Annotated in this window: 109 protein-coding genes, 2 tRNA genes, 1 pseudogene and 1 other annotated feature (1 of these 113 running past the window's edge); of the genes and pseudogenes, 61 read left to right on the top strand and 51 right to left on the bottom strand. The window is 47.6% G+C overall.

Going from position 1 to position 115,343, the window contains the following annotated elements; genetic code table 11:
- Positions 1–1,804: the end of a glutamate synthase-related protein gene (locus tag NDI33_RS03095; protein ID WP_190674172.1), read on the top strand. It extends 2,849 nt beyond the left edge of the window; 1,804 of the gene's 4,653 nt are visible here — the last part of the coding sequence; its start codon lies off the left edge, out of view; the stop codon is at positions 1,802–1,804.
- Positions 1,805–2,040: 236 nt separating this feature from the next.
- Here NDI33_RS03095 and NDI33_RS03090 read toward each other — a convergent pair whose 3' ends face one another.
- The 4 genes from NDI33_RS03090 to NDI33_RS03075 form a co-directional block, all read right to left on the bottom strand.
- The gene (locus NDI33_RS03090; RefSeq protein WP_347275864.1) at positions 2,041–3,039 is read right to left on the bottom strand and encodes a polysaccharide deacetylase family protein; all 999 of its coding nucleotides are present in this window, start codon (positions 3,037–3,039) and stop codon (positions 2,041–2,043) included.
- 357 nt (positions 3,040–3,396) lie between these two features.
- The gene (locus tag NDI33_RS03085; RefSeq protein WP_190674170.1) at positions 3,397–4,983 is read right to left on the bottom strand and encodes a bifunctional pantoate--beta-alanine ligase/(d)CMP kinase; all 1,587 of its coding nucleotides are present in this window, start codon (positions 4,981–4,983) and stop codon (positions 3,397–3,399) included.
- 173 nt (positions 4,984–5,156) lie between these two features.
- Complete coding sequence (locus NDI33_RS03080) at positions 5,157–6,332, bottom strand: septal ring lytic transglycosylase RlpA family protein (protein ID WP_242033063.1); 1,176 nt, start codon at positions 6,330–6,332, stop codon at positions 5,157–5,159.
- A gap of 305 nt (positions 6,333–6,637) precedes the next feature.
- Complete coding sequence (locus NDI33_RS03075) at positions 6,638–6,796, bottom strand: hypothetical protein (protein WP_190415379.1); 159 nt, start codon at positions 6,794–6,796, stop codon at positions 6,638–6,640.
- On the opposite strand from NDI33_RS03075, the gene purM reads away from it, so the two are divergent.
- Positions 6,795–7,847 carry a phosphoribosylformylglycinamidine cyclo-ligase gene (gene purM / locus NDI33_RS03070; RefSeq protein ID WP_190674166.1) on the top strand — a complete coding sequence of 351 codons (1,053 nt, stop codon included), beginning with the start codon at positions 6,795–6,797 and terminating at the stop codon, positions 7,845–7,847. The two genes, NDI33_RS03075 and purM, sit on opposite strands and share 2 nt — an antisense overlap.
- A gap of 2 nt (positions 7,848–7,849) precedes the next feature.
- On the opposite strand, the gene NDI33_RS03065 is transcribed toward purM, so the two are convergent.
- A tRNA-Cys gene (locus NDI33_RS03065) sits at positions 7,850–7,921 on the bottom strand.
- 360 nt (positions 7,922–8,281) lie between these two features.
- Here NDI33_RS03065 and cpdA point away from each other — a divergent pair.
- Together cpdA and NDI33_RS03055 are read left to right on the top strand one after the other, a co-directional pair.
- The gene (gene cpdA / locus NDI33_RS03060) at positions 8,282–9,079 is read left to right on the top strand and encodes a 3',5'-cyclic-AMP phosphodiesterase (RefSeq protein ID WP_190415375.1); all 798 of its coding nucleotides are present in this window, start codon (positions 8,282–8,284) and stop codon (positions 9,077–9,079) included.
- Between the two features lie 162 nt (positions 9,080–9,241).
- Positions 9,242–10,333 carry a DUF1232 domain-containing protein gene (locus tag NDI33_RS03055; RefSeq protein WP_348245614.1) on the top strand — a complete coding sequence of 364 codons (1,092 nt, stop codon included), beginning with the start codon at positions 9,242–9,244 and terminating at the stop codon, positions 10,331–10,333.
- 179 nt (positions 10,334–10,512) lie between these two features.
- On the opposite strand, the gene NDI33_RS03050 is transcribed toward NDI33_RS03055, so the two are convergent.
- A complete protein-coding gene (locus tag NDI33_RS03050) occupies positions 10,513–11,220 on the bottom strand; it encodes a hypothetical protein (protein WP_190674164.1) in 708 nt (235 codons plus the stop codon).
- Between the two features lie 124 nt (positions 11,221–11,344).
- Here NDI33_RS03050 and NDI33_RS03045 point away from each other — a divergent pair, with 124 nt between their 5' ends.
- Both NDI33_RS03045 and NDI33_RS03040 read left to right on the top strand, forming a co-directional pair.
- Complete coding sequence (locus NDI33_RS03045) at positions 11,345–14,023, top strand: GAF domain-containing protein (RefSeq protein ID WP_190674161.1); 2,679 nt, start codon at positions 11,345–11,347, stop codon at positions 14,021–14,023.
- Between the two features lie 664 nt (positions 14,024–14,687).
- On the top strand, positions 14,688–16,895 hold the full coding sequence (locus NDI33_RS03040; protein WP_190674160.1) for a PAS domain-containing protein: 2,208 nt from the start codon (positions 14,688–14,690) through the stop codon (positions 16,893–16,895).
- Between the two features lie 111 nt (positions 16,896–17,006).
- On the opposite strand, the gene NDI33_RS03035 is transcribed toward NDI33_RS03040, so the two are convergent.
- Positions 17,007–17,483: a peptidoglycan-binding protein gene (locus tag NDI33_RS03035; RefSeq protein WP_190441083.1), complete on the bottom strand. Its 477-nt coding sequence runs from the start codon at positions 17,481–17,483 to the stop codon at positions 17,007–17,009.
- A gap of 472 nt (positions 17,484–17,955) precedes the next feature.
- Between NDI33_RS03035 and NDI33_RS03030 the strand changes: the two genes are divergently transcribed.
- A complete protein-coding gene (locus tag NDI33_RS03030; protein WP_190441088.1) occupies positions 17,956–18,162 on the top strand; it encodes a hypothetical protein in 207 nt (68 codons plus the stop codon).
- Positions 18,163–18,196: 34 nt separating this feature from the next.
- Here the strand turns inward: NDI33_RS03030 and NDI33_RS03025 are convergent, their stop codons facing one another.
- Positions 18,197–18,874 (bottom strand): response regulator, encoded by a 678-nt coding sequence (locus NDI33_RS03025; RefSeq protein ID WP_190415358.1) that lies wholly within the window; start codon positions 18,872–18,874, stop codon positions 18,197–18,199.
- Between the two features lie 184 nt (positions 18,875–19,058).
- On the bottom strand, positions 19,059–19,553 hold the full coding sequence (locus NDI33_RS03020; RefSeq protein ID WP_190674157.1) for a hypothetical protein: 495 nt from the start codon (positions 19,551–19,553) through the stop codon (positions 19,059–19,061).
- 298 nt (positions 19,554–19,851) lie between these two features.
- Between NDI33_RS03020 and NDI33_RS03015 the strand changes: the two genes are divergently transcribed.
- From NDI33_RS03015 to NDI33_RS03005, 3 genes are all read left to right on the top strand, one after another.
- A complete protein-coding gene (locus NDI33_RS03015) occupies positions 19,852–20,199 on the top strand; it encodes a hypothetical protein (RefSeq protein ID WP_190415708.1) in 348 nt (115 codons plus the stop codon).
- A gap of 104 nt (positions 20,200–20,303) precedes the next feature.
- A complete protein-coding gene (locus NDI33_RS03010) occupies positions 20,304–21,815 on the top strand; it encodes an AAA family ATPase (protein WP_190415355.1) in 1,512 nt (503 codons plus the stop codon).
- A 144-nt stretch (positions 21,816–21,959) separates the two neighbouring features.
- Positions 21,960–22,313, top strand: coding sequence for a DUF1257 domain-containing protein (locus NDI33_RS03005; protein ID WP_190415354.1), 354 nt, complete (start codon positions 21,960–21,962; stop codon positions 22,311–22,313).
- Positions 22,314–22,406: 93 nt separating this feature from the next.
- Here the strand turns inward: NDI33_RS03005 and NDI33_RS03000 are convergent, their stop codons facing one another.
- The 6 genes from NDI33_RS03000 to NDI33_RS02975 all read right to left on the bottom strand — a co-directional run bounded on the left by NDI33_RS03000 (position 22,407) and on the right by NDI33_RS02975 (position 26,640).
- Complete coding sequence (locus tag NDI33_RS03000; protein WP_190674154.1) at positions 22,407–22,619, bottom strand: hypothetical protein; 213 nt, start codon at positions 22,617–22,619, stop codon at positions 22,407–22,409.
- A 129-nt stretch (positions 22,620–22,748) separates the two neighbouring features.
- Positions 22,749–23,807 (bottom strand): 3-deoxy-7-phosphoheptulonate synthase, encoded by a 1,059-nt coding sequence (gene aroF, locus NDI33_RS02995; protein WP_190441324.1) that lies wholly within the window; start codon positions 23,805–23,807, stop codon positions 22,749–22,751.
- A gap of 233 nt (positions 23,808–24,040) precedes the next feature.
- Positions 24,041–24,505 carry a PAM68 family protein gene (locus NDI33_RS02990; protein WP_190674152.1) on the bottom strand — a complete coding sequence of 155 codons (465 nt, stop codon included), beginning with the start codon at positions 24,503–24,505 and terminating at the stop codon, positions 24,041–24,043.
- A 15-nt stretch (positions 24,506–24,520) separates the two neighbouring features.
- Positions 24,521–24,790, bottom strand: a complete 270-nt coding sequence (rpsO, locus tag NDI33_RS02985; RefSeq protein WP_190415339.1) for a 30S ribosomal protein S15 — start codon at positions 24,788–24,790, stop codon at positions 24,521–24,523.
- Between the two features lie 85 nt (positions 24,791–24,875).
- On the bottom strand, positions 24,876–25,391 hold the full coding sequence (gene ruvX / locus NDI33_RS02980; RefSeq protein WP_242033061.1) for a Holliday junction resolvase RuvX: 516 nt from the start codon (positions 25,389–25,391) through the stop codon (positions 24,876–24,878).
- Complete coding sequence (locus NDI33_RS02975) at positions 25,354–26,640, bottom strand: GNAT family N-acetyltransferase (RefSeq protein ID WP_190674147.1); 1,287 nt, start codon at positions 26,638–26,640, stop codon at positions 25,354–25,356. The genes ruvX and NDI33_RS02975 overlap by 38 nt, the downstream gene beginning before the upstream one ends.
- 449 nt (positions 26,641–27,089) lie before the next feature.
- On the opposite strand from NDI33_RS02975, the gene cruF reads away from it, so the two are divergent.
- Together cruF and cruG are read left to right on the top strand one after the other, a co-directional pair.
- Positions 27,090–28,010 (top strand): gamma-carotene 1'-hydroxylase CruF, encoded by a 921-nt coding sequence (cruF, locus tag NDI33_RS02970; RefSeq protein ID WP_190674144.1) that lies wholly within the window; start codon positions 27,090–27,092, stop codon positions 28,008–28,010.
- Positions 28,007–29,254, top strand: coding sequence for a 2'-O-glycosyltransferase CruG (gene cruG, locus NDI33_RS02965; RefSeq protein ID WP_190674140.1), 1,248 nt, complete (start codon positions 28,007–28,009; stop codon positions 29,252–29,254). Before cruF ends, cruG begins: the two co-directional genes overlap by 4 nt.
- Positions 29,255–29,372: 118 nt before the next feature.
- On the opposite strand, the gene rnhA is transcribed toward cruG, so the two are convergent.
- On the bottom strand, positions 29,373–30,251 hold the full coding sequence (rnhA, locus tag NDI33_RS02960; protein WP_190525639.1) for a ribonuclease HI: 879 nt from the start codon (positions 30,249–30,251) through the stop codon (positions 29,373–29,375).
- Positions 30,252–30,333: 82 nt separating this feature from the next.
- Entirely contained in the window at positions 30,334–31,938 is a 1,605-nt protein-coding gene (locus NDI33_RS02955) for a tetratricopeptide repeat protein (protein ID WP_190674137.1), read from the bottom strand.
- Positions 31,939–32,165: 227 nt separating this feature from the next.
- Between NDI33_RS02955 and NDI33_RS02950 the strand changes: the two genes are divergently transcribed.
- Positions 32,166–34,295 (top strand): DNA polymerase III subunit gamma/tau, encoded by a 2,130-nt coding sequence (locus tag NDI33_RS02950; RefSeq protein WP_190674134.1) that lies wholly within the window; start codon positions 32,166–32,168, stop codon positions 34,293–34,295.
- 80 nt (positions 34,296–34,375) lie between these two features.
- Here the strand turns inward: NDI33_RS02950 and NDI33_RS02945 are convergent, their stop codons facing one another.
- Together NDI33_RS02945 and NDI33_RS02940 are read right to left on the bottom strand one after the other, a co-directional pair.
- Entirely contained in the window at positions 34,376–35,812 is a 1,437-nt protein-coding gene (locus NDI33_RS02945; protein ID WP_190674132.1) for a glycosyltransferase family 2 protein, read from the bottom strand.
- On the bottom strand, positions 35,766–36,740 hold the full coding sequence (locus tag NDI33_RS02940; protein ID WP_190415319.1) for a radical SAM protein: 975 nt from the start codon (positions 36,738–36,740) through the stop codon (positions 35,766–35,768). The genes NDI33_RS02945 and NDI33_RS02940 overlap by 47 nt, the downstream gene beginning before the upstream one ends.
- Before the next feature lie 379 nt (positions 36,741–37,119).
- Here NDI33_RS02940 and ebsA point away from each other — a divergent pair, with 379 nt between their 5' ends.
- From ebsA to rbsK, 3 genes are all read left to right on the top strand, one after another.
- Positions 37,120–37,494 (top strand): type IV pilus biogenesis protein EbsA, encoded by a 375-nt coding sequence (gene ebsA, locus NDI33_RS02935; RefSeq protein ID WP_190415317.1) that lies wholly within the window; start codon positions 37,120–37,122, stop codon positions 37,492–37,494.
- Between the two features lie 26 nt (positions 37,495–37,520).
- A complete protein-coding gene (locus NDI33_RS02930) occupies positions 37,521–38,612 on the top strand; it encodes a DRTGG domain-containing protein (RefSeq protein ID WP_190415704.1) in 1,092 nt (363 codons plus the stop codon).
- An 88-nt stretch (positions 38,613–38,700) separates the two neighbouring features.
- Positions 38,701–39,636 (top strand): ribokinase, encoded by a 936-nt coding sequence (rbsK, locus tag NDI33_RS02925; protein ID WP_190674129.1) that lies wholly within the window; start codon positions 38,701–38,703, stop codon positions 39,634–39,636.
- Positions 39,637–39,871: 235 nt separating this feature from the next.
- On the opposite strand, the gene NDI33_RS02920 is transcribed toward rbsK, so the two are convergent.
- A complete protein-coding gene (locus NDI33_RS02920) occupies positions 39,872–40,303 on the bottom strand; it encodes a nucleoside deaminase (protein WP_190674127.1) in 432 nt (143 codons plus the stop codon).
- Between the two features lie 141 nt (positions 40,304–40,444).
- The gene (locus NDI33_RS02915) at positions 40,445–42,346 is read right to left on the bottom strand and encodes a S9 family peptidase (RefSeq protein WP_190674123.1); all 1,902 of its coding nucleotides are present in this window, start codon (positions 42,344–42,346) and stop codon (positions 40,445–40,447) included.
- Between the two features lie 243 nt (positions 42,347–42,589).
- On the opposite strand from NDI33_RS02915, the gene NDI33_RS02910 reads away from it, so the two are divergent.
- The 4 genes from NDI33_RS02910 (at position 42,590) to NDI33_RS02895 (ending at position 44,062) form a co-directional block, all read left to right on the top strand.
- Positions 42,590–42,988 carry a DUF433 domain-containing protein gene (locus NDI33_RS02910; protein ID WP_190674120.1) on the top strand — a complete coding sequence of 133 codons (399 nt, stop codon included), beginning with the start codon at positions 42,590–42,592 and terminating at the stop codon, positions 42,986–42,988.
- Positions 42,981–43,334 carry a DUF5615 family PIN-like protein gene (locus tag NDI33_RS02905; RefSeq protein ID WP_190674117.1) on the top strand — a complete coding sequence of 118 codons (354 nt, stop codon included), beginning with the start codon at positions 42,981–42,983 and terminating at the stop codon, positions 43,332–43,334. The genes NDI33_RS02910 and NDI33_RS02905 overlap by 8 nt, the downstream gene beginning before the upstream one ends.
- A 151-nt stretch (positions 43,335–43,485) precedes the next feature.
- Positions 43,486–43,716: a CopG family transcriptional regulator gene (locus NDI33_RS02900; RefSeq protein ID WP_190674115.1), complete on the top strand. Its 231-nt coding sequence runs from the start codon at positions 43,486–43,488 to the stop codon at positions 43,714–43,716.
- Complete coding sequence (locus NDI33_RS02895; protein ID WP_190537015.1) at positions 43,703–44,062, top strand: type II toxin-antitoxin system PemK/MazF family toxin; 360 nt, start codon at positions 43,703–43,705, stop codon at positions 44,060–44,062. Before NDI33_RS02900 ends, NDI33_RS02895 begins: the two co-directional genes overlap by 14 nt.
- A 79-nt stretch (positions 44,063–44,141) precedes the next feature.
- On the opposite strand, the gene NDI33_RS02890 is transcribed toward NDI33_RS02895, so the two are convergent.
- From NDI33_RS02890 to NDI33_RS02870, 5 genes are read right to left on the bottom strand one after another with little or no spacing between them, the layout of a single operon-like run.
- On the bottom strand, positions 44,142–44,594 hold the full coding sequence (locus NDI33_RS02890; RefSeq protein ID WP_190674111.1) for an HNH endonuclease signature motif containing protein: 453 nt from the start codon (positions 44,592–44,594) through the stop codon (positions 44,142–44,144).
- A gap of 2 nt (positions 44,595–44,596) precedes the next feature.
- Positions 44,597–44,875 (bottom strand): hypothetical protein, encoded by a 279-nt coding sequence (locus NDI33_RS02885; protein ID WP_190674108.1) that lies wholly within the window; start codon positions 44,873–44,875, stop codon positions 44,597–44,599.
- Positions 44,876–44,926: 51 nt separating this feature from the next.
- Complete coding sequence (locus NDI33_RS02880; RefSeq protein ID WP_277878794.1) at positions 44,927–45,052, bottom strand: hypothetical protein; 126 nt, start codon at positions 45,050–45,052, stop codon at positions 44,927–44,929.
- A 22-nt stretch (positions 45,053–45,074) separates the two neighbouring features.
- Positions 45,075–45,515 (bottom strand): PIN domain-containing protein, encoded by a 441-nt coding sequence (locus NDI33_RS02875; protein WP_190674105.1) that lies wholly within the window; start codon positions 45,513–45,515, stop codon positions 45,075–45,077.
- Positions 45,508–45,810, bottom strand: a complete 303-nt coding sequence (locus tag NDI33_RS02870; protein WP_199302350.1) for a hypothetical protein — start codon at positions 45,808–45,810, stop codon at positions 45,508–45,510. The genes NDI33_RS02875 and NDI33_RS02870 overlap by 8 nt, the downstream gene beginning before the upstream one ends.
- Before the next feature lie 58 nt (positions 45,811–45,868).
- On the opposite strand from NDI33_RS02870, the gene NDI33_RS02865 reads away from it, so the two are divergent.
- From NDI33_RS02865 to NDI33_RS02855, 3 genes are all read left to right on the top strand, one after another.
- Positions 45,869–46,057 carry a hypothetical protein gene (locus NDI33_RS02865; RefSeq protein WP_348245613.1) on the top strand — a complete coding sequence of 63 codons (189 nt, stop codon included), beginning with the start codon at positions 45,869–45,871 and terminating at the stop codon, positions 46,055–46,057.
- Positions 46,045–46,398 (top strand): 4a-hydroxytetrahydrobiopterin dehydratase, encoded by a 354-nt coding sequence (locus NDI33_RS02860; RefSeq protein WP_190415292.1) that lies wholly within the window; start codon positions 46,045–46,047, stop codon positions 46,396–46,398. Before NDI33_RS02865 ends, NDI33_RS02860 begins: the two co-directional genes overlap by 13 nt.
- Positions 46,399–46,474: 76 nt before the next feature.
- Positions 46,475–48,913 carry a PAS domain-containing sensor histidine kinase gene (locus NDI33_RS02855; protein ID WP_190674100.1) on the top strand — a complete coding sequence of 813 codons (2,439 nt, stop codon included), beginning with the start codon at positions 46,475–46,477 and terminating at the stop codon, positions 48,911–48,913.
- Here the strand turns inward: NDI33_RS02855 and NDI33_RS02850 are convergent.
- The 3 genes and pseudogenes from NDI33_RS02850 to NDI33_RS02840 all read right to left on the bottom strand — a co-directional run.
- Positions 48,913–49,158, bottom strand: a pseudogene (locus tag NDI33_RS02850) (EmrB/QacA family drug resistance transporter); the annotation flags it as partial. The gene NDI33_RS02855 and the pseudogene NDI33_RS02850 overlap by 1 nt on opposite strands.
- 223 nt (positions 49,159–49,381) lie before the next feature.
- Positions 49,382–50,656, bottom strand: a complete 1,275-nt coding sequence (locus NDI33_RS02845) for an MFS transporter (protein ID WP_190674097.1) — start codon at positions 50,654–50,656, stop codon at positions 49,382–49,384.
- A gap of 430 nt (positions 50,657–51,086) precedes the next feature.
- Positions 51,087–51,554 carry a MarR family transcriptional regulator gene (locus NDI33_RS02840; protein ID WP_190415287.1) on the bottom strand — a complete coding sequence of 156 codons (468 nt, stop codon included), beginning with the start codon at positions 51,552–51,554 and terminating at the stop codon, positions 51,087–51,089.
- 244 nt (positions 51,555–51,798) lie between these two features.
- Here NDI33_RS02840 and NDI33_RS02835 point away from each other — a divergent pair, with 244 nt between their 5' ends.
- The 4 genes from NDI33_RS02835 (at position 51,799) to NDI33_RS02820 (ending at position 54,755) form a co-directional block, all read left to right on the top strand.
- A complete protein-coding gene (locus NDI33_RS02835; RefSeq protein WP_190674095.1) occupies positions 51,799–52,443 on the top strand; it encodes a class I SAM-dependent methyltransferase in 645 nt (214 codons plus the stop codon).
- 287 nt (positions 52,444–52,730) lie between these two features.
- Complete coding sequence (locus NDI33_RS02830) at positions 52,731–53,243, top strand: hypothetical protein (protein WP_190441150.1); 513 nt, start codon at positions 52,731–52,733, stop codon at positions 53,241–53,243.
- 109 nt (positions 53,244–53,352) lie between these two features.
- Positions 53,353–54,240 carry a hypothetical protein gene (locus NDI33_RS02825; protein ID WP_190430365.1) on the top strand — a complete coding sequence of 296 codons (888 nt, stop codon included), beginning with the start codon at positions 53,353–53,355 and terminating at the stop codon, positions 54,238–54,240.
- A 281-nt stretch (positions 54,241–54,521) separates the two neighbouring features.
- Positions 54,522–54,755, top strand: a complete 234-nt coding sequence (locus NDI33_RS02820; RefSeq protein ID WP_190415279.1) for a Nif11-like leader peptide family natural product precursor — start codon at positions 54,522–54,524, stop codon at positions 54,753–54,755.
- Positions 54,756–54,921: 166 nt separating this feature from the next.
- Here NDI33_RS02820 and NDI33_RS02815 read toward each other — a convergent pair whose 3' ends face one another.
- From NDI33_RS02815 to NDI33_RS02805, 3 genes are all read right to left on the bottom strand, one after another.
- Positions 54,922–55,815 (bottom strand): 3'(2'),5'-bisphosphate nucleotidase CysQ, encoded by an 894-nt coding sequence (locus tag NDI33_RS02815; protein ID WP_190415277.1) that lies wholly within the window; start codon positions 55,813–55,815, stop codon positions 54,922–54,924.
- A 1-nt stretch (position 55,816) separates the two neighbouring features.
- The gene (locus tag NDI33_RS02810) at positions 55,817–56,287 is read right to left on the bottom strand and encodes a hypothetical protein (RefSeq protein WP_190674093.1); all 471 of its coding nucleotides are present in this window, start codon (positions 56,285–56,287) and stop codon (positions 55,817–55,819) included.
- Positions 56,288–56,370: 83 nt separating this feature from the next.
- Positions 56,371–57,243, bottom strand: coding sequence for a sugar kinase (locus NDI33_RS02805; protein ID WP_190674091.1), 873 nt, complete (start codon positions 57,241–57,243; stop codon positions 56,371–56,373).
- A gap of 241 nt (positions 57,244–57,484) precedes the next feature.
- On the opposite strand from NDI33_RS02805, the gene NDI33_RS02800 reads away from it, so the two are divergent.
- The 3 genes from NDI33_RS02800 (at position 57,485) to NDI33_RS02790 (ending at position 61,680) form a co-directional block, all read left to right on the top strand.
- Positions 57,485–59,893 carry an EAL domain-containing protein gene (locus NDI33_RS02800; protein WP_242033060.1) on the top strand — a complete coding sequence of 803 codons (2,409 nt, stop codon included), beginning with the start codon at positions 57,485–57,487 and terminating at the stop codon, positions 59,891–59,893.
- Between the two features lie 64 nt (positions 59,894–59,957).
- On the top strand, positions 59,958–60,842 hold the full coding sequence (gene rsmI, locus NDI33_RS02795; protein WP_190430369.1) for a 16S rRNA (cytidine(1402)-2'-O)-methyltransferase: 885 nt from the start codon (positions 59,958–59,960) through the stop codon (positions 60,840–60,842).
- A gap of 127 nt (positions 60,843–60,969) precedes the next feature.
- A complete protein-coding gene (locus NDI33_RS02790; protein WP_242033059.1) occupies positions 60,970–61,680 on the top strand; it encodes a DUF3558 domain-containing protein in 711 nt (236 codons plus the stop codon).
- 300 nt (positions 61,681–61,980) lie between these two features.
- On the opposite strand, the gene NDI33_RS02785 is transcribed toward NDI33_RS02790, so the two are convergent.
- Positions 61,981–63,024, bottom strand: a complete 1,044-nt coding sequence (locus NDI33_RS02785; protein ID WP_190674089.1) for a hypothetical protein — start codon at positions 63,022–63,024, stop codon at positions 61,981–61,983.
- 470 nt (positions 63,025–63,494) lie between these two features.
- Here NDI33_RS02785 and NDI33_RS02780 point away from each other — a divergent pair, with 470 nt between their 5' ends.
- Complete coding sequence (locus NDI33_RS02780) at positions 63,495–63,839, top strand: hypothetical protein (RefSeq protein WP_190674087.1); 345 nt, start codon at positions 63,495–63,497, stop codon at positions 63,837–63,839.
- Between the two features lie 161 nt (positions 63,840–64,000).
- Here NDI33_RS02780 and NDI33_RS02775 read toward each other — a convergent pair whose 3' ends face one another.
- The 3 genes from NDI33_RS02775 to acs form a co-directional block, all read right to left on the bottom strand.
- A complete protein-coding gene (locus NDI33_RS02775; RefSeq protein WP_190674084.1) occupies positions 64,001–65,629 on the bottom strand; it encodes an alkaline phosphatase D family protein in 1,629 nt (542 codons plus the stop codon).
- A gap of 109 nt (positions 65,630–65,738) precedes the next feature.
- Positions 65,739–66,662, bottom strand: a complete 924-nt coding sequence (locus NDI33_RS02770; protein WP_190674081.1) for a nucleoside hydrolase — start codon at positions 66,660–66,662, stop codon at positions 65,739–65,741.
- Between the two features lie 454 nt (positions 66,663–67,116).
- Positions 67,117–69,090, bottom strand: a complete 1,974-nt coding sequence (gene acs / locus NDI33_RS02765; RefSeq protein ID WP_190674078.1) for an acetate--CoA ligase — start codon at positions 69,088–69,090, stop codon at positions 67,117–67,119.
- On the opposite strand from acs, the gene NDI33_RS02760 reads away from it, so the two are divergent.
- Entirely contained in the window at positions 69,089–69,214 is a 126-nt protein-coding gene (locus tag NDI33_RS02760; protein WP_277877671.1) for a hypothetical protein, read from the top strand. The genes acs and NDI33_RS02760 overlap by 2 nt on opposite strands.
- A 100-nt stretch (positions 69,215–69,314) precedes the next feature.
- On the opposite strand, the gene NDI33_RS02755 is transcribed toward NDI33_RS02760, so the two are convergent.
- The 3 genes from NDI33_RS02755 to NDI33_RS02745 form a co-directional block, all read right to left on the bottom strand.
- Entirely contained in the window at positions 69,315–70,964 is a 1,650-nt protein-coding gene (locus tag NDI33_RS02755; RefSeq protein ID WP_190674075.1) for an alpha/beta hydrolase, read from the bottom strand.
- Between the two features lie 78 nt (positions 70,965–71,042).
- Positions 71,043–71,189 carry a hypothetical protein gene (locus NDI33_RS02750; RefSeq protein ID WP_190668600.1) on the bottom strand — a complete coding sequence of 49 codons (147 nt, stop codon included), beginning with the start codon at positions 71,187–71,189 and terminating at the stop codon, positions 71,043–71,045.
- Between the two features lie 134 nt (positions 71,190–71,323).
- Entirely contained in the window at positions 71,324–71,527 is a 204-nt protein-coding gene (locus tag NDI33_RS02745) for a ChaB family protein (RefSeq protein ID WP_190668603.1), read from the bottom strand.
- Between the two features lie 150 nt (positions 71,528–71,677).
- On the opposite strand from NDI33_RS02745, the gene NDI33_RS02740 reads away from it, so the two are divergent.
- The gene (locus tag NDI33_RS02740; RefSeq protein ID WP_190674073.1) at positions 71,678–72,949 is read left to right on the top strand and encodes an FGGY-family carbohydrate kinase; all 1,272 of its coding nucleotides are present in this window, start codon (positions 71,678–71,680) and stop codon (positions 72,947–72,949) included.
- A 44-nt stretch (positions 72,950–72,993) separates the two neighbouring features.
- Here NDI33_RS02740 and NDI33_RS02735 read toward each other — a convergent pair whose 3' ends face one another.
- From NDI33_RS02735 to NDI33_RS02725, 3 genes are all read right to left on the bottom strand, one after another.
- Positions 72,994–73,554: a GNAT family N-acetyltransferase gene (locus NDI33_RS02735; protein ID WP_190674070.1), complete on the bottom strand. Its 561-nt coding sequence runs from the start codon at positions 73,552–73,554 to the stop codon at positions 72,994–72,996.
- Between the two features lie 52 nt (positions 73,555–73,606).
- Complete coding sequence (pcrA, locus tag NDI33_RS02730) at positions 73,607–75,952, bottom strand: DNA helicase PcrA (RefSeq protein WP_190674067.1); 2,346 nt, start codon at positions 75,950–75,952, stop codon at positions 73,607–73,609.
- A 154-nt stretch (positions 75,953–76,106) separates the two neighbouring features.
- The gene (locus NDI33_RS02725) at positions 76,107–76,304 is read right to left on the bottom strand and encodes an NblA/ycf18 family protein (RefSeq protein ID WP_190531908.1); all 198 of its coding nucleotides are present in this window, start codon (positions 76,302–76,304) and stop codon (positions 76,107–76,109) included.
- Between the two features lie 391 nt (positions 76,305–76,695).
- Between NDI33_RS02725 and NDI33_RS02720 the strand changes: the two genes are divergently transcribed.
- The 3 genes from NDI33_RS02720 (at position 76,696) to NDI33_RS02710 (ending at position 79,487) form a co-directional block, all read left to right on the top strand.
- Complete coding sequence (locus tag NDI33_RS02720) at positions 76,696–77,892, top strand: aminotransferase class V-fold PLP-dependent enzyme (protein WP_190674061.1); 1,197 nt, start codon at positions 76,696–76,698, stop codon at positions 77,890–77,892.
- 74 nt (positions 77,893–77,966) lie between these two features.
- A complete protein-coding gene (locus NDI33_RS02715; protein WP_190674058.1) occupies positions 77,967–79,055 on the top strand; it encodes a glycosyl transferase in 1,089 nt (362 codons plus the stop codon).
- Positions 79,056–79,070: 15 nt separating this feature from the next.
- Positions 79,071–79,487 carry a secondary thiamine-phosphate synthase enzyme YjbQ gene (locus NDI33_RS02710; RefSeq protein WP_190674055.1) on the top strand — a complete coding sequence of 139 codons (417 nt, stop codon included), beginning with the start codon at positions 79,071–79,073 and terminating at the stop codon, positions 79,485–79,487.
- Between the two features lie 61 nt (positions 79,488–79,548).
- Here NDI33_RS02710 and NDI33_RS02705 read toward each other — a convergent pair whose 3' ends face one another.
- Positions 79,549–80,403 carry a WecB/TagA/CpsF family glycosyltransferase gene (locus tag NDI33_RS02705; RefSeq protein WP_190674052.1) on the bottom strand — a complete coding sequence of 285 codons (855 nt, stop codon included), beginning with the start codon at positions 80,401–80,403 and terminating at the stop codon, positions 79,549–79,551.
- 824 nt (positions 80,404–81,227) lie between these two features.
- On the opposite strand from NDI33_RS02705, the gene NDI33_RS02700 reads away from it, so the two are divergent.
- The 4 genes from NDI33_RS02700 (at position 81,228) to NDI33_RS02685 (ending at position 84,154) form a co-directional block, all read left to right on the top strand.
- Entirely contained in the window at positions 81,228–81,605 is a 378-nt protein-coding gene (locus tag NDI33_RS02700) for a Mo-dependent nitrogenase C-terminal domain-containing protein (protein WP_190441194.1), read from the top strand.
- 63 nt (positions 81,606–81,668) lie between these two features.
- The gene (locus tag NDI33_RS02695) at positions 81,669–82,439 is read left to right on the top strand and encodes a hypothetical protein (RefSeq protein ID WP_190429189.1); all 771 of its coding nucleotides are present in this window, start codon (positions 81,669–81,671) and stop codon (positions 82,437–82,439) included.
- Between the two features lie 230 nt (positions 82,440–82,669).
- The gene (locus tag NDI33_RS02690) at positions 82,670–82,930 is read left to right on the top strand and encodes a hypothetical protein (RefSeq protein ID WP_190415235.1); all 261 of its coding nucleotides are present in this window, start codon (positions 82,670–82,672) and stop codon (positions 82,928–82,930) included.
- Positions 82,931–82,957: 27 nt separating this feature from the next.
- Positions 82,958–84,154 carry a murein transglycosylase A gene (locus NDI33_RS02685; protein ID WP_190525605.1) on the top strand — a complete coding sequence of 399 codons (1,197 nt, stop codon included), beginning with the start codon at positions 82,958–82,960 and terminating at the stop codon, positions 84,152–84,154.
- Positions 84,155–84,290: 136 nt separating this feature from the next.
- Here NDI33_RS02685 and NDI33_RS02680 read toward each other — a convergent pair whose 3' ends face one another.
- The gene (locus NDI33_RS02680) at positions 84,291–85,166 is read right to left on the bottom strand and encodes a DUF5895 domain-containing protein (protein ID WP_190674049.1); all 876 of its coding nucleotides are present in this window, start codon (positions 85,164–85,166) and stop codon (positions 84,291–84,293) included.
- Between the two features lie 581 nt (positions 85,167–85,747).
- Between NDI33_RS02680 and NDI33_RS02675 the strand changes: the two genes are divergently transcribed.
- Positions 85,748–87,688, top strand: coding sequence for a cation:proton antiporter (locus NDI33_RS02675; protein WP_190415230.1), 1,941 nt, complete (start codon positions 85,748–85,750; stop codon positions 87,686–87,688).
- Positions 87,689–87,849: 161 nt separating this feature from the next.
- Here NDI33_RS02675 and NDI33_RS02670 read toward each other — a convergent pair whose 3' ends face one another.
- On the bottom strand, positions 87,850–88,545 hold the full coding sequence (locus tag NDI33_RS02670) for a cytochrome b N-terminal domain-containing protein (RefSeq protein WP_190674046.1): 696 nt from the start codon (positions 88,543–88,545) through the stop codon (positions 87,850–87,852).
- 151 nt (positions 88,546–88,696) lie between these two features.
- A complete protein-coding gene (locus NDI33_RS02665; protein ID WP_190674043.1) occupies positions 88,697–89,398 on the bottom strand; it encodes an alpha/beta hydrolase in 702 nt (233 codons plus the stop codon).
- A gap of 41 nt (positions 89,399–89,439) precedes the next feature.
- On the opposite strand from NDI33_RS02665, the gene NDI33_RS02660 reads away from it, so the two are divergent.
- The 4 genes from NDI33_RS02660 (at position 89,440) to rfbB (ending at position 94,704) form a co-directional block, all read left to right on the top strand.
- A complete protein-coding gene (locus NDI33_RS02660; protein ID WP_190415225.1) occupies positions 89,440–90,159 on the top strand; it encodes a precorrin-2 C(20)-methyltransferase in 720 nt (239 codons plus the stop codon).
- A gap of 246 nt (positions 90,160–90,405) precedes the next feature.
- Positions 90,406–92,340: a hypothetical protein gene (locus NDI33_RS02655; RefSeq protein WP_190674041.1), complete on the top strand. Its 1,935-nt coding sequence runs from the start codon at positions 90,406–90,408 to the stop codon at positions 92,338–92,340.
- Between the two features lie 225 nt (positions 92,341–92,565).
- Entirely contained in the window at positions 92,566–93,591 is a 1,026-nt protein-coding gene (gene rfaE1, locus NDI33_RS02650) for a D-glycero-beta-D-manno-heptose-7-phosphate kinase (protein ID WP_190674038.1), read from the top strand.
- 51 nt (positions 93,592–93,642) lie between these two features.
- Positions 93,643–94,704: a dTDP-glucose 4,6-dehydratase gene (gene rfbB / locus NDI33_RS02645; protein WP_190674035.1), complete on the top strand. Its 1,062-nt coding sequence runs from the start codon at positions 93,643–93,645 to the stop codon at positions 94,702–94,704.
- Positions 94,705–94,909: 205 nt separating this feature from the next.
- Here the strand turns inward: rfbB and NDI33_RS02640 are convergent, their stop codons facing one another.
- From NDI33_RS02640 to rpaB, 3 genes are all read right to left on the bottom strand, one after another.
- Positions 94,910–95,443 (bottom strand): DUF456 family protein, encoded by a 534-nt coding sequence (locus NDI33_RS02640; RefSeq protein WP_190674032.1) that lies wholly within the window; start codon positions 95,441–95,443, stop codon positions 94,910–94,912.
- 6 nt (positions 95,444–95,449) lie between these two features.
- The gene (locus NDI33_RS02635) at positions 95,450–96,118 is read right to left on the bottom strand and encodes a cofactor assembly of complex C subunit B (RefSeq protein WP_190674028.1); all 669 of its coding nucleotides are present in this window, start codon (positions 96,116–96,118) and stop codon (positions 95,450–95,452) included.
- A 97-nt stretch (positions 96,119–96,215) separates the two neighbouring features.
- Positions 96,216–96,944: a response regulator transcription factor RpaB gene (gene rpaB / locus NDI33_RS02630; protein ID WP_190415215.1), complete on the bottom strand. Its 729-nt coding sequence runs from the start codon at positions 96,942–96,944 to the stop codon at positions 96,216–96,218.
- A gap of 176 nt (positions 96,945–97,120) precedes the next feature.
- Here rpaB and radA point away from each other — a divergent pair, with 176 nt between their 5' ends.
- Both radA and NDI33_RS02620 read left to right on the top strand, forming a co-directional pair.
- The gene (gene radA / locus NDI33_RS02625) at positions 97,121–98,668 is read left to right on the top strand and encodes a DNA repair protein RadA (RefSeq protein ID WP_190674025.1); all 1,548 of its coding nucleotides are present in this window, start codon (positions 97,121–97,123) and stop codon (positions 98,666–98,668) included.
- A gap of 562 nt (positions 98,669–99,230) precedes the next feature.
- Entirely contained in the window at positions 99,231–100,568 is a 1,338-nt protein-coding gene (locus tag NDI33_RS02620) for an MFS transporter (protein WP_190674022.1), read from the top strand.
- A 30-nt stretch (positions 100,569–100,598) separates the two neighbouring features.
- Here the strand turns inward: NDI33_RS02620 and NDI33_RS02615 are convergent, their stop codons facing one another.
- Both NDI33_RS02615 and NDI33_RS02610 read right to left on the bottom strand, forming a co-directional pair.
- Positions 100,599–100,721 (bottom strand): hypothetical protein, encoded by a 123-nt coding sequence (locus tag NDI33_RS02615; protein WP_277878793.1) that lies wholly within the window; start codon positions 100,719–100,721, stop codon positions 100,599–100,601.
- A gap of 671 nt (positions 100,722–101,392) precedes the next feature.
- Positions 101,393–102,139 (bottom strand): creatininase family protein, encoded by a 747-nt coding sequence (locus NDI33_RS02610; protein ID WP_190415210.1) that lies wholly within the window; start codon positions 102,137–102,139, stop codon positions 101,393–101,395.
- Between the two features lie 170 nt (positions 102,140–102,309).
- Here NDI33_RS02610 and NDI33_RS02605 point away from each other — a divergent pair, with 170 nt between their 5' ends.
- The 14 genes from NDI33_RS02605 (at position 102,310) to rplL (ending at position 115,099) form a co-directional block, all read left to right on the top strand.
- Positions 102,310–103,062, top strand: a complete 753-nt coding sequence (locus tag NDI33_RS02605) for a response regulator transcription factor (protein WP_190415208.1) — start codon at positions 102,310–102,312, stop codon at positions 103,060–103,062.
- 198 nt (positions 103,063–103,260) lie between these two features.
- Positions 103,261–104,577, top strand: coding sequence for an ATP-binding protein (locus NDI33_RS02600; RefSeq protein ID WP_190674019.1), 1,317 nt, complete (start codon positions 103,261–103,263; stop codon positions 104,575–104,577).
- 340 nt (positions 104,578–104,917) lie between these two features.
- Complete coding sequence (gene phoU, locus NDI33_RS02595) at positions 104,918–105,583, top strand: phosphate signaling complex protein PhoU (RefSeq protein WP_190415204.1); 666 nt, start codon at positions 104,918–104,920, stop codon at positions 105,581–105,583.
- 147 nt (positions 105,584–105,730) lie between these two features.
- Complete coding sequence (locus NDI33_RS02590) at positions 105,731–106,597, top strand: iron uptake porin (protein ID WP_199292202.1); 867 nt, start codon at positions 105,731–105,733, stop codon at positions 106,595–106,597.
- A 372-nt stretch (positions 106,598–106,969) separates the two neighbouring features.
- A complete protein-coding gene (locus NDI33_RS02585) occupies positions 106,970–108,853 on the top strand; it encodes an iron uptake porin (protein ID WP_190674016.1) in 1,884 nt (627 codons plus the stop codon).
- A 437-nt stretch (positions 108,854–109,290) separates the two neighbouring features.
- The gene (pstS, locus tag NDI33_RS02580; protein ID WP_190674014.1) at positions 109,291–110,403 is read left to right on the top strand and encodes a phosphate ABC transporter substrate-binding protein PstS; all 1,113 of its coding nucleotides are present in this window, start codon (positions 109,291–109,293) and stop codon (positions 110,401–110,403) included.
- Between the two features lie 275 nt (positions 110,404–110,678).
- Positions 110,679–111,041, top strand: a complete 363-nt coding sequence (rplS, locus tag NDI33_RS02575) for a 50S ribosomal protein L19 (protein ID WP_190415198.1) — start codon at positions 110,679–110,681, stop codon at positions 111,039–111,041.
- A 92-nt stretch (positions 111,042–111,133) separates the two neighbouring features.
- Positions 111,134–111,206: transfer RNA gene (locus NDI33_RS02570), tRNA-Trp, on the top strand.
- Positions 111,207–111,530: 324 nt separating this feature from the next.
- Entirely contained in the window at positions 111,531–111,755 is a 225-nt protein-coding gene (gene secE / locus NDI33_RS02565; protein ID WP_190415197.1) for a preprotein translocase subunit SecE, read from the top strand.
- Complete coding sequence (gene nusG, locus NDI33_RS02560; RefSeq protein WP_190415196.1) at positions 111,752–112,408, top strand: transcription termination/antitermination protein NusG; 657 nt, start codon at positions 111,752–111,754, stop codon at positions 112,406–112,408. Before secE ends, nusG begins: the two co-directional genes overlap by 4 nt.
- A 9-nt stretch (positions 112,409–112,417) precedes the next feature.
- Positions 112,418–112,843, top strand: a complete 426-nt coding sequence (gene rplK, locus NDI33_RS02555) for a 50S ribosomal protein L11 (protein WP_190415195.1) — start codon at positions 112,418–112,420, stop codon at positions 112,841–112,843.
- Positions 112,844–112,942: 99 nt separating this feature from the next.
- Positions 112,943–113,659 carry a 50S ribosomal protein L1 gene (gene rplA, locus NDI33_RS02550; RefSeq protein WP_190415194.1) on the top strand — a complete coding sequence of 239 codons (717 nt, stop codon included), beginning with the start codon at positions 112,943–112,945 and terminating at the stop codon, positions 113,657–113,659.
- A 92-nt stretch (positions 113,660–113,751) separates the two neighbouring features.
- Positions 113,752–113,951: a sequence feature (ribosomal protein L10 leader region), on the top strand.
- A gap of 45 nt (positions 113,952–113,996) precedes the next feature.
- A complete protein-coding gene (gene rplJ / locus NDI33_RS02545; protein ID WP_190415193.1) occupies positions 113,997–114,575 on the top strand; it encodes a 50S ribosomal protein L10 in 579 nt (192 codons plus the stop codon).
- 131 nt (positions 114,576–114,706) lie between these two features.
- Positions 114,707–115,099 carry a 50S ribosomal protein L7/L12 gene (gene rplL, locus NDI33_RS02540; protein ID WP_190415192.1) on the top strand — a complete coding sequence of 131 codons (393 nt, stop codon included), beginning with the start codon at positions 114,707–114,709 and terminating at the stop codon, positions 115,097–115,099.
- The last annotated feature ends 244 nt before the right edge of the window (positions 115,100–115,343 follow it).

Here is a 115,343-nt window from a genome sequence, read left to right as displayed (position 1 = left end):
TGAAATGGGTCATTCCCAGGTCTTACCGCATCTGAAAGGATTAAGGAATGGGGATACGGCTTCTTCTTCGATTAAGCAGGTTGCTAGCGGTCGCTTTGGCGTCACCCCTGAGTACCTGATGAGCGCCAAGCAAATTGAAATCAAAATCGCTCAAGGTGCCAAGCCGGGAGAAGGCGGTCAGCTACCGGGGACAAAAGTTAGCCCTTACATCGCCATGCTGCGCCGTTCCAAGCCTGGGGTGACGTTGATTTCGCCGCCGCCGCACCACGATATCTATTCCATTGAAGATTTGGCGCAGTTAATTTTTGACTTGCACCAAATTAACCCGAAAGCGGGAGTATCGGTGAAGCTGGTAGCAGAAGTTGGCATCGGTACCATCGCGGCTGGGGTCGCCAAAGCAAATGCCGATATTATCCAGATATCCGGTCACGATGGGGGTACGGGCGCTTCTCCGCTGTCGTCGATTAAACACGCCGGAAGCCCTTGGGAACTGGGGTTAACCGAAGTGCATCGCGTCCTCATGGAAAACAGCTTGCGCGATCGCGTGATTCTGCGAGTAGACGGTGGCTTTAAGAGTGGCTGGGATGTCGTTATTGCCGCTTTAATGGGCGGAGAAGAATACGGTTTCGGCTCAATTGCTATGATTGCCGAAGGCTGCATTATGGCGCGGATTTGTCATACCAATAACTGCCCTGTAGGCGTAGCTTCTCAGCAAGAAAACTTGCGGAAGCGCTTCCCCGGAATGCCAGAACACGTCGTCAACTTCTTCTACTTTGCGGCAGAAGAAGTGCGGAGTCTCTTGGCACGGTTGGGATATCGGTCGCTCAACGACATCATTGGTCGAGCCGACCTCTTGAAGGTGCGCCCAACGAAACTCACCAAGACACAGGCGCTGAATCTAGATTGCCTGACCCGTCTTCCCGATACCCGCGAAGACCGTTCCTGGTTGGTTCACGAGGCCGTTCATAGCAATGGCTCGGTTTTGGACGATCAATTGCTCAACGACCCGGAAGTTAAGGATGCGATCGCAAATCAGTCGAGCGTGACCAAAGCTGTAACCGTAGTAAATACAGACCGGACGGTTGGGGCAAGAATTGCGGGAGCGATCGCGACTCAATATGGAAACACCGGCTGGAGTGGCAGTCTTACCCTCAACTTCCAAGGCAGTGTGGGTCAAAGTTTTGGTGCCTTCAACCTCCCTGGCATCACCCTCAACCTGGAAGGTGAAGCAAATGACTACGTAGGCAAGGGGATGCATGGTGGCGAAATTGTCATCAAGCCGCCCCAGTCAGCCACCTACGATCCAGCCCAGAACGTGATTGTCGGCAACACCTGTCTGTACGGTGCCACAGGCGGCATTATGCTTGCCAATGGTCAAGCCGGTGAGCGCTTTGCCGTTCGCAATTCTAAGGGCATGGCGGTGATCGAGGGTGCAGGCGACCACTGTTGCGAATACATGACTGGCGGCGCGATTGTCGTCTTGGGCAGAGTCGGACGCAATGTGGGCGCGGGGATGACCGGGGGTTTAGCTTACTTCCTCGATGAGGATGGCAGCTTTACATCGAAGGTAAACCCAGAAATTGTCAAGCTGCAACGAGTCAGGACACCTGCCGGTGAGCAACAACTCAAAGAGCTGATTGAGCTGCACGCCGAACGTACAGGTAGCCAGAAAGCAAAAGATATTTTAGCCAACTGGGCTGAGTCTCTAGCCAAATTTTGGCAAGTTGTGCCTCCTTCCGAGGCTGATTCTCCAGAAGCCAATCCTGAAGCAACACCAGAAAAGGTGCTTAGCTCGGTGCAGTAAATAAAAAGTGAAGGGGAACCCGTCGGGTTCCCCTTACAAGCATCATAGAGAAGAAATTCTTGCTCTATAAACTCTATAAATGCCTGCGATATCGTACAGGCCAGTGGGATTCAGCATGATGGTAATGAGTGAAAGTAAATTTCTTTAATTCAAAATTCACCACTCAAAACTTAAACCTTTTTCCCAATCATCAGCCACCTCTGTATAGCCCATGAAACGGGAAATATTATCTTTCTTTATTCAGTTTTGGGAGCAGCCGGTTGAGTTTTGGGAGCAGCCGATTGAGCTTTCGGAGAAGCTGACTTAGCAGCAGCGGCTAACTTCACTTCTTTGTCTTGCATCTCCATCAGTTCTGGCACCGTGACAAACCTGTAGCCACGCTTTTTGTATTCGGTAATTAATTGGGGTAAAGCCCGCACCGTGTGGTCTCGATTGCCACCTCCATCGTGCATCAGGACAATTCCGCCTGGTGTGATTCCAGTTAGCGCGTGCTTGATGAATAATGGCACCGAAGGACGGCTATAGTCTCTTGAATCAGAAGACCACATCACAACCGCGTAGTTCTTCTTATGGGCGTAGGCGGCTAATCCGTTTTTAAGATGACCACCGGGTGGACGAAATAGAGTTGTCTTGATGCCTGTAGTTTGATAAATCATGTCGGATGTACGGTCAATTTCACTGGAAGCTCCAGTTTCGTTGAAGCGATGGTAAAGGTGGCTCCAAGTGTGATTGCCAATCGCGTGACCATCCAGGGAAACTTGACGCGCCAAATGGGGAAAATTTTTCACGTTCTTCCCCACCATAAAGAATGTTGCCTTGATGTTATTTTTCTTGAGAATTTCCAGCACTTCCAACGTGCTTTTAGGCCAAGGTCCATCATCAAATGTCAGGGCGATAACTTTCTCTTTGCTGCTGAGGGTTACTTCCTGAAAGGTTTTGCCCTGAAATTGCGTAGGTACAGAAACCATCAGGCGTCTGTCTTGTGCCTCCTGTTCCAATCGAGAGAATACCTTTACAAATGCCTCATCTCGCTGTGCCTTTAAAGCTTGGATATCAATGCCACTTTTTTCGGGGGTGTGATGCCCCATTTTTTCAGTAGGGGATAGAAGAATTTCTGGATCGCTACCTTGTGGGTTTACTGGCAACATGAGACCAGCAATAAAACTACTAGCAGCCGCAGCCAGAGCAATTAATGTTGTTTTTTCCCGCCAGAGAAATCTGTCATACTTTGCCACGTTAAGTCCCCTCCACTCCTCCTTTCATCCGGGCGGCAATTCATCTGCCGCCACTTCCAGACACCATGCTTCTCAAAAATTTTTTCACAACTAGCGGCGCAACTTGCGCGAGCAAGACTGCTAGCTAGAGGACGTGCGTCTACTGTCCTTTGTTCGTCTCTAGAATCCCTGTCTAGAGCGCTAAAAGCTAGAAACTATATCATTTATCGTTAAATTGCTTATTTTTTGTACAGGGCAGTGAAGTCTGCCCTGTTGCAGGCTACAGCAGAATACTCACCAACCAGAAGTTAATCCGGGTTAAAGTTAGTTTTTACTGACCTTGTATTTTTGTTAAACCGTACATTCAGAAAGCAGCCGCTAGACAGGCACAGACAGCCTTTGATGATAAAGGCTGACAATTTGTGCAGTGACTTCGGCTATGCTCAGACCGTCGGTTTGGATCTCGATGGCATCGGCTGCCTTTCGCAGGGGTGCCAAGGCGCGGGTACTATCGTGGGTATCGCGTTCTTGAATGTCCCGTTCTAACTGCTCTAAACTGACTTCTGGCTGAGCTTGGTTTTTCAGGTCTTGCTGACGGCGTTGTGCCCGTGCGTGAGCGGAGGCGGTTAAGAAGATTTTGAGTTCCGCATCCGGGAAAACGTGGGTGCCAATGTCGCGTCCTTCGGCGACGACGCCTCCTTTTACTCCCCAGCGCTGCTGTTGTTTTACGAGTTCTCGGCGGACGTAGGGTTGAGCAGCGATCGCTGATACTTGAGCTGTGACTTCTCGCGAGCGAATTGCCTGGGTGACTTCGCGGTCATGAATCCAAACCCGCACTGGCGTCTGGAGGTCGTCACTGGTGCTTAGCTGAATCTGAGAACCGCTCGCTAATTCGGCGATCGCGGGTTCATCTTTGACGCTGGTTCCTGATTCCAGAACCAGCCAAGTCAGGGCGCGGTACATCGCCCCGGTGTCTAAATAAAGTAGTCCTAAAGACTGGGCAACCGTGCGGGCTACGGTCGATTTTCCTGCTCCGGCAGGGCCATCAATCGCCAGAATCGGCTGGCGATCGCGCAAAGTTACATTATCAATCAAACGGGTTGTTCCTAGCCGCGCCGCGATGCTTAACAGTCCCGCCTCGTCAACTTTTTCCAATCGCATGAGAGTTGTTGGGTGAACCAGTTCAATATACTCGATCTGTACCTCTGGGACGAGTGCAAATTCCTTTTGAGCTGCCTCAATGAGAACAATGCGATCGCGATCTCCCGATTTAAATTTCTTCTGCGCTTGCTGTAAGCCGCGATACAAGACAGACGCCTGTTCTTTCTGTTCAGCACTTAGATACTGATTGCGGGACGAGAGTGCCAGTCCCGACGCCTCCCTGACGATGGGACACCCGATAATCTCTACCGGCAAATTGAGATCCGCCACCAGACGCCGGATAATCGCCAGTTGCTGGGCATCTTTTTCGCCAAAATAAGCATGAGTCGGTTGTACCAGGTTCAATAGCTTCGCCACCACTGTCGCCACTCCCTGAAAGTGTCCGGGACGAGAGCGACCGCACAACAATGAGGTCATGCTCTCCGGTGGAACTACCTGAGTTAAGTCATTGGGAATGGGTAATTGGGAATCGGGAACAGGCGCAAGCGTCCTTTCCACATTCCTCATTCCGTACATTTCTTCAGGAGCGGGGGCAAAAATCGCATCTACCCCTGCTTGTTCGCACAATTGCCAATCCTGCTCTAGCCGACGAGGATATTGTTGAAAATCCTCTGTCGGGCCAAACTGTAACGGATTTACGAAGATGCTGACGATGACCCGATCGTTGTCGCGTCGAGCGTGTTGGATTAAGCTAAGATGCCCTGCGTGCAATGCTCCCATCGTCGGTACAAAACCGATTTTCAAGGGATGCCGGTATAAATCCAAGTAGCAGTGCAATCCAGCAGTTGTCGTAAACAGGCGCACCAAACCCCCCTTTTTTGGTTGTTAGTGGTTAGTAGTTGGTTTTCGAGCAACTACTAACCACTAACACTACTCTCTGCCCAGTAGTCTATCTCCAGAAAAGAGGATTGGGCGTTTTAGGTGAACAGGAGGTTCAATGTCAAGAGTCTGGGCTTAGCACCTTTGTGGCTAAAAGTTTAGTTGTCATCAATTGCTACCTTCTGCGGTTTGCCTAGAATTTCTACACGCACTGGTGCCACACCACTGCTGATCATGCCTAGAACTCTAGCAGCCCCGGCTGACACGTCAATGATCCGACCCCGGATAAAAGGCCCGCGATCGTTGATTCGCACAATGACAGAACGCCCGTTGTTTGTGTTAGTCACGCGCACTTGGGTTCCGAAAGGTAAGGTACGGTGAGCAGCGGTCATTGCATTCTCATTAAATCTTTCACCGCTGGCACTTTGAGTGCCATTGCCAGCGTAACCATACCAGGATGCCATGCCCTTAAACTCGGAGATGACTGGTCTGTAGGCAATGGCGTTCGATGGTTGTTGCACGACGCGCGATCGCTCGTTCGCGACTCTGGAAGCGCTAGGGCGCTTGGCAATCTGGCGCGGCTTGGGCTTAGATGTGGGTACACCTGCAATTGCCCGTAGCGGCGGCGCGTTCCCCATCAGGCGTCTCAGCCGATTGGTTGCTTGTAAGGCATCGGTGGCAACGTTACGAGTGGTGTCGGGCAATCTTGTTTTCCCGTTTACCTCCACCAGTTCCTCGCCATTCACTTTAATGCTGTAGTTGCTCTTGTCACCATTCCAAACGACCGCGATCGCTTTCGCATCCACTTGATCTCGGCTCAACTGATTCAGCTTCGCAGCAACAGCAGTGGCTCGCCAAACCGGATTGTCTTGAGAAGTGTTGGCATCCGCTTGACGCGACCCGTCTGAAGTTCTCTGGGCTTCCCCTACTTTCGTGCTTTCTGCGGGAGCTTGACGGGAGCCGAGAAAGGTTAAGACTGGAATACTGCGGACATAGAGTGTTGCTGCCTGATACCCGTTTAACTCATGGGGAAGAATTTTAGCAACAACTGCCCGATCCATTGCACTTGGACAAGGTTTTACTAAGCAACGGAGTGCGGATTGAGACTGGTATTCTCCCAATTTGACACCGTTGGTCGGCTGAAGGTTTGACGGTGTTGAGAGTAAGGGCGAAGAGACTGCTTGCCGAAGGTCGTTTTTAGTTACTCTCGATTTGCTTGTCTGTTGCGCCTGAGAAACACGGGATTCGGAAGCTTGGTTAACCCCCTTGATTGACTCCGCATAACTAGATGTAGTCGTACCCAGGAGGGCAGTCGTTAAAAGGGTTGCAAACATTCCGAAACAAAATCTTTGGTTCATAGAGTCCTTGTGAAAAGTACTGGGAGGTCGAGCTTAGAGCCAAATGCCAGTGGTAGCGCCAGACGGCTCATTTGCCCAATCGATAACTCGTACTCGTTCTGTGTTCACCCTGGTCTGTGGAACTGCAACAGATTACCATGAAGTTTTTGAAAAGGGGATCGGGGATTTCCGCTAGGAAGCAACAACTTTATGAAACCTTCACACAGTAATTTCCGAAAAAATGCGGTTATGATGTTGAAGTCAATATGGTTTGAGACAAAAATCAGGTTTCCGGAACTTTATCAGAACTTCACAAACGAGGAAGCCAGTTTGTGAATAATTGGTGAAGCAATCGGGGCATAGTGCTGCCCAACGGTACAAAATTGCGATCGCTGTCCTATCTGTCGCGTTAGCCAAGTAAAATACGTCTCTTGATCGCTGCTGAACAGGTTTGAATTCATGGATTATCGAGACGCTGGTGTAGATGTTGAGGCGGGGCGGAGTTTTGTAGAGAAAATCCGCAGTTTGGTGCAAAGTACGCACCGCTCAGAAGTATTGGGTGGTTTAGGCGGCTTTAGTGGTTGGTTTCAGTTGCCAACTGGATACAAAGAGCCGGTTTTGGTTTCAGGGACGGATGGCGTGGGCACCAAGCTAAAACTCGCCCATCAGCTCAACTTTCACCACACCGTGGGAATTGACCTTGTAGCAATGTGCGTCAACGATGTGTTGACGTGTGGCGCAGAACCGTTATTTTTTCTAGATTATTTAGCGACAGGGCAACTAAACCCAGAGCAGCTGACTCAGGTGGTTGATGGCATCGCTGCGGGATGTCGTGAGTCAGGGTGTGCCCTACTGGGAGGAGAAACCGCAGAAATGCCGGGTTTTTACCAACTGGGCGAGTATGACTTGGCAGGTTTTTGTGTGGGGATTGTGGAAAAGAGCCAGATATTGGATGGTTCTCAGGTACAAGAGGGAGATGTGGCGATCGCGCTTGCGAGCCAAGGTATCCACAGCAATGGCTTTAGTCTAGTGCGGAAGATTGTTGAACGTAGCGGCGTTGACTTGCACGCCTCCCCAACCGATGTCAGGGGGGAAGGCTTTGCGCTTTTAGACGGTAAGAATTTTGGGGAAGTTTTATTAACTCCCACCCGGATTTACGTCAAACCCGTTTTAGCAGCACGGAAGGCTGGGCTTGACATTCATAGCATGGCTCACATCACGGGTGGCGGCTTGCCAGAAAACTTACCTCGCTGTATTGGTGCCGATCTATCCATCCAGATCGATCTTCAATCGTGGGAGATTCCACCTATTTTTAACTGGCTTGCTGACGCTGGTGAAGTCAAACCCGCCGATATGTTTAATACTTTCAATATGGGCATCGGTTTTGTAGTCCTTGTGCCCCCAAACCAAGCCGACCAAACCATCAGCTGGTTTGAATCCCAAAATATCCCCGCCTATGCCATCGGCAAAGCGATCGCTGGTAGCGGGGGTTTGATTGGAATCCCAGATTAAAAAGGCGGCACCCGGATTTGAACCGGGGGATAAAGGTTTTGCAGACCTCTGCCTTACCACTTGGCTATGCCGCCGCAATTGCAGATTCTTAGTATACCAAAATTTTTTCCGGACGCATTGACTCTGTACGAATTGGAAGACTAGTCGCTATATTCAAAGCTGATACAGGTTATCTGATGTGATGACGATCACAGGAACGGGGTTCCTAGATCGCAAGTCTTTGATGATCTGAAACGCTAATCTAATACGAATCTCCAAATGTAAGTGGATTTACGGAATGGTTGACGTTCGCCTACTGCTGGGGAAGTTCGTCAGCTTTGGTTATCTCTAAGCGGAGAATCGCCTTGGTTTGACCAAAAACAGCCATCTGGGTGTACTGACTTGCTAAGTATTTTTTTGAGCAGCGACCAGAATACCTTTTCATTACAGAAACTATGACTCAAGCCAACCCGCTTCTGATTGCTCAAATTACAGACATTCACTTGTTCGCAGATACCAAAAAGGAATTGCTAGGGCTTCCTACTGCCAAGTCTTTTGATGTAGTTTTAGAGCAATTGCACCGAATGTGCCCTCAGCCGGATTTGCTATTGCTAACAGGAGATTTGTCCCAAGATGGTAAGCCGCAATCTTACACGCGGTTGGCAGAACTGCTGAGTCCTCTGGGAATTCCTACTTACTGGCTACCGGGCAACCATGACCAACCATTGGTTATGCAAGAGGTATTAAATGAGGCTCCGATTTGTCCGGAGAAGTCGTTTGAAGCGGGAGGGTGGCAGTTTTTATTGCTCAATTCTCACGTACCAGGTTGCGTCTATGGCAAACTATCTTCAGAAAGCTTAGTTTGGCTAGACCAGCAGCTACAGCGTGCAGATAAACGTCCTACCCTAATTGCTTTACACCATCCCCCTTTTGTTGTCGATTCCGATTGGCTGGATGGCAGTTCATTACAAAATTCAGAGGAACTATTTGCCGTCATCGATCGCCATTCTCAGGTGCGGTTGGTTGTTTTTGGTCATATTCATCAAGAATTTTATCGGCGGCGCGGTGAGGTTCATTACTTGGGTAGTCCCTCTACGTCAATTCAGTTTGAACCGCATAGCCACCAGTTTTCCTTAGATGAGGAAGCGCCAGGATTTCGTTTATTTAATCTGTATCCAGATGGCAGGATTGAAACTAGGGTGGAACGGGTTGCTTACGCGCATGAGTTGGATTTGGCAGCTACTGGTTATTAGGATAGAAGTTGGTATTTTTAAAAACCCGTTTTCTTGAAGAAAGCGGGTTTTTTTTGACGCGATCGCGCTTCCAAGCGATTATTTTTACTGACAATAGTTGCGCGATCGTATCCAACATGGGTGAAAACACTGAGCCGTTATTTGCTGAGAGGAGGATATCCTTTGAGTCAAAGGTTACATCCCACCTCTACTCCCCCATTACTCATGACACCACCAAATTTTTGGGAATCACTCACTAAGACAGCAACAAATCTTGGAGAAGCTGTCGGCAACACTGCATCGCAAGCAACTCAAGCCGCAGCAGAAACAGCGACAGGCTTTGGGGGAGTTGTTAGCAGTGCTGTATCACAAGCGAGTAAAGCAGTAACAGAAACGGCTATGGCGCTTGGAAAAACTACCAGAAAGCCAGTAAGTTTACCCCAAACGTCTGAGGATGATCGCTTAGCCTTTTATGGTGTGCTTTTTGCAGTTGCAGCAGCAGATGGCTCAATTGATCCAGAGGAGTTGAACCTAATTTTAAATACTCCCGATCTGGATAATATGTCTGAATCTGCAAAGCGTCAGGTGCAGTCTTATGCTATTAATCCGCCTACCTTAGAGGACTCTTTAAAAAAACTGTCTAAGGCAGATGATACGCTTCGCTTTGGTTTAATGTTCTATATTCTGAACCTTGTTTGGGTGGATAAGGTTCTTAACCCTGGTGAAGCAAAAGCAATCAAGCTAGCTCAAGCAGAACTGAAAATCACAGATGAGCAGGTGCAAGCTATACAGGCATTTGTTCAGAAGATGGGAGAGATTCGAGAACGTGGATTAAATGATGATTATGCAGTTAATGCCATGAAAGAAGCAACTTCAGTTCTCGTAAAAGCAGGGATTCCCGTCACCCCCTTCTCTTCATCAGAAACAGCAAATACCCAGACAAGTTTTGAAACTACTTATTCAGATGATCTGTTTTGGGAAAAGCTTGGAAATTTTGCAGTGCAAGCTGGAAAAAATGTTGTTGAAAACGCTTTAATTCTTTTCTATGCTGCTGAGCATCCAAACACTCCAACTAACCAAAAACTAATTGTATATGGAGCATTAGCTTACTTAATATTGCCCGTAGATGCTGTTCCTGATTTTCTTCCTGCTGTAGGATTTGGGGATGATATAGGTTCCTTAACGACTGCCCTAAGTATGATTGTTTGGAATATCAACTCTGAAGTAAAAGAAGCTGCAAAGCAGAAAATGCAAGAGTGGTTCGGCAAGGATTAATAAAATTAGTTGATAAGATTCATGAAAGCGATCGCTTCCTATGTGACAAGAAGCGATCGCTTTATTATTAATCTTCAGTGATAAAGGCACGCAACTAACACTTACTACTAGACTTCACTAAAACGATCGATATTTCAAAAGCTGATAGATAAAGCAATTTTGAGCGATTTTGCAGGAGTTTATTCGCTGGCTTGCCAATGCACGAAAGGACGCCCAGATGCCACGGTTTTAGAAACAATCTTGGTATAGCCAGGAACCCAATCGAGATTCACGCGAAAATAGACTTTGCCATTGCGAAACTCGAAGCTATAGGAGTGTAAATCTGGAGAACTTGCCTGACCGACACAGGAGGCATAAGCTTCTTGCAGTGGAGCTTCATATTCCACAAACGTATTGCCTGAAGATGAAATTTTCCCATTACTCGCGATCGCTTTCGTGTCAGCGACAACTGTATGATCGGCAGCACCTTCAGAAGGCAACAAGACTGTCCAAAGTCCGACTGATGCAGGACACGTTCCTGATTGCTGTTCTACAGTCAATTGCTGGTTGGGTTGTTCTGAAGACACATCGGATGCTGGCTGAGCTAACGTCGAAGTAGATGTATTCAGCAGCAACGCAGACAAAATTCCTAAAGTGGTCGCGAATTGTACGGGTTGAAAATGGGGAATTTTGGAGAGGAGTTTTTGGGGAATTAAAGTCGTTAGTGCCATTTGAAGTGCCTGCCAGCGTCTCAAGTGAAGAGCCTCTATAAATAGGATCGCTTGGCGCAGGCGCGATCGCCCTCCTACAGATTGGTTAACCCGATCGGGTGATAGATCCGTATTTTTTCGGAAATCGGAAAGATAAATCTTGAAGATTAGATGATGAATTTGTTCCCAATTCATCATTTTTCATGATGCTTTTGGAAAATTCATTCTTCTGACTGCTGCCTTTGGCTTTCAACCCATCAAAAGACTTTTATCGGCGCGAAGGATGAAAGCCTCCACTGCAATCGAACAAAAGGGTTAAAGAGTGAACAAAACCATAAGTCAGAGTCAAAAAATTCCCTATCCAGAAGAGCGTGTTTCTACTAGACTGTATGCGAAAACTAGCCCCATGTATTGCTCTAATCTCCTACAAAGTGTGGCGGAAGCGACTCACCAACTGCTGACGAATCGCGATTTTGCAGTCGGCGTGAATCAAGCTTTAGCAACTCTAGGCAGAGTAACGGGGGTAGATCGAGCTTATATTTTTGAGATTCATCCTCATCCAGAAACCCGTGAATTAGCCTTTAGCCACCGATTTGAATGGACAAAAGAGTTTGTAACACCTCAAATTCACAATCCCAATTTACACAACCAGGCATTAGCGGCTTGTCGCATCAGTCGGTGGTACGAAGATTTGCAAGCTGGGAAGGCAGTTCGGGGTTTAATTCGCGAACTTCCAAATGGCGAACGGGAAGTTTTGGCAAACAAGCAAATTTCCTCTATATTAGTTGTCCCAATTTCTTGCAATGGAAAACTTTGGGGCTTAATTGGCTTTGACGATCGCCGCTACGCTCGCCAGTGGTCAAAGGATGAGGAAGCTTGTTTGATAACGATGGCAGCAAGTTTCGGGAAAGCGATCGCTCATCAGCAAACGACTGAAACTCTACGGCAGAGCGAATTACGGCTGCAACAAATTACCGCTAACGTACCGGGGATGATTTTTCAGTTCCTTCAGCGTTCGGATGGTTCCCAGGCTGTCCCCTATGCCAGTTCCGGTTGCCGCGAACTGTTTGAATTAGAGCCGGAGGCGATTCAGGCAAATTGTGGCAAGGAGTTAATTTATCCCGACGACCGGGAGGCTTATGAACAATCCATCGCGGTTTCGGCTGTGACACAGCAACCTTGTAAATGGGAAGGTCGGATTCAGACTCCCAGTGGCAAAATTAAGTGGATTCAATGCGCTTCTCGACCAGAGAAGCAACTCAATGGCGATATTCTCTGGGATGGATTGGTAATGGATATTACCGACCGAAAGCGGGCTGAGGAGGCGCTGCGAAGTTCAGAGGAGAAGTTCGCATCCGCTTTTCGTTCCAGTCCTGACTCGATAACGATTAGCACCCTCAAAGAAGGGCGATACATTGATGTCAACGAAAGTTTTCTCCATCTTTCAGGTTTCCAACGCCATGAAATTATTGGTCATACGACATTGGAATTAAATATCTGGGTGAATCCAGAAGACCGCATCAAAGTTATCCAGCAGGTACAGGAAGAAGGTGCTGTCCGCAATCAGGAATGCGAGTTTCGCAACAAGTCCGGAAGGGTAATAATAGGGCTTTTCTGTGCCGAAATCATCAACTTAGAGGGTGAGCCATGTTTGCTGACAATTGGGAACGATATCACTGAACGCAAGCAAGCAGAAATGAGGCAGCGCTTGGTGCAAGAACGCGATCGCTTGTTGGCAGAAATGGCGCTGCGAATCCGCAAATCGCTGGATTTGGACGAAATTTTTAACACTACGGTGGCAGAAGTCCGGTCGTTTCTGAAAGCCGACCGCGTCTTCATCGCTTCCGATACGACGGGAAAAGGCAGGGTAATGGCTGAATCGGTAGAACCCAATTACCCGCCGATTATGGACTGGGTACTTGACGATCGAAGTTCCCTAGAGGAGATGCGAACCTTGTTTGAGGCGAATCAGGTTCGAGTCGTTGAGGATACAACCCAAGCGACGGTTCACCCAGCGATCGCATCCTATTACCGCGATTATCACGTCAAAGCCGCCGTGGCTGTTCCAATTCGCGTGAAAGGCGATCGGCTATTGGGTGCATTAATTGTTAATCAATGCAGTGGAGCGAGGCGCTGGGAGCCGATCGAGATTGATTTGCTAGAACAATTAGGAACCCAAGTTGCGATCGCCATTCAGCAATCTTGCCTCTTCCAACAAGTACAGGAGCTCAATACCAACTTAGAATGCCAAGTTCGGGAACGTACCGCTCAACTAGAGCAAAAAATCCAGGAAGTTCAAGAACTATACGAACTGAAGGATGTCTTCCTCCATGCCGTTTCCCACGACCTGCGGACGCCGCTCACCGGCTGGTTACTGGTGTTGCAGAATTTGTTAACAGCGAATGGCAATGAACAAAAGACAATTCCAGTGTCTCGGTCAATTTTAGAGCGGATGATTCAAAGTAGCGATCGCCAACTCCGCTTAATTAACTCCCTGTTAGAAGTTCACACCAGTGAAGTGCGAGGTTTTGTCTTGCACCGCGAACCAGTCCAACTTAACTCTCTCATTCAAGAGATTGTTGAGGATTTTGAGCCGTTGTGTGTCAAAAATCAGGCAATTCTGATCGATCAAATTCCATCTGAACTACCCACAGTGAACGCCGATCCGCTTCAGTTGCGGCGCGTGTTTGAAAATCTACTCACGAATGCTTTTAACCATAACCCACCCGGACTCAGGATGATTCTTAGGGCGACCGTTGAAGAACAGACGATTCGCTGCACTATTGAAGATAACGGTGTTGGGATGAATCCAGAACAATGCGATCGCGCCTTTGAACTTTATGCCCGTGGTTCGCAAGCACGACGCTCAACTGGTATTGGTTTGGGATTATATCTTTGTCAGCAGATTGTACAAGCTCACGGCGGCAAAATTGGCGTGACTAGTTCTCCAAAAGCCGGTGCAACCTTCTGGTTTACTTTACCTTTTGCAATGTCACCATAAACAGAAAGATGTTACTACTCTAAGAGTTGTTTTATGCCTGCTTACTAGACCAATCTGATTTAATTTATAAGATGCTAGTCCTTTAGATACCCAACTTCTTAGAGAAGTTGGGTATTTCGCCTTCAATCCAACCGAGAAACGCGATAACAGGACTCCTATGCTGACTAGATTCCTAGGCTGACTAGATAAAGATGTCATATGAATGAATCCTGATACGTCCTTAGCTATCGCTACTAACCAATAACTAAAGCATGACTAGAAATCACCCGATTGGGTGATTCGCTAGAAGAAAGTTTAATGCATTACTCCATCTTAAATTAGAAAATAAACCTTTGAGCGATCGCTCAATCCGTGAAGACAATTAAAAATCAAGTTTTGCTGTTGCTCGTGACAGAAAAAGTCTTCCTTTTGGCAGACGAAAGAGCTTAAAATTTTGTTTTTCTGTGCCAGTTTGCTTCCAATTATCTATCGACTGAATTTTTAAAGCTTGGATGGGAATACTAAAGAATGAAGGCTATAAAAAAATGAAAAACCCGAGAAGTTGAAAGTTACCGTAAAGCGTAGCTTTTCACACTTCGGACTTCATTTTTCAGGGTTTTTAGCCTGTTAATCTGGTGAAATTGTTGAAAAATGGTTGAGTTAAAAAGAAGTGAAGTAATTGCTAATGCCTGAATATCTAGAAACCATCCGGGAGTGTTGTCGGGACGAAGCCGCCTTTGAAAAGCTCAAACAAATTCTGGCTGACGGCGAGATTGAAACGATTCAGAAAACAACAGACAAGCTAAGACAGCAAGAGTCGAAATTTCAAAGAATGGTTGCCAACATACCGGGCATGATTTACCAGTACCTGCGGTGCCCGGATGGGCGTGAGTCCATCGTCTGTGCCAGTTCCGGGTACCAAGAATTGTTTGAGTTAGAACCAGAAAATATTCAGGCGAATTTTCAACTGCTTAAGGATTTAATTCATCCCGAAGATCTCAAAGGGTATGAAGAATCTGTAGATATTTCTGCCGCCACGCTGCAACCTTGGGCTTGGGAAGGTCGTATCGTCACGCCGACTGGCAAAATTAAGTGGGTACAATGCGCCTCTCGTCCGGAAAAGCAGGCGAACGGTGATATTCTCTGGGATGGCTTGCTGATGGAAGTGACAGAACGCAAGCGAGCCGAAGCAGCACTAGAGCGAGAACGCAGATTATTTATCAGGGGGCCGGTTACGGTCTTCCGCTGGATTGCCCAAGAAAATCGACCCGTGGAATACGTCTCGCCCAACATCAGTCAGTGGGGCTATCAATCGAATGACTTCATCAGTGGCAGGGTAACGTATGGTAGCGTTATTCATCCCGATGACTTAGCTCAAGTTGAGGCTCAGACTCAAGCGTATGATGCGGCTGGCTTAAATTTTCAGGAACAGGACTATCGCCTGATTCGCTCTGATGGCGAGGTGCGATGGGTTTATGAATTCACCAGCGTTGTCCGCAATGACCAAGGGAACATCACCCACTACGAAGGATATATTCTCGATATCACCAAGCGAAAGGAGGCGGAAGTCCAACTCCGGGCTGCGGGAGAACGCGATCGCGCTAGCATCTGCGCTCTGAGTGCGGCTCGCTTACTAGGAGAGATTGCGCTGAGAATTCGGCGATCGCTGGATCTCGATCAAATTCTCAATAACACCGTTCGGGAGGTTCGGCAATTTCTGCAAGCTGACCGAGTTTTCATCGCTCACTTAGATGCCAATTCTCAAGGCAAAGTTGTAGCAGAATCGGTGGCACCGGATTGTCGGTCGATTCTCGGCTGGGTGACAAGTGACCGTTACCTCAGAGAACTTAAATCTTTCTTTAAACAAGGTCAGGTTCAGGCAATTGATGATACAGAGAAAGTCGTTAAATCTCGCTTTCATACTGCCTACTACGCTCAATATCAAATTAAAGCCAGTTTATGCGTTCCCATTCTGGTGGGAAACGAGTTTTTTGGAATGTTGATCGCTAATCAATGCAGCGGATCGCGTCATTGGCAGCAGTTTGAAATTGAATTGCTCTGTTCGCTGGCAACCCAAGTCGCGATCGCCATCCAACAAGCACAACTTTACGAACAAGTATCCACTCTGAATACCTGTCTAGAGCGGACTGTCGAGGAGCGCACTGCCCAGTTACAGCAGGCAGTGGCACAACTCCAAGAAATGAACCAACTCAAGGACGTTGTTTTACATACAGTTTCCCACGAACTCCGGACTTCGGTAATTGGAACTGTAATGGTGCTAAAAAATTTGCTCAATCAGCCAGCGGAAAAAATTACCCTTTCTCGTTCAATTGTCGAACGCATGATTCAAGGGAACGAGCGGCAATTGGGAATGATTAATTCCTTGTTAGAAACTCATTCTAGCGAGGAAGAGGGCATTATCCTCCATCGCGAGCCTATTCAAATAAAGACTCTGTTTGCAAAGATTCTCCAAGGCTTAGAGCCAACGCTGTCGCAAAATCAAGCGACACTAACGAATCTTGTTTCCGCTGATTTACCCTTGGTCATGGTCGATCCAGCTCAGTTACAGCGAGTTTTAGAAAATTTATTCAACCATATTTTGAAGCATAATCCCCCCAAACTGAGCCTACATCTGAGCGCCACCATTGAGTCTCAAAGACTGCGCTGTACGCTTCAGGATAACGGTATCGGGATGAGCCAACAAGAGTGCGATCGCTTATTCGATCTTTATATCCGAGATCCGAGATCCAGTTGCTCGACTGGCACTGGTTTAAAATTGTATCTTTGCAAGCAAATTATCACAGCCCACGGCGGGGAAATTGGAGCGAATAGCAGTCCTGGATTAGGGACAACCTTGTGGTTTACATTACCTCTAAATCGGGCTGCTTCTTAGCCTTTTAGTCTTTGAAGTTATATCGAATCCGGTTAATTCATCAACCTTATAGAAAAATTTCTTGACGCCTCTCCGTTCACGGAGAGGCGTCAAGAGAGTGACATTCCTTCTTTAGTGAGGAATCTTACTCAAAGCGTGCCAAGTGCGATCGCCAACAATTCCATCCGCAATTAAACCAGAGCGCCTTTGGAAAGAGCGCACCGCTGCATCTGTTGCTGGGCCGAAGTTTGGGCTAGTTGCAGCAGTAAAATCGCCAGTTGTCTGTAAAAGACGCTGAAGCGTGACTACGATTTGACCTTTGCTACCTTTTTGCAGCACTGGCATATTGACGGGCGCACCCTTGTAAAGAGCCTGCCAAGTCAGATTTCCTACGATGCCATCTTCTTTCAAAAAGACGCGGTGCTGGTAAGATTTCACTGCATTTTCAACGACGATATCGAAGATTCCATCAATGTCACCGTTATAACTTCCCCAGTGAGTTAAAAGTCTTTGTAGTTCCTCAACCGATGCTCCTTGGGAACCGCGCTGAAGTACAGGTTTGTTGGTCTGGATGTTAGCATTTGCTTGAGTATTAATTGGAGCTTGCATGGTTAGTGTTCCTTGAAGTGATTTGGTGTTCCTTACACTTACTAAGGTAATGTTTAGCTCTCAGCTTCCACTTCACCCAACTAGCTCATTCTTTTGGATGATATTGATTCTTACCACCTTTTAAAAAAGCTTTTATTTAAGTGCTAATGCTTGGCATTTCTCGAAATCATCCATTCGGGTGAATCAAGAGCATGAGGTAGATAAAATAAATCATATTATTTTGATAACTACTGTTTTTTTAAACAGTTGAATTGTATAGATAGGATTTTTTTTAAAGTATTGTTGACCATCTAAGTAGCGGGACACAATTAAACTAAAGACTCTTGAGTTAGCTTGCTTAGCCTTGGCAATCTTTCATCTAGCTTAAGACAGAATTGATGTTCACCCAGTTGGGTGAGACAAGGGGATGAAGTGCGATCGCTTCTAATCGTCTTAACCTGAGACCTGACACTGAATTCAAGGGTGCATGGTCATGTTGTCATTCTACTTATACGCTCGACGCATGGGGTTTATTCTGATTCAGCCGGAGGCGATTACAAAAACTCCCCGTCTGACTAGCAGACAGTCTTTAATTGAGCCAAAACTACAGGTTTCGACGCACCAACAGTCAGCACAGTTTACGGAAAGTAGACATCAAATCGCACAACTTTATCACTTGGAGCGTCGGACATTTCTGTAGAAATACAATGAATCGCATTCCTACAGAATTTGGTTTACACCAGTCCAGAACGAAGCGCGACAACAGCTGCCTGAACCCGGTCATCGACAGACAGTTTGTTCATGATGCCACGGACATGGGTTTTGACCGTATTGGGGCTGAGGTAGAGGGCGGCAGCAATCTCCGGATTGCTTTTGCCTTCTACCATTAATTTCAATACCTCTAACTCGCGCTGCGATAGCGTCGAAACAGTGCCGGTCACTGAAGGCGGTTTAAGATGGTCAATTACTCGTCGTGCAATTTGCGGATCGAGGTAGGTAGCACCTTCTTGGGCGGCAGCGATCGCAGAGAGCAAGCGTTCGACGCTGGCACCTTTGATGCAGTAAGCATCCGCACCACTAGAAAGGGCGGCAATAATCTCGGTTTCTGTCGTATGGGAGGTCAATACCACTACCCGGATATCAGGAAGCGCTGCCTTGATTTGCTGAGTGGCGGCAATTCCATCTAGTCTTGGCAGACCAATATCCATAACCACCAGATCCGGTTTCAGTTTAAGAGCAGCTTCAACGCCTAAATAGCCATCTTCGGCTTGTCCGACAATCGTGAACTGCGGATGAGCGGCTAATGACTGCTCCAAACCCAACTGCATCATGGGATCGTCTTCTACAATCAAAACTCGCAATGGCTTTGACTCGGTTGGTAGATTCTGGGGTGATTCTGTTTCGGAGGGCATGGAATTAAATGGCACTTTACACTTATGGTAAAACCACGCGGATTGGCAGGTAATTCGGATAAAGCGGATTTCCTCAGACCAATCCTAATCCCTTCCGGAATTTAAAAAGTAAAAGTTAAAATTAAAAATTGCCAAAGTCCTATATTTTTAGAGAATTTTGAGGTTTTATAGGATTTCGCGCTGATTACTGCCTGTAATCTCCCTCTCTTAACCTCTCTCCCTCTCTTCCTTCCACTTGCAAGGGGATGCGGTATTGTCCGGCAACATAATAGAAGAAGCGATAATAATTGGGAAATTGTTTAGAGGGCGATCGCCCCTGCCAATAGTAGCGTATCCTTCCCTGAATCAATGTCAATCGCATCAAACTGATATCTGAACGTAGTTCTACATAAAGTTTTCCGGTAACTCCTTGTTGGGTAGTAAAATTCTTCTGCGTGAATTGATGGGGAGTTTTTTGCCCTGATGGCGCAAGTTCAATTTCTGGCAAGCGATCGCCTGCCACTCCTAATATTTCCACCTCTGGATCTTGAGGATCTCTAAAAGCTCGTCCATCCCGATTGTCTGGCATTGGCGCAGCAATCCAGGTACTGGGATAAGGAAACTCGAAGCTATAACGCGGGTTTTTATAAGTTTTCCAGGTTGGCGACTGGGTATCCGAGGCGCGACAACTCCACAGCATTACACAGAGTGCGATTGCATAAACAACAACACGCCAGCTACAACAAGCTTCGACCCTCTGACTTCTAACAACCGATCTAGGACGCCGGACCCCTCTGGGAAGGTTATTTAGCAATGGACACCGCCGAAACCCATCTCCGTTCTGCTTGCTTATATTCCTTACGCCAGTTCATCCGACTCTGCCGGAAAGTATTAAGCAATGTAACAATATTGCCGTCATGCTGGCATGATGTCTTGACAGCCCGGAATAAGGCAGATAACCTGTGAAATATACCCGGGTAGAACAACTGAAAAGTTATATGCAAGACAAGCAAAAGGTTACGTTGTATCTTCCTCCAGGTCTCCATCGCCAGCTCAAAATTCGCTCAGCTGTTGACACGGAACCCATGTCAACAATTGTCGAAAGAGCGATCGTCTTCTACCTGGCTAACCCAGAAGTGGTTGATGAGGTAGAAGCAATCCAGGGAAGGACTCATCGAGTCTATTCCTGTCCGGAGTGTACTAGCTCTGTGGTACTGCGAGATGGAGAAATGGTTTCCCTGGATAATCAACCAGGTGTAATCGCTGAAGAGCTGACTACCCTTGAAAATGCCAGAGGTGAACTCGGCACGGATTCTCAGGGAGAAGAGGCGTTGGTTCCCTGTTAAAGTTCCAAATCCTCCAGACTGCTTGAATTCCTCGCTTGCTCACGTTGGTTGCGGTTGATAAATGTTTGGCTAGTGGTTGTGCCGTCTCTAATGGGTCGATAGATATGAAAGAAGAGCTAGATATTCTGGTTCAAGCTCAATACCCCCTCATCTACCTAGTAACTTCCGAAGAAGAGCGGGCGGAGCGAACAATTGCCAATATTGCTCAGACAAAATCCCTGGCTCGGCGCGTCTACATTTGGACTGTCACCCACGGTATAGTCGAGTACGGTCAACCCCGCCATATTACCCAGCACAACACCGTCTCCCCAGAGGCAGCGATTGAATGGGTAGTACGCCAAAGAGAGCCTGGTATCTTTATTTTCAAAGACTTACACCCCTTTATTGACTCACCAGCAACAACGCGGTGGCTGCGAGATGCGATCGCCAGCTTCAAAGGGACACAGAAAATTATCATTCTCATGTCACCCGTTCAGCAAATCCCCATTGAGCTGGAAAAGGAAGTCGTCGTTCTAGACTATCCCTTGCCAGATTTGGCAGAACTGAACCAAGTGCTATCTAGCCAGTTAGAGCAAACCCGTTCTCGCCGCACCACAACTGAAGTTCGGGAAAAACTGCTAAAAGCAACCTTGGGTCTGACGCGGGATGAAGCCGAAAAAGTTTATCGGAAAGCTTTCGTCAAAACTGGGCGTCTGACGGAAACAGAAGTCGATATTATTCTTTCTGAGAAAAAACAGCTAATCCGCCGCAACGGCATCTTGGAATTTATCGAAGAAGATGAAACCATTGATTCGGTTGGCGGTTTAGAAGAGCTAAAGCGATGGCTGAGACAGCGTTCCAATGCTTTTACAGAGAAAGCAAGGGAATATGGTCTACCCCAACCCAAGGGGATGTTAATCCTAGGGGTACCGGGATGTGGCAAATCTTTAATTGCCAAAACGACTGCCCGCCTTTGGAGCCTGCCACTTCTGCGCCTAGATATGGGGCGAGTGTACGACGGCTCAATGGTGGGGCGCTCAGAAGCTAACTTGCGGAATGCCCTAAAAACGGCTGAATCAATTTCCCCAGCGATTCTCTTTATTGATGAACTGGATAAAGCATTTGCCGGTACTTCTGGGTCTGCTGACTCAGACGGGGGTACTTCCAGCCGCATCTTTGGTTCTTTCCTTACCTGGTTGCAAGAAAAAACGTCTCCGGTGTTCGTGATGGCAACTGCCAACCGGGTTGAACGTCTACCGGGTGAGTTTCTCCGCAAAGGACGCTTCGACGAGATTTTCTTTGTAGACTTGCCGACTGCGGAAGAACGCAAAGAGATTTTCAATATTCACCTTAGCAAGCGGAAGCGGGACATTTCTCGCTTTGACCTCGACCAGCTAGCTAAGGTATCGGATGGATTTTCCGGGGCAGAAATTGAGCAGGGATTGGTTGCGGCAATGTACGAAGCTTTTGCCCAAGACCGAGAATTTACCCAGCTTGATATCATCGCGGCAATAAAAGCTACTCTGCCGCTTTCCCGAACCATGAACGAGCAGGTAACGGCCCTGAGGGACTGGGCCAGACAGCGAGCGCGACCTGCTGCATCCTCCGTCGCCGAGTATCAGCGACTGGAGTTCTAAAAGCTTTCTCCTGCTCCCAACAGGAGGAAAGGCTAGCAGTTTGCTAGCAGTTTGACAAAAAAAGCCGCCCAGTAATGTGTCCAGGCGGCAGACTCACATCCACAAGTTGTCGTTTCTCTTAACTCTCTACTGGAGGAAATCCAAATGTCTCACTTTAGCACTCTGCGTACCAAAATCACCGATGCCGAAATCCTGAAAGCTTCTCTCCGCGACCTGGGTATCAGTGTTAAGACCGAAGCAGATGTTCGGGGTTATAACGGTCAGCGGGTTCGTTCTGACATCGTTGCAGTTCTGGAAGGCGAGTATGACCTCGGTTGGTCTCGCAACAGCGACGGTTCTTTCGACCTGATTGCTGACCTGTGGGGCGTCGCCAAGAAGCACAACCAAACCGAACTGATTAACTCGATTAATCAGAAGTATGCCGTGAACAAAACCTTGGCTGAAGTCAAGCAACGCGGTCTGCAAAATGCCAACGTCAAGTTGGTTGTGCAAAAGTAATTTGTGTGCGCGTTCCCAAGCTATCGGGTTAATCAACTTTAGGTTAGCCCGTTTTTCCTATCACCCAGCTCTAACTAGAGCTGGGTAATTTTTTTATGGGAGTAATGACACAACAGCAGAGCGATGCGATCGCGCCTCACCAGTACAATAACCGATAACCCAGAAAAACATCATCGTCGCTCCATTCGTCTCAAGGGATATGATTATGGGCAAGCTGGTGTAAAAGGCGATGTTTGTTAGGAGAAATTGTCGATGGAGTAATACATCCAAATCTCCTATTCGGAGGATTTCCGCATAGAGTATCATGCTTGCTGTTCTTCCAAACAGAGCCAAGCGATCGCATTCCATCACTAATCAAAAGTAGTGAACTAACAGGTCGGCGCTTCGCGATCGCATCCATAAAAAAAGGGTGAGCATTTGCCCACCCTTTTAACTCTAAGCTAAAGCAACAGCAGGTTCAGGCCAACGACCTACAGCTTTACCAATTACAGACATCTCTAGCATCAGGCGGTCGAAACGCTCTGGTGTCAGAGATTGCGGGCCGTCTGAAAGGGCTTTCTTCGGGTTGGGGTGGACTTCAATCATCAACGAGTCAGCACCAGCAGCGATAGATGCCATCGCCATCGCAGGCACATACTCGGACTTACCTGTACCGTGACTGGGGTCAATCATAATTGGTAGGTGAGTCAAAGTTCTCAGCACCGGAATTGCCGACAAATCTAGCGTATTCCGCGCATATTGACGGTCAAAGGTGCGGATACCGCGTTCGCACAAAATCACGTTCGGGTTGCCAGCAGCCATAATATACTCCGCCGCCATCAACCAATCTTCAATCGTCGCCGCCATTCCCCGCTTCAGCAGCACAGGCTTTTCTTGCGCCCCTACTTTCTTCAACAGGGAGAAATTTTGCATATTTCTGGCACCGATTTGGATCACGTCGGCAAATTCTGCCACCACATCCAATTCAGGGCTATCCATCAGTTCCGTAATGATGCCTAAACCTGTGGCTTCCCGCGCCGCCGCTAGCAAATTCAAGGCACTCTCACCGTGTCCTTGGAATGCATAGGGCGAAGTCCGAGGCTTATAGGCACCGCCGCGCAAAAACTGCGCTCCCGCCGCCTTAACTCGACGTGCAGTTTCAATAATCATTTCTTCGTTTTCGACCGAACAAGGGCCAGCCACAACCACTAAAGGATGGTGTTCGCCAAAAGTGACATTACCGTTAGGCGTTGATACCACAACGTCACTAGCTTCACCGTGACGATAATCGCGGCTTGCCCGTTTAAAGGGCTGCTCAACTCGCAGAACCTGTTCAACCCAAGGGCTAATTTCTTGCATCTGGAGGGGATCTAAGTCAGCCGTCTCACCAACCAGACCTAATACCACCTTGTGCTTCCCAACTATTTTTTCTGGTGTCAGTCCCCAAGTACCGAGTTCGGCGCTAACGCGCTCAATCTCAACCTCTGGAGTGCCAGCTTTCATGACTACAATCATTTTTCCAAATCCATAATTCGGTTGTTTATCTGCCGAATATCTCCTTTTTCAAAAGTCACCAGAGATAATACTTCTCTAGCTTTGCCTAGATAGACCGCCGAGTTTATCTCTCCAGCAAAAAATGAAAATAGCCTGGGGTTCAAACCCCAGGAAAGAGCGAGACCGATGGCAATCGTTCTCTAAACAACTTATAAGTAAAACTCACCTTTGAACTGCTGGTATTTGCGCGGGATTTATGAATCCTTTTGCCCAGCAGAGCGCCATGCTGCTGTCATCCGTCCCCAGTTCGTGGTGAACTCGTTCCAGCCGATTTTACTACCCGGTCTCTCTTCGTCCCAGGAGGCTGAGAGAACCCCGTAACTTAATCCCAGAACGCCCAACCCAAAGAAGCCCATACTCACAAGTACAACTGCGGCGTTAGGCAACTTGAACCAGTGCTGGCTAACCACGACATAACTGACAATAAAAGTCAAAATGCCTAAAGCGCTAGGAATCCCACAAAAAAGAGCCATCCGGCGAGCCATGCGTTTGCTCACCACCTCTGGGACTGCCGAAGATTCGAGCTTTCTTGGAGAAGGCGCTTGACCTTCCGCTTTGGCAGTGCTTGGGACTGTTGGTTGGTTTTTCGCTGGTTTTTTGCGATTCTTCTTAGCGGGTTCAAACGGTAAGCGATTCCGTTGGGATTCTTCTGAAGACATAAGTTTATCGGCGGTTTAACCGCGAATACCCAGGCGACCAATCAAGGCTTGATAGCGGGGTCTATCTTCCTTTTGCAGGTAGGACAGGAGACGCTTTCTGGTACCAATCATTGTCAACAAACCTCGCCGGGAAGCATGATCCTTCTTGTTGGCTTTGAGGTGAGTGCTGAGACGATTGATGCGTTCTGTCAGCATCGCAATTTGGAGATCCGTCGAGCCAGTATCAGTTTCGTGAACCTGATACTCCGTCATAATTTCGTGTTTACGCTGTTGCGGCAGAGTCATGGATAAAGTCTATTTTTAGAATGCAGCAATCTCTCATATTATCATCTGATTTGGAAATCGGTGATGGAGAATCGGGAATTGCGAATCAATTGGGAATTTCCGATGTCTCTGCCTGTGTCTGTATCTGTGCGCCAGACGCGATATAGGTTGTTTCTACAAGTTGCTTTGCGACTTTGTTTGCGGCTCGACGTTCATCTAACCAGCGTTGCAAAATCAAAGCTGCCGCCTTGCGGTCAATTAGAGGTTTATTTTGGGAGAGCGATCGCCTTTCTGTTTTTAGCAGTTCCTCTGCCTCATAGGACGTGAGCCGCTCATCCATATATTCCAGCGGTAACTGGAGAGCCGCTGCCACTCTTGTCGCAAATTTCTGCACCTGCTGCGCCTGAAATCCTAGGGTTCCATCCATCGCATAGGGTAAACCAACGACCAGAACTTGCACTTGTCGCTCCTCAACCAGGCGTCGCAGTTGCTCGATATCCCGGTCAAAGGAAGTGCGTTCGATCGTAGCGATTCCGGTGGCAATCAATCCAGTGCCATCGCAGCCAGCTACCCCAACCCGCTTTTTACCGACATCCAAACCCAGTGCCGAGATTCTCTCCATTCTCTTCTCCCCGCTCTGTGCGGCTAGCTTTCGTGGCATCAAGGGATTGGGAATTTAGCACGATTCCCCCTTTTGGAGGCAACGCCACAGAGGACGATAAATCCTTCTGCGGTTCTACCTGCGGCTTCTTATGCTTCGACTTTAGCCAAGACATCCGCCCCGGTACTGCTTTGCGAGCGGGTTGGAGACCCTGAAGCATTTCAGCCAACTGTAGCCCTTCTAGGGAAATGGGCTTTGCCTCCCGCAGCTTGTGCCACACAGAACGAGACATCAGGAGCGAGTGGGAGATTCGTTCTGCCCCTAATTGTTCCAAATATTCTTCTCGTTCTGGCTGATAGTCGGCTGAAGCCAGTTGTAAGGACTGGGAAGGGTAATCCTTAGCCATCCGAGCCATTTGAGAAAGTAGCTCCGGATATAACCAAGTGTAGGCTGGGTGTACGGTCAACTCAGCGACATGGGGTTGGGAGCCATCTCGGGACAGAAAAATTTGAAAATAGCCAATTGCTGCCTTGCGCTGCGGTTCAAATACGTAACCACTAACGCTAACTGTCTTGCCGATCCATTGCTTCAAGCTGGTGAGAAACCCGCCAGCGAAGCTAGTTTTGAAGTCATGGATGTGACGGTCATAAACTTGGCGTAGCAGCGGTGGCATTGACACCGTATCGAGTTGATAGAGTAACTGGGCATCAGCATTGCTGACTGGGAGAAGATTGGGTAAATCCGGTTCGCGCTCTTGCAGTGACGAAAGCAGCTCTGGAGCGATCGCCCAATAAGTCAGCTGAGCCAAAGGTTGAAACCCATTCTGGCGGTAAAGAGCCAGTGTTGCTTTGTTGTTAACATTGACTTCCAACACCCAGGTACGCGCTTCCAAGATTGACTCAAAGCAATAACGTAAAAGCTGCGAGCCAACTTCCGCCGGTACCCCTGTCTCCAAAACTACCTGCTCAACCCGCCAAGTGCTGCGCGTGCGGTTGAACGGTGAAACCTGGATCGTACCGCGAACTTGGTTATCCTGCTCCGCGACATAAACGCAAAAAGTGTGCTGACAAGGATTGGGAAACCAGCTCAAGAACTTCAGCGGGCCAAACCAGGGTCGAATTTGATGAACTTTTCTACCCAGATTGTCCGTTGAGTAAATTTGGTCTCCTGCGTCAAAATCTTCTGCGGCTAGCCGTTCCAGCGCATCTAGATCGCGGTATTGAACGGGACGGATCGCAATTTTGGTTTCTTTAGGCAGAAATGAAGTCATGTTAAGTACATGCGCCATGAAGCCGATAGGGTCGAGCGAGCTGCTCTTGGAGAGCAAGCCCAGCTTAAAAACGCAACCAATAGGTTTTTAGTGAAAAAGCCTTTTAAGTGTTGCTGCCAATATCTTAACTGCTTTCCCCTACTGACCGCCGACCAGGAAGAGCCAAAAGCCGACTGGCGAAGAATTTATTTGATTGTCGTTTTTTTCTTTCTAAGTCCTTCTCTGGAAGTCTGGAGTCCAGCAGCAGCCTTGAACTTCGGAATATTCCAAAGGTTGATCGAGGTCGCTGTGCTAACGGGTGAATTGGACTTCTGACACGAGATTGGGAGACTTCCAACTAAATTTGGACTCTTAAGCCACGACTAACGACGACAGCCGCACAAGCATGGGGTTATTTGACAAACATTTGTAAACTACTATTAAGAACATACAGAAGTAAGAATTCTGCAATGAAGCAACTTGTCACTGTCGAGCGTTTCTGCCTGATTGGTCATATTGTAACGATGGTTTTTGGACTGGCGGGGCTGGTGCTGGTCGTACCCCATCCTGAAATAATTATGAGTTTAGGGGAGACTGGGCAGACTGCATTCCAGTGGAGTATGGCTTGGGGTGGAGTGGTGAATATCGTCTTGGGAACGGTCGCCGTTGCCATTTATGCCTATAGAAAGTTAGGACTGTGGCACTGGCTGACTTTCATGTTGCCTGCGGTGTGCCTGTCCTTGGGAAGCGAATTGCTGGGAACCAGTACAGGCTTTCCATTTGGGGACTACAGCTACCTGAACGGCTTGGGGTATAAGATTGGTGGACTGGTACCTTTTACCATTCCCTTGTCCTGGTTTTATATGGGATTGGTTTCTTATTTAATTGCCTGCGCGGGTCTAAAAACTCGGCAACATCCGAGCTTGGTTCGCTATGTAGGTGCGATCGCTGTAGCTGCTATGATGTTCACCTCTTGGGACTTTGCGCTGGAGCCAGCGATGAGTCAAACAATGGTACCTTTTTGGTATTGGGAACAGCCAGGAGCCTTCTTTGGCACACCTTACGGAAACTATGCCGGTTGGTTTGGCACTAGCTCGCTCTTTATCGGTGTGGGAGCAATATTGTGGAGAAAGACGCCAATTTTATTGGATCGTTCTGGGCTAGGTTTCCCGCTCATCATCTATCTAAGTAACTTTGGTTATGCAGCCGGATTGAGCTTGGCAGCTGGGTATTGGATACCCGTCTCCTTGGGCGTTCTGGTCGGTGTCATTCCAACTTTGACCCTCTGGCAAATGGCACAACCCGCAGAGATTCGCGAATCCACAGCGGAAACTCCTGCGAGTTTGAAGCCAGAAATTCCAGTGACTCAAGTCAAAGTGGCGGTGAAGTGAACGTCGATTGGTTAACACTCCAGAGCGCACTATCGCTGCTGCTGCTACTCGTTCAGGCACCAGCAGTAGCGATAGTGCTCTCGCGTCTATTGAAAGGGCCGTCTCGGCGATCGCCTATTCAACCCGGCACTGCCACGCCCGAACTCTTAGGTGCTGTTAGTGTCGTGGTTCCGACTTTAAATGAAGCAGAGCGAATTAGCCCAGCGCTGGCTGGGCTAACCCGCCAAAGCTACGAAGTCCGGGAGATTATCGTTGTTGATAGTCGCTCCCAGGATGGAACTCCAGAGTTAGTTAAAGCGGCACAGCAGCAAGATCCCCGGTTTCGTTTAATGACGGATGACCCCTTACCGCCTAGTTGGGTAGGGCGTCCTTGGGCTTTACATACCGGATTTTTGCACAGTAGCGAACAGAGCGAGTGGATTTTGGGAATGGACGCCGATACTCAGGCGATTCCCGGATTGGTTGCCGGTTTGCTCAGGACAGCGAAAGAAGAGGGTTTTGATCTGATTTCCCTGTCGCCGCAGTTTATCTTGAAATATCCAGGCGAGTGGTGGCTGCAACCAGCACTCTTGATGACCCTGCTTTACCGATTCGATCCGGCGGGTACAAATACTCAAGATCCGGAGCGGGTGATGGCGAACGGTCAGTGTTTCCTGTGCCGTCGCTCTGTTTTGGAGGCTGTAGGGGGTTATACCAGCGCCCGGAGTTCTTTTTGCGATGATGTGACCCTTGCCCGCAATATTGCCTGCCGTGGGTTCAAGGTGGGCTTTCTGGATGGAGCCAAGGTTTTGAAGGTGCGGATGTATGAGGGAGCAGGCGAAACTTGGAAAGAGTGGGGGCGATCGCTTGACCTAAAAGACGCTGCTTCCAGGGGTCAGATATGGGGGGACTTGTGGCTGCTATTCGCCGTTCAGGGTTTACCTCTACCCGCGTCCTTGGTTTTACTCAGCTGGCTGGTGATGGGAACTTCGACACTCCCAGTGGTGGCTGCTGTCGGGTTAAATTTATTTCTGCTATTGATTCGGTTTGCATTGCTACTCGCGATCGCGCCGTCTTATGAAAGCAAAGTACAATCCCCCGGCTTTCGGGGATCGGAAACAGGTAAACGGGAAAGGAACTTTGACTTTTTACTTTTACCTGTTTACTTTTATCTTTCCCCTCTGGCAGATCCTTTCGCCGTGCTGCGGATTTTTCTGTCTGCTATCCGTACTCCTAAGCAGTGGCGCGGTCGGAGTTATGGATAGTTTTGAGTTTTCAAGCAAACGGGGAATGAGAGCGATGAGTTTTGGATTTTGAGTTATCAGAGAGTTCTTTAATTCAAAACTCAAAACTTTTTCCCAATTCCCCAAAACTAAAACTCGTTTAAGAATCGAAATTACTGTTGACGGCATCTACCCGTTCTAGCTGCCAAAGAATTTGATTGCCCTCACGGCGAACCCGCGACACAATCCAGTTACGCCACCCCCAGTGGTCTCCGCGACTGGTGACAGCGCTGGCATTGACATCCATCAAGTCAGCTAATTCAGAGCTAGTAATTAGGTAGCCTTTAGCAGCAATTTCGTCAGCCACGTGGAGAGTTTCTATCAGATTACGCAGCTGGGCGACTCTCACCTCACGGGGCAGATTGTCCTGAGAATCAAGAGCAGATGGAGTAGTAGAATCTACCATGACTAGGCCGAGGTTAGGAGGGTCAGAAGATAAGTCACTCGATTGTATCGTTTTGTTATCAATAGAATTAGTGGCGCGTGAAACAATTGACTCTTCTGCTATGGGTTGTTGCAGCGAAGGAGTCTTCCCCGTCGCAAAAGCCCGCGCGATCGCATCGCAGCGCTCATTCCCCTCATTTCCTGCGTGACCCCGGACATACCGCCACTCGATCCGGGGAAGATTGAGTTCATCGAGTATTTCCCAGAGATCTTGGTTGAGGACGGGTTTCCCTTCTGCTGTCTTCCAACCCTTCTTTTTCCAACCTTTCACCCATTTGGTAACACCGTTTTTCAGGTATTCACTATCGGTGTAGAGGGTGATGGGTTCTTGTTGTCCGAGGCCGTTCACGAGTTTCAATGCGCCGATTGCGGCTTGCATTTCCATTCGATTATTAGTGGTTGCCGGATCGGCGTCGCCCATTTCATAGACCGAACCATCGGTGAAATAGACAACAACACCCCAGCCTCCAGGACCTGGGTTGCCGACGCAGGCACCATCGGTATAGATACTTTGGATTGTCCGAGTCAAGGGCATGAAAGTGGTTTTGCGAGGTTGAATGGTTATTGTACAAAAAACGGGCAGCCCCAAGCGAGGAAAAGCTGCCCTGTCAGATTATTCAGGATTCTTCAGAGGGTTGTCCTAAAGATTGCTGGAGTTGCAGAAGGTCTTGCAAAATCTCTTGATGCAACTCTGGAAAATCGGCTTCGGGGAGGCTTGATAGCACCTGTTCGTACTCGATTATGGCTTTTTGGCGCAACGGATTGGGTTCTGGATTCACTTGCGATCGCTCATAGTAAGCATTGCCGATTGCCTGATGCAATCTACCCCAACCTTCTGGGTGAGTGTCTTGAGAAACGTACTTCAACCCTTCCTCATAGCTTGCCAATTGCCCTTCATCGCCGCGCTGGTTCAAGGCGGGATTATTTTGAGCGACCTTACTTAAGGAACTCAGTAGGGGGTCCAAACTCGCTGAAAGAAGCGCCGACTTGCCGCGACCGATCCAGGAGTCCCAGTCATCCAGTTTGAGTTGCAAAGCTTGGTCGTAGCTGGCGATCGCTTCCTCATATCGAGCTAAGCGGTGTAGGGTCTCGCCTCTTACCATCCAGACTTCTGAATAGTTGGGTTGGAGTTGCAGAACCCGGTCAAAACTAGCCAGCGCTTCCTCATAGCGGTTCAAGTTTTCTAGCGCTAATCCCCGATTGTAGAAGGCTTCTGGGTCGTTTGCTTTAATTTCTACTGCCTTGTCAAAGCTAGCGATCGCTTCTTCTAAACGGTCTAAGTCTTGGAAAGTATTGCCTTGGTTGTTCCAAGCTTCGTAAAAGTCGAGTTTAATTTCTATCGCCTTGCTAAAGCTGGCGATCGCATCTTGCAACTGTCCTAAATTTTTCTGCATCACGCCTCGGTTGTTCCAGGCGATATAGTTATCCGGGCTAATCGCCAAGCAACGATCGTAGCTAGCGATCGCATCTGACAATTCTCCAGCACTGGCTTGCTGATTGCCTTGATTAAACCAAGCTTCGGCTTCCTCTGCACTCGATGGATTTTCTGCTTCCTCGGCGCTGGATGGATTTGCCGCATTGAATTGATTCACCAATGCTTGCACAATGACTTGCGGATCGGTGGTCTCAATTTGCAGTTGTTCGGAAATTTGCTGAAGTAAACCGCTATCCTGCTGCAACATTACCAACAACTCATCCAGGGTGACTGTTTTGAGTTCTCCGCCTTCCTCCCCTTCCTCACTAACTGCGGGGACTTCCTCCTCCGGCGCGTCGAACTCCTCGTATTCATAGATAGAAGAGACGGGTGGGGGGTTTACTGCTCGTGCCGGAGCGTTTCTCGTCAGCAGTTGCATCCCAATATCATAAGAAACTTCCCCGATTTCTCCGCAGCCCACCTGACCAAGCTGCACCATTCGCGCCGCTAACTCATTATTAGGTGCAGGGGAAGCCAATAATCTTTCCCCAAAGCGGTTCAGCCACCCCACCCATAGGGATGATTGACCGCGATCGCCCAGAGACTCAAAAAATCGTAAAACCCGGTCTTGCTGCCAGCCATGCGCGACTCCTTCGAGCAGTTGGCTGTACAAAAATTCATAATCTGTATCCGTCAGGGGTTTAGGGGGTTCCGAGCGAACCGAGGCGGGTGTTGGGTTTCGCCTGCCGCCCGTTCCAAATAAACGCTGAAACCACCTTACCAGCGATCGCCATAGTTGCTTGAGCATTTGCTAGAGTCCCCCCGCCCTTACTTTCTCAGATTTTATCTAACGGGCTTGAACAGTTTACTGGCTATTATGAGCTTTTGATCGGTTAACCGTAATGTTTGCTTTCCAGAAAACCACACCAATTCTCTAAAGACAACCAGAAGGCGATCGCATCCGGTTCGACTAGAGCAACACGTTACACTTTTATCGACACCTCTGTCGCTTGTCTAGCCTGACGAAACCCTGCCGTGACCTACGAACCCCTACATCACAAGTATCGCCCTCAGACGTTCGCGGATTTGGTGGGACAAGAAGCGATCGCCCACACACTCCGCAACGCCATCCGTACCGAACGGATTGCTCCCGCCTATTTATTCACGGGTTCCAGAGGAACGGGCAAAACCTCCAGCGCCCGGATTCTGGCAAAGTCGCTGAACTGTCTTCAGAATAGTCAGCCGACAGAACAACCTTGTGGCGTTTGTCCTGTTTGCCAAGGCATCGCCAAAGGTTCAGCACTGGACGTGATTGAAATCGACGCCGCTAGCAACACCGGCGTGGACAATATCCGGGAAATCATCGAACGCGCCCAATATGCCCCCGTTCAGTGCCGCTACAAAGTGTATGTAATTGACGAAGTTCATAGTCTCAGTTCAGCTGCGTTCAATGCCTTGCTGAAGACGCTAGAGGAGCCACCCAAGCACGTTGTCTTTGTCCTGGCGACCACCGATCCGCAGCGGGTGTTACCGACAATTATTTCTCGCTGTCAACGCTTTGATTTTCGCCGCATTCCCTTAGAGGCGATGGTGGAGCATCTGGGAAAAATTGCCCAGTTGGAAAATATCAACATTACTTCCGAGGCGATTACCTTGGTGTCTCAAGTGGCTCAGGGAGGCTTGCGGGATGCGGAAAGCCTGCTCGACCAGCTCAGCCTATTATCCGGTCAAGTGACGGTAGAGGCGGTCTGGGATTTAGTGGGAGCGGTGCCAGAACGAGATTTAATGGAGTTGTTGAAGGCGATCGCTCATTCCGATCCCGAAGCAGTTCTGGAAAAAGCTCGTCACCTCATGGACAGAGGCAGAGAACCGCTGATTGTCCTCCAAAATCTTGCTGGTTTCTACCGCGATTTACTCATCGCCAAAACTGCCCCCAAACGCCCGGATTTGGTAGCCGTGACCGCGCCCACCTGGACTCAGTTGTGCGAATTTGAGGATCTGGACATCCCGACAATTTTGCAGGGGCAAAAGCACCTTAAGGACAGCGAAGTTCAAATTAGAAACACGACTCAGCCGCGCCTGTGGCTAGAAGTGACGCTATTGGGATTGTTGCCATTAGCTAATAGCAGTCAGCAGCCCCAGACAACGGGCAGTATGAATCTGAGTCGCCTGCGTGTCGAGCCGCAAGAGGCAAGAGTCGATCGGGCGTCCACACCCAACACTCAACACTCAACCCCTGCCCAACCCGCTAAGCCAGTCATTGAACCCGTTGTTCCTAGTGTTCCGCAGATTCAGCCGGAAGCGCCACCAAAGACGCCCTCAGCGGCGGCACCACCACCAGAACCGAGAGAATCGACCGAACCTCCTGCGCCAGTTTCTCAGCCTGGAGAGGGTACGGATCGAAGTGTCGAACTCGATCGAGTTTGGCAACAGGTAATTAATCACGTCCAGCTATTTGGGACGCAAGAATTTTTGCGTCAACGATGTCGCTTACTAAACTTTAATGGTCGGGAAGCAATCCTGAGTGTCAGTTCAACGGGTTTGTTAAAGTTAGCCCAGACAAAATTGCCAGATGTGGAAGCAGCTTTTTCCAAAACCTTTCAATCTAAGGTAAAAGTCAGCTTTCAAGTTAGCGGGGGGGCTGAGGTGAAGTCTCATCCTGCCTCAAAACCGCCAAACGCTGAAAGGTCTAATTCTTTGGGAACATTGCCCAGTAAAAATTCCGTAGGAGCGATCGCATCTGGGACACCGACTCCTCAAGCACCGCCCGTACAGCCTTCTGGGGAAGGCAAGACAGGGAATGGCGCTAGTAACGATTTAGCACCCCCTTCAACCAGCCCGCTGCCGTCAAAGATGCCACCGCAGGCAAAGCATGAGGTGAAGAACGGCAGTTCTTCAGCTTCACGAACTCCAGCCGCTACTGCCCAACCACCCGCACCGCCCGATTTAGAGTGGGACGATGAAGTCGCGATCGCTGCCAAACGCCTCGCGGACTTTTTTAAAGGGGAAATTGTCAAGCTGGCTGATGAGCGAGAGGAAAATCTGGAGACTTTAGATTTACCGTCTCTTTCCGAGATGCCGACGCGCTTGCCACTCGAAGAGATGATTGATTCTGCCGACGAGCTACTCAATGAGTGGCAAGAAGATGATGATGTAGGGTTTTAGAGTAAGAACAGGGCAGTGCTGCGTCCTATTTAAAAAAAGGGACACGGCAGTACCGTGTCCCTTTTTTTAAAACTCAAAACTTAAAACTCAAAACTTTCCTCGCTATTGCCTTGATGCACCGTTTTAATCCATTTCAGCCGCTTCGGTCGCACGGACATCCGGGCGGTAGTAGCCGCGATGATTACCATCCAGTGCAACATATAAAGGACACCCCGTAAGGTTTGCAACAGGGTGACGAAAAAGACCGATGCAGTCAATTTCTCTTCTTTATGGGTGCGGCGCAGACCGACGAACATACCCATCAGAAACAGAATGAACGTCATTCCGGTGATGGGGCTGAGAATCGGCAGACGATTCCGCGCGATCGCCATTAGGCAGTCGGGCACGGCAGCGGCGGGCAGAATATACTGGGTGAGCAGAAACGAGAACGCATCAATGCTTTTGAGGGTGCCCATCCGGTTTGACACCAGCAGACGCCAGTAGTCCAGATAGCGCTGGAATCCCCCTTCTGCCCATCGATTGCGCTGGTGCCACAGTGCCAGCGCGCTGGTGACGCCTTCCTCATACACGGGGGGAAAGATCAGAAATTCGATATCCCACCGATCCAGGTGTAAGCGGATCGTTAAATCCAAGTCGTCCGTGATGGTTTCCTCATTCCACCCACCGCAATGCTCCAAGGCAGCTCTGCGGACAAATTGACCGTTGCCTCGAAGTTCCCCGATGCCGCCAATGGCAATGCGCTGCTCCTGGAAATAGGAGTCCAGTGCCATTTCTGCCATCTGACCGCGAGTCCAGAAATTCAACGATGGGTTTGCGATCGCTTTTCGCATCTGCACGGCTCCCACCTGTTGCCGCTCAAAACTTGGGCAAACCCGACGCAGCATATCTGGTGGCACTTGGGCGTCGGCATCAAATACCCCGACAATTTCTCCTCGCGTTAGGGACAACACTTGATTCAGCGCTCCCGATTTGCCGCCAACCCCATTCGCACCTCGGCGCAGGACTTTTAACTGGCGATATTCCTTCGCCAGATGCTCTAACACGAGGGGGGTTCGATCGGTGCTGTGGTCGTCAATCACCCAAACTTCATACCGATCTACTGGGTAGTCCTGATTACACAGCATTTTCACCAGGTTGCCAATAACAGCTTCCTCATTTTTAGCTGCCACCAGTAGGGAAACAGAAGGCCATTGGTCTTTTGTTGCTTCCGACAACGGCTCTGGGACTGGTCGGGGTCGCGCGAATACGACGCGGAACGCTTGAATCACCAACAGTCCGGTCAGTCCTAGGACTAACCACGAACCCCAAACAAACAGATGTAGGGCAATGATGCTGCCCCAAATCACCGTTAAGGCGAACGCCGCTTTGCGTCGGCGTCCTGCCAGTCCCTGAAAAAAGTCGCTCTCAAATTCTTCTGTAGAAACTTCATTGATTGCGTCTCTACATTCAGACAACAGAGAATCGAGCGGTTCAAGCTCGTTGTAAGAATCTTTTTCGGGCCAGGAATTCTCCGGCATAGGTTACTTGATTCAACCACCAATACTTATCTACACCCATAAAGAAGCTGGGGATCAGGTAACACCATACCGTACATCCTTCGCACACGGACAGCTTGCCCTGAGATTGGCGGTAGGATTCTACTTCCTCTGACTGGCGATAGAGGTCGTAAAGCTTACCGTTAATGGGAACGCCGGTTTGGGCAAAGTGATAGCAAGGTAGGAGTAGCTTGTCGTCGGGAGAAATCGCAATTACTGCATCTACCGCTTTACAGCGGGGATTTTTCGTATCATTCCCCCCAGCTTCAATGAACGCCAGTGCAGCCTTATTGTATCCGACATTCTTATATTTCTTGGCGGCGGCTTGAATTGCTGCCACCATGTCTGGGGTGGGATTCTTGTTGGAATTGTAGTGGTCGTGGGCGGTGAAAGCTGGGTTGAGCCATACCCTGACGCCTAGGCGCAGACCGAGTTCTGCGACTTCGTTAATGTGCTGATAATTTTGGGCGGTGACGGTGTGGTTGAGAACGGGTTGTTCGCCGAGTTCTTGTGCTAGAGCAACCGACTCAACCAGGGTGTCAAAAATTTTCACTCCCCGCGAATGGTCGTGAGTTTCAGCATCCGCACCATCTAACGAGAAATTCAAAAAGTCAACTAATCCTTGAATTTCTTTGGCTTTTTTGGGGTAAAGAATTGTATTCGTTGTCATGCTGGTCCAAAATCCCTGCTTTTTGGCTTCAGCGTAAATCTGACCAACATCTGCACGTAGCAGGGGTTCGCCACCCGTAAAGTCTATGTACTTCAGACCCAACCGGCGCAAGTCCTTTAAGTTGTGTTGAATCGTGGCAAAGTCAGCTTCTTGGGGTGGCTCTAATGCCCAGATGTTACAAAAATGACATCGGGCGTTGCAGCGATAAGTTAAGTAGTAATTAGCAACTAAAGGAGGCATAGATTTCTCGCGTGAATAATTCCCTAACTTTATTCAGTCAGCGTAAACTAATCGGCAACAGATAGGAAGTTTTACTCAGGAATCGGGGAAAAAGGGAAAAAAATTCGCTACAAAGGGAAAAAAGGGGAAGGAAAACGAAAATTTCTCTACTACTCTTTCCTGCTCTTTCTCCCTCCCACATAGTCCTTAATTCCTTTAATGAATGAATTTATCCTGGGGAGGACGCGGGAACCTGTATATTAAGGTAGAATCACCATTAGCTCCACCGTCCAAGGCTAGAACTCTAAGCTATTGTGTTCCCAATCGGCTGTCAGAGCGCAGAAAATTAGGGACAACGCCCTACTGCCAGTCAGACGGAAATTGAGGAAGATTTAAGACAATGTCAATTGACCAACTTCAGCCTGCAAACCAAGGGGATGTCAGTGTCTACATGCCCTACTACCAGGGCAATAAGCGGAATATGTTGCCCTTGGCAATTAGCCTGTATCAAAAAGGGTCTTTAGAAGGGAATCGCAAAATAGAAGGCGGCGATAGCATTCCTTTTGTTGCCACCTGGTATGTGTCTAGGCTCCCATTGGATTTGACCCGTTGTCGGTTGCAGTTTGATGGAAATGCGGAACTGAGTTACGAAGTGATGATGGCAAATTCAGAGTTAGTCGATTTTTTAATCGACGTAATTATGAATTTCAAGCGCACTCGCACAATCGACTTTTCCCACGCGTTCTATCGTAAGCTGCTACGAGCAGATGGTTGAACACTGTAGAAATGAGGAGTGAGGGTGTGCCAAAAGCGGCTAAATATTTGCTTATCGGGTCAACAGAAGCTTACAGTGGCAAGTCAGCAACGATCTTGGGGATTGCCCATCAGCTGAAAGAAAAGGGGCTGGATATCGCCTATGGGAAACCGCTGGGCACCTGTTTAAGTGAATCGCAAACAGATGCGATGGAGGAGGATGTCCGGTTACTCGCTCAGGTATTGAAATTACCAGAAAACCGAATCAGACCGACTCTGCTGTCTCTGGATGAAGAGACGATTCAAAGACGCCTATCTGGAGAAGACCAGACGGATTACCGTCTGTCTCTGGAGCAGTATCGACGGGTGCCTGGTGCCCCAATGGTTTTATTAGAAGGGCCAGGAACTTTGGAAGAAGGCAGCTTATTTGACTTGTCTCTGGGACAGGTTGCTGAGGCGGTTGATGCGGCTGTTTTACTGGTGGCTCGTTTTCACTCGGTTCTATTGGTGGATGCGCTGTTGTCAGCCAAAAAGCGGCTGGGCGATCGCTTAACGGGTGTTTTGATAAACGATATTCCCGCAGCTAATCTGGAAGCCGCTGAGACGCTCGTACGACCTTTTCTAGAGCGGCAGGGGATTCCTGTGTTGGGAATGTTGCCAAGAAGCGAGTTGCTGCGGAGTGTCAGCGTTCGGGAACTGGTCAGCCAGTTGAAAGCAGAAGTTCTGTGCCGTCCAGATCGATTGGATTTAATGGTACAGAGCTTGACAATTGGCGCAATGAATGTAAATTCAGCGCTGAAGTATTTCCGCAAGGGAACGAACATGGCGGTGGTGACGGGAGGCGATCGCACGGATATCCAGCTAGCCGCCTTAGAAACTTCTACTCAGTGCCTGATCTTGACTGGACAATTGCCACCACAACATTTTATCCTCAGCCGCGCTGAAGATTTAGAGATTCCGATTTTGTCGGTTGACCTGGATACGCTGACGACTGTAGGAATTATTGACCGTGCCTTTGGTCAAGTGCGGCTCCACGAACCGATTAAGGTCGAGTGCGTTCGCCAGATGATGGCTGAAAACTTCGATATTGAGCGGTTAATGGCGACTTTGGGTTTAGAACCGGCGGTTACGGTGCAGTAAGCGAGTCCGAAGCGTGGTGAATGTTGAGTTCTGAGTTAGGAATCCCTTTCATTCAAAACTCAAAATTCAAAACTTTCAAGAGCGACCAATGACCAAAGTTATCGTCTTCGGCAGCATTAACATGGATCTCGTGGCGCGATCGCCCCGATTGCCAGTTGCTGGCGAAACGCTACGGGGTCATGACTTTTTTACGGCTGCGGGTGGAAAAGGGGCGAATCAAGCGGTAGCAGTGGCGCGGCTGGGGATTCCAACTCAGCTTGTGGGGCGTCTGGGTGCCGATAATTTTGGACGCGAACTCCTCACCAAGCTTCAGGCGTCTGGGGTCGAGACTGGGGCTGTTTTGGTGGATGAGGCGGCTCATTCTGGCGTCGCAGCGATCGCTGTGGGTGGGAGGGGAGAAAATCACATTATCATCGTCCCCGGTGCCAATGGGCGCGTGAACCAGGAGGATGTCGGACGCCTTAGCGATTTGTTACCCGGTGCTGCTGCATTGCTCCTTCAGTTCGAGATTCCGATGCCAGCCGTTGTAGCCGCGGCTAGGGCAGCCCGACAAGCCGGTGTCCAGGTGATTCTCGATCCCGCACCTGCTATCGAGATGGGAGATTTTGCGTCTGTTTTATATCCGTTGGTTGACATTATCACCCCCAACGAAATTGAGGCGGGGCAATTGGTGGGTTTTGCGGTGGATGGGCAAGAAACCGCTGCCAAAGCAGCCGCAGCTTTACGTCAACAGGGCGTCGGTACTGCAATTGTGAAACTAGGCGATCGGGGTGTCTTCTGTGCCACACCGGAGGAAACATTCTTCGTCCCCGCTTTTCCCGTTCAGACAGTTGATACTGTTGCGGCTGGGGATGCGTTTAATGGGGGATTGGCAGCAGCTTTGGCTTCTGGGCGTCCTCTCCGGGAGGCAGTGGTTTGGGGTGCTGCCGCTGGTGCGATTTCGGCAACCATTGCCGGTGCCCAACCCTCTCTGCCCGATAGAGAGACGTTCGACACATTTCTCAGAAACAGAGGGATTCTATAGTTGAGTGGAAAAAAGGAAGGATATTCAGTATATTTTTATGATTAATCCCGTATTTGATAACGATAATTCCGCCTTTTCAAGGTATATTTAAATAATAGAAATCCGTTTTCAATAAATATTGAAGCTTAGTTCTTCCTTATCAAGTTTATTATATCGAAAAAAACAAATAACTTCTAGAGGGTAAAACAAAAAGTTTTCCCTGATTATTTAAATTTAAAAGCTATTTTCTGGGAAATTACTTGCCAATATCCTCATTCCATAACTGGGGATTATTCTGGATGAAATCGCTCATCAACTGCTTGCAATCATCCAGGTTTAAATCAATCACTTCAACGCCATGAGATTCCATGAATTCCTTGGCACCAGAAAAAGTTGCAGATTCACCGGCGATGACTTTTTTAATCCCAAATTGGACAACAGCACCCGCACAGAGGTAACAAGGCATCAAGGTAGAATAAAGTGTTGTATCTTTGTAGCTGCCGATTCTGCCAGCATTGCGTAAGCAATCGATTTCTGCATGGGTAACAGGGTCGTTGTCTTGGACGCGCTTATTATGTCCTCTCCCGACAATTTGCCCATCTTTCACCAGAACTGAACCAATGGGAATTCCACCCTCACTGAGTCCCTGTTTAGCTTCGGCGATCGCATCTGTCATAAAGTCGTCCATAACAGTTTAATTGTCAACAATTTAGTTTGTTTTAGAATACTGCTTTTCTGTGCAAAAGGTTCGGTTTTCAACGCAAAGGTACGCGCAGAGGTACGCAAAGTTTAGACTTTCTTTGCGTACCTCTATTGGTAAGAATGGGGACTATGGATTTAGTACGCCGGAATGCCCGGGGATATCTCCTAGCGGTTCGCAGCGTCCACCTAAGTATTTAGAGAGAAACTCTTCTGCGATCGCGTAAAAGTGCAATCGGTTTTCGGGACGGGCGAAACCGTGTCCTTCGTCCGTGTAAAGGGCATATTCTACAGGTTTATTTGCCTTTTGCATCGCCTCGACGATTTGTTCGCTTTCCGCCTGCTTCACCCGTGGATCGTTAGCACCTTGGGCGATTAGCAGTGGTTTGGTAATCCGGTCAACGAAAAATAAGGGCGATCGCGACTTGAGAAATTCTTCTTCCGTCTCCAAGTTACCAACCCGATAATAGAAATTCGCCTTTAGCGGTTCCCAGTAGGGCGGGATACTTTGCATCAGCGTAATCAGGTTACTCGGACCCACGATATCTACACCGCAGGCAAAGACATCCGGCGTGAAAGTTAATCCGACTAGGGTTGCGTAACCGCCGTAAGAACCACCCATAATGGCAATCTTTTGCGGGTCGGAGATGCCTTGTTGCACCAACCAGTTGACGGCATCAATGAGATCGTCGTGCATTTTCGCCGCCCATTCCCGGTTGCCAGCGTTGACAAAGGCTTTGCCGTAGCCGGTGGAACCCCGGAAATTCACTTGCAGCACCGCGTAACCCCGGTTTGCCAGCCACTGCGCTTGCGGGTCGTAACCCCACGTATCTCGCGCCCAAGGGCCACCGTGAACCAGCAATACGGTTGGTAAATTCTGTGCGGTTATTCCTACAGGTGTTGTCAGGTAGCCGTGAATCGTCAAGCCGTCTTGGGCTTGGTAGGAAATCGGTTGCATGGATGCCAGCGACAACCCTTCTAGTGTGGGTTTGTTGCTGAACAGGAGGGTGCTGGTCTTGGAATCTCGATTATAGGCGTAGTAGTAGACCGGGCCGTCATCGGTGAGGAAAGCGACTAGCCAATTTTTGTCGGCAAGGTCACGGGAGGAAATGCCGAACTCTCCGGGACGAATTTGGGCGATCGCTTCAAAATCTGCGGCGATACTTTGGTCAAGTACCTGCCATTCTTGTTTCTCTTTGTAGAAAGAAACTGCCTGGATCACTCGTGTAATCGGGTGAATGACGATGCCGCCTAGATCGTATTGCGGATCTTCGGCAATTACGGTTTCTTCGCGAGTAGTGACATCGAAAGCAATCAGGCGGCTAGCGTTGGCATCGTGACTGCCGCTGATATAAAGGGTTTTGCCATCTTCCGAGAAGCTGACAGCACCGCCTTCATCATCTGGCCCCCAGTGACGCAGCGGTTCCCAATCGCCTTGGGTTGTTTCCCGGAATAATAGATCGGAACCCCCATCAGGAGTTGCAGCGGTGGCGGCACGTACCTGGAATTGGGCGTCCACTGTCCAGCTAACTACATTGCCTGGGTTTTCAGCGTATAAGTCAACCGCACCGTTCGACAGGTTGATGCGGTAAACGTCAAACTTTTGCAAGTCCTTCAAGTTCATCCCCACCAGCACTTGATCGGGAAACTTGGGGTCAAGATCCACTGGCTGTGCTTTTACCCCTTGGAATGGCGTTAAGTCGCGGACAATATTGGAGTGAATATTGACCGAATAGAGGTGAAAGTTTTCGTCGCCATCTGAGTCTTGCATATACATCAGCTGGTCGGCGTTATAAGTCCACAAGAAAATCCGGATGCCGCGCTTCTTATCTGCGGTTAGTTGGCGGTCGTCTTCCTGTCCGACTGTCCGCAACCACACCTGCAAGACGTTCTTTTCGTCGGGGGCGATGTACGCCAGATACTTACCATCCGGTGAAAGTCGCGGACTGGTACGTTCTGGGTTGCCGAAAAGAACCTCGCGGGGAATCAGCGGCGGTAGTTGGGTTGCCGATCGCTCAATAGTTGATTGCATTTTTACCTCTTACTACTCGATCTCCTTATTCTTACTTTGCTCATAGAACTCGCGAATCCCCCAGTATGGTTAACCGACCATCTGCGATCGCTACCTTACTAATTGCTTTTCACAAACCGCGATCGCGCTCTTTAGATAAAAATTAGGATTCCTAAGCAGGTGTCTTAACGATGCTTGTTAATTCGATTGAGTATCATACGATGTAATATACGATGTGCTTGTTGTTGGCATGAGGAAAAATCAATGGCACGTTATTCCTTGAACTTACCGACTCAGTTAAAGCAAGATGCTGAAAAATATGCAGCTTCCCAAGGTGTTTCGCTAAATCAATTCATTTTGTGGGCTGTGGCAGAGAAGGTAGGGGCGCTAAGCCAGCAACTCGACGATCCGGCATTTCCTGAGATTACATACCGTCGCGGCGCTAGCGGTCAGCCGATGCCTGTTCTGCGCGGGAGTGGATTGCGCGTACAGACAGTCGTAGTTGCTGCGAAACAATGGGGTCTATCCCCGAAGGAAATTGCTGCTGAGTATGGGTTGAGTGAGGCTCAGGTAAAGCAGGCTCTAGCTTTCTTTGGAGCGCACGCGGCGGAAATAGAGATGGCGATCGCATCTGAAGAAACTCTTGAAGTGGCAAATGTCTAAACCGCTGTTGCACCTTGATGCCGATACATCTATTAAAGCCCTACATCAAGCCTTAATTTCTCGCGGTCACGATGTCACCCGAACACCAACTGATTGGATGCCTTTAGATGCCAGCGATGAGGCTCAGTTATTAGGGGCTACGGCACAAGGACGGTGTATCTTTACCTTTAACATCCGCGATTTTTTGATTTTAGCCGAATACCCCCAGCATGGCGGCATTATCCTGGCGGCTCAAAGCAGTTGGACACTCTCGGATTTAATTGCTGCTCTAGATCGCCTGCTGTCTGAGACACAAGCATCGGAGTGGATCGGGCAAGTACGCTGGCTGAACCAGTGGCGAACATAAGCGATAGCTTGCGCTGACTTGTCAGTTCGCGCTTTGTATTCACGAAGAGTGCGATTTACTGGATTTAATTTGTTCGCTGCACACACGATGCCTGAAATGAACTGGGAAAATGTTGAGTATGATGAAATTACCATACCCAGGAGTCATACAGATGCAGAAAGTCACAATCTCTTTAGAAGATGACATCCTGCGATTTGTAGATCGGCAGGCAAAAGGCAACCGCAGCGCCTATATTAATGATCTGCTAGCAGAACACCGCCGCCGTATTTTGGAGGCACAAATGATTACCGCCCTCCAACAGGATGCTAAAGATCCAGAGTACCAAGCTGAAATTGCAGCTTGGGATAGTGTCGCTGGGGATGGCATGAATGCCAGCGAGTAATTTAACTTATCGGCGGGGAGAGATTCGTTGGGTGACGCTCGATCCAACCGTAGGGGCTGAGGCGCAAAAAACCCGCGCTTGCTTGATTGTGCAAAATGACATTATGAACCAATATGGGCTTCTGACAATTGTGATGCCGTTTCGACCGGGAAAGAAGGAAGCCCCCTACGTTGTAAATGTCAAAGCAACACCCTCCAATGGATTAGACCAAGACCGTTTTATTGATGTCGGGCAAATTCGTGCTGTCGATCATCGTCGCGTTTTGGGTTTAGTGGGTGTGCTGAAGGAAGAATATTGGGAACAGATTCGCTTTAGTTTAAATGTGGTTTTGGGGTTTGCGATCTAAAGGTATCAAGGAATTAGAGAAAAAATTAAAATCAAGCGATCGTGCTTTCGTATGTGGAGAATGCGATCGCGTTTATCATTTACTCGGCTTGCTGAATTGGATCGCCTATTGGTGGATGCCGCCCGATTGCTCGATCGGCGGCACGAATATTTACAACCCATTCGCGATTTAATCCTAATGCAACGACTGTAGCCCTACCAGTGGATGTTATACCAACGATTGAGAGTACATCACCAGACCAAATGAAATGCTCCTTCCAGATATCTTGTCTGGGGTTAAACAGTAGAACTTGTGCATCAAACTGAGGATCTATCGCTGTTATTTTATCGGCTTTTCTTCGATTGCAATGAAAACAAGCTAAAGCCAAGTTTTCGATAGTATCTGCTCCGCCTTGAGCAATTGGAATTACATGATCTACTGTAAATTGCACGTATTGCCATTGTTCTGATGCGTGACAATATTCGCACAAACTTCTGGCTTGCTGACGTACCTGCTGCCGAACAACTTCGCTTATCTTACGATGAGGAGGCAACTTTATAGATTTCCTTGATTTTGAGATAGGAAAAGATTCCGAACAGTGCGATTAAGAAAACTCAGATAATCATCAATTTCTTCGTAGCTATCAAGTTCTTGTTCTTCTGCTGTATTAAGAGGGGAATCTTGTTGTTTGGATAATAACTCTTCTATTCGAGTTTGCACAAAACTTGAAGCCCGAAAAATAGGTACTCCTTCTTCCAGTTCGATTCGGACAGCACCTTCTACTGGCAGGCTATTGGGTAGGCTACGAAGTTGTGGAGGAAGAGGTATTGTCATTTGGATTCAAAAACACTTTGATGGTTTGATTATAGCTAGCGGTAAGCTTTGTTAATTGGAGGCGAGGCTGAGAGATGCGATCGCTCGCGTTTCTTCTGCTGGGGAGAATACGATCGCGCTTGTTGTGTTGGGAAGAATGCGATCGCGCTTGTTGTGTTGGGAAGAATGCGATCGCATCCTTGCGCCTATAAGAGAGAGTTTACTGTAAACCCCTTTCTACAATTGCGCGAATTTCTCGGATGAAATCGGCGGGAGTCTGAATAATCAGCCTACTCTGTACAGCGACTTCCTGGGTAAAATCTTTCGTGTTTAAACTCAACAGACGATCAACATTTGCCACTACAGCAGCAGCCAAAATTGGTGCATCTTTTGCTTCGATAATAGCTGTCCATTGAGCCGATTCTTGTAAGGGTGGGTTAGGTCGAATTTCAGGAGCGATAGCAGTCAGAAGTTGTGCAAAAATTGGTTGGGCAGCGGGTAATTTTTTGCGAAGGTTGCGCTCGCACTCATCTAATACTTGCTGGGAGATGACCAGCTTAAATAAGCCTATTTCAGCCATTGTTAGTACAGCACGGCTGGCTCCACTGCGAGACCCTGCTCCAGCAATTAAAATACTTGAGTCAGCAAAGACTCTACGCATCTTGTTGCTTTTGCCAGATTGCTTCCCGTTCTGCGTGTATTCCTTCTAGCAATTCAGTCAAGCCTACGCCTTCATCTTCCATGAGGGCTATGATTTTATCGGCTAGTTGGGGAACTTGGGGCTGTTTGGGGGTAAGCAAGACTATATTGCCTACTTGCAACAGCGTCAGCATATCTCCTTCGGTTAAGTTGAGCTTATCTTGCACCAGCTGGGGAACGGTAATTTCCCCCCCTTCCCGCAAACGAATCGGAAATTCTCTGATCTCTACGTCCGTGTCTTGTGAACTTGGTGTCACGGTTTTAACCTGTAATGGGTATCAGATTTTCTTATTTTACAAGTGCTGGCTGGAGGAGATGCGATCGCGTTTTGCTGTGGAGGTGGAAGAGTGCGATCGCGTCGTTCCTCTCCCTGCAACCCAGGCGCGATCGCTCCCACCCATCCTTCCCATGCAAAATCCGCATTACGGCAGACGTGGGAAAAACAACACTTGGGTAAAATCGGACAACTTAAGTGCCGAAAATAGGGAAATATGGCAAATCTGACACAAGAAAAGTGTATTGCCTGTCATAAGGATGCGCCACGCGTCACTGAGGCGGATATCGCAGAACTGAAACCAGAGATTCCAGATTGGAACATTGTGGAAGAGGAGGGAGAATCGCGGCTCAAGCGCACCTACAAGTTTGCAGATTTTCAGACGGCGCTAGCTTTCACTAATAAAGTCGGCGAAGCAGCGGAAGCGGAAGGGCATCACCCGGCTTTGCTGACGGAGTGGGGTAAGGTGACGGTGAGCTGGTGGACTCACGCGATTTCTGGTTTGCACCGGAACGATTTTATAATGGCGGCAAAGACAGATCGGATTGCCCCGGAATTTACTCAAAAGTAAGCTGCTGAAACGTTTGGAGCCTGGGCAAACAGTCGGGAATCTAGATCGATGGTCATACTGAGAAGAAGACTTGAGGATGAGTGAGACGGAGTTAGAAGCGGCACAGCGAGACGCTGAGGCATCAACAACAGCGCTAGCTGTTAGCATTAGCGAAGCGGCTGAGCAGGAAGTAGCGGCACGAAGTGCAGCAGAGGCACATCGGCGCTTTGTCGAGCTAGTGCAGGGACTGGATGCGATTGTCTGGGAAATGGATGCTGTGACGTGGAAATTCACGTTTGTTAGCGATCGCGCTCAAGATATTCTCGGCTATCCGATCAGTCAGTGGTTAAATGAGCCGACGTTCTGGCAGGATTGCTTGCTGCATCCGGAAGACCGCGACTGGTGCGTTAATTTTTGCGTGAGTGCAACCAATCAAGCAAAAGACCACGAATTTCAGTATCGAGCGATCGCATCGGATGGTCGCGTCGTCTGGCTCAAAGATGTGGTGCGTGTGGTCTGCGATGAACAAGGTTGCCCCAAGTTGCTGCGCGGCGTGATGGTCGATATCACCAAGGAGAAGGAAGCTGAGGAAAAAACTCAGCTTCTATTGCGCGAACAGGCAGCACGAATCGAGGTGGAAACGGTGCAAGAAGCACTCCGCAAGAGTGAAGAACGCTACCGTTCGCTTGTGGAAGCCACAGCTCAAATTATCTGGGACACCAAAGCTGAGGGAGAATTTGTCACTCCACAGCCGGGTTGGAGTGCGTTTACCGGGCAATCCTACGAACAGCTAAAAGGCTGGGGGTGGCTCAATGCCGTTCACCCAGATGACCAAGCGCATACCGTGCAAGAGTGGTCGAATGCGGTTGCCAATGGCACCCTTTACCAAATCGAGCATCGTCTGCGGCGTTCCGACGGTATTTATAAATATATGAGCGTGCGCGCCGTCCCCGTATTTGAAGCGGACGGCAGCATTCGGGAATGGATTGGCGTTCACACCGATATTAGCGATCGCAAAAGTGCCGAGGAAGCCCTGAAACAGAGCGAACACCGCTATGCCCAGATTCTCGATTCCGTGCAGGATATGGTGTTTTGTAAGGCTCCTGGCTCAGTTGTGGTGTATGCCAACAAAGCTGCCTGCGAATATTATGGAATGACTCTTGAGCAGCTTCACGGCATCACGGATGTCCCCTACAATCAACTCGATTACACTCAGCAGTACCTGCAAGACGACCTGCAAGTCTTCACAACAGGTCAGCCAATCGAGGTTCTGGAAGAGCCGAATGTCCGCGCTGACGGCGAAACTCGCTTCTTCCACACGATTAAATCCCCAATTTTCGATACCAATGGCAACGTTGTGGAGATTGTAGGGGTTTCTCGCGACATCAGCGAACGCAAGCAAGAGCGGGAGATTCGCGATCGCGCTTTAGCCGAAGCCCAAGCAGCCCGTGCTGAACTACAGCGAGTCTTCATGCAAGCACCGGCGGCAATTGCCATCACCCGTGGCTCGAACCATGTCACGGAAACAGTGAACCCACTGTATATGCAGATTGTGGAAAAGCGGGATATCGTTGGTAAACCCGTGCGCGAGGCGTTCTGGGACTTGCAAGGGCAAGGCTTTTTCGAGTTGTTAGACCAGGTTTATACCAGTGGCGAACCTTTTGTCGGCAATGAGATGCGGGCGATGTTCGACCGCAACAGCGATGGCATTCTAGAAGAGAGTTTTTGGAATTTCGTCTACCAACCCTTAGTAGATGCCAATGGTAAAGTCAACGGCATTATGACGCACGCCGTGGAAGTGACCGAACAAGTGCGATCGCGTCAGGAAATTGAGAAGAAGGCGGAAGAACTGGTTCAAATGACCCAAGCACTAGAGCGCAGTAACCGGGATTTAGACCAATTTGCTTACATTGCATCTCATGACTTGAAAGCACCTTTAAGAGCGATCGCTACGCTTTCAGAATGGATTGAAGAAGACCTCGCAGATAAACTGACTGAAGACTCCCGCGAACATCTGAATTTATTGCGGGGACGAGTTCACCGTATGGAAGCTTTAATTAACGGCATTCTGCAATATTCGCGGGCGGGTAGGGTACAACAACAGATAGAGGCAGTGAATGTGTCCTCCTTGCTGTCGGAAGTCATCGAACTGCTCGATCCACCGCCGGAAGTCGCGATTGTTGTACCAAATATGCCGACGTTGCAAACCGAACGGGTGCCCCTACAGCAGGTGTTTATGAACTTGATCGGCAACGCCATCAAGTACGCAAATCGCTCGGATATGTGCATTCAGGTTGGTGTTCGGGAACTGGGAACATACTACGAGTTCTCAGTCGCTGATAACGGGCAGGGAATCGAACCCAAATACCATCAGAAGATTTGGGGCATCTTCCAAAGACTGGAAGCGAGGGACAAAGTTGAAGGAACAGGCATCGGTCTGTCGGTGGTTAAGAAAATCGTCGAAAGTCGCGGTGGACGGGTGTGGGTAGAGTCCGCAGCAGGCGCTGGAGCAACGTTCCGATTCACTTGGAGGTAATTGAAAGCCATCACATAAGCTTGGCGGCGGACAGTATTGGTAATCGTAGCGATCGCTTGATTTTGAGCGGTACTCAGATCGGCACCGCGACTGACAAAAAACTGAGTCCGCTGTTCCAGTCGCTGCTGCGTTGCCGGGTTATAGAGCGAAAACGCCTCCCCTAAACGATTTGAGTGAAATTGTTCTCGCTGGGTGACTAAGGTAGCGATCGCGGCAATCCCAATCGAACCGCCGAGATTTCGCACCTTGCACAAGATGGTTCCAAAAACGCCAATCCAGTTTTTTAGGGATACTTGATTGGATTGAAGACTCGACAAGGCAGATCGGGCGAGAGGTGCATGACGTTGTTCCAACGAACTGCATCAGGTTCAGCCACTGGGTTCCTTCAGTTTTGTTTCTTTCTTTCGTGTACTAAGCGCTAACGCGCAGGCTACGCCAACGCGCCTTCGCAGTTCAATAACACTCTTTTTAAGAACGCTGGGGAAGAATACCAATTTTTGTATAAATGGGGCGAACCAAGCGTCTTATGCCAGGTAGCTGTTTTGTAAATACGAAAGAACCCAGAATACAAAAGATTCCCCCAATCATTAACGTATTGGGCGCACCGATTTGACTTGCTAAAGAACCCGCAAACAAATTTCCTAAGGGAACGACGCCAAAAAATGCCATTGTGTAGATGCTCATTACCCTACCACGCTTATCATCCTCGACAATGGTTTGGAGAACTGTATTACTAGATGTGAATTGCAAAGTAAAACTCAAGCCAACTACTAACATCATTAGTAAAGAAAGTCCCAGCACGCGAGACAAAGAAAAACCAATCAATCCCATCCCCATGAAAGCCGGAGAATAAGCAATCAATCTGCCCAAGCCTAAAACATTTTTCCGCGTACTTAAATGAACTGCACCAATTAACGCTCCTACTCCCGCCGCCGCCATCAGAAAGCCCAGGGTTTCAGCATTCCCATGAAGAATTTGCGTGGCAAATATTGGTGTGAGAACGGTATATTGCATTCCCATAAAACTAACTAACGCTAGCAGCAAGATGATAGAACGAATTGGTGGAAAGCCAAAGGTATACACAAATCCTTCTTTCAATCTTTGCCAAGGATGATCGTGAGAGACTGCTATTTTACTGGGCTTTACCTTCATTGCTAATAAAGCAGTAATGACGGCAATATAGCTGAGACCATCAATTAAAAAACAGTAACCTGCTCCAACTGAGGCAACAAGCAACCCTCCAATGGCAGGACCAATCAATCGCGCCCCATTAAACATGGAAGAATTCAGCGCGATCGCATTGGCTAAATCATCTTTTCTTTCGATAATTTCTGGGACAAAAGCCTGACGAGCCGGGGCGTCAAAGGCATTAATAATTCCTTGGAATATACTCAAAACAATCAGATGCCAGACTTGGACGATTCCGGTTAGGGCTACAAAAGCTAGCGCCAACGACTGGAGCATGGCGAGGCTTTGAGTAAGGACTAAGAGCCGATGACGAGAGACTCGATCGACTACAACCCCACCAAATGGAGTCAGTATAAAACTGGGAAATTGTCCTGAAAATCCAACTATACCCAGTAATAAGGCTGAATTCGTGAGACTATAAACTAGCCAAATCGTGGCGATTTGCGTCATCCAAGTTCCAACGAGTGAAAGCCCCTGACCGGCAAAAAATAACTGATAATTTCTTGATCTCAATGCCGGTAAAACTGGCATGAACTTGATGGCGTTTTTCTTCATAATTTCTTGGTTTTCAGCGAATGCTTAAATAGCGGACAAGTTAGTTATTTCTTAGCAGGGAAGACCCAGCCAGGGTTTAAATTGGGGGTAAATTGGGGGTGTCCCTCTGCGGGCGGAAGCCGTGTGGCTTCCTGGGTTTCAACATCAGTATCAGGGGTTGCTTGTAGTTCTGATTACCTATCTACTGTCTGTTGATTTATTGCTACTGGAACAGCACATCCTCTAGAGAGGCATCTGTCCTTGGTTCAGTTTGTTGTTATCAATTTTTAGCTGCTCGGCAAAGTATTTAATAAGCGGTCATTCCGAATACGTAATGTTCGTGAAGTTATGCTTAGCCAGCGTTTACTTCGTATACGTAATATTTTTAAATAAATCCTTAATGCCCTGCTTCACTCAGCCGGATGAAGATTGCCCCTATCTTCTACAAGCCTTAAGAGAGATTCGCGATCGCTTGATCTACCAATTGAGAAAAATGTTCGCGTTCAGCCATCGGAATCCCTTTCATCGCCTGTTCCCGAATTTCTAGCGCGATTGGCGGTAGGACTTCTTGTAGTTGCTTGCCTGCTTCCGTCAACCAAATGCGCCAAATCCGGCGATCGCGAAGGTCGCGTTCCCGACGAATCAGCCCCCGTTCTTCCATCCGATCTAGCACCCCGGTGATCGTGCCTCCCACTTGCTGTAGTTTTTCCCCAATACTGCAAGTGGCTAAGCCGTCTTCTTCCCACAAACAGCACAATACAACCCAGTGAAAGGGAGTCAGTCCTAAAGGCTCCAGCCGTTCCTGAAACTTGCGGCTAAACACCTGGGACAGCAGTTTGATCCGGTAGCCCAAACTATAGGGTGCCATTACTTCGTGCCATTGCTCAAAAGGCTTGCTCTCAGCAGATGTAGAAGACATTGGTTAATTATTTAGCATACGTAATATTAATTTAGCTTTGTTTCTCGGTTGCTGGCAAGGGAAACCCCGCCAGGATTTGAAAGAGGGTTTTTTAACGCAAAGAACGCAAAGGCGGGCGCAGAGGTACGCCAAGCTAAGGTTAACAGCCGTCACTGTCAAGGGTGTAGCTTTAGCCTGTGGGCATATCTTTACAGTTCGTAATTTTTCTAAACTGGTGATGTAAAGATAGCTTCAGTTTTAGGTGATGATGCTGCGACCGAATCAACGCACTAAGTTAGATGATACCGATGATAAGGAGTTTTACTCCTATCCGCGGTTTGTGACCCACGTAGACGAAGGGTTTATTCAACAACTGACGGATCTCTACCGCGATCGCTTGAAGCCGAATACCCGCATCTTAGACATGATGAGCAGCTGGGTTTCCCATCTACCAGAGGAGATGAAATTCTCTCACATCGAAGGACACGGACTGAACGAAGAGGAACTGGCGAAAAATCCCCGCTTCGATCGTTATTTTGTTCAAGATATCAACAAAAATCCAAAGCTACCTCTACCGAATGAAGATTTCGATGCCGTTCTCAACTGCGTCTCGGTGCAGTATCTGCAATATCCGGATGCTGTATTTGCGGAAATTCATCGCATCCTCAAGCCGGGTGGAATCGCAATTATCAGCTTTTCCAACCGGATGTTCTATCAAAAAGCGATCGCTGCATGGCGAGATAGTTCCGAAGCTAGTCGGGTTGAGCTAGTGAAAAGCTACTTCACCTCAGTCCCCGGATTTAGCTCCCCAGAAGTCATTACTCACCAATCCTCCGCGCCGAAGCTCCTACAGTGGATGGGTGCCAGTGGGGGAGATCCTTTCTACGCTGTCATTGCTCACCGCGCTTAAGCGGCATAATCTCCTCCCCCTTTCTCCACAGGGATTCCGAGGCACCCAATCCCTCCGCTTGATTGGCGCTACACTTCACTTCCCTCTCTCCCTGAAAAAAGGGTTTGGGGAATTCTGATGTAAAATCTCGCGCAAGTAGAATGTAGGGAGAAGAAGAATTGGGGTTGAGACTTGTCACGGCTTAAGTGAGTGAACCTCTTGAGAATCGCTTAAGTTTCTCCATAGCTAGATGCCAAAAATGTGAAGATGGTGATAAAAATGAAACCTCAAGCTATCAGGAGGCGGTAATGATTTTTCAAAATGGGCGGAGAATTTTCGCAGCGATGTTGCTCTCGATGTTGCTGCTAGTAACTTCTTGTGCAACCCAAACTCCCTCTCGTTACGACCAAGCGCAAAAGGAAAGCACTCAAAGGAATGCTCCTCCAGCAGTTGCTAAACAGGCTGAACAGGGAAGCAGCTTTAATAAATTCTTTCCAAAAAGTAGCAGTGGCTTCCAAACCGTACCAGCTCAAGAGAAAAAAGGCTTTGCTGAGTATAAGTTGAAAAAAGACGGCAAGGATGTTGCCGTACTGTCTATTTCTGATACCACTAGCACCCCCACAGCCGCAGCGAAATTTAAGAGCAGCAGTAAAACAATCGCTGGCTATCCAGCGGTGAATCAGGGGAATAATGGCACTGCTGTTTTAGTAGGCGATCGCTACCAAGTCAAAATTCAATCCCGCGATGCTTCCTTTACTCAGAGCGATCGCGAAGCTTGGCTGCAAAAATTTAATCTCAATGGTCTGTCTCGACTAAAGTAAGTAGTCCTGAGGAATCAGTCATGAGTCATTCGTTTGCAATTTATGACTTATGACTGATTACTGCTGACTACTGATGAATGACGACTGAAAAAACAAGGAGACTACGACTGTGAGCAAATCGATTTTTGAACTGGTTGATGAGCTACCAACCAATAACATCACCACGATGGCTTTGCGATCGCTTGATTTTGTCGTTCCGGGGCAATGGCAAAATATTGTTGGCTTTGACAACACAATTCGTGCTGTCACTGGCGAAACTGACGAAGCGTTAATTCAGCAAATTGGCGAACGCGCCGTCTATCTGTACAACGACAAATCGCAGGGATATCAGCGAGCCATGTGGCTCTATCAAACTGTTGATAGTGCAGATAAAGCTCTCGGTACAGCCGCCTTGGCGAACAAAGTAGGCGAAAAAATTCCGCTTTTCGGTTTTTTAAACAACATCACTCCTAAAGCGGACAAAGCTCAAACGATTGATTTGTGTATAAAATTGGTGGTCGAGTTGGTTGCCTTTTGCCAAATCAACGGCATCCCAGGAGACAGCATTGGAGATTTTGTCGCCTCTTTAGCTGATTATAGTGGCGAATCTTTGATGCGGATGGTGGCTTTAATTAGCTTTGATGGTTTAGTTCCCCTTGGCTCTGACTTCCTCCTCAAAGCCACCTCCGGATTGAATCAAGCGAGTCCCGCAGAGCTAGAAGGAAATCAGACATACCAGCGTGTCAACGATTTGATTCCTGGCGGTAGTCCGGAAGGTAAGCTCAACTTTATCGGTCAAAGCTTTGATTCAGTTAAAGGCTGGATGAGTGGTTTTGTCACCTCACACAATTTAACCCCACAAAAAGTTGTCAGTAACCTGCAAAATTTTGTGGAAGTTTCCGGTGACAAGTTGGACTATCTGGGTGCCTTTCTAGATGTGACAACAAACTATTACGAACACACAGGCACTCAAACCTTGGCTCGTCGCTTGATTGAACGCGCCTCCGCCGAAATTTAAAATCTTCGTGCTGGTATGTATTAGCACTGGTATGTATTAGCACAAGTGTATTTAGCTGCCGGTATTTGCAAATACCGGCAGCTTTAATTTTTGTCAATATTTTGTGACTTGTATCACAGAAATCTTTATCCTAAAAGGTAACTAGGTTCAGCCGACATGACATGCGGGGTAGAGACTTGTTTCACCTCAGCTGTGATGCCGACTCGATGCACTATCTCAATATCTTTAGTGCATCGGAATCACGCATTTAAATCACACATATTTAATGGAGATGTATTGTCATGGCACAGGAAAGCGCTGCCAGTTTGTTCAAAGCAGTTAAAGAAGATCAAGCATTACAAGCAAGACTCAAAGCAACCACTAACCCAGAAACCTTCATCCAGATTGCCCGTGAACGTGGCTATGACTTCACAGTTCAAGAACTGAATAATGAAATCGAGAATTTATCTGAGGAGGAGTTGGCAGCCGTTATCAATCCAGGTATTGGCCCCCGGAGACACCTAACTCCTAGGTAATCTGATTGATTCTTAGTAAAACTACTCAATCATCAATTAAAAATGCAAAATTAAAAACTTGGCATTTTTAATTTCTAATTTTTAATTGATGATGGTGCTAAGAAATATTCATGGTTTTACTGGTGGGAAACGCGATCGCATTTTAGACGCGATCGCACGGTGCAACCTAAGCGGGCGCATCCAATTGAGCCAGAATTTCTGAGGCTTGGGCGCAAAGCGTGTCGTGACAGTGACCATTACTCCCAATTAGACAACCCCATTGATTCACATCCCCCTGGTTGTACTTGGGGGGAGTGCCATCAGCGTGGGTGAATTGTCCTCCTGCTTCCGTCAAAATTAGCTCTGGAGCCGCCATATCCCAATCTTTGGGAGCAGATTTACCAGACAGGGAGATATAAACGTCTGCTTGGTGGTCGATGATGGTGGCAATTTTGCAGCCGACACTGCCGACATAGTGTTTATTTTTAAACGGCAGGTGTTGCACTAACTGATTGAAACGCTCATCTCGATGGGTGCGACTAACGACTAAGGTGAGTTCCTCAAGGGCGTTGCGTTCCGATACGCGAACTGGCTTGGGTTGGCCTTCACGAGTTTCCATATAGGTGCCGCCGCCTTTGGTTGCGTAATACAATTTTCCTGCCTCTGGCAACGCGACCACTGCCAGAATGGGACGCCCTTGGTGCGTTAAGGCAATATGAATTGCAAATTCACCCGTCCGATCGATAAAGTCTCGCGTTCCATCGAGGGGGTCAACGATCCAAACCCAAGGTTGCTCTACTGCTGGTGTCTGAGATTTATAAGTTTCTTCGCTTAAATATCCGAAATCTGGGCTGTTGAGAGACGCCTGCAAGTTATAGAGGATGTATTCGTTGACGGCGACATCTGCTGCCGTGACAGGGCCATCTTTTTTGTTTTCAACTTCCAAATCATCGGTGCTACGATCGCCGCGATAGTAAGACTGGAGGATATCGGCGGCACCCCAACCTACACTTCGAGCGATCGCGACAATTTCTTCTAGCCCCTCATATCGGTTTTCGCCCAACGATTTTAATACTGTCACTTTAAGCTTCCTCGGCTGTCGGCACTTGGGTGGAGGCTATCCAGTAGCGGCGACAACTCCACAGCAGCGCAGCGCCAACCGCTATGTAAATTAAACCCCTCACTTCAAAACTAACACCCGCACATCGCAATCCGATACCAATGGTCATCATTGCCACAATTAAAGCAATGGTTTTCACTCCAAACATTTGGAAAATACTCTTAAACGGGTTTGGTTCCTGTAGCGTTTCTACCCGATTAATGACGCGATTTGCAGTGCGGTCAAGAATCAATTTTCCCTTCATTAGACCAAGACTAAAAGCTGCTGCACCCCACCCCAAATGCTGTCCGTCTAACAATCCCAAATAAGGGAATTTAAACCAGAATACCAACCCCATGCTAAAAAGCCCTAATCCGACTAGCGTCCAAAGGCTACCAGCAATCCAAAGATGTTGTCTGCGGGTCAAACCGCTTTGTTTATAAGTGCTTTCCATTTCTGAGAGTTTCTGTCCTAAGCCAGTTGAGTTATTATATGCTGCCGGTTCCCTCTCCCAAGTTTAAGATTGGTTAATTCTGATTACTTTGGTGCTGTTTTCTGCATCCATCGACGAGTGCCAAAAAATTGACAGGAATGAGAGGCAATTTTTGCCGCCGATGCGATCGCATCGGCAAAACTTTTCCGTAGGATATAGTTACAAAAGGCACCGTGAAAAATGTCCCCAGCACCCATCGTATCAACGGGATTTATTTGGGGAACTTCTATCGATCCGCTTGTACCCTGCGAAAGATATTGGATAGGTTTCTCTCCGCCAGTGATAGCGATGTGAGGAATCCCTAGTGTGGATAGATAAGAAAGAACTTCCTGCTGTGCGCGATCGCAACTTGGGGGATGAAAATTTTCCGAACAAATGGCGTAATCTACAAAGGGCAATATTCTTTCAAATCCAGGCTTCCAACTGCCGCCATCTATGACAACGGGGATCTGATTTTCTTTAGCTAATCGGGCAATTTTCTCCCCAACTGCCATTTGGTGCCCATCAATGAGTACAATATCAGTTTCCTGTAAAATATTGAGGGGCAGACATTCACCGCTAACTTGTGTTTTCGTCGCATTGATCGAGATTGCCGCGCGCTCGCCTGTTGCCTGAGTCGTGATAATAGAAGATACCGGCGGAGGTTCAGATTGGCTAGGTGACAGGTCTATCAGCGTCACTGAGTGACTGTCCAAATCAGTCCGGATCAGGCAATTAATTGGATGAATACCAACTATACCTAAAAGACTTGCTCGATTGCCCAAATAACTAAAAGTCACGGCTGCATTGGTCGCAGGACCTCCTGCCGCCACCGTATAGTCAGATGCAACAATTTTCTGATTTTGTTCGGGTAGACCCGTCGTTAAATACACCAGGTCTAAGGTAACTAATCCTACAAAAAGTCCCTGAAAAGCCATTGATTATTTTTCCTGTTCCGACTGACCCAATTCTCTACGGACAAGTGGGTTAAATGCTAGTTGCTAAAATTATTACCGACAACGATTAACACATAAAAATTAACTCAAAAGTTTATCTAGAAAGCCAATTAATTGTGAAATGCAGCAAATTTTTTGGGCATCCTAAAAGTAGCGGGAACCTTTGTTGAACATCCTTGCAGATTAATCAAACCTACCGCTAATCCTTAAGGATTCACGACTAATGCTGCAATTTTTAAAAAATTTAATCTCTCCAAATTGGTTTATTCCCCACGGGCGCGGCTATCTCTGGCAACCAGGGTTAGTCTCGCTGCATATTGTGGCAGATGCGTTGATTGCGATCGCCTATTACTCGATTTCCCTCGCCTTGCTCTATTTCATCCACCAACGACAGGATTTGCCCTTCCGAAGGATATTTTTCCTGTTTGGAGCTTTCATTGTTTCCTGTGGCACGACCCACCTGATGGAAATCTGGACGCTCTGGCATCCAGCTTATTGGCTTTCGGGTGCCGTCAAAGTGATTACCGCTATCATTTCCGGTTACACAGCTGTCGAACTGATTCGTTTGATTCCCAAAGCACTGGCAATTCCCAGTCAGGCACAACTAGAAGCAACGAACCAAAAACTCAGTCAGGAAGTCATCGAACGCCAGCAAGCAGAAGCAGCATTGCGGCATAGCGAAGCTCGCTTTCGCTCAATTTTTGAGGGAGCAGGCATGGGAATCGCGATCGTAGACATGGAAGGTCATGTCGTGACAACGAATCCGGCACTCCAACGGATGCTGGGTTGCAAAGAGGATAATTTGCCAGCAGGATATATTCAAGAAGATACCACTCCGAACGAAGTGGGTTGGGATCGTTACATTAACTTACTCGCCGGAAAATATGACTATTCTCAGATGGCGAAGCGTTATCTGGGAAAGGATGGACATCTGATTTGGGGTCGCGATTGCTATCAAATGGAGCAGCGTTACCTGGGAAAAAATGGGCAGATGTTGTGGTGCAACATTACTGTTTCCCAAGTGCGGGACGCTGAGGGCAAACCGCAATTTGGCATTCGCCTGGTGGAAGATATCACCGCCCGCAAGAAAGCAGAGGCAGCACTCAAACAGTACCAAGAACATCTAGAAAAAGTGGTGGGAGAACGAACTGCCGAACTCACCAAAGTCAACGAAAAGCTCTCCTGGCAAGCAAACCACGATCCACTGACGGGAATCGCCAACCGTTACGAATTTGAGCAACGTTTGCAAGAAGCGGTGTCAAATACCAGAATGCAAAACCAAGAACACACGCTTTGCTATCTGGATCTCGATCGGTTCAAGATTGTTAACGATACTTGCGGTCATGTTGCTGGCGATGAATTATTGCGTCAAATCAGTAGTTTGTTACAAAGCCGGGTGCGGAGAACTGATGTTCTGGCACGATTAGGCGGTGATGAATTCGCCGTGCTGCTGTACCAATGTCCCACAGATGAAGCACTGCGAGTTGCTCATTCGCTCCTAGAGACCATTCAGGAGTTTCGATTTGCATGGCAAGATAAAACTTTTACGGTCGGTGTCAGTATTGGTGTCGTGACATTTGACGCCAATTCTTCCAGTTTGTCGGGTGTTGTTAGTGCTGCCGATGCAGCTTGCTATGAAGCTAAAAATCGGGGGCGAAATCGCGTGTATGTCTACCAAGCTGACGATCAAAAACTGGCGCAGCAGCACAATGAAGTGCAATGGTTGAGCCGATTGAATCAAGCGATCGCGCAAAGCGGGTCTGTGAAGCTTTTGGCTACTCCTGAAAATACGTTACCAGCCAAGAATCAATTCTGCTTGTACTACCAACCGATTGCCCCTTTGAATGCCGAACTAACCACCGGCGAACATTACGAAGTTCTGCTGCGTTTCGTGGATGACAGGGGCGAGTTGATCCCGCCAATGGCATTTCTCCCCGCCGCCGAGCGATACAACCTAATGCCTGCAATAGACTGCTGGGTGATCCGTACCTTCTTGGCGATGCTTCACCAATCAGAAATTCAGAATTTAGAACCCCAATTTCAGAATTTTGCATCTTACCCTAGGGGAAGGATTCGCAACTCCTTCGTTGCTGGTGCTAGCAATGTTGCCACTTCGCCTCCGCTAACACCCTACATCCTTCCTCCTTCATCTTTTCCCCTGTATACTATCAATCTCTCTGGTGCTACCGTTAATGACGACCAGTTTGTAGAATTCCTTAAAGAGCAGTTTTCCGTCTATAAAATCCCCCCACAGATGATCTGCTTTGAGATTACTGAAAGTGTTGCGATTGCAAATTTGAGTAAAGTCTCAGGGTTAATTAAGGAAGTTAAAGCTTTAGGGTGTCGTTTTGCTTTAGATGATTTTGGCAGCGGGATGTCCTCGTTTGCTTATCTCAAATATCTGCCACTAGATTACTTAAAAATTGATGGAAGTTTTGTCAAAGATATTGCCGATGACCCAATTCATTTGGCACTGGTGGAAGCGATTAACCGCGTTGGGCACGTCATGGGCCTGAAAACAATTGCTGAGTTTGTCACGAATGACTCGATTTTAGAGAAGGTAAAATTTTTAGGAATAGATTATGCCCAAGGTTATGTCATCGCCAAACCCCAGCCACTAGAATTCAATTAAAAATGTAAAATTAAAAAGGAAATTGTTCTTTTTTAATTTTACTTGTTAATTTTTAATTGATTTGATGCAAACTGAGCCAAAATTGGGGACACTTTACATCGTCGGGACACCGATAGGCAACCTGGAAGATATGACCTTTCGGGCAGTGCGAATTTTGCAAACGGTGGACGCGATCGCAGCCGAGGATACGCGCCACACGGGGAAGCTGTTGCAGCATTTTCAAATTAAAACGCCCCAGTGGAGTTACCACGAACACAACCAGCAGCAGCGGATTCCAGAGTTGTTGGAACAACTCAAAATCGGGAAAGCGATCGCACTTGTCACCGATGCCGGAATGCCGGGAATCTCCGATCCAGGCTACGAACTGGTGAAAGCTTGTATCGAAGCAGCCATTTCCGTCGTTCCCGTCCCTGGTTGTACTGCCGTCACGACTGCCTTAAGTGCCGCCGGACTCCCCCCAGACAAATTTGTGTTTGAAGGCTTTTTACCCGCAAAAGGTCAAGAACGGCAAGAACGTTTGGAAGCTTTACAAAGCGAAAGCCGTACGATTGTATTTTACGAAGCTCCTCATCGGTTGCGACAAACACTGCAAGACTTAGGGGCTGTATTGGGACTCAGCCGCCAAATTGTACTGGCGCGGGAGTTAACCAAGTTGCACGAGGAATTTTGGCGGGGCACCATTAGGGAAGGAAGCGATCGCTATGCCACCCGCGAACCCCAAGGAGAATTTACCCTCGTCGTTGCCGGTGCCGAGTTAACGATGCCAATGCTGTCGGAAGAGGCGCTAAAAGCCGAGTTACAACATCTCCTGCAAGCAGGAATCTCGCGATCGCAAGCCAGTCGCCAGTTAGCAAAAGCCACCTCTTTTTCCCGCCGCCACCTCTATCAGTTAGCGCTAGAAATTCCGGCTGAAGCTCTAACTGAGGAGAAAGAAGTAGATGAACCCTAAAATTAGTTATTAGCCTTTAGTTCTTAGTTAGTAGCAACATAAGCACTAAGGGCTAAGGAAAAATGACAATTACTCATTACCTCATCTCAATAACAGACTCGATACATAATTGCGTTAGGTTTAGCCCGTGAAAGCTCGATTTTTTCTGTCTAGTTCCTTGCTTTTGCTCATGACACTCGTGGGTTGTAGCACGGCGACGCCGCCAACTCCACAAGCATCCGTTTCACCTACCAGCACAGCGACACCCCAGACAGTACAAGGGTCGCCTAGTCCCACCCCGGCTACAGAATCTCCAAGCCCTAGCCCAGTTTCGGAAACAATTTCTGAAAGCCAAAAAATTTCAGCCACAGGGATTGGCCCGGCTAAGCTGGGAATGACTTTAGGCGAACTCAAAAAAGAGCTGGGTTCAAAAGCTGAATTTAAGGTGCAGTCGCCTTACATCGTGGATTTTGATGCGATCGCTGTCAGCCAAAATGGAAAGGTGCAATATTACATCCTCTACCCAGCCGGGAAACCCCTCACTGATTCGGGCAAAATCGATGCTTTAGTAACCGAAAATTCCGACTATAAAACTGAAAAAGGAGTTGGTCCCGGAACCTCTCTCAAACAAGCAGAGGCAGCCTACGGAGACGCTACCTTGTCTTACAACCTTGACAATGAAGGCAGAGAATACGTCCGGTTTGCCAATCAACCAGCTAAGAGTATCTCCTTCCGTCTTGGAAATGCTAATGATGCAAGCTTGATAGGAGTTTATTCTTCAAAATCAGGATCGGGCGGATTGTCTGAGACAAAGCAATTTAAAGACGCTGCCTCTATTCGCTCAGTTGAAGTAAATTGATAAAGGAACTGCGTTTTAGATTTTCGAGTTCGCAATCCAAATTGTGAACTCCTTAGGGTTATTCCATCTCTGCCAGTAGGCACTTCCAAAAATTTATTTGTGGCGACCTTTAGGCGAAAGGGTATCGATATTCTCCCTCATCGCTTTTCAATCTATGCATGACCCACATCTCTTAAAATCTGGCAGGGTTGCAGCTAAAGGATTGTGAAACTTATCGGTAATACATAAGCTTTTCGGAAAGCTTAGAAGGTTATGAGTAGTCATTCGTTAAGAATGACTACTCACTAATTACTCATCACCTCAGCCGCCCTGAAACACTTCCAAAGAAAACATTTCCGTCATCGTCCGTAAATAAGGTAACAAGATTGCCATATCATCAGCGCTCAGATGAGAGTGCATTGCCCAACCCATTGCCTGAAGCATATCTTGCACCAATCTCCAGCTCACATTTAAGCGAGGATATAACATCACGCATAAAGGAAACAGTTCTCGCTGTACGGAGCAGATATCATGTTCCAAAACGCATAAACAAAGATAAACCTGAAACATCTCAGCATCGCGAATGCTAGCGGTTCTGACGACTGCTTCGCTCAGAGATCCGCTGTAAGTGCGATGGTTGGAATGTAGGCGGCAAACCTGATTACAAACCGTTTCGGCAATTTTGCTACTAATCGGTAGAAGATGCTGAACTGCGGCTAAAACTGGAGAATCATAATTATAGTTAGCCGCTGCTGAGTAGGCAGCTCGTAGCGGCATATACATATGATCGTCCATCATTTTTAAGTACGGTATCCACAGCGCTTTCTCTGACGGCGAAAGCCACTCCAGTAACATCTGACCTGTGTAATGAAACTGCATACTTACAAAGCCGATGGCACGGGGATCGACGTTGGTGTATTTGTCGCGTACCTGCCCAAAGTCACTACCTGCAATCACTGATACCCGTTGTGCTGTAGCTCTCTCAGCATAACCATTCAAAACTTTTTGAAATAAGTAGCGAGTATCGGCAGCAATTTCTAATGGATTGATTAAGTCTGGGTTGATGCCGTGACGCCGAATCTCTTCCGATAACAGCGTTTCTGTCTTAGTCCAGGCTCTGGCACTCGCCAAAGTCAGGTTTTGCATTAGCTTGTTCGCTGTGCAAGCTCGACCTTCCTTGGACGTTACTTCTTTTAAAAATTCATTTTGTTTTAGATGCTCGGCATCATAGTCCACTGTAACCGCACGATAGTATTTTCGTGCCCACAGTGCTGCCAGAGAATGAACATTCGATTTCGATGAGTTGCGGATTGCAACGTGAGGAGACTGAACTTTAGCCGGAGCAGATGCTAATGAGGGAGTCATCACAAAATCCAAAATTGTTAAAAAAAGGGAAATTTAGCCATCCAAGGCAATTCAGCCAAGGTTTCTCAATCTGGAAAAATCAAGCTAACACACAGTAGGGTTATCCGGGTCTGTTGCCAAAAATACAAAACTTGAAAATGGTTTTGTATTTTACCAGCTTTTTACAAAAGTTATACAAATTCTTTAATTAAGATTGAGTATTCAGTATTTTTACTGATTTCTGACAATCGGAGAACAAATATTTACGAATGTTAACTTAAATCAACGATTCTCATAAATTTGCTGATTTATTTGTCCAGCGGAGGGTTCTACACGCTTTCTTCACTCTGGCTAGCTATTATGTAGTGTTACATTTAAGTAATTTCCTCTACCGGAAGTTACAACCTGAGATAAGAGTTCGGTAAAACTAAGGGTTGCGGTACTGACTCGGCTGCATACAATAACTTTAGTTAGAAACCATAGCCAAAATTATGACTAGACTCTTCATCAAATTAATAGGATTCATCCTGCTTCTGGCTGGAGTTTACTTTTTAGGTAAAAATATTATTTTTGCTAGTCACTACTTCCCTTACTATTGGCGGAACTTACCGGCAATGGGTTCCGTTTTAGCCATTATGGGCGGTGTGACTTGTTTAATGTTTTTTAGAAGAGAAACAGGCAACTTTGGAGCATTTTTGTTGGGTTTAGGAATTGTGCTAGTTTTTATGAGCGGTGGCGTTATTTTAAGACAAACTAGCCTCTGGAACTTCTTTGTCGGCTTTGCGGCTTTGGCTGGCGGCTACAAATTACTCAATGAGGGAAGAATTACTTTTTAAGTTAAGCCGCTTGTTACCGAATCGTCTATTTATGAGTAGAGACGCGATTAATCGCGTCTCTAGTGTTTTATATTGCTGTAATGATTCGTTTTGAGAAGATTTGAGTTTAGCTAGTGAGTGAGTCCCAAAAAAAAGATGCTGAAAGCGATCGCGCTTATTTTCTAATTCTTGGAATTAACGATAAACTCACTAATAATAATGGGCGTCCGGCTGATAATAGTGCTGGGATTTGCTGTTAGTTGCTCTAAGGAATAGGGTTCAATTCCATAGGTTATTACGCGCAATTGTTGCGTGGAGACATCTACTTCAAACTCAGTCCAGCCATAGACATGAGCCGCCACATAGCTACCTTTAAGCAGGGTAGCATCAATTCCCGAACCTTCCAGCCCTAGAGGATTGTAGCCGAAGGGGACAAGACGGGCATCCACTAAATTTTTGACAAATTCATCCTTCTCGTGGATAGTTGGCAGAGCCTGATAAGCAGCTTTTTCCTCTGACGTGAGGCTTGAAAATCTTACGCTAGTAGGCCCAAACGGCTCATAGAATGCCACCGGACTCGTCATAATGTCAAAGGCATCAACCGGGATCTGAACCCCATCAGCAGACTCTTGATAGGTGAGATTGTTCACCGCTGTGCCATGAAAATCAGCGGAGATAAATACAACATTATTGATACAATTTTCCTTGATGAAACGCAGCAATTGGGTGCGTTCTGCTGCAAAACCTTCATAGCGATCGTTGGCAACAGGGATTCCCAAATTTTGGATTGGTTCAGGAATCAAAATAAACTTCCAGGTAATGCAGTTATTTTGGGCATTTAGCAAATCTCGTTGCAAATCCGTAAGTTGTTGTTGACCTAGAAGCGTGCGATTTGGCTCAAAGGAACGAGTTAGGAACTCTTTTTCTTGTTCTTTAGTAGGGTTAAAAGAAAGCGGCAAATTAGCATCGCGGAAAGAGCGGGTATCTAGGATGAAAACAGCCGCGTCACTGCCATAGGTGTTGTAACGATAAAGCTTGCGCTTATTTGTCGTGCGTTCTTCGCCCGTTTCTCCATAAAATTCATCGCGTAGAGGATGATATTCCTGAAATGCTTGTAGAGCATTTTTAAACAGTTCGGTATTGTTAATTAACTCGCTACCCGTGCCGAAGCGCCCATTCCGATGAGAGGATGCTGGTGCGCCCCCTGCAAAATTATCATCAACTTCGTGGTCATCAATTGTAGCGAGGATGGAAGTAGAGGCGCGAAGATCCGCCCATGTATTTAACCCCAAACGGGCGGAATAAACTTCGTTGAACTTGATGCGAAACTCGTCAAGGGTAGAAGCGGGTCTGTCTAAATCCGGCGTCTTCAGGTCAGCGTAAGCACTATCACCATGTGCAACAAAGAACTCTAGTTGACTTTCTGGTACATTAGCGATCGCTGGGTAGGGTGCTAAATCGCCGTGCCAGTCCCCCGCCACCCCGAACCGCAAACCAGCAGGAGTCCCCAACTCAGCGGCGGTACGGAACTGACCACCAGCACACGTTCCAGCAGCGTCGGTGACTCGATAATAATAAGTTGTCCTAGGCTTTAAGTTAGTTAACTCTACCTTTATAGGTTGGTTGGAATCGGTAACTAAGCCGCTGGCAGTGCCAAGAATGGTGCAGAAGTTCGGCTGAATTGAGTATTCAAAGAAAACTGTCCCTTTGGCGGTGCTGCGTGTCCACAAAACGGTTGAGGTTTGTGTTGTATCTCCAGAAGCAACGCCATTCGGTAAGGTAGATTGACTTAAATCAATAGAGGTAAACATAGATGTTTCCGAACGAGAATCTGATATAGATTTTTTATTCCCTTTAGGAAAGCCCCGTTCCGGAAACCCTCTATCTTTATTTACTTTTATAAACTTTGAATGATTTTCCTTAACGCGCCCATTGCTGCAAAATGTAATCGTAGAATTTCTGCTTATCTACCTTCTGCATCACCCGAATTTTCCGACCGCCCGGTTCCACTTTGGTTCGCCCTTGACTGAGTCCGGTAGTGATAATTATTGTCTCCTCTTCTCCCACTTCATAAAACTTCGGATGGGCAAGGTAAGCCGTCGCTAAAATATCCCAAAAATAATAATCTTGAGGAATCACCAGCGCATAACATTGTCCTGCTAAATCGGAAATAGGATAACGCCGCTGTTTACCTAATTGGCGCACCACTTCTGATGTTACCGGCACATTGTTAGTGAGGTCTAACGGGCAAAGTACGATGGGGATTGATGTTTGCCAAACTCGATTTGCTGAAATGGGGTCCCAATAAACATTCCATTCAGCCGAACCATCTTGTCCTGGTTCGATATCGCGGCTAACGTTACCAGGAACATTTAACGCACCTCCCATCCAAACAATTTTCTCGATTTTCCCTTCAATCTCCGGTGCCATATCCAGAGAAGTGGCAACTGTTGTCAAAGGGCCAGTTACCATCAGTGTGACGGGCGAAGATGCAGCTTGGAGCGATCGCACCATAAATTTCTGACCCGATTCTGGCACTAGCGGTGTCTGAATTGTTTCTCGTTCGTTAAGAATTGGGAGATGATCGACAACAAACGAATCGCGGCGAAATAGGCGTGGAAATGGATTGATCCCCCTCACTGTACTTTCTGCCACTGGCACTTCTGAACGTCCCATCAAATCTAGAATCTTGCGCGTAGCACTCACCCCTGGCTGAACATAGCAATCTGCTGGCGTCACAACGATGCCGAGTGGCTGAACATCATCCATCGTCATCAGCAGCATCGTGGCGAGATAATCATCAACGCCGCCATCGTGATCCATGAGTACCAGTTGTTTGGACATAAATCTCTGCCTGAATTAGAGTCAGAATCAGATACAACGCATTGTGCTAACTTCGCTAATTCTCCCCTCTGAAGTGGAGTTAAAGATAGCGATCGCATCTTCTGTTGCACATGGGTAGGACAACAAATATCTATCCCCATTCTCAGAGATAACACTTGTTTGAGCCAGCACTACAGGGGATATGCTGATTCCCGCAAGGATGCCGATACTGATGCAGATAAGGGGTTGAATAAATGCTGACTTCTAGTGGCTTTTTAGCTTCATAAGAAGCTATGTCAAAATAGCCCACTTTCAAATAGTTGAATTGTAGAGTGGGCAATGTCTGCCAACACTTTTTTAAACGCAAAGGTACGCTAAGGAAATCGCAGAGGTTCGCAGAGAATTTCCTTGGCGAACGTTTGGGGTAGGGGCGGGTTTAAAACCTGCCCTACTGCGTACCTTTACGTTAAAAAAATTACGCTTCTTCTCGGAGTTTATCCAAGACGCCACGATCCTCTAGCGTAGAGGTGTCGCCGGAGACTTCTTGACCGGAGGCGAGATTCCGCAATAATCGCCGCATAATCTTACCCGAACGAGTTTTGGGCAACGAGTCCGTGAAGCGAATTTCACCGGGACGAGCGATCGCGCCTATCTCTGCGACAACGTGTTTTTTGAGTTCTTTGCTCAGTTCTTCGCTGGGACTATACGTACCTTCTAAAGTAACAAAAGCGACTACTTCTTCACCTTTGAGTTCATCTGGCTTACCCACAACCGCAGCTTCAGCAACCGCAGGATGAGAAACTAAAGCGGATTCCACTTCCATCGTGCCTAAGCGGTGTCCTGACACATTCAGCACATCGTCCACACGCCCCATCACCCAGAAGTAACCATCCTCATCGCGTCTGGCACCATCTCCGGCAAAGTAGACATAATGCCCATCTTTGGGGGGGATGTGTTCCCAGTAGGTGCGGCGGAAGCGATCCGGGTCGCCGTAGACGGTTCGCATCATCCCAGGCCAAGGGTGCTTAATTACTAGATAGCCACCTTCGCTGGCGGGGACTGGGTTGCCTTCCAAATCAACAATATCAGCGAGGATTCCAGGAAAAGGAAGGGTAGCAGAACCGGGTTTAGTGGGAATTGCCCCAGGTAGCGGCGTAATCATAATGCCAGCCGTCTCAGTTTGCCACCAGGTATCGACAATCGGACACTTTTCGCCACCAATCACGCGGTGATACCACATCCACGCCTCCGGGTTAATTGGTTCGCCTACGGTTCCCAGCAATCGCAGAGAAGAGAGATTTCTGGCGTTGGGTAAGTCTTCGCCCATCTTGATGAAAGCGCGAATTGCCGTCGGTGCGGTATAAAAAACGTTGACACCGTGTTTTTCAATGACATCCCAAAAACAGCCGGGATTCGAGGCACGAGGCGCACCTTCGTACATCACGGTGGTGGCACCGTTGGATAGGGGACCATAGACAATGTAGCTGTGTCCGGTAATCCAGCCCACATCAGCGGTACACCAGTAGACATCCGTATCCTGAAGGTCAAAAATCCACTTGGTGGTCATGTGGGTGTAGAGGTTGTAACCAGCCGTGGTATGCACAACGCCTTTTGGTTTGCCGGTACTACCGCTGGTGTAAAGGATGAACAGCATATCTTCGCTGTCCATCGGTTCGGCGGGACAATCGGCGGAGATAGTCTTTTGCATCTCATGCCACCAATAGTCGCGTCCCCCCACCTGCATATAAATTTCTTGTCCGGTGCGCTTGACAACTAGGACGCTTTTCACGCTGGGGACAGCGCCATCAGCTAAAGCTTTATCAACTTGATCTTTGAGAGGAACGATCGCATCTTTGCGCCAACCGCCATCAGCCGTGACAACTACTTTGGCTTGTCCATCGATTAAGCGATCGCGCAACGCTTCTGCACTGAAACCGCCAAAAACGACGCTGTGGGCTGCCCCAATTCTGGCACAAGCTAACATAGCGATCGCGGCTTCCGGAATCATCGGCATATAAATCCCGACGCGATCGCCTTTTTCCACGCCTAACTGTTTCAGGACATTGGCAAATTGACAAACTTCCCGATGCAACTGGGCATAAGTTAAAGTGCGCGAGTCTCCCGGTTCCCCTTCCCAAATTAAAGCGGCTTTGTTCTTGCGCCAAGTAGTTAAGTGTCTATCCAGGCAATTGTAGGAAATATTTGTTTTACCACCCACAAACCACTTGGCAAAAGGCGGTTGCCAATCCAGCACCGTATCCCACTTCTGGAACCAGTGCAACTCTTGTTCTGCAAGTTCTGCCCAAAACTTCTGCGGATCGGCTTTGGCGCGGTCATAAAGTTGCTGGTATTCCTCCAGGCTTTTAATATGTGCCTTTTGTGAAAATTCAGCCGGTGGCTGGAATAAGCGTTTTTCTTGAAGGATGGATTCTATTGTGGGCTGAGACATGATGATTGCTGTAATCGGCGTTGTTACTCAAAACCATTCTGGAGGTAGATCCGACCAAAAGTGTTGTGAGTTTCGTAAAGAAAAGCAAACTGTCCTCAGCCCCCACTCTGCGATCGCTACTTAAGATACATCTAACCCCCTAATCCCCTTCCTTACAAGGGAAGGAGGACAATTGAAAGCTCTCCCATTCTGGAGAGAGGTTGGGGAGAGGTGACAAGAATTACCTATACAAACGGGATTGGCAGCCCATTTTCGGGAATTCTATCCAGTTCGATCCGGAAAGTCCCCTCAAACCCGGTTTCTCTGACATCAAACTGCCAGCCGCCGTTCACCTTCTGCATCTCCTCCTGCGGCGAAGGCTGGAAGCCTTCCCGCATAAACTGCTCATCGGCATGGAGGTAGAGTTTCAGGTTGGGCTGTAGATTGGTTGGTAGCAAGGCACGGACGTAGTACTGCTTGTTGAAAATCTTGTTGTCCGAGAAACCAAAGCCATAAAGATCGCGTTCGCCAATATAAAATTCTACGCGCAACACCATATCTTTGGCACTGAGGCTCTTTTTCGTGTCGAGGTATCCTTGCCAGATGAGTTTGTTATTATCTGCCCAAGGAAAGCCGAGACTCTGATTGGCTTCCGAGAAGTTAACATTTTTGTCAAGCGGATCAACTTGACTAAAGGGGCCATAGCAATTTTCGGCATCTTTACTTTGATGGAAAAGCTCGAAGTCTACACCCCGCGGCTTGATAGAAACGCCCAGAAAAAATTCGCTCTTGCCGAAGAAATCCTTACCACGAGTAACTTTTCCCTTCACCAAGCGCAGCCGCGATCGCACGTTCCCAAAAAAGAAGCGGGTTGCCACTTCAAACGCTTCTCGTGAAGTAATCAGCGAGTCGTCACCCCCGTGGCACTTGTGGACGAAAGTGCGCGGTGTGCCGGGGATTTGCGCCGAAGTTTGTTTGACTAAACCATCGCTGCGATTGTAGTTTGCCCCATACTCGCCTTCTAGGGAGAAGGCGCGATTTAACCGGGATGCGATCGCGGCGTCGTAGCTACGGTAGTTTGTTCCAACCACTGTCAGCAGTCGTTCTGCGGGAAAATAGTTGTGAAAATTAACGAAAGCCGCATCATTTCTAGGGTCTTTTTGAAAATCAGGATTAAAATGCTTTAACTCATCTTCCGCACTAATATTGATCCAATTTTTGAGAATTTGGAAACTGATGCCTTGGTGCGGCGTACCGAGGGTGACAATTTTGTTAATGTAATTCTCTGCCTTCTGTTGCTTCGAGGTTGGATAAGTGCGTTGAACTGCCTCGCGTGCGATGAGTCCACCCATTGAATGGGCAATGATATTCACCTTGGGCTTAAAGCCTTCCTTTTGGACTGTAAGTTCCCGAATAAAGTCGATCAAGCGAACCAGTGCTTCACCATACACGTTGAATTTTCGCTCGTCCAAGTCGTAGTAACGAAATACCCAGAGAGTTTGCCAGGGTTGCTCAACCGTTTCCAGCAGATGTAGCGCCATGCCGGGGTCAATAATGATCTTATTGCCAGAAAAATAGCCCAACTCCTTCAAGCGCATAAATTTTTCCACGATATCCTTATCTGTGGAGCGCTTCAGTTTCTCCGGTAGCAGCGGTTCGTAGGCATAAGTTTTACCGTAGTACCCGACGACGTTAGTGGTGTCTTGGTACTTCCAGTTCGACTTCATAAACCGCAGAATTAGCCCCTCGTAGATGTAGTTTTCACCTTGTTTTTGAGGGTAAACGGTACCAACATTAAATCTCTGGTAGGTGTCTTTTTTCTCGTCGGCAACGTCGAGTCCACCAAAACCTCGAATTAAAATGATTGGTTGGGGACTTCTTGTGGGTTCAGACATTGTGACCTCTGTACTTTGGGTATGAAGCACTATTGTCTACCTATTGGAGGAACCAGACTCCAGAGTTGTTTGCAGATGTTAATAAGCGCGATCGCATCTCTTTCCACTGCGATCGCGTTGGTATGAAGTGCTGTTCGTTGCTTGTTGGGCAGCAGCAGCTTCGGCTTGAGCTGTTGTCACTTCCGCTTGAGCGGCTTCAGCTGGCTCTTCAGGAGGCGATCGCATCGATAAACCAGTCGATGTTATTTTCTACACAGCGCTCGCAAACATGAGAGAGCGATCGCGCATTGCGCCCATTTACCTGGAAAAAGCTCCCTATAAGCTCCATTCAGGCAAACCTGATTTTATTGTTGTCATATCTATTCCGGCTTTTTATGCCAGTTCCCATCATCTCCCTTTTCGTAATCGCGCTTTACCGCACTCCAAGCAACCTTGAAGGCAGTTTCTTCCTCTTTATACTCTTCGTTAGCATTGTTAAATGCAGCGAGAAAAATTTCTTGAGCGTGCTTGGGTAGGTGATCTTTTACCGAATCTGGTAATTCGTCAGTTTGTTTATAAGGCATAAATTTAATCACCTGATTCATGTAATACTAACTTGCAATTTTAAAATTTTAAAATCCTATCTCTAAAGACCTATTTTCTAATTTAATTAACTAGAGATAGCAAATAAAATAACTTGAGTCTCTCTAGAACCTAGAATCAATAATCTCATTATGAACCTCTACCTTGGCATTGATTTTGGCACCTCTGGCGCACGAGCCGTCGCAATTCACGCGGATGGGACGATCCAAGCTGAGGCGGAATATCCCTTTGAGGGAGTGGCATTGGCTGCAAGCTGGGAGAAAGCTTTGTTTTCCTTGATTGAGCAAATCCCTTTGGAAGTACGCGGGGAAATTAAAGCGATCGCTATCGATGGAACTTCTTCCACAGTGCTGCTGTGCGATGACGCTGGTAAACCTGTTACTGAACCTATCCTCTATAACGATGCGCGAGGGGTGGAAGTCATGGCGCAGTTGCAGGAAATTGCGCCCCCAAACCACACGGTATTAAGCGCTACCTCCAGCCTCGCCAAACTTTTATGGTTGCTTCAAAATTCAGAGCAGGTACAAGGGTCTACTCCTATAATTCAAAATTATTACTTCCTTCATCAGGCAGATTGGCTGGCATTTTTATTACATGGAAAACTGGGCATAAGTGACTATCAAAATTGTTTAAAATTAGGCTACGATGTCGAAAATTTATGTTATCCAGAATGGTTAGTAAATCTCAAGTTACCCGTTCATCTTCCTGAAGTTATTGCCCCAGGGACACCTGTTGCTGAATTAAAACCTGAAATTGCTACTAACTTGGGATTACCCAAAGATTGCCTAGTGTGTGCTGGAACCACGGATAGTATTGCGGCTTTTCTCGCTAGCGGTGCCAAGTCGCCCGGTGAAGCGAGTACCTCCCTCGGTTCAACGCTAGTGCTGAAGCTGTTAAGTCGCACTCGCGTAGATGATGCAAAATACGGAATTTACAGCCATCGTTTGGGCGATTTGTGGTTAGTCGGCGGTGCTTCTAATACTGGCGGTGCTGTGCTGCGAAAATTCTTCACCGATGCTGAATTAGAAAGCCTCAGCAATCAAATAGATGCAGAAAAAGAGAGTCAGCTTGATTATTATCCGTTGTTAAAAGAAGGCGATCGCTTCCCGATTAACGACCCCCATCTATCGCCGCGACTGGAACCCCGTCCCGATAACCCAGTAGACTTTTTACACGGTTTGCTCGAAAGTATCGCCAGAATAGAAGTACGAGGGTATCAACTTTTACAACAACTCGGTAGCACTCCTCTAACTCGCGTTTACACGGCTGGGGGTGGTGCGAAAAATCCCACTTGGACAACAATTCGCGCCCGTCATCTGCAAGTGCCAATTGTTCCGCCAATGCACGCAGCCGCTGCTTATGGTTCTGCGTTATTAGCTATGCGCCGACTCAATATCAAGTGAGAACCTCTCTCCTTTATTATCTAAAGACGCGATATATCGTGTCTCTACGTTTCCTTTACAAATTTGTACATCAATACACTATCGATATACTTTCCAGATGCTAATTTCATATCTTTGGGACATCTTCCTTCTTCTTGAAAACCGAATTTTTTGTAGAGAGCAATCGCGCTGCGATTTGTAGAGAACACTGCTAGAGTCACCTTTTCTATCAGCAGCTCATTCGCTGCCCAATCAAGCAGTTCTTGCAGCAAAAACGAGCCGATGCCTTTTCCTCTCCATTCTCTGCCAACAAAAATGGAGAGTATCCCGCTATGAGAGGTGCGTCTTCGGTTTCCGTTCTCAAACTCAACAAATCCGACAACTGTGTTGTTAATCTCAGCTACCAAGTAAAGCTGCCCTGGTTGCTGAGAATGCTGTTCAATTGTTTCTTTTTCCTCCGATTTGGTTAAGTTAAATTCCTCAGCCTCAGTCACCATATACTTGCCTTCTTGGGCGACTGAAAATTGAAGATCGACGAGAGCTTTTGCATCCTTAATCAAGGCACTCCGGACTGTAACAACATCTTCAGTTTTCGAGTGGTATTCTTTTGGGGTGATTTTACTCACGGCTCAAATCTCAATCGTTTTGAGTTTTGAATGAATCAGCTCTCCTGACTGTTTATTCCGCTCGTTGCAGTTGGGCAATCTTAGGATCGATGATTTTTATACCGATGCCAGGAAATCTCACGGCGAGAGTTATTTTGTTTCCTTGCCCGAAAATGTTAGTAATTTGACCGACACCAAAGGCTTTGTGGAGGACGCGATCGCTCACGCTCCAATTCTGCCCTAGACTGCTGGCACCATTGGATGTTTGTCTCGGAGATGTTGACGCCATACCAGCGCGACTATTAGCAGTTGCCTTTGGTAAATTACTACTCAGCAAATCTGCGGGTAACTCCTTGAGAAACTGAGAATGAATGGCTGGTTCGCGGGAACCCCAGAGGCGACGTTCGCGGGCATGGGTGAGATAGAGTCGTTCTTGAGCGCGGGTGATGCCCACATAACAGAGGCGGCGTTCTTCTTCCAGCTGCGCCGGATCGTTGAGAGTCCGAGTATGAGGAAGCAATCCTTGCTCCATTCCTACCAAAAAGACGACTGGAAATTCTAGTCCTTTGGCAGAGTGCAACGTCATCAGCGACAAGCGCGATCGCTCTTCTTTCACATCATCCAAATCAGAAGATAGGGAAGCACTTGCGAGAAAACCCTCTAAGCTTGAATCTTCGTTTTCTTCCTCAAATTGCAGAACAGCGTTTTTGAGTTCAAGGACGTTTTCCAATCGGTTTTGCGATTCGTCGGTGCCTTGACTTTTCAAATCCTGAATATAACCAGAATCTTGCATCACTCCCTGCACGATTTCCGAAGCTGGCAGCGTGTCCAATTGTAGCTGCCAGTGGCAAATCATCTGCACAAAGCTGTTGATAGACTTCGCCGCACGTCCAGCTAACGTCTTGACTGAGGTTTCATCTTTGAGGATTTCCCACATTGATACGCCTAATTCTTGGGCGACATCCGAGATCGCATCCAAGGTTGCTTTGCCAATACCGCGACGCGGAGTATTAATGATTCGCGACAAACTCAGCGCATCTGCTGGATTCACAATTAGCCGCAGATACGCGATCGCATCTTTAATTTCTTTGCGGTCGTAAAATTTTAAACCCCCAACAATGTTGTAGGGAACACCCGCACGCACCAAGCACTCTTCAAAAGCACGAGATTGAGCATTCGTGCGGTAGAGAATAGCAAAACTCCCCCAGTCTAACTCTGGATCTTTATGTTTCAGGTTGCGAATTTGATGCACGACGAACTCAGCTTCCGTAATCTCGTTGTCGGCTTTGTGACAAAAAATTTGTTCGCCTGCCCCGCGTGTCGCTTTGAGAATTTTATCAATCCGCTGAGTGTTATTTTCAATGAGTTTATTTGCCGCTTGGAGAATATTTTCCCTAGAGCGATAATTTTCCTCCAGCTTCACCATCGTCCGCGTATCGTCATCCGGCAAACCATCCCCAAAATTTTCTTGAAATTCTAGCAAGATAGTGAAATCTGCCATGCGGAAAGAGTAGATGGATTGATCTGCATCACCAACTACAAAAACTGAGCGATCTTTCCAATCCCACTGATTCTTCCTAGTTTCTCCATTCGTCGTCAGCAGGCGAATCAGATCGTACTGAATCCGGTTGGTATCTTGATATTCATCCACCAAAATGTGACCAAATTTTCGATGCCAGTAACCTAAGACTTGCTCGTTTTGTTGAAATAGCTTTACCGGAATCGCAATTAGATCATCGAAGTCAAGCGCGTTATTTTCTGCCAGTCTATCTTGGTATTTGCTGTAAACTTCCGAGATTACCCGTCCGCGATAGTTCGCCTGTTCCGCCTCAAATTCTTTGGGGGAAAATCCCTGATTCTTGGCGTTGCTGATGGCATAACGAACCGAACGCGGCTCAAACTTTTTCTCATCCAGGTTCATTTGTTTGGTGACAATCTCTTTCACCAAACTTTGAGCGTCGGATTCATCAAATATTGAAAAATTGCGGCTCCACTTACGTCCTCTTTCGTCTTGATATTTCTCGATATCGTATCGAAGGATACGAGAGAACAGACTGTGGAAAGTACCAATCCACAAGTCTTTGATGTAAATTTTATAAACGCGCGATCGCAATCTTGTCTGTTCATCCGCTGGTAACGCTGTCAGTGGCTTCCCATATTCTTTTTCAGCGAGCTGTTCGGAAAACAGCTTTTCCATCCGCTGCTTCATCTCCCGTGCGGCTTTGTTGGTAAAAGTCACCGCCAGGATATTTTCCGGATCGACCCGGTGCTTCAAAATGAGATTGGCAATTCGATAAGTCAGCGCCCTCGTTTTGCCGGAACCAGCACCGGCAACAACCAGCAAAGGCCCGCAGAAATGCTCGACAGCGCGACGCTGGGAGGGGTTGAGGTGGCTAAGGAAGTCAGTAGTGGTGGTCATGGTTCAACTGGAGGGATGCGACGCAAGAGCGTATTTTAGCAAGGCTATCCCATACTACCTAACCTGGTTGACCACCATTGCCGTCCCTCCCTTAAGAGAGTGCGATCGCCCAGCATTAACTTTATCATCCCGAATGTGCCACTACGGGTAAGATTCATGCAGACATTTCGCCTGCATCAAGTCCCCACTCGTGCTTCAGAAAGGACTTGTACATATTTTCTTTGACAATCATTTGCTCGTACAGCATAATCAAAAATTCCTGTGCTTGTTCGCGGGACATATTTTGCACTTGGTCTGAGAAGCTTCTAATACTGAATTTTTGCTCTAAAGATAATTCAATTGGCTGATTCATAGCGAGTTCCTTTACTCGTTATAAGATGAACTTTGAACCGATTTTTGATTCTCCCTTGTTGTTTGTTATTTGCTAGGGAAATAACTGGGTTCTAAATGTTGTGTAGCATCAAAAAGAAAACTTGGTATTAGATGCATAGCAACTTAACCGACACTCAACGCCATTTTGTAGCCTGCATACAAGGGAAATCTGAGAAAGAGATTTTGTGAAATTTGATTCACGTTCTTGTAAACTTGTCAAGTCAACGCACCGGATTTATGCAAAATTTTAAATAAGTTAACATTATCTAGCAACCGTTACAGCGATAACCAATTGCAACGCCTCTGCTGCCGTATCCAGCAAAGCTACGAAGTGACGATTCCTTGTTCAAGTGAAGTCTAATATTGATACTATGACGAGCATTTCTCCAGGACAAACGCTGCTAGAACGCCATCGGCAGCAATTTCCAGCTCTCGCGAATAAAGCCTATTTCAACTATGGCGGTCAAGGCCCGATGCCCCAAGCAGCATTGGATGCTATTTTCCAATCCTATGAATACGTGCAGCGTGTGGGGCCGTTTTCCAATGAGGTAGGGAGTTGGGTGGTACGGGAGGCGACGGAAACTAGAGTTGCGATCGCGTCTTCTCTGGGTGTCTCTCCCCAGACCATTACCCTGACTGAAGATGTCACCGTCGGCTGCAATATCGCCCTCTGGGGCATGGACTGGCAAGCCGGAGACCATCTGCTAATTTCTGACTGCGAACATCCAGGCATTGTGGCAACCGTTCAGGAACTCCAACGGCGCTTTAGCATTGAAGTATCCTGCTGTCCGCTCATGAGAACTTTGAATGAAGGCGATCCCGTAGCAGCGATCGCAGAATATCTGCGCCCCAAGACCAGAATGGTCGTGCTGAGTCATATCCTCTGGAACACGGGTCAAGTCTTGCCGCTGGCTGAAATTGCTGCCGCCTGCCGCAACCATTCCACCGAAAATCATCCCATCAGAATTTTGGTGGATGCAGCTCAATCCGTGGGGTCAATGCCGTTAAATTTGACAGAATTGGGGATTGATTTTTATGCTTTCACGGGCCACAAGTGGTGGTGCGGGCCAGAAGGCGTCGGCGGTCTGTACGTGCGACCGGAAGCTTTAGAAAGCCTGAACCCCACCTTTATCGGCTGGCGCAGCATTATCGGCAATTCATCCGGTCAACCGATTGGCTGGCAACCGGATGGGCGAAGATATGAAGTCGCGACTTCTGCCTATCCCCTCTATGCTGGGCTTAGGGCTGCGATCGCTCTTCATCAGCAATGGGGAACCCCAGAATCTCGCTTCCAACAAATCCTAGAGTTGAGCCAATACCTCTGGCAACGTTTAGCCGAACTTCCTCACATCAAATGTCTGCGAAATGCACCGCCAGAATCCGGTCTTGTCTCCTTCCAGCTTTCAGGAGGGGGCAATCACCAGCAATTAGTACAATCTTTAGAAAATCAAAACTTGCTGGTTCGGACAATCCGCAATCCCGACTGTGTACGCGCCTGCGTTCACTATTTCACCCTGCCATCTGACATTGACCAACTTGTTGAAGCCATTCAAAAATTGAGTCAGTAGTCACGGGTCATTAGACCTTAGGAATTGGCAACTAGATTAATGACTAATCACGACTGACTACTGACTAATGACTAATGACTGCTAAGCACCCAATTTTATACATCGCTATCACCAATCATGGCTTCGGTCATGCAGTCCGAGCGGCATCCGTCGCAGCGGCAGTTCAGCAAATGTATCCAGAAATTTTGCTGATTCTGGTAACAACAGCACCCCGCTGGTTACTAGAATCTTATATTTCAGGGGATTTTATTCATCGCCCTCGCGGTTTTGATATCGGTGTTGTGCAAGCTGATAGTTTCGCAATGGATAAAGCCGCGACTTTGGAAAAAGTGCAACAAATTCGCGCTCAAGAAAAATCTATTATTGCCAGTGAAGTAAACTTTATCCGTCAAAACCGAGTAGGTTTGATTTTGGCAGATATTCCACCGTTAGCAGCGTCAATTGGCAAAGCGGCTGGGATTCCTTGCTGGATGCTGAGTAATTTTGGCTGGGACTTTATCTATCGGGCGTGGGGAGGAGAGTTTATTGCAATTGCGGATTGGATAAGCGAATGTTATGCAAAGTGCGATCGCTTGTTTCGCTTGCCCTTCCACGAATCGATGAGTGCTTTCCCAGAAATCGTCGATGTCGGCTTAACCGGCGGCACTCCTCGTCACAGCGCAGACACACTACGATCTAAATGGGGAATTACCACACCAACCGAGCAAACCATCTTGCTCACCTTCGGCGGTTTAGGGTTACAAGAAATTCCCTACGACAATTTGCTGAAGTTTTCCGATTGGCAATTTATCACCTTTGACCGGAATGCACCCGATTTACCAAATCTTATAAAAATTACAGACCAATCTTACCGCCCAGTCGATTTTATGCCAATATGCGGGCGCGTCGTTTCCAAACCTGGATACAGCACTTTTGCCGAAGCTTTGCGATTGGGAGTACCGATTGTGACGCTAACAAGAGAAGACTTTGCCGAAGCGCCTCTGCTGCTTGAAGGCATCCAAAATCATACCTATCATCAAATTCTACAACCTGCTGAGTTCTTCCAAAGCAACTGGGAGTTTTTGCATCAACCAATGCTTCCACCCCATCAATCTCAGATGGTGGCGACAGATGGAACCGAAGCGATCGCCCGTGCTGTCGCCAGCTATTTCCAAAACCGTTAATTTTTTCGAGCCGCAATGACTCATTACCAACAGATCCTGACCGTTCAAACTCCTGGCAAATCTTTATACAAAATTACGCCCAAAGTTCAAGCGATCGTTACAGATTCGCGTATACAGACTGGACTTTGCACCCTGTTTTTGCGTCATACCTCAGCCAGTCTGCTGATTCAAGAAAATGCCGATCCAGATGTTCTCAAAGATTTAGAGAACTTTTTAACAAAACTCGCGCCGGAAAGCGATCGCTACTTCCACAATGCAGAAGGCCCTGATGATATGCCAGCTCACATTCGCACTGCTGTGACTCATACTTCTGAACAAATCCCCATCGCTGGCGGTAAATTGCTATTGGGAACCTGGCAGGGAATCTATATTTGGGAACATCGGCAGCGCGGTCATTATCGAGAAATTGTTGTTCACATCGCGGGTGACTAAGCTAGATGAGCGTTCCAAAACGCTAGTGACTTCAATCCGTAACTGCTACACAACTTTGTAACTAGCGATTGATTGCTTCTGGGTGGCGCTCAGCGCTGCTGGTTTCTACTTCTATTGAGTCTTGCTCGACAGGAAGTAATTTGAGCAGCTGTAAACCCAAGAGAATCAAATAAAGAGGATTCAGTAACCAATAGCGCTTCCATAGGCGTTTGGGTTCCTGTAAAAAGCGGAAAAGCCATTCTAAACCCAAGCTCTGCATCCAGAACGGAGCTTCAGGAATGTTGCCAGAATGAAAATCAAAAGCAGCACCCACAGCAACGATCGGACAATCTAGCTGATGGCGATGATTAAAAGCCCATGCTTCTTGGCGCGGACAACCCAAAGAAACAAAGACAATTCCCGCGCCAGATTCCCGAATTTGTTTAGTGTATGCCGCATCTTCTTGCGGCGTTAAAGGGCGAAACGGAGGAGAAACTGCTCCGGCAATCATCAAGCTGGGAAATTTTTCTTGTAAATTCTTCTGTAAAGTTTCTAGAACTGCTTCCGTAGAGCCATATAGAAAAATACTTATTTCTTTAGCAGCAGCTTGTTCGCAAATATTTAACATTAGCTCTGGACCCCGCACCCGCTCCGGGAGTATCTCTTCATCACGATTACGAAGAAGATTGAGCGCCCAACGCACCGGCTGACCATCAGGGGCAACTAGAGTAAATTGATTGAGTTGATAACCATGACCGTCTGGGTCAAGATAACCGGAGGTAATGCTATGGACATTCACTGCTGCAACGGTACAAGATTGGCGTGATTGGGCACTTTGAATAATCAAATCCGTACAGTCTTTATATTTAGTACGACTGACTCCAATTCCCAATATATTTGTCTTAATTGGAGTTGTTTTTAAAGTTCGGGTGTTCATCTTTACCTTGAACTCACATATATTTTGTAGAGCGATCATAATTTACCTTTGCAGTATAACTTTGCAAGTACTTTTACGAAATTTATTTTTAATGATTTTTAAGTATTGCTCTTTGAAAATAGGGCAAAAACTGAATCAACTAGCTGTAGCTTAAGATTTCTATCTCTATTTTTTTATTCCTCAGTGAAATAGGCAATTTATTACCAACTTTTATTTTTTATTTCATCAGCAAAATTGCTGAATTCAAATTGGTAGACGGGAAATGATTTTATCAACTTGGCTAGGTTCTTTCACTGTCTTTCACTTCTCCTTAGAGTTTTCAATGAGTGATTATTTTCTCGTCGTTAAAGGAAAATAAATGGCTCTGATTCTAAGAAAAGTTAGGAAGCGAGCGAGCCGCGAAGCGTGTAGGGGCATTTTTGCCGAAAGCAAAGCAACCACAGACCTTACAGCCTTTATGCAGACAAGTTTATGCGAGAGTGCAGTGGCAATATATGCGTGTAATCACTGAAACCTGGAAGGGACACTCACAAATATTCAGTGATGTTCCTCACGCAATATAGACAGGAAATTAGGGAGGATGATAACAGAAGAGTTCTCACAAGCCTTTTGTCTGTCAAGTCGGCATCCGAGATTAACCGAGCAAAGAACAAAAAATAGCGATCGCGCGTCAATGATTAAGTAAGTCTAACGGTCAAAGTTTCTAGAAACGCTCAAATCTCACAGCCAGCATCCGGTAAAAGCAGAGTCGCAGTTGTAGATAAAGGACAGACAGTTAAATTTAGCTTTTTGAAGACTTGAAAACGTAACACAGGAGAAGCATCATGAATGTATCCCAGTATACAGTAAAAAATATTTCCCTGACAAGCTGGTTCTGGATGCCTCAAGAAGAGGTTTCCCAAAAGGTAGCCCCGATTCAACAACCCACAAAAGCACAGACGCGGTTGAACTTTCTGCAACCTCTGCGCGAGTGGATTGACAACATACAAGTGCGCGATCGCGAACTCGCTCATCGCCTGTGCAAGTCAATCCCCTCCCAGTGCCCCTTTGAGCGCGATATCAAAGTATTTGGTCGCACCCTGTTTCACATTCCTCCAATGTGCAAGCTGAATCCGCTTTACGAAGAAGTCGTAAGCCTACGTTTCCGGGCACTTTGCTATCTAGCAGATGAATGTGGAGAAGATGTCACCGCATACTGCTAAGATTCCTTCTCAGGCGTCTTAAATTAAAGACGTGAAGATTCTGTGCATTATTGATAAGACATCATGGCTATCATTGCCCTGAGAGGCTGGTATCTCCAAGAGTATGAGCCGATTAAAGAATTAGAGAAACGTCCCCACGATCTGCGATTGAGCAAAAATAGCTTGCTGAAGTCTGGATTACGGGCAGATTTTTTAGAAGACAGCCAGGATGTTAAGCGCTCAGCTTGGTTTGGTCGTTATCTAGAAGGGGAATCGGTAGAGTTTTACATCGAAGGCAGCGGTGGCTACATAATCTCCAACATTGACCTGACAAGCCACGAGATTTATTTCACCAAACAGACGGTGATGGCGAATCTGGAACCGATTATCTTCCTCTGCCATCAGACTGAATATGCGGCGTCGAGTGAAGCCCTGCGAGAGGGACTGGCTAACGCCCTAGAAGTATTAAACACGCGATCGCGTCTTCCTTTGACGCTAGAAGTATCCAACCGCCCCACAGGTGCCTCAAATCGCCTCAACACCACGCAGATGCGAAAAATTCGGAAGAGTCTGCTATTTGTTGCTGATGGGACACCTATCACTAGCATTTCCAGGGAAGAAACGCCCCTACTCATTCCCAGTCCGAATGTTTGTGTAGAAATTGGCTACGCCTTTCAAAGTAAGCGTTCTGAACAAATTCTGCTAGCTCAAATGGAGCGTTCGGAGATGTCGGGACAGTTTCCCTTTGACCTTCCCAACCATCAACAACTGTTGTTTAACAGTGCGTCGGAACTGCATCAGACTTTACCGCCCCTGCTAGAAACCCTGCTGCATCGGTTTAATCTGTTTTCCTAGTCATTCGTCACTGGTCATTACAGTATATAAATTTCAACCTGTGAAAACAGGTTCTAGCCGTGAAGCCTGAATTTTAATTCAAGGCTCTGAAGCCAGTGCTATTCGTCATTCGTTGGTTGCTACAGACTAATAACGAATGACCTTTTGAGAAAATTCTGTAGAAATAGCCTGTTATTTTCGACCATTCTCAGCTCATAATAATCAGGACGGATTGAAAATCAATCGACTGTATGCCGAGAACTCCCACCGAATACGCTGTACACCTGATGATAGAAGGTGGTCACAAAGCAGAAGTGCGTTTTGCAACCATTCAAGAGTTTCAGAAGTGGTACAGCGGCGAGCTGATGCCCAAAGCCGCCTCCACGGACTTTATCAGTGTGCCGATCAAAAATATCCAGGGCGAGTACATGGTTATACGTCCCGTCAGCATTAGGGCAATCCGAGTGGAACCTGTCTTCGCCGGAAGTGTCGATAGAAGTGACTACGAATAGCTATCACTTTCCCTTTTGGTGTAAGTAATGAGAAAGACATTGGCTTTACTGTCCCTGAGTTTTGGTGTAACTCTGGGAAATGTCACTTTGCCTGCCCTCGCTAAAGATCCCCTGTCCGTTCCGCTGATACCAGTCAACTCAAACCTTTTAAATCTTGTCTGTTGCCGGTCAGATGCACTGGGACTTGATGAGCAAATCTGGGGGCAAAACGGTCAAGCCGGAGACCGAAAAGCTTTAATCGCCTCGATTGATAACAGTCTGCGATATTTACAGACAAACAGTGCCGCTCAAGCCTACCAGCAGTATCCGGTGCCGGGAATCACCCGCGATCGCGTCCGCCGATCTTTGGTTCGCTTTCGGCAGCTAGTTCTCAACTCTGGTTCGGCTGCCGAACTGCAAGCCGCAATCAAGCGTGAGTTTGTCTTGTACCAGTCTGTAGGCAAGGACAATAAGGGGAACGTTCAGTACACCGCCTACTACGAACCAACCTATACAGCCAGCCGCAAGCAGACGGCAGAGCATCGTTATCCTCTCTATGGGATGCCGTCAAACTTCAACTCTTGGCCCAAACCCCACCCCACACGGGTTCAGCTAGAAGGGGAGGATGGCTTGCTGGGAGCGAACAGTCCGCTAAAAGGGCTAGAAATCGCTTGGATGAGCGATCGCCTGGAAGCATTCTTGGTGCAAATCCAAGGCTCTGCTCAGCTCCAGATGACCGATGGAAGCGTGATGACGGTCGGTTATGCGGGTGGAACCGATTACCCCTACACCAGTGTTGGGAAAGAACTCGCTAAAGATGGCAAACTGCCCCTATCCGGTCTGACGTTACCTGTGCTGATCAAATACTTCCAGCAAAATCCTTTGGAGCTCAGTAACTATATCCCGCGCAATCAGCGCTTTGTTTTCTTCAACGAAACCAATGGTGCCCCAGCGATGGGAAGCGTTGGGGTGCCGGTGACACCTGAGCGTTCGATTGCGACGGATAAATCTTTGATGCCTCCGGGTGCTTTAGCTTTAATTCATACAAGAGTTCCCTACTTTAATCGTGCCGGTAAGATCGAACAGCGTCTGGTGAGTCGCTACGTACTCGACCAGGATAAAGGAAGTGCAATTCTGGGTCCCGGTCGCGTAGATTATTTTATCGGAACGGGTAAACGGGCGGGCGATCGCGCGGGTGTCACCGGCGGCAACGGGCAACTGTATTACCTGCTGCTAAAACAGTAAATTTTTTAGCGTCCCACAACCTAAGAAATTGAGGCGATCGCGTCCTAATCCTACCTAGAAATTAAAAGTAAAAAGGCAAAAGTAAGAAGTTTTTACTTTTGCCTTTTTAAGTTTTTACTCTTTCCTTGTGTCCTATTTAATAAGGAGGTTCGCCGTACTCAAATTCATCGTGATAATCGTATGAACTAGACACCCCTGCCATCTCCATTTTGGGCGCGGGGGTTTCCTCTTTCGGTTTTTCTTTTCCGAAGTCTTGGTACTCCTCAAAAGTCTTGCAGATAAGCGCAGACTCGTCAGAACTGGAAGAAATTAGATATTCTGTCAAATTCTTAGCAGTAGGATGCTCATAATCTACTGTACTAGCCACCAGAGCCGTATTTGTGCCACTGCCCCTTTCCTCCATTTCAATTAACGGACAAAAAATTCCATGAGCATGAAACAACGGCCCTTTTGGTGTTAAAGGCTGCTTTCGATACTGAGCATAAGCCTTTTCCAATTCAGCAATAAATCCACCGACGACTTGACCTTGTTTCATCTCGCAGTAGGATTTTCCAAAACTAGCACCTGCTGCACCATTCACCGTCAATTGCAATGGCAAGTGATGCAAAAGCTTTTGTTTCTCCCCCACTAAAAAAATCAAGTGGCGAGTGAATGTCTTAAACTTGAGCTTGTCTGCCAAAAAAGCATCGTAGTTATCTTTAAACGTACCCAATTTCATCCCAGTTTCACGGTCTTTCACAGACAATGGACCCCGCCGCACGATGACTAAGCGGGGGGTAGTAGTGATAAACAGCGTTTCGACTCCGGTGCTAAACTCATGCTGCACCTGGTCCCAAGTGGCATCCGGTTTAAAGCCAACCGCATTAGCGTTATCTAGCTTAATTGCCAATCCGTGCGGCTGGATGCCAGTTTTCCCATATCGAGGATTGATCATCTGGCACCAAGGGATAACTTGAGAAGGTGGTGCATTGAACTTGTCGTCGTCGAAGTCAAAATTCGCAGATGCGTTCATGGTCTTAGGCATCCAAGTCGTGTGCTGATCAAGTTTACAAGTCTGAAGCAAGTGGTGATATCCGAAAAGATACCGTAGAAATGATAAAAGTAACACAAGTGCAGCTAACCGGCTTTATTGACACCCCTACTCCAGTTGAATGCCAGCAAGAAGCAGTGTTTCTTCGAACAGCTTGCTAGGATCGAACCAGCACAGTAGAAAGAGGTTCTTTGCGTTCTGAGTGCAGGAACGGTTGTCCAGTGAGAAGATTTGGGGGAGTTGCTGCTGGATTTTTCTCAACAAACGGATTGAAAAGCGTGGTTGAAAGGGCAAGCAATTCAGTAAAGGAGCGATCGCACTTTTCTTCTGTGCGCTTTTGGCATCTACTCTATATACCCTGTTTGCATCACAGACAAATTTTTGCTTTTTCAGTAGATTTTTAGACCGACCGTGTATCATAGACTACAGATATTTGTCTCAAAATATCCGATGCAAAGACAGGTTGACTATTGCATAGCAGCCAGGAAGGGTTAATATTTACTATCCTTTACCAAAGATATTGATATTGATAAAACTTCGTTGGTTTTATCAAAATCTACAACATGGAAACATCCTTTGAACTAACCCTGCAAATCGTTATCACGGTTGTTGCAGGTATCAGCGCCCAGGTTTTAGCCCAATATCTTCAGGTTCCTAGCATCGTCTTTTTGCTGCTGTTTGGCATTCTCCTGGGGCCTGATGGCTTGCGCCTGCTACACCCGCATTCTCTAGGTACTGGCTTAGAGGTCATTACTGCCCTGGCAGTGGCAGTGATTCTGTTTGAGGGGGGGCTGAACCTAGAGCTGAGAGAGTTGGGAAAGGTTTCCGGCAGCCTGCGAAACTTAGTGACACTGGGAACGCTGATCACGCTGCTGGGCGGTGGTATGGCAGCTCACTGGCTGGGTGAATTTCCCTGGCCTATCGCTTTTCTCTACGCTTCCTTAGTGGTCGTAACGGGACCAACCGTGATCAGTCCTCTGCTGAAACAGGTGCAAGTAGATCGGCAAGTGGCAGCACTTCTGGAAGGAGAAGGCGTCTTAATTGACCCAGTAGGGGCTATTTTGGCTGTCGTCGTGCTAGACACCATTTTGAACGCCGATACCGACCCCATCGAAGCTTTCATCGGTCTCGTCTTACGCTTAGGCATCGGCGGCGGCATTGGCGTTGTCGGTGGCTGGTTGATGGGTTGGATTATCAAACGCGCCAAGTTTCTTTCAGAAGACTTAAATAACCTGGTCGTTCTGGCTGGGTTGTGGGGCTTATTTGGTTTGGCGCAAACAATCCGCAGTGAGTCGGGGTTAATGGCAACCGTGATGGCGGGAATTGTTCTGGGTGCCTCCTCAATCCCAGAAGAACGGATGTTGCGGCGATTTAAAGGACAATTAACGATTCTTGGCGTTTCGGTTTTGTTCATCCTGCTGGCAGCTGACTTGTCCATCGCAAGTGTATTTGCGCTGGGGTGGGGAAGTTTGTTTACAGTTCTGGCACTGATGTTTATCGTGCGACCGATAAACATCGGCTTATGTACCTTCAATAGCGACCTGAACTGGCGGCAGAAGCTGTTTTTGTGCTGGATTGCTCCTAGAGGAATTGTTTCGGCGTCGGTTGCTTCTCTATTTGCCATTTTTCTGACCCAGCGGGGCATCAACGGCGGCGATTCTATCAAAGCGTTGGTCTTCCTCACGATTATCCTGACCGTATTTTTGCAAGGACTGACAGCACGTTGGGTTGCTCGTTGGCTGCAAATCAACCTCCAGGAAGCAACGGGCGCTGTGATTATTGGTTGTAATCCCTTAAGCCGCCTGATTGCCCGTTTGTTTCAGGAACAAGGAGAGTCTGTAGTGCTGATTGACACAGACCCCGAAGCGTGCCAAAAAGCAGAGCAGGAAAATCTGCGGGTATTTTTAAGCAGTGGTTTGGATACGGAAGTTCTGGAAGAGGCGGGACTCGACTCAATGGGAACCTTTCTGGCAATGACGAATAATGGGGAGGTGAATTTAGTGTTGGCGCAGCGTGCTTCTGAGGAGTTTCGTCCTCCTCGTGTGTTGGCAGTATTTCCCCAAGCGAATACACCGACTAATAATAGTAAGGTTCACCAAGCTTTCATTCCTAATTTATCAATTAAGAATTGGAATCAATACCTGAACGATGGACAGGTGAAGTTAGGCAAAACGTCACTCAAAGAGCCTGGTTTTTCGTTTCAACAAGCTCATCTACAAGCCTTAATTCGTTCCGGGGAGCTAGTACCCTTACTATTTTTACGGGAGGGGCGTTTCCAAGTGGTACCTGCGACAGAGGATTGGGAAGCGGGAGATCAGATTATTTATGTGCTGCATGACCCTCGACCAAAACTCTTGAAGCGTTTATCGGGTGCGAGTCCATCTTCTCGTTTGGCGCTAGAGAAACTGCCGGAAGTTGAAGAGGTACCCATCTCATCTGCAAGTGTAGGTGTCCTTTTGGGAGAACTCAAACCAGAACCTCAAACAGAACCTACAGAAGCTTGACACAAGACAGTCGCGACTATGCCAATCTGCCTGGAAAGCAAGAAAAGCGATCGCATATTCTTGCACTTGGCGGTTGAAACCGCACAGCGACAGCAAGCACACAACCGAAACCTTCCAGGAGCAGGTTACTAAGTGAACCTAGATTTGCGACTATAAATTTGCTATTTCTGTGACTCAGCACTACTGAGGCTGAGAGATTTTGGATCGTTCTTTGCCTGCGCGGATTCTGACTCGGTGGCTAAGTTGGTGGCGGCTAATTTCATCTGAAGCTGCTTGTGCTGTCTTTCCTGGACTAATAACCCGCCTAGATGAATCAGTGCGATCGCGATCGCTCCCACGGATAAAATGTAGCTGTGTAGGGTGTAGAGGTGTTCGACAGTAGCTGTAGTAATGGCTCCACCACCTGTAACGATGTCTCGCAGCTGGGAGCCAATAAAAGGAATGGCTTCGATAGTTCCCAATTCGATGCTCAGACGCCAGTAGCCGAGTTGAGTCCAGTCGAGAATCATCGCCGTCCAACCGAGCGCGATCGCGGTTAATGTCAATAGAATGCCACTAATCCACGCAGTTAACCAACTATTCGTAAATTGTCGCCCCAGAAACATCACGACAATTTCGATTAAAGACACTGCAATTAACCCATTTCCCGCGAGATCGTGAACGCGGAGAATCACCCAGCCATTGGAAACTTCATTTGCGATCGCTTGCAGGGAATCATAAGCACCACCCGCCGCCGGTTCGTAGTAGAAAGCTAACAGAATTCCAGTCACAGCAGCGATTAGGCTCAAGGTTAGAATCCCAACAGCCAGGATCGTAGCCAAACGCCGAAGGACAAATTCATACTGCTGGGTTTTCATGGCTAAACTTTACTTTTCTTAACATTAGTCAAATGCTAGCCAGTTGCAGAAGGAATTTCGTTGTCCTAACAGCGTATGCCTAAAGGCTGAATCGTTGTGATGAGTCATGAGTGATTCGCCAACCGCCAATGACTCATCAGCATTACCCATGTCATGCCAAATACTCCACCCAAGACGGTAAAGCGACTGGCGAACCGTACCAAATGCCAGGAGTTCTGGGTGAGTGCTTGACACCTTCGATAACCAGATTGGTTGCTCCCTCCAGATGAGCCGCTTCAATCGGCGTAATCCCATCTCCCCAAGTGTTACCAATCCCACAGGTAAGTTTGTAACTGCTATAGGCTAGCCACTGCCCCGGACGCCTCGCCCCGAAGATAGATTTACCGGCAACGCAGATGTAACGCACCGTTGAGTAGAAGGCTCCTGGATAGTTCATCTTGACAAAATCTAAATTTTTCCGCGTCCAGCGTTCCCCACTGATATGGGGCGTTCCCAAGGTGACAAGCGTGGAAACATAAGGGTGAGCGTGCCACAAACCAGCGTCTTCTGTGACATCTCCGTGAATAGAATAAGGTTTTTCCCCCAGGTAGATCCGGGAAATCCAGCCGCCAGCAGAGTGACCAATCAGGTTAAGCTGAGAAACGTTGTATTGCTGCAACATTTGTTTTACCGTGCGGTCGAGTTGCCTCAAAATCGGAATCATCGACCGTCCTCCTACAGTGGGCACCCAATCCCGACTTCGCAAGGGTACGGTTACAGTGGGGAAACCCGATTCTTGTAGAGATTGTTCGAGTGGACGGTAGGCGATCGCGCCTTCGAGATATCCGGGCAAAATGACAGTCGGTAAAGGCATTTGAGATTTTGAGTTTTAGCTTTTAGATTTTAAATTTTATTGTGCAATCAGGTATCTTGTACGGCATTGGCGTGGGTCCCGGCGATCCAGAACTGATTACTGTGAAGGGACTCGGCATTTTGCAACGGGTGCCGGTGGTGGCTTTTCCCGCTGGGTTACACGGTAAGCCAGGAATCGCTCAGCAGATGGTGGCTCAATGGTTGAATCCCCGCCAAGTGCAATTAGCGTTAACTTTTCCTTACGTACAAGAAAGCGAGATTTTGACTCAGGCGTGGCAAGTCGCAGCCCAAGAAGTCTGGCAATCTCTAAAATTGGGTCAAGATGTTGCTTTTGTCTCGGAAGGCGATGTCAGTTTCTATAGCACGTTTACCTATTTGGCGCAGACACTGCAACAACTGCATCCTGAAGTAATAGTGCAGACAGTGCCGGGAATCTGTTCCCCTTTGGCGGCGGCAGCGGTGTTAGGAATTCCACTGACAATTCGCGCTCAGCGCCTCGTCGTGTTACCAGCGATCTACACGGTAGGAGAGTTGGAAGCCGTTTTAGAATGGGCAGATGTGGTGGTGCTGATGAAAGTGAGTTCAGTTTACGAGCAAGTTTGGAAAGTGTTGCAGCAGCGCGGGTTGCTGGAACGTAGCTGGGTTGTGGAACGGGCAACGCTACCAGAGCAGGTAATTTATGCGGGGTTAAGCGATCGCCCGAATCTGAAATTGCCTTACTTTTCTTTATTAATTGTGCAAGTAAACGAGTCAGTGGATTAATTTCTTCAGGAACTTGAGGAGAGTGGCAACTTTTGGGCTTTTTTTCCAGTCTTGGCGATTGGGTCAGAGAACCTGAAAATTAACTTTTAAGCATTTTAGACTGAAATAATTGAGATTAAAATTCAGAATCTGAAACTAATATAAAAGCGGAGTGCTTGTTTTGATCGCGATCGCGTGCTTGCCGCACGTACCCACCTGACCTGATTCCCAGCCTGTCCTGTCGCTGAGGAGTGTAACTTACCTGCTATGTCCTATCTCTCATTCATTAGAAACCTGCCTGAAAAGTTAACTCAGCCGCCTCTGATTGCAGCTTTGGCTTCCGTGGGCATCCACGGAGTGCTGGCGATGACCCTTCCCAGTTTATCCGCGTCCTCCAAACCGGAAGAGCAGAAGCCGCGAGGGACTGTCAAAGTTGTGGAGTTAACACCGGCAGAGCAAAGCCGCATTCCGCAACTTGCACCGCCGCCCGTGTCGCTGCCACCGAGTCCCAACCAAACCCAGCTGTTGCCACCTTTGCCGCCGCCGTCTTCCGTATTGCCGCCGATCCCTAGCTCCCCACCCTACAAATTTCCGCTGAACTCCACACCGCAACCTAACACTGGGGCTGGGTTGCCGGAGATTTTTCAGAGATCGAGCGATCGCCGTCAGCAAAGAGCTAGGCAAAATCCTTTCAATCCCAACAACCCAAACTTTATCGTAGGACGGCTTCCCGACCCCCCCAAAGTTCCCCAATCAGGTTCTCGGAAAGTTACACAGCAAGAGATTCGCCGTCGCCTGTTTCAGGGATTGCCCGCTGGTGTCCAGCCGGGGCAGGACGACATTTCCGCTCTATTTCCGCCGCCACCGCCCACTTCCGATCAACAGACACCTTTCAACCCTTCTGAGGAATCTTCTGGGAAACAGCCGCCTATCGATTTTGGACAACAGACGCCTAGCAATCCCAAGCCACAGAGGTCGATTGATTTTGGACAACAGACGCCAAATTCGGAATCACAAATAGCAGCGAATTCCGAACAACAAACGTCTAAAAATTCTGAGCAACAACCTCCAGCGACTTCCGGACAACAGACGCCTCCTCTTTCTCCACAACAAATAGCAATGGCGCGGCGCGAACTGCAACGGCAGCAAGTCCTTGCTGATATACGGCAGCAACGTCGAAACTACGCCTATGACGGAAATGGCACTCGTGATGACGATTACAGACAAAAGTTAGCGGGTTGGGGTTCTAGACTCAACAAAGTCCCATCGAAAGAACAAGAAATTACGCTAACTTCTCAATTTCGTGCGTGCTTTATTAAGAAGCCGGAAGCAACTGCTTTAGTTGGGGCGCAGGTGGATGCTAAAGGTAGTGTCACGACCGAACTGCTTAGGAGTTCTGGTTACAACATTTTGAATGAGAAAGCGCAGGAAGTCGTTAAGGCTCATTCCTTTGGTGCAAAGGAACAAGTTTATGTTGTTCAGGTCAAGTTTGCGTACAACGAAAAAGATTGTCCGCCGATGACAGCTTCACGAGAAGCTCGAAATTCTCAAGAAGCTCAAGATTCTAGAAAACCACGAGATTCTCAAGAATCCTCTGAGTCTCAAAAACCACGGGATTCTCAAAATTCCCAAAACTCACCTGCGCCGAGAAAACTACGAGATTCTCAAGAAGCTCAAGATTCTAGAAGACCACGAGATTCTCAAGAATCCTCTGAGTCTCAAAAACCGCGGGATTCTCAAAATTCCCAAAACTCCCCTGAGCCGAGAAAACCACGAGATTCTCAAGAATCCTCTGAGTCTCAAAAACCACGAGATTCTCAAAATTTCCAAAACTCCCCTGAGTCGAGAAAACCAAGAGATTCTCAAGAATCCTCTGAGTCTCAAAAACCACGAGATTCTCAAAATTCCCAAAACTCCCCTGAGCCGAGAAAACCACGAGATTCTCAAGAAGCTCAAGATTCTAGAAAACCACGAGATTCTCAAGAATCCTCTGAGTCTCAAAAACCACGAGATTCTCAAGAAGCTCAAGATTCTAGAAAACCACGAGATTCTCAAGAATCCTCTGAGTCTCAAAAACCACGGGAATCTCAAGAATCCTCGGAGTCCAAAAAACCGCAAGATTCTCAAAATTCTCAAAACTCACCTGAGCCGAGAAAACCACAAGAATCTCCGGATTCTCAAAATTCTCAACAGACACCCTGAACATAGTTCATAAGAGACGAAGACAGTATTAGACAGTCGGTTGGGTTGAGGAACGAAACCCAACAAATGCTTATGCGTGTTGAGTTTCGTTCCTTCACCCAACCTACAACTCCCAATAATCTCTAAACTCAAGTGGGAGTAGGGCTAGCTGTTGGAATCCAGATGGATTCATTAAAAGTGCCCTCTTGCAGGATAATAAACCCTTGGACTTTTGCGACCTCCTCTATGGCTTTAGATGCTTCCTTCTTGGCTCAGCTGCAAAATTCATCTGAGCGATTAATTCAGCTGCTGGATAACTTTGCCCAAGCACGGGTGCTAGTTGTCGGGGATCTTACTCTCGACGAGTTTCTGACGGGTCAGGTAGAACGAATTTCTCGTGAAGCACCCGTGTTGATTCTGCGCCACGAAAATACCCGGCAGGTGCCTGGGGGTGGAGCGAATGCCGTCTATAACTTGGCAACGTTGGGGGCACAGGTGAAGGTGGCTGGATTAGTCGGAAAGGATGACCAGGGGCAGGCGTTGCGCCATATCTTTGAGGCAGCTGGAATTGATACCAGTGGAATGTTGCTCGATCCAGACCGCCCGACGGTGACGAAAACCCGGATTTCTGGTCATGCTCGGCAGTCGGTGACTCAGCAGATTGTGCGAGTTGACCGGAAATCGGATGAGTTGCCAGATCCAGATTTGCAGCTAGAGCTTGCTGAGTATATTCAGGAACATCTAGATACAGTGGATGCAGTAGTTTGCTCAGATTATGGCGATGGCGTTTTTACTCAGCCTGTAATTGAGGCGGCGTTGTCTCACCAGAAGACAATAGTGGATGCTCAAGTCGGTCTCCAAAGATACCAAGGAGCGACGCTGTTTACGCCAAATTTGCCGGAGGCGGAGCAGGCGGTGGGGTATGCGATCGCGTCTGGGCAAATCACCCAAGCTGGACGCGACCTCTTGGCGCTGACTCAAGCCCAGCAAATGCTGATTACTCGCGGTGAAGAGGGGATGAGTTTGTTTGACCGCAACGGGACGGAGCAGCATATCCCAGCGTTCAACCGTACCGATGTGTTTGATGTGACTGGCGCTGGAGATACTGTGGTAGCGGCGCTGACGCTAAGCTTAGTTGTTGGGGCGTCATTCTGGGAAGCGGCGGTTTTGGGAAATTTGGCGGCTAGTATCGTGGTACGCCAATTTGGAACGGCAACCACCAGTCCAGAAGAGATGAAGGCGGCTTTACTGGCGTTGTTAGAAGAAGAATAAACGAACCGCCAAGACGCAGAGTCCGCAGAGGGAAGAAAAGGAGAGAGTTTGATGAGAGGAAGCCGTCGGTTGTTGGTGACAGGTGGGGCTGGGTTTATTGGTTCCAATTTTGTGCATTATTGGGGTAAGGCTTACCCTGACGATCGAGTGGTGGTACTAGATGCGCTCACTTATGCAGGGAATCGCTATAATTTGGCGTCCTTGGAGGGGCAAGAAAATTTTCGGTTTGTCAAGGGGGATATTTGCGATCGCGCTTTATTAGACTCGCTGTTACAAGAAGAAAATATCGATACAGTGGCTCACTTCGCCGCTGAATCTCACGTTGACCGCTCAATTCTAGGTCCCGGTGCCTTCATTCAAACCAATATTGTCGGCACATTCACCCTATTAGAAGCTTTTCGGAAACATTGGGAAACAAGACAAGAGGGAATTTTTCTTCATGTTTCCACCGATGAAGTCTACGGTAGCCTCAATCCTAGCGATCGCGCATTTACAGAAACAACGCCCTATGCCCCAAATAGTCCCTATTCCGCATCGAAGGCGGGTAGCGACCATTTAGTCCGCGCCTATTACCACACCTATGGCGTCCCCACCATTATCACCAATTGCTCTAACAATTACGGCCCTTATCAGTTTCCTGAAAAGCTCATTCCCTTGATGTGCATCAATATCTTAATCGGCAAATCTTTGCCTGTTTATGGTGATGGGCAGAATATCCGGGATTGGCTATATGTTGGCGATCATTGTAGCGCTTTGGATGTAGTGATTCATCACGGCAAACTGGGCGAAACCTACAATATTGGCGGCAATAATGAAGTTAAAAATCTTGACTTAGTTAATATGTTGTGCCAGCTAATGGATGAATTAGCACCTAATTTACCCGTGCATCCTTGCAAAAAATTGATCGCATTTGTGAAGGATCGACCGGGGCACGATCGTCGCTATGCGATTGATAGCACTAAATTAAAAACTGAGTTAGGGTGGACTCCTTCTGTAACGGTTGAAGAAGGTTTACGACGCACTGTTGAATGGTATCTCACTCACCGCAATTGGTGGGAACCGTTACTGTCTGAGGAGTACCAAGCTTATTATCGCCAGGTTTATGTTTCTTAAAAATTTCCTACCTTAACGCGAATAGCACTGATTTAAGAGCCGTAAAATAAATTTCCGGCTTCACCACGCAAACCCATTGAAACAAATTGAAATCGCTATCCAGTTGGCTTTAGCTAACTTTAGGGATTAGCTAGCCCGAAATTTGTTTCAGGGCAGAGCTGTGGGTAACGCTAAGCTTAAGCCAGTGCAATTCGATTTAAATTTCTTATGCCCCAGATCCAAAGGGCCAAGTTGTGTATAAGAATACGCTCACGGCGGCGAGCGCGAGTAATCCCTGAATCAAATTTCCAATCAGCGAACCCACCACAATGCCTATCCCGGCTTTCAGCGCTAGCTTGATTCTTGGCTCAAATTCTAAATCGCGTCGGTAGAGAAACTCTCCAGTAATCGCTCCCAGAAGCGGTCCGATCAAAATTCCGATCAGTGGCCCCGCAACTAGAAAAGCGGGTAACAATCCCAAAAAGCCTAGCACCAAGCCAACAATGGCTCCAATCTGCCCCCACTTGCTAGCCCCTGCTTGTTGCGCCCCCAAGTAGGTTGCTAAGAGATCGACGCCAACGCTAAGTAGCAACACTAGAATAGCAACGCCCAGCGCCACAGACACGCTGCTAAAACTGTGAACGGCTCCCCAAACCACAATAGCAATCACAATCAAGCTAGTTCCAGGAATGCCGGGAACCACTGCGCCCACGACGCCAACGAGCATGAGGACAACGAGAAGCCAGTAGAGAATCGTCATGGATATTTAAATTCCAGCGGGTGCAACATCATCTAAGTGGTAGCTGAGAGTAACGTCTAGTTTTTCAGCAATCCCAGCTATCCAGTTTTCATCTTGCTTGGTGTAACTGCGCGGAGCATTGGCACCTAAAATCAAGACGCCTTGATTGCCAATCGGCTGACAGATCGCTCCTTGAGTATTCTCTGGTAGATAGTCAAATTCAATCCGTCCTGGGTATATTTTTAGAGCCACTAGATAAACGGGTTTTTGTTTTTCCAACACCCGCTGTAGAATCGGCCCTGGTTTTACTTCTGGGTTGACGCCTAAGATACCCCGCCGCAACAACACTCGTCCTTTGTACCAAACGACGAGCGATCGCGTCCCAGTGTTCGCGAGCAACAGATACGATGCCCAAGCCAGTTCTATCTTTACGGCTTCCGGTAAGTCGGGTGCTAGTTCAAACCCTTCCTCGCCGATCAATTCGACAGCTTCGGGCGATCGCGGCTGTACTTGCTGCCACAGCAACCCCGTTAAAATTAACACCGCACTGATTATCACGCCCAACGCATCCGAACGAGCTTGAGAATCCGCTAGCTGCGGTGTCAATAAACGGTTAATCAACAGCAGCACCCCTGCCAACCCACCAACCACAAGAGGGAGTTGTCGTAGAACCTGATTTTGATCTGGCTTAGCCATTTTCTTAGTGCTGAGGATTGAGGGCTGAGGAATGAGTAGGAATAAAAGAGTAGAAATTTTCTCACCTTTTAACGTAATTCATTCTTCATCCTTCAGTTCAGATTTCATCCGGCTCAATGATCCGTTGAAACAAATAGCCAGTGCCTCGCGCCGTCAGTATTAGCTCTGGATTGCTCGGATCGTCCTCTAACTTTGCCCGAAGGCGCGAGATATGCACATCCACCACGCGAGTGTCTACGTGGCGTTCTGGCGTATATCCCCACACCTCTTGCAAAATCTCAGAACGGGAAAAAGGTTCTCCAGAACGGCTGACTAATAACTCCAGCAGACTGAACTCCATTCCGGTAAGCCGAATTCGCTCATCGCCTTTATAGACTTGCCGCTTATTGGTGTCAATCTTGATATTCCCGACATGGATGACGCCAGAACTGGGAATCCCAGAGGCACCCGTTTTGTCTACGCGCCGCAACACAGAGCGGATGCGGGCTTCCAGTTCCTTGGGGGAAAAAGGCTTGACAACGTAATCATCTGCACCCAGCTCTAAACCAGTGATGCGGTCGGCGACATCCCCTAGAGCCGTTAGCATGATAATTGGCACATCCGATTCCTTCCGCAATTCCTGACAGACGCCGTAGCCATCTAGCTTTGGCATCATCACATCCAAAACTACTAAGTCAGGAGTGGCATTGCGAAAGGTATCCAGCGCTTCTTCTCCATCGGCAGCCGTCACGACATCGTAGCCAATCATGGAAAGGCGCGTTTCCAGAATGCGACGGATGCTAGCTTCATCGTCAACTACCAGAATTTTTTCTTTATGGCTTTCCAAGCTCGTCAACGCTCCTTAAGTTCCGATTTCTAATCGTTAATTTTAGATACCATTACATTAAGATATCATTCTGTTTAGTCGGTTTGGAAAGCCTGAAATCCTCACAGTTGCTGGATTTTTATATTCTCTTATTCCTTGCGATTTATTAAGATTCTTTAACAAATCGAGAATGGTGCATGGCAAAGCCGCGAACTAACTATGTTTGTAACGAATGTGGGTCAGAATCTTCACAATGGTTTGGCAAGTGTCCCGCCTGCGGCACCTACAACTCCCTGGAAGAGCAGTTTGTGTCCCAGCTTAATTCTTCCCTTCCCAGCCGGGGTTTGCAAAGCTCACAGCGCAATGGCAAATTAGCTGCCAAAGCACCCCAGGCGAGGGCATCGCTGACATTCGCGCAAATTACCGATAAGTATCAGGAGCGGTGGACTTCTGGTTATGGAGAATTTGATCGCGTACTGGGCGGGGGGGTTGTTCCTGGCTCTTTGGTGTTAATTGGTGGCGATCCGGGCATTGGTAAGTCAACGCTGCTGCTGCAAACGGCGAATCAGATGTCGCAGATGTATCGCATTCTCTATGTCTGTGGGGAAGAATCGGGACAACAAGTGAAACTGCGAGCTTCGCGTTTGGGTGTTAGCAACCTGAATCCGGATCGGGAAAAAAACGGCGATCGCGTGTCTCTCCAGCCAGAAATAGAGGCATCTGTAGAGACATCTGTAGAGACTCCGGTGACATCTATCTCAGCGGGTGCGGATCTGTATGTGTTGGCAGAAACCGATTTAGAAGAGATTATCAGGGAGTTGGAATCTCTGAAACCGAATGTGGCAGTAATTGATAGCGTGCAGACGATTTACTTACCGTCTCTAACGTCGGCAGCGGGATCGGTGGCGCAGGTGCGGGAATGTACTGCTGCATTGATGAAGGTGGCAAAAAGAGAGAGTATCACTCTGCTGATTGTGGGACACGTTACTAAGGAGGGCGCGATCGCTGGGCCAAAAGTCCTAGAACACCTAGTAGATACCGTATTGTATTTTGAAGGCGATCGCTTTGCTTCTCATCGGCTTCTGCGTTCTGTTAAAAACCGCTTCGGCGCAACTCACGAAATTGGCGTTTTTGAAATGGCAGATCGAGGACTCCGAGAAGTTTCTAATCCCTCGGAGTTATTTTTGGGCAATCGGGACGAAGTGGTTCCGGGTACCGCCCTTGTCGTCGCCTGCGAAGGCACTCGCCCGATTGTCGTGGAACTGCAAGCCTTAGTGAGTCCAACCAGTTATAGTTCCCCCCGCCGCTCAACGACGGGTGTTGATTACAACCGACTGCTACAAATTTTGGCAGTATTAGAAAAACGAGTCGGCATCCCTTTATCTAAATTAGATTCTTATGTGGCTTCAGCGGGCGGTTTGAGTGTAGAAGAACCCGCTGTTGATTTGGGAATGGCGATCGCAGTTGTGGCTTCTTTTCGCGATCGCGTCGTCGATCCCCGCACTGTCTTAATTGGCGAAGTTGGCTTAGGCGGACAAGTCCGCGCTGTCTCCCAAATGGAACTGCGCCTGAAAGAAGCAGCCAAACTAGGCTTTAAGCGAGCAATTGTCCCCAAAGGGCAAACTTTCCCAGAATTGGGATTAGAAATTGTACCCGTCGCCAAAGTTATCGATGCCATCATTGCCGCTATCCCAGCCTCTCATCATCATGATGATGAAGAAATGCTAGATGATGATGATGAATAGACGCCATTAAGGTGCAACTGGTAGCGCTTAGGGAATGATGCGCGATCGCCTTTATTGCGTTTTCTAGGCATCTTGTATCATTTTGGAATCTATCCATTTCACCAATTTTTGTAATATACGCTTTCTCAAAAACCGTTATTAAGCGGAACCAAGGAGAAAGCGAATATAGCAATTCTATTTGAGTAGTGAGCCAGCTCTTCAGATCCCCGACTTCTCTAGGAAGTCAGGGATCTCGCTTGCCCGCATGATTTAGGATTGCTGTATATTGGCTCAAAAAAATGAATTTATTTATATTCCCAATTATAGAAATTTAACTTTCAATCCCTTAATAAAATAAACTTTTTATAAAACTAAATAGTTTTATTTGTTAATATGTATCCGCAATTTTATCCGTAATATTACTGATGCACAAATACAAAAAAATAGGCTGAATTGAGAAAAGGGTTAATAATAATTAACCGTCTGGGTGCAGATAATCGATCCTGTTATTGATGAAGAACTCTGGTAAACCTTAACAGAGAGTTACAGCCAATCCAGCACCCAGATTCAGTTTAATTTAGCAATGAATATTACTACCAAGAAAAACGCATGGAAGCTTGAAAGCTCAGTTCCATTATGGTTTTTCGCTTTTGTTCCTTATAAAATAGGTGAAGGCCTACTAATTATACTAATGCCCCTATTTATCATTCAGGTAGTAGGGGGAACCGTCTCTGATGTCGCTAAAGTAAACTCACTGATCGCCCTAGTAGGTATGTTTGCCTTCATTTTATGGGGCAACCTATCAGATAAGATGGGCTATCGTACTCCCTTCTTGATATTGGGATTTCTAGGATTCACTCTCTGCACATCAATGCTCAGCTTTAGCGATAACCTCTCACAAGTATTAATTCTTGGCAGTGTGGGGGGCTTTTTCATGGCAACGATTACCCCAGTAGGTTCAGCATTGGTACTGGATAGTTTTCCCGAACAGGAGTGGCCTAAGTTTTTCGGTAAATTCTATCAGGTAACAGGATGGAGTTTTGTCGCTAGTGTTCTATTCGGGATGCTCTGGCTCAACTTTGCTTCCAAATACGTGGGTAATGTTGCAGCAATGCGCGGATTATTATTATTTGCAGGTGTTGTTTCGTCGCTGAGTTTACTTCTGTGCTTTCTTTGGGTAAAAGAACCGAAATTTGTTCGCAAACGCCGAAAATTTAATCCGAAACTGCTAGGACAATTGACTGTAGGAGTGATTGAAAGGCGAGCAGTTTTTTACCCATCCCGCGCCCTGTACTTTGTACTGCGCCCAAGCACTCTGAGCCAAGCGGTTCAGCCACTAGGAAGCCCTTTAGGGCGTTATTATCTGTGTTCTTTACTATTTTTCGTTGCCATCAACCTGGTTATTGTGCCCTTCCCGGTTTTTCTCACCAACACATTAAAAGCTACGAATACTCAGGTATTCTTAATTGCCTTAGTTAAGTCAACAATAGAGTCTTGGTTGTACGTTCCTGTCGGTCATTGGGTGCATCAGCGACCTGGTATCAAACTCCAAGCCCAGGCTACCGCTCTCAGGGGTGGCGTTTTTGGAATTTTTGTCTTGTTGGCTTTAATTCCGCCTCAACCGAGCAGTCTGGCGTTCGTTGGATTAGCCCAGATATTAAGCGGTATTACTTGGGCAGCGATCGCTGTGTCTAGTAGCACGGCAGTGGGTATACTGGCTGGCAAAGACAAGGAAGGTTCGGCAATTGGGTTTTACAACGCAATAATTGGGGCATCAGGCGCACTGGGTAGCTTGGGAAGCGGATACCTTGCTGCTACCTTTGGGTATAGCGTTTGTTTTGGGATAGGCGCACTATTGACAGCATTTACTGCATGGTTGCTTTGGCAACTACAGCCTGTTGTATTAGCTAAAACGTCCTGAGCGGCTTTTGGGCTTTATAAATAGAAGATACTAGGCAGCAATTTTTGAAATGGTCGGGCAAGTGCAAACTCCGGCAAGTGCAAACAAAGACAAATTCTTGAGCGCGATCGCTTGCACTCTGTCTGATTCTGTCTGATGAGGATGCGATCGCATTGCCCCAAATTGTTTCTTGTCTATTTTTATACAACTGTAAGCAAATAGACACTTGTCCTCCTTTGCATCCGACCCAAGTTTGATATTCTGCTAACCACAAAAACAAATCGAAGAATACGGAAGCTTTATCTAATCTTCATAATTTAGTTAAGTATTAATATTCAGCAAAACTCCTTAAAGCCAAGGAAATAGCAGCTTTATAGTTTTACCTACTCTATTTGTAGGTAAATCAAGATATTTTTTTGATAAAGATTCCGTGAACCTACTGGGAATTCATAGCAAGCTATGTAAGTATTTTTAAGTAGACGCCTGTATTTTATAAATATTATGTACAACTCTTCCGAAAGCTCACCTTTAAGCACACGTACAAATTTTGATACGCACAGTGGATGGATTTTGGGAAACCCCATGCAAATCAGCCGACGCAACCGCCGCTTGCTCTTTTGCGCGTTCCTGCTTTTAGGGTTTGTAGGGTGTGTTTTTGGAATATTGCTGGGAGCGGGTCTGGATATTGGAAAAGCTATACTGGCATTTATCGTCTTGTGGGCAGGATTGTGTACTCTTAGTGCCCGCTAAGCGTAAAACGAGAACGATTTTATAGGTCTAGTAGGAAATTAAGCAGATTTTACTCAATTTGCCTAAATAAAGACCTAAATAAAGAAAAGAAGCGCTCAGTTTGCATTCAAAAATTCCAGATATCCATTGCTGAGTTCTTTTACGGCTAATTCATAAAATTGCTTGCCGTGTTCGGGTGTTGCCAAAGCGGGATTAGAACCCATACGCCCATCAGGATAACGGTTACGGAAATCAGTAGCACCATAAATTGGGTGTCCAGAAGCGACTTGATCTGAGAGGGGCGCTTGTTTAATGGCTTCTGGATAGACGTACTGAGTGAGGGCAACTTCACTAGGGGTGGCATGAGAACCTTCTTGGTCTTTATATAGCTCTTTTGCCAGCTTGTAGACAGAACTGCACATGAACCAGTTGCCGACTTGACACTGCACTAACTGGGCATTGGGAATATTTAAATCAGCTAAATGAGCGTAAGTTTCCGAGAAAGCCGCCTTTAGCGTCGCAATATTACCGCCGTGACCATTAATAAAGAAAAATTTGGTAAATCCAGCCCTAGCTAAACAGAGGATATAGTCTCGAATTAGCTGAATCATGGTGCTGGGGCGCAGGCTAATTGTGCCAGGAAAAGCCGTATGGTGCAGCGCCATGCCAACATTGATAGTAGGGGCTACCATTGCGTCAATCGCTTCGCCAACCCCGCGCGCGATCGCTTCTGCACAAATTGCATCTGTCCCAATCAACCCAGTTGGCCCGTGTTGCTCTGTCGAACCAATCGGGAAAATTATCCCCTGAGAACGGTTGAGATAGACTTCTACTTCAGGCCAGGTACTTAAGTGCAGCAGCATAATCAGAATAATCAGAAATGTTGGGCGATCGCTAAAGATAAATTTGGGCGAAACAGCGCACCGACTCCATCCTAGCTGGGTTGAGGGGTCATGTACTCGAAAAGGCATCTCTGAGGCAGCAATTTTGTTGTATGAATGAGGATGGAATTACACTCTCAAGTTCCCCAATTATGCTTTCCCTCGACCTCCCGAAGAACCCATCTAGTCCAGAATTAGGGCGAACAAGCCAGATCCTAATTGTTGAAGATGAGGATCTCATCCGGGAAATGATAGTTTTGGCTCTAGAAGAGGAAGGTTTCGAGGTGGTAACAGCCGCCGATGGGCGTACCGCTTTGACATTTCTTCAGGGTGAGACCCCTGCTACGGTAGATTTCCCCTTTGACCTGATTATTTTGGATTTAATGCTTCCTCAGGTCAATGGCTTGGATCTTTGTCGCTTGTTACGGTATCAAGGAAATCCAGTCCCGATTTTGATTCTCAGTGCTAAAGCAACTGAAACTGACCGAGTTTTAGGTCTAGAAGTGGGAGCCGATGACTATTTAACCAAGCCATTTAGTATGCGGGAGTTAATTGCCCGTTGTCGTGCCTTATTGCGACGCCAACGACTTGGCGGATTGCCCCAAGCGCCAGTGCTGCAATTCAAGGATGTGACGCTTTATCCCCAAGAGTGTCGCGTGATTGTTCGGGGCGAGCAAGTTAACCTATCACCTAAAGAATTTCGCTTACTGGACTTATTTATGAGTTATCCGCGTCGAGTTTGGTCGCGGGAGCAGCTGATCGATCAGGTGTGGGGTCCAGATTTTGTGGGGGACAGTAAAACAGTAGATGTTCACATTCGCTGGTTGCGAGAAAAATTAGAACGCGATCCTAGCCAACCAGAATACGTAATTACGGTACGTGGGTTTGGTTATCGGTTCGGCTAAAAGATGCAATATGAAGAAGGAAGAGTGAATTTTCAACCTTCCTTCTTCATCAGTAGAGGGGCACAACTAAACATGGCTGGTAGCGGTCGATGGTTGAGAGGCGCTGTTTTTATGAATCACTCCCCCCAACCATTCCCATCACCTTACGTTTATTGGCACTCACCTCTACTAACTTTGTATTTTAAACTGATAGCTTAAATGACCCTCATCGCATTTTTTGTGGGGCTAACTTTAGGAATTGGGTTTTGGATCTGGCGGCGGAACAAGCTTTACCGCCAGTTAGAGCAAATTCTTGGGTTGCTACCTTCAAGTGTCATTGGGGTATCTTTACCGCTGGTTTCGCAGCTACGCAGTGGAATTGCTTTGGCAAATCAGCAGTCTCTTCAGCTAAAGACGCAGTTGCAAATGAATCAAGAGATTCTGCAAGTGGCACCCATCGGCTATCTGGAGGTGGATGAAGAAAACCAGTTGATTTGGTGCAACGAGCAAGCCCGCATTTTATTAGAGCTTCATCGATGGGAACCAGGACAGGTGCGTTTGCTGCTGGAGTTAGTGCGATCCTATGAACTCGATCAGCTAATTGAGCAAACTCGACACCAGCAAAAGCCTTGTGAACAAGAGTGGGTATTTCACCCAGATTGTTCAGATGCAGCGGTAATTGGGGAGATGCGATCGCTTACTTTACGCGCATCTAGCTTGCCCTTAGCCTACGGACAAGTGGGTGTATTTCTAGAAAATCGCCAACCTTTAATCGAACTTTCCCAATCGCGCGATCGCTGGGTTTCCGATTTAGCTCACGAACTCAGAACCCCCCTCACCTCCATCCGTTTGGTAACTGAAACCTTGCAAAAACGCTTGCAGTCTACAAAAGAGCGCTCATTAATTGACCGCCTCCTGCCAGAAGTCAACAGACTAATGAACCTAGTTCAAGACTGGCTAGAACTAAGCCACTTAGAGCAAGATCCCAGCAAACACCTCACCCTAAAATTAGTAGAACTGCGAAGCTTAATTCACTCTGCCTGGGAAACAATAGAGCCTTTAGCACGACAAAAGCAACTCAGCTTCAGCTATTCTGGTTCCGACACCTTACTCATCAAAGCCGACGCATCTCGTCTCACCCAAGTATTTCTCAACTTACTCGACAACAGCATTAAATACAGTCCCCTTGAAGGAGCTATCCGTGTTGAAGTAAATCTTATTCCGAATAAGGATATCCCTAACTTGGTTCAAATCAATATTATTGATTCAGGGATTGGGTTCCCTGAGTTCGATTTACCCCATGTTTTTGAGCGGCTCTACCGAGGAGATCCCTCCAGGCGGCGTCAGCACAACTCCTCTGGAACTTCTGAAGAATTGTCAGTTGTGGTAACGACTGGCAGCGGTTTAGGCTTAGCGATTGTGCGGCAAATTGTCATCGCTCATGGCGGCTCCGTCAAAGCGAAGAATCATCCAGAAACCGGCGGCGCATGGCTGCAAATTGAATTACCTTCCTTTCAATCCCCGCTTAAAATTTAAGGTTAGCCATCGTTGCAGTTTCGATATTCACTTTGAGTTTTTTGCACCATTTAAGAAAATTAGTATTAACCAATCATGCTAGTCAGACAGAACCCACAATCTAAAAGGATTCTGAAACACTAAGATAACCAAAGTATGATTCGGCTAAATGATTTTTCAAGGGTTTCAGCCCCTGAACTCGGATCGTTAAGTTATTAACTGAGCCTTCCAAAATTAGCTCCTAAAAATTACATCTATCCTACGATAGGTTTTCATTTAGTCTATATGCATACAGCCAAATCAACAAATTTAAGCCATCTTAGAGAGTACAGTCGTTTTGTTTTTCTACCAGCAGAGGTGAATGCTTTCCTCTAAACACGTGCATACGGAACGGATACACTTCGATCGCAGAACTAGGGGCTTATTAAGGGATGTTTTGCGAATGGGAGCCTTAGTAGAAAACTCCTTTCGCCTCTCGCATCAAGCCTTATTTTCCCGTAACCTGGCAGCCGCTAGGGAAATTCCCTTATTGGATAAACAAATTGACCGATTTTATCGCCAAATCGAGCTAGATTGTGCAACTTTAATGACCCTGGAAGCGCCGGTTGCACAGGATTTGCGTTTACTCAGTGCTTGTATGCAGCTGGTGCGCGACTTAGAACGCATTGGTGATTACGCCAAAGACCTAGCAGAAATTGCGATTAAACTCTTTCCTTACCCGCCTCATTCTTGCCTACCGCAGATTGAGGTAATGTCCCATCATGCTCAAGCCATGCTGGCGTCGAGTTTAGTCGCGCTGGCAGATTTGGACGCAGCCGCCGGGAAAGCTGTCAAGCAGCAAGACGATGCCGTGGATAGCGCTTACGAAACGGTTTATCAAACCTTAGCCTTTCAGCGGGATATCAAAGGGGTGGTTGAACCGATTCTGTTGATGGGGTTGATCATTCGGCATTTGGAACGAATGGCAGACCACGCCACCAATATTGGTCAACGAGTTGCCTACATTGTCACGGGAACCCGGTCTTAAAGGCTACAGTCACGGCACGGCAGTGCCCATACTGATTTAAGAGTAAACTTGCACTCATATAGCATTTTTTACTTGCGTTCTATACAGTTCGCGATAAGGGTCTACAGCTAGCTACCTGTAGACCCCTATCGCTGTATTTCCCTCTCATTGAGAAGTGATATAACTGTTACCCTCACTGCTGCTAATGGACTGCATCACTATTACGCTGACACGGTTGACCCGTATTTTGAAGGCAATGGCGGTGGCAATAATGCCCTATCCCGCTTTGCCGAACGCAACCCCATTTATCGGATTGGACCTTTGGGTGCTGGTGTCGGCTTGAACTACAAGATTAGCAACGCTCTGAAGTTGGACTTAGGTTATCTCTCCAACACAGCCAACAATCCCGAAGATGACAACGGGGTTTTTAACGGTAACTACTCAGGTTTGGCACAGTTAGTTTTTGGGACTAACCGATTTAAGGTTGGATTCACTTACATTCACGCCTATGATAATGGCGGCAATAATGCTCCCCGCTTTGCTATGGGTGGTACTGGCACTGGTCTTGCCAATTTGAATCCAGCAACGCTAGCTGCTGCGACTACAGGTGGTCTAACCCAAGCTCAGTTGAGCAGACCCGTTTCGAGCAACTCTTACGGGTTAGAGGCTTCCTTCCAATTAACCCCTCAATTTGTTCTAAATGGCTGGGTGGGCAAAACTGACGCTCGTTTGATTGGCTTAGGCGCTGCCGACATTTGGAACTTTGCCCTTGGTCTTGCTTTACCGGATTTTGGCAAAAAAGGCAATTTGCTTGGCATTATCGCTGGGGCCGAACCAACTCTCAGAGGTCTAAATGTTCCAGGCCCAGAAAACTTCGAGCGTGATTTTGCCTATCACATTGAAGGTTTCTATAAGTATCAGATGATAAATAACATCTCAATTACTCCGGGCATTATCTGGCTGACATCTCCTAACCAAAACAGAGATAATGATGACATCATTATTGGTACGATTAGAACAACGTTTACCTTTTAATTAGCGGTCAGGGTGAGGATCGATAGTCACAACTGACAACTAATCATATAAACTAATCTAATCGCTTAATCGCCAACTTTGCTCTTGCCGATTCGGAGCGCAACTTGAAAGCCTCTAAATCGGCTTTATTTGTTGGGTTCCTAGCTAGCGGATTGTCAGGATTGCTTAACCTGTAGATTACCAAATCCTTACCTATCCCTAAACTGACACAACTAGCATTAGAGGAAATTATGTCGCCTACAAGACAATGTTGAGCTTGAGTTGGCAGTGTTTCATGTTTAATAATGATGGAGTTTCTCAAGAAGACTCCCTATAGCGTTCCGTTAATCCGGGATTGTTTCCCTTGAGTTCAGTTAGGTGTGAGGAGATTAGATGTCTAAAATTTTGTGGAATACTCTAAAATTAGGGCCAGCGATACTAGGTGCATCCTTATTAGTTTGCAGTAGCACGCTTGCCGCACAGACGCCTGACACTCAAATGGCGAGCGAACCGATAGCTGCCACTAACCAGGTGACTGATTTATTAAAACCAGCCGACCAATCCCAGCAAGCGCAGCAGACACCTGTTCAAGAACTGGCTGTTCAACCAGAAATTAGTTCTATTCCAGTTTTCACCAACGGCACGTCTGCCCAAGAAACGCTGGTTGCTGAAGCTGAATTAGTGAGTCCGAAACCAGTTTTAGCAGATAACGCGATCGCGCAACCCACTGCTGATGCTGTCCCCACGAGCCAAAACAGCGAATTAGAACAAATCGACCAATACACCAATGAAGTCGGGACGACCGACTCAATGGATCAAGTCACCAACGTCTCGCAGCTGCAAGACGTAGAACCGACGGATTGGGCTTACGAAGCACTGCGGAGTCTGGTGGAGCGCTATGGTTGTATCGCCGGGTATCCCGATGGCACCTTCCGGGGCAACCGGGCACTGTCGCGTTATGAATTTGCCGCCGGGATGAACGCCTGTTTGCTGCAAATCGAAAAACTGATTGCGGCAAGTTCGGCTGACTTTGTCACTAAAGAAGATTTAGCGACGCTACAGCGGCTAATTGATGAATTTGGGGCAGAATTAGCCACCTTAAGAACGCGAGTAGATAACTTAGAAGGTCGCACGGCATTTCTGGAAAGCCATCAATTCTCTACAACGACTAAGCTGACTGGCGAAGTTATCTTTGCGCTTGCTGACGTTTTTGGTGAAGAAAGGGCTGGCGGGGGCGACATAGACGCTAACCTCATTTTTGCTGACCGTGCCCGTTTGAATTTTGACACTAGCTTCACAGGCAAAGACCGCCTGCGAACCCGCCTGCAAGCTAGAAACATCGTCCCATTTAATACAGGTGTAACCGGAACCAACATGACCCGTTTGGGTTTTGACGGCGATAGCGCGAATGATGTCGCAATTGACGACTTTTACTATCGTTTTCCCCTAGGTGATAAGCTCTTAATCCAAATTGATGCCGCCAACGTTGAATTCAATGACAACGTCTACACCTTCAACCCCAATTTCGAGAGTAGTGGAAGTGGCTCTATCTCCCGCTTTGGGCGTTTCAACCCCATCTACCGACTAGGTTCTGAGGGGACTGGGTTGACTGCGACCTACAACTTTAGCAAGGCATTAAACCTATCTTTAGGTTATCTAGCGCCTCGGGGTAACGATCCTTCAAACGGTTCCGGGGAATTCAGTGGTGCCTATGCCGGTCTAGCTCAACTGGTATTCCGTCCTAGTGACGCCCTTAATGTGGGTTTGGTTTACGCCCATACTTATGAGAACCAAGAAAAAGGCGTCAGCTTCATGTCGAGTACGGGCAGTAGCTTTGCTAATCGACCCTTCGGGAACATTGCGACTTCTGGCAATCACTACGGACTGAATGCCAGCTTCCGGTTTGGCCCTGGCATTAACCTTTCAGGGTGGGCAGGTTACTCAGTAGCTACAGCTGAAATTAGCCCGGCTGGTCTTGCAACTACAGGATCTAATGCAGATATTTGGAACTGGGCTGTAAGCCTAGCCTTCCCAGACTTGGGTAAAAAAGGCAACCTGCTTGGTTTCATATTTGGGATGCCGCCTAAAGTGACTGACAACGATGTCAGTAACCGTAGCGATCGGGACACCTCATATCATGTAGAGGCTCTGTATCGCTACCGCCTAACTAACAACATTGAACTCACCCCAGGTTTGTTGGTGATTCTCAATCCGGAACACAACGACAATAACGACCCACTCTACGTAGGAACGCTGCGAACAACCTTTAAGTTCTAACTACCTGCGTTTCGGGTAGGGGCGGGGGATTCCTCGCCCAATCGTCTCTGACCCCACAAACGGTAGATTTACGCGAATAAAAATGCTGTGTGCGATCGCTCCTATCTGAACTTAAGCGATCGCACCTTCGCGTGCAGATATAAGCCTTCAAAACTCCTTCGAGCTGCGCTTTCCTGCTGGCAATCATCATCTTTGCTTAACCTGTAGATTACCAAAGCCTTACCTTTACCTAAACTTACAGAACTAGCATAAAGATCGGCAGGGGTAGCATTTTAATTTTGTAAATACGCTATCTTGTAGAGTTGGTTTTCATCTGCTCTAGTTCATTTCTACTTCCTGGCAGTAAATAAAACGACAATAACCGCCAGGAAAGAACATGCACCTAGCATTTTTGACAATTCTTCAGCGTCAGCTTTTTAAAGACTCAAAGATTCAGTATGTTTTCTCCAATGCATTCAACACGACGGGCTTTTCTCGTTCCCTTTATTGCCCTCTCACTGAGCGTGACTGCCTGTCAGTCGCCAAACACAACTCCTTCCACCAGTCCAACGGCAGGAACCCCTGGTAGCGCCACTCCTGCCGCAGCAAACGGTGGTGGCGGTGGCAACGTCTCCTTAACTGGTGCCGGTGCCAGTTTTCCAGCTCCCTTGTATCAGCGGTGGTTCTCGGAGTACAACAAGCAAAATCCCAACGTCCAAGTCAGCTATCAATCAGTTGGTAGCGGCGCTGGTGTGGAACAGTTCACCCAGGGAACGGTGGACTTTGGTGCCAGCGATACGGGGATGAAACAGGAGGAAATCACCAAGGTTGGCAAGGGTGCTGTGTTATTACCCATGACAGCAGGCAGCATTGTTCTAGCCTACAACCTGCCCGATGTCAAAGGTCTTAAGCTACCGCGTGCAGTTTACACCGATATCTTCTTGGGCAAAATTAAGAGGTGGAACGATCCCAGAATTACCCAAGCCAATCCTGGGTTGAATTTACCAGACAGGGAGATTACTGTTATCCATCGGAGCGATGGTAGCGGTACTACAGCAGTCTTCACCAAACATCTGAGTGCGATTAGTCCGGCATGGAAAAGTGGCCCTGGCGACGGTAAAACTGTCAACTGGCCTGTCGGAGTGGGTGCCAAAGGCAACGAAGGCGTCACCGCTCAACTCCTGCAAAGTGATGGTGCCATCGGTTATGTCGAGTACGGCTACGCCAAGCAACAAAATATCCCTGTAGCGGCGCTGGAAAATAAAGCAGGCAAGTTTATCGAACCCTCCAGCGAAAGCGCGGCTAACACGCTAGCCGCAGTGACTCTGCCCGCAGACTTGCAAGTTTCTATCACCGACCCAACCGGCGAGAATTCTTACCCAATTGTCACCTATACCTGGGTTATGGCTTACAAGACCTATGAGAATCCTGACGAGGCAAAAGCCCTCAAGGATGTCTTGAAGTGGTCGTTAAACGAAGGACAAAAGTACAGTGAAGAGCTAGGATACGTGCCTCTTCCCCAGCCTGTTGTAGCCAAAGTTCAAGCAGCAGTGGATACCATCAAGCCGTAAGTTTCAGCGTTAGAGATTGCCCGAATCGGCAAGAGGCTAATCCTTTCTGAACCAGAATGTTAGTCAAGTAGGCACTGCTTACCCTACTTGACTATGAAGACTTAACAATGAAGTTTTTGGGATTGGAGAGTAAGAATCTAGAACTTCCAATCCTGAATTCGCCTAGCACTATATCGCCTACAAAAGTAAAAACTTGGGAAAATTCAGAGATTCCCGGTAGACGTATACCTAGCTCTTGATATAAGATTAAAGGCTGTGACTTTTTGGCGAAACCAATGAACGCTCAGGAAATCATCCGCTCAATTGAAGCGGAGCATCTGAAAAAAGAGTTGCCCATTATCCATGTGGGCGACACCGTTAAGGTTGGGGTAATTATCCAGGAAGGCGGTAAAGAACGGACGCAGCCCTATGAAGGCGTCGTTATTGCCAAGGGCGGTAGCAGCATTAACTGTACGATTACCGTACGGCGGGTATTTCAGGGAGTAGGCGTTGAGCGGGTATTTCTGCTCCATTCTCCCCGAGTTGAAAGCATCAAGATTATTCGTCGGGGTAAGGTGCGTCGTGCTAAACTATACTATCTGCGCGATCGCGTTGGGAAAGCCACTCGCGTTAAACAACGCTTTGACCGTAGCCTGTAGTCCAATTTGGACAAGGCTATTCCCGATTGACGCCGCTAGGGGTTAAACTTAAATAGAGAAAAGTTCAGCCTCTCGCTCTCAAATCCACCTGTGCGCTCTTAGTTCAGTTGGTAGAACGCAGGTCTCCAAAACCTGATGTCGGGGGTTCAAGTCCTCCAGGGCGCGCTCTCATCACAAAACAGGACTGAGAACTGAAGAGTGTTCGCGAAGTAGCGCAACAGCGCTAACAGAGTGAAAACATAGAGGGACTCAGAACTTAGGCATCAAAGCTCTGCCCGAAAGCATTCCAGTGGTTGCGTAGTCAGCCTCAAAAACGTTTACTTTCGGGTAGACTTGTGTTGTGTAGGTGGTTCATCAGTATTGCCTAAGTCAGGTGCTAGACCCAAGGATTGCATCGGTATCTGCGTAGATTGGCAGCACATTAGGCTGTACACAGCTAAAAGCGGTAGAAATGAACTGCTCAAGAGCTGTATTAACGGGAGAGATATTGTGGCAAAGAAAAACGAAGCCGAGAGCGAAGCAAAAACAACTGGGTTTAATATATCAACCTTTTTTCAGGAAACCAAAGACGAACTGAATAAAGTCGTCTGGCCCAGTCGGCAGCAATTGCTCAGCGAATCTGCTGCTGTGCTGTTAATGGTAACTCTTTCGGCAGTTTTAATTTATCTGGTTGATGGTTTCTTTGCTTGGGCAGCAAAGCAGGTGTTCGGATGAGTTTTGCAACCGACAATCCACAGGATTTCAATCAACTCGAAGACACGTCAGATGGCTCGGTAAAATCCCGGTGGTACGCTGTTCAGGTGGCATCTGGATGTGAAAAACGTGTCAAGACAAACTTAGAACAGCGGATTCAAACTCTTGATGTTCGCGATCGCATTCTCCAGGTGGAAATTCCTCAAACTCGCACCCTGAAAATGCTCAAAGATGGCACTCGCAAGGAGTCGGAAGAAAAAGTCTTTCCCGGCTACGTGCTAGTCCGGATGCGGCTAACTCCTGGGGCAGATGGTGAATTGGAGATGGACGATGAAGCTTGGCAGGTTGTCAAGAACACCCCAAACGTGATTAACTTTGTCGGTGCAGAACAGAAACGCCGTTACGGACGGGGACGCGGACACGTTAAACCCTTGCCGCTGAGTTTTTCAGAAGTCGAACGTATCTTTAAACAAGCTACCGAGCAAGAGCCAGTAGTGAAAACTCATCTGGCTACAGGAGATAAAATTATTGTCCTTTCTGGTGCGTTTAAAGATTTTGAAGGCGAGGTCATTGAAGTCAGCCCAGAAAGAAGCAAGCTGAAGGCGTCACTATCCATTTTTGGACGCAATACGCCGGTAGAATTGGAGTTTAATCAGGTTCAGAAACAAAGCTAAATAGTTAAGATGGCAAAGAAAGTTGTTGCAATCATCAAGCTAGCTCTTAATGCGGGCAAAGCTAACCCTGCCCCGCCAGTGGGACCAGCGCTCGGTCAGCACGGGGTCAATATTATGGCGTTCTGTAAAGAATACAACGCCAAAACAGCAGATCAAGCTGGGATGGTAATTCCGGCAGAAATCTCAGTCTATGAAGACCGCAGTTTTACCTTTGTTCTTAAAACACCACCGGCATCCGTTCTGATTCGTAAGGCAGCTGGCATTGAGCGAGGCTCCAACGAACCAAACCGGAAAAAAGTGGCGTCAATTTCAAAGGCACAGTTGCAAGAAATTGCTCAAACTAAAATGCCGGATCTCAATGCCAACGACATTGATGCGGCAATGAAAATTGTGGAAGGAACTGCCCGGAATATGGGCGTTACTATTAACGAATAGCGATTCTTTGATTCGCTAATTGCAAGCAAGCGGAAAGCTGGCAACGTAAACCCAATCGGGGGAGAGGTAACATCTCGTTAGTGACCCCAGGAGAAAAATATGGCAAAGAAAGTATCCCGTAGGCTCCAAGAGCTGCAAAAGAAAGTCGAAGATCGACCCTACGAACCCACAGAGGCTCTCAACCTTTTAAAAGAGACAGCCACTGCCAAGTTTCCTGAATCTGCTGAGGCGCATATCCGCCTGGGAATCGATCCCAAATATACCGACCAACAGCTGCGAACAACCGTTGCTTTGCCCAAAGGGACTGGACAGACAATTCGAGTTGCCGTAATCGCCAGAGGGGAAAAGGTACAAGAAGCTAGCAATGCCGGTGCTGATATTGCCGGTTCCGAAGAGCTGATTGACCAAATCCAAAAAGGCATGATGGATTTTGACCTGCTGCTGGCGACACCGGATATGATGCCCCAGGTAGCAAAACTGGGACGTTTGCTCGGTCCCCGTGGCTTGATGCCCAATCCCAAAGGTGGGACGGTGACGTTCGATCTGGTGCAGGCGATCGCTGAATTTAAAGCCGGTAAGTTAGAATTCAGAGCTGACCGTACTGGGATCGTCCACGTTTTGTTTGGCAAGGCTGCCTTCCCAACTCAAGATTTGCTCGTCAATCTTAAGGCGTTACAGGAAACGATTGACCGTAACCGTCCTTCTGGAGCCAAGGGTCGCTACTGGCGCACAGTGTACATATCTGCGACAATGGGGCCATCGATTGAAATTGACATCAACGCCCTGCGCGATCTAAAGCTGACTGAAGCTGCCTAAGATTCAGCCCTGTAGGGGCAAGGGTTTCCCACCCTTACAGGAGCAATCGATTGAGTAAACAACAGGAGCAAGATTTAAAGTTTTCAGCCCAATTAACTGAATAGCACGCGCCGGAGACAGCAGGAGCTAATGGCTTAATTTCCTGCCTAGGTTTGCGACTTTACCGCATTAAGGTCAATCTTCTCGCCACACGCAACATGGCAGAAGCTGCACCAAAAATGCGAACCCTGAAAAGGGTTCCTTGGGATATTGCGTAACCCCGGCTCAAGCGCTGGGGTTTTTAATTGGGCTTTTTTAGGTTTGGCATTCTGCATTTTCTAAAGGAGGTGAAAGATACATGGGTAGAACGCCGGAAGATAAACGGGCGATGGTCGCTGAAATCAAAGAAACTTTAAATGTAGCTCAGCTGGCAATCGTCATCGATTACCAGGGGTTATCAGTTTCGGAGATTATGGACTTGCGGCGGCGGCTGCGTCCCAGCGGCACCGTTTGCAAGGTAAGCAAGAACAAGCTGATGGGAATTGCCATTGAGGGTGATTCCAACTGGCAACCGATGTCAGAATTCCTTAAAGGTTCTTCTGCTTTCTTGCTAGTCAAGGACGATTTGAGCGGAGCAATTAAGGCTTACCAAGACTTCCAAAAAGCCACTAAGAAGACAGAACTTCGTGGTGGTGTAATGGAAGGTCGAGCTTTGAGCCAAGCTGACATCAAAGCGCTGGGAGATTTGCCTTCCAAGGAACAACTCATGGCGCAAATTGCTGGAGCTATCAATGGCTTGGCAACCAAGATTGCTGTGGCTATCAACGAAGTTCCAGCTTCGCTGGCAAGAGGACTACAAGCGGTCTCCGAGCAGCAGCAAGAAGGTGGCAACGGCGAAAGCGATGCAACTGCTACTGCCTCAGCGTCTGAGGAATAAATTGGCGGCTACAGGTACAAAGTCTGCCGATGAAGGCAGCTACCTAAACGCCTAAAGAATGGATTCGCGGCTACACAAACAAAGCCTGCCTAGGCAGGCTGTAACAAAAATAACGTTACTGGAGTTTTGAAATGTCTGCTACAACTGACCAAATTCTCGATCAACTAAAATCACTGACTCTGCTGGAAGCTTCTGAACTCGTTAAGCAGATTGAAGAGGCTTTCGGCGTTAGTGCTGCTGCCCCTGCTGGTGGAATGATGATGATGGCGGCTCCTGGTGCTGCTGCTGCTGCGGAACCAGTTGAAGAGCAAACTGCGTTTGACGTGATTCTGGAAGATGTCCCAGCTGATAAGAAGATTGCCATTCTTAAGGTAGTCCGCACCATCACGGGTCTGGGTCTGAAAGAAGCTAAGGACTTGGTAGAATCCACTCCCAAGCCAGTTAAAGAAGGCGCTGCCAAAGAAGAAGCTGCTGATATCAAGAAGCAGTTGGAAGAAGCTGGTGCGAAGGTAGCAGTTAAGTAAAAGGCTAATGGCTAATGGCTTTTTTCAATGAGCCATTAGCCATTCAGTAGGCGGGATTAATTATTTGTAGGATGGGTTAGCGATCGCGTAACTCATGCAGATTTGGGGTTTCCTTGCGTTTTTCCAACTAACGGTGCTTAAACGAAAAACAAGACTCTAAAAAGGTATAATACAGGCATGGCAACCATTTCACGTTATGGTTTGATAAATGAAAGAGACAACTCCCGCCGCCATGCCCCCTTGC

Source organism: Trichocoleus sp. DQ-A1 (assembly GCF_039961955.1).
In the GTDB taxonomy this organism is placed as follows: Bacteria; Cyanobacteriota; Cyanobacteriia; order Cyanobacteriales; family FACHB-T130; genus FACHB-T130.
The sequence above is the reverse complement of the archived record's forward strand: the minus strand, read 5'-3'. Positions and strand labels throughout refer to the sequence as shown.

Excerpts from the sequence above, each read along its gene's own strand:
- NDI33_RS03080 (WP_242033063.1), bottom strand. The coding sequence starts at position 6,332 with ATGTTTGCAACCCTTTTAACGACTGCCCTCCTGGGTACGACTACATCT.
- purM (WP_190674166.1), top strand. The coding sequence starts at position 6,795 with ATGGATTATCGAGACGCTGGTGTAGATGTTGAGGCGGGGCGGAGTTTT.
- NDI33_RS03075 (WP_190415379.1), bottom strand. The coding sequence starts at position 6,796 with ATGAATTCAAACCTGTTCAGCAGCGATCAAGAGACGTATTTTACTTGG.
- cpdA (WP_190415375.1), top strand. The coding sequence starts at position 8,282 with ATGACTCAAGCCAACCCGCTTCTGATTGCTCAAATTACAGACATTCAC.
- NDI33_RS03050 (WP_190674164.1), bottom strand. The coding sequence starts at position 11,220 with ATGATGAATTGGGAACAAATTCATCATCTAATCTTCAAGATTTATCTT.
- NDI33_RS03040 (WP_190674160.1), top strand. The coding sequence starts at position 14,688 with ATGCCTGAATATCTAGAAACCATCCGGGAGTGTTGTCGGGACGAAGCC.
- NDI33_RS03035 (WP_190441083.1), bottom strand. The coding sequence starts at position 17,483 with ATGCAAGCTCCAATTAATACTCAAGCAAATGCTAACATCCAGACCAAC.
- NDI33_RS03030 (WP_190441088.1), top strand. The coding sequence starts at position 17,956 with ATGTTGTCATTCTACTTATACGCTCGACGCATGGGGTTTATTCTGATT.
- NDI33_RS03025 (WP_190415358.1), bottom strand. The coding sequence starts at position 18,874 with ATGCCCTCCGAAACAGAATCACCCCAGAATCTACCAACCGAGTCAAAG.
- NDI33_RS03020 (WP_190674157.1), bottom strand. The coding sequence starts at position 19,553 with ATGCTGTGGAGTTGTCGCGCCTCGGATACCCAGTCGCCAACCTGGAAA.
- NDI33_RS03015 (WP_190415708.1), top strand. The coding sequence starts at position 19,852 with ATGCAAGACAAGCAAAAGGTTACGTTGTATCTTCCTCCAGGTCTCCAT.
- NDI33_RS03010 (WP_190415355.1), top strand. The coding sequence starts at position 20,304 with ATGAAAGAAGAGCTAGATATTCTGGTTCAAGCTCAATACCCCCTCATC.
- NDI33_RS03005 (WP_190415354.1), top strand. The coding sequence starts at position 21,960 with ATGTCTCACTTTAGCACTCTGCGTACCAAAATCACCGATGCCGAAATC.
- NDI33_RS03000 (WP_190674154.1), bottom strand. The coding sequence starts at position 22,619 with ATGATACTCTATGCGGAAATCCTCCGAATAGGAGATTTGGATGTATTA.
- aroF (WP_190441324.1), bottom strand. The coding sequence starts at position 23,807 with ATGATTGTAGTCATGAAAGCTGGCACTCCAGAGGTTGAGATTGAGCGC.
- NDI33_RS02990 (WP_190674152.1), bottom strand. The coding sequence starts at position 24,505 with ATGTCTTCAGAAGAATCCCAACGGAATCGCTTACCGTTTGAACCCGCT.
- rpsO (WP_190415339.1), bottom strand. The coding sequence starts at position 24,790 with ATGACTCTGCCGCAACAGCGTAAACACGAAATTATGACGGAGTATCAG.
- ruvX (WP_242033061.1), bottom strand. The coding sequence starts at position 25,391 with ATGGAGAGAATCTCGGCACTGGGTTTGGATGTCGGTAAAAAGCGGGTT.
- NDI33_RS02975 (WP_190674147.1), bottom strand. The coding sequence starts at position 26,640 with ATGACTTCATTTCTGCCTAAAGAAACCAAAATTGCGATCCGTCCCGTT.
- cruF (WP_190674144.1), top strand. The coding sequence starts at position 27,090 with ATGAAGCAACTTGTCACTGTCGAGCGTTTCTGCCTGATTGGTCATATT.
- rnhA (WP_190525639.1), bottom strand. The coding sequence starts at position 30,251 with ATGCCCTTGACTCGGACAATCCAAAGTATCTATACCGATGGTGCCTGC.
- NDI33_RS02955 (WP_190674137.1), bottom strand. The coding sequence starts at position 31,938 with ATGCTCAAGCAACTATGGCGATCGCTGGTAAGGTGGTTTCAGCGTTTA.
- NDI33_RS02945 (WP_190674132.1), bottom strand. The coding sequence starts at position 35,812 with ATGCCGGAGAATTCCTGGCCCGAAAAAGATTCTTACAACGAGCTTGAA.
- NDI33_RS02940 (WP_190415319.1), bottom strand. The coding sequence starts at position 36,740 with ATGCCTCCTTTAGTTGCTAATTACTACTTAACTTATCGCTGCAACGCC.
- ebsA (WP_190415317.1), top strand. The coding sequence starts at position 37,120 with ATGTCAATTGACCAACTTCAGCCTGCAAACCAAGGGGATGTCAGTGTC.
- rbsK (WP_190674129.1), top strand. The coding sequence starts at position 38,701 with ATGACCAAAGTTATCGTCTTCGGCAGCATTAACATGGATCTCGTGGCG.
- NDI33_RS02920 (WP_190674127.1), bottom strand. The coding sequence starts at position 40,303 with ATGGACGACTTTATGACAGATGCGATCGCCGAAGCTAAACAGGGACTC.
- NDI33_RS02915 (WP_190674123.1), bottom strand. The coding sequence starts at position 42,346 with ATGCAATCAACTATTGAGCGATCGGCAACCCAACTACCGCCGCTGATT.
- NDI33_RS02910 (WP_190674120.1), top strand. The coding sequence starts at position 42,590 with ATGGCACGTTATTCCTTGAACTTACCGACTCAGTTAAAGCAAGATGCT.
- NDI33_RS02905 (WP_190674117.1), top strand. The coding sequence starts at position 42,981 with ATGTCTAAACCGCTGTTGCACCTTGATGCCGATACATCTATTAAAGCC.
- NDI33_RS02900 (WP_190674115.1), top strand. The coding sequence starts at position 43,486 with ATGCAGAAAGTCACAATCTCTTTAGAAGATGACATCCTGCGATTTGTA.
- NDI33_RS02895 (WP_190537015.1), top strand. The coding sequence starts at position 43,703 with ATGCCAGCGAGTAATTTAACTTATCGGCGGGGAGAGATTCGTTGGGTG.
- NDI33_RS02885 (WP_190674108.1), bottom strand. The coding sequence starts at position 44,875 with ATGACAATACCTCTTCCTCCACAACTTCGTAGCCTACCCAATAGCCTG.
- NDI33_RS02880 (WP_277878794.1), bottom strand. The coding sequence starts at position 45,052 with ATGCGATCGCATTCTTCCCAACACAACAAGCGCGATCGCATTCTTCCC.
- NDI33_RS02875 (WP_190674105.1), bottom strand. The coding sequence starts at position 45,515 with ATGCGTAGAGTCTTTGCTGACTCAAGTATTTTAATTGCTGGAGCAGGG.
- NDI33_RS02865 (WP_348245613.1), top strand. The coding sequence starts at position 45,869 with ATGCGATCGCGTTTTGCTGTGGAGGTGGAAGAGTGCGATCGCGTCGTT.
- NDI33_RS02860 (WP_190415292.1), top strand. The coding sequence starts at position 46,045 with ATGGCAAATCTGACACAAGAAAAGTGTATTGCCTGTCATAAGGATGCG.
- NDI33_RS02855 (WP_190674100.1), top strand. The coding sequence starts at position 46,475 with ATGAGTGAGACGGAGTTAGAAGCGGCACAGCGAGACGCTGAGGCATCA.
- NDI33_RS02845 (WP_190674097.1), bottom strand. The coding sequence starts at position 50,656 with ATGAAGAAAAACGCCATCAAGTTCATGCCAGTTTTACCGGCATTGAGA.
- NDI33_RS02840 (WP_190415287.1), bottom strand. The coding sequence starts at position 51,554 with ATGTCTTCTACATCTGCTGAGAGCAAGCCTTTTGAGCAATGGCACGAA.
- NDI33_RS02835 (WP_190674095.1), top strand. The coding sequence starts at position 51,799 with ATGATGCTGCGACCGAATCAACGCACTAAGTTAGATGATACCGATGAT.
- NDI33_RS02830 (WP_190441150.1), top strand. The coding sequence starts at position 52,731 with ATGATTTTTCAAAATGGGCGGAGAATTTTCGCAGCGATGTTGCTCTCG.
- NDI33_RS02820 (WP_190415279.1), top strand. The coding sequence starts at position 54,522 with ATGGCACAGGAAAGCGCTGCCAGTTTGTTCAAAGCAGTTAAAGAAGAT.
- NDI33_RS02810 (WP_190674093.1), bottom strand. The coding sequence starts at position 56,287 with ATGGAAAGCACTTATAAACAAAGCGGTTTGACCCGCAGACAACATCTT.
- NDI33_RS02805 (WP_190674091.1), bottom strand. The coding sequence starts at position 57,243 with ATGGCTTTTCAGGGACTTTTTGTAGGATTAGTTACCTTAGACCTGGTG.
- NDI33_RS02800 (WP_242033060.1), top strand. The coding sequence starts at position 57,485 with ATGCTGCAATTTTTAAAAAATTTAATCTCTCCAAATTGGTTTATTCCC.
- rsmI (WP_190430369.1), top strand. The coding sequence starts at position 59,958 with ATGCAAACTGAGCCAAAATTGGGGACACTTTACATCGTCGGGACACCG.
- NDI33_RS02785 (WP_190674089.1), bottom strand. The coding sequence starts at position 63,024 with ATGACTCCCTCATTAGCATCTGCTCCGGCTAAAGTTCAGTCTCCTCAC.
- NDI33_RS02780 (WP_190674087.1), top strand. The coding sequence starts at position 63,495 with ATGACTAGACTCTTCATCAAATTAATAGGATTCATCCTGCTTCTGGCT.
- NDI33_RS02775 (WP_190674084.1), bottom strand. The coding sequence starts at position 65,629 with ATGTTTACCTCTATTGATTTAAGTCAATCTACCTTACCGAATGGCGTT.
- NDI33_RS02770 (WP_190674081.1), bottom strand. The coding sequence starts at position 66,662 with ATGTCCAAACAACTGGTACTCATGGATCACGATGGCGGCGTTGATGAT.
- NDI33_RS02760 (WP_277877671.1), top strand. The coding sequence starts at position 69,089 with ATGATGATTGCTGTAATCGGCGTTGTTACTCAAAACCATTCTGGAGGT.
- acs (WP_190674078.1), bottom strand. The coding sequence starts at position 69,090 with ATGTCTCAGCCCACAATAGAATCCATCCTTCAAGAAAAACGCTTATTC.
- NDI33_RS02755 (WP_190674075.1), bottom strand. The coding sequence starts at position 70,964 with ATGTCTGAACCCACAAGAAGTCCCCAACCAATCATTTTAATTCGAGGT.
- NDI33_RS02750 (WP_190668600.1), bottom strand. The coding sequence starts at position 71,189 with ATGCGATCGCCTCCTGAAGAGCCAGCTGAAGCCGCTCAAGCGGAAGTG.
- NDI33_RS02745 (WP_190668603.1), bottom strand. The coding sequence starts at position 71,527 with ATGCCTTATAAACAAACTGACGAATTACCAGATTCGGTAAAAGATCAC.
- NDI33_RS02740 (WP_190674073.1), top strand. The coding sequence starts at position 71,678 with ATGAACCTCTACCTTGGCATTGATTTTGGCACCTCTGGCGCACGAGCC.
- pcrA (WP_190674067.1), bottom strand. The coding sequence starts at position 75,952 with ATGACCACCACTACTGACTTCCTTAGCCACCTCAACCCCTCCCAGCGT.
- NDI33_RS02725 (WP_190531908.1), bottom strand. The coding sequence starts at position 76,304 with ATGAATCAGCCAATTGAATTATCTTTAGAGCAAAAATTCAGTATTAGA.
- NDI33_RS02720 (WP_190674061.1), top strand. The coding sequence starts at position 76,696 with ATGACGAGCATTTCTCCAGGACAAACGCTGCTAGAACGCCATCGGCAG.
- NDI33_RS02715 (WP_190674058.1), top strand. The coding sequence starts at position 77,967 with ATGACTGCTAAGCACCCAATTTTATACATCGCTATCACCAATCATGGC.
- NDI33_RS02710 (WP_190674055.1), top strand. The coding sequence starts at position 79,071 with ATGACTCATTACCAACAGATCCTGACCGTTCAAACTCCTGGCAAATCT.
- NDI33_RS02705 (WP_190674052.1), bottom strand. The coding sequence starts at position 80,403 with ATGAACACCCGAACTTTAAAAACAACTCCAATTAAGACAAATATATTG.
- NDI33_RS02700 (WP_190441194.1), top strand. The coding sequence starts at position 81,228 with ATGAATGTATCCCAGTATACAGTAAAAAATATTTCCCTGACAAGCTGG.
- NDI33_RS02695 (WP_190429189.1), top strand. The coding sequence starts at position 81,669 with ATGGCTATCATTGCCCTGAGAGGCTGGTATCTCCAAGAGTATGAGCCG.
- NDI33_RS02690 (WP_190415235.1), top strand. The coding sequence starts at position 82,670 with ATGCCGAGAACTCCCACCGAATACGCTGTACACCTGATGATAGAAGGT.
- NDI33_RS02685 (WP_190525605.1), top strand. The coding sequence starts at position 82,958 with ATGAGAAAGACATTGGCTTTACTGTCCCTGAGTTTTGGTGTAACTCTG.
- NDI33_RS02680 (WP_190674049.1), bottom strand. The coding sequence starts at position 85,166 with ATGAACGCATCTGCGAATTTTGACTTCGACGACGACAAGTTCAATGCA.
- NDI33_RS02675 (WP_190415230.1), top strand. The coding sequence starts at position 85,748 with ATGGAAACATCCTTTGAACTAACCCTGCAAATCGTTATCACGGTTGTT.
- NDI33_RS02670 (WP_190674046.1), bottom strand. The coding sequence starts at position 88,545 with ATGAAAACCCAGCAGTATGAATTTGTCCTTCGGCGTTTGGCTACGATC.
- NDI33_RS02665 (WP_190674043.1), bottom strand. The coding sequence starts at position 89,398 with ATGCCTTTACCGACTGTCATTTTGCCCGGATATCTCGAAGGCGCGATC.
- NDI33_RS02655 (WP_190674041.1), top strand. The coding sequence starts at position 90,406 with ATGTCCTATCTCTCATTCATTAGAAACCTGCCTGAAAAGTTAACTCAG.
- rfaE1 (WP_190674038.1), top strand. The coding sequence starts at position 92,566 with ATGGCTTTAGATGCTTCCTTCTTGGCTCAGCTGCAAAATTCATCTGAG.
- rfbB (WP_190674035.1), top strand. The coding sequence starts at position 93,643 with ATGAGAGGAAGCCGTCGGTTGTTGGTGACAGGTGGGGCTGGGTTTATT.
- NDI33_RS02640 (WP_190674032.1), bottom strand. The coding sequence starts at position 95,443 with ATGACGATTCTCTACTGGCTTCTCGTTGTCCTCATGCTCGTTGGCGTC.
- NDI33_RS02635 (WP_190674028.1), bottom strand. The coding sequence starts at position 96,118 with ATGGCTAAGCCAGATCAAAATCAGGTTCTACGACAACTCCCTCTTGTG.
- radA (WP_190674025.1), top strand. The coding sequence starts at position 97,121 with ATGGCAAAGCCGCGAACTAACTATGTTTGTAACGAATGTGGGTCAGAA.
- NDI33_RS02620 (WP_190674022.1), top strand. The coding sequence starts at position 99,231 with ATGAATATTACTACCAAGAAAAACGCATGGAAGCTTGAAAGCTCAGTT.
- NDI33_RS02615 (WP_277878793.1), bottom strand. The coding sequence starts at position 100,721 with ATGCGATCGCATCCTCATCAGACAGAATCAGACAGAGTGCAAGCGATC.
- NDI33_RS02610 (WP_190415210.1), bottom strand. The coding sequence starts at position 102,139 with ATGCTGCTGCACTTAAGTACCTGGCCTGAAGTAGAAGTCTATCTCAAC.
- NDI33_RS02605 (WP_190415208.1), top strand. The coding sequence starts at position 102,310 with ATGCTTTCCCTCGACCTCCCGAAGAACCCATCTAGTCCAGAATTAGGG.
- NDI33_RS02600 (WP_190674019.1), top strand. The coding sequence starts at position 103,261 with ATGACCCTCATCGCATTTTTTGTGGGGCTAACTTTAGGAATTGGGTTT.
- phoU (WP_190415204.1), top strand. The coding sequence starts at position 104,918 with ATGCTTTCCTCTAAACACGTGCATACGGAACGGATACACTTCGATCGC.
- NDI33_RS02585 (WP_190674016.1), top strand. The coding sequence starts at position 106,970 with ATGTCTAAAATTTTGTGGAATACTCTAAAATTAGGGCCAGCGATACTA.
- pstS (WP_190674014.1), top strand. The coding sequence starts at position 109,291 with ATGTTTTCTCCAATGCATTCAACACGACGGGCTTTTCTCGTTCCCTTT.
- rplS (WP_190415198.1), top strand. The coding sequence starts at position 110,679 with ATGAACGCTCAGGAAATCATCCGCTCAATTGAAGCGGAGCATCTGAAA.
- nusG (WP_190415196.1), top strand. The coding sequence starts at position 111,752 with ATGAGTTTTGCAACCGACAATCCACAGGATTTCAATCAACTCGAAGAC.
- rplK (WP_190415195.1), top strand. The coding sequence starts at position 112,418 with ATGGCAAAGAAAGTTGTTGCAATCATCAAGCTAGCTCTTAATGCGGGC.
- rplA (WP_190415194.1), top strand. The coding sequence starts at position 112,943 with ATGGCAAAGAAAGTATCCCGTAGGCTCCAAGAGCTGCAAAAGAAAGTC.
- rplJ (WP_190415193.1), top strand. The coding sequence starts at position 113,997 with ATGGGTAGAACGCCGGAAGATAAACGGGCGATGGTCGCTGAAATCAAA.
- rplL (WP_190415192.1), top strand. The coding sequence starts at position 114,707 with ATGTCTGCTACAACTGACCAAATTCTCGATCAACTAAAATCACTGACT.